Below are 115,343 nucleotides of genomic sequence, written 5' to 3'. Positions count from 1 at the left end.
CTCCCGAAGATGACGAAGTTTCGGGAAGGAGTGTACACTCTGATTCATACACTCGCGGCAGACTAAAAATGTAGACGGCAGCTATAGCTATTACCACAACCATTGTAATAATGATTGTTTTCCAACCGCGAATAATCAATTGCAGCACGTGGGCAAAGCGCACGGCTATAGAATCAGAGGACTGCGGTATGTTGTTTGTTTCCATATCAAATTAAATGTTCTTTAGTCAACACGTTATTTGTTCTCAACAGATAGTAAAAAACGCATTGTTGCAAAGTTAGTAAATAAATTCTAACGGGTCGTTTCGTTTGTAGGGAAATCCTAATTGGCGTTCCAAAAGAGCGATCAATGTTTTATACATTACGTTTCTTTAGAAGTATAACGACAAGTACATATACGGCCACATTAAGTAAGACGATAAGCGTTGTCGGAACCGATAAGTACTTAAACAGTACCAAATTCAATAAGTCGAATGCAAATTGCAGTGACAAAATGAAAGCCAATGCTTTGTGCATAGACATACCTGCGGCCATACAAAGATGATGGATATGCCGCTTGTCAGGTGTGAACATTCCCTTGCCAATCGACACGCGTTCTATTGCCACTCGAATTAAATCTAATACAGGAACCAGCACCAATGTATATGCTACCAATATAGGACATGACTGCACGGGAAAAACCTGCGGGTTGTACATACTGTACTTAATGGATAAATATGTTATTGAGTAACCCAATATCAAACTTCCAGTATCCCCCATGAAGGTTTTAGTAAACTTCTCAGCATTTCCAAAAAGGTTGAAGTACATAAATGCCATCATGGTTCCCAATAGTCCCATAGAGAAAACCGTAAAAACCACGCTACCAAGACTTGCAAACAAGTATGAATAAACGCCCAATGCAATGACGCCAAGCCCAGAGGCTAATCCATCTATACCGTCTATCAGATTAAACGCATTGATTATTAGTAATGAAAGCAATATCGTTAATGGATAGCCAACCCATGTTGATATCTCGTAAATGCCACAAAAACCGTACAGGTTATTTATGTACAAATGGCAAAATGGCATAAAGAATGATGCCACCAGCTGGGTGCCAAACTTTATTTTTGCATCGAGACCTAAAATATCATCTAATAAGCCAATGATATATATCAAGAACATACCAAAGAACAGGAATAATGCTGGCTCGGCCATAGATGGCAGCCAATTATCCTTCAGCGCCATCATTACAAGAATAGAAACACCTATGCCAATAACCGTTGCTGGTGCAAATAACACACCACCCAATCGCGGAATTTTGTTGTGATGAATCTTTCGTTCGTTGGGCATGTCAAACAATCCACGTTCTTGACAAAAACGCAAAAGTAGCGGCATGGATATTACCGTTACCAGTGCACTAACTAACATGGTTATAATAGGATAAAATAAAAGCATAATCGCAAGTTTCAAAAGAAGAAGTGTACATGTGCGGCACACCAACTAATCTATTATTGTATAAGTATATATTGTGTTCGTGCCTGTATTATAGTCTCATAAATTCGGTTCTGCATACTTATGTATTGTACTACAGAACCGAATTTATGATTATTGCATTTATCTCAAGTTGATGTTATTTCACGAGTGTCGCAATAACGGTTCCCAATGTAGCTGTCATTGATCCCAAAGATAATATCTCACCAAACGACAGGCGTTGCTTTTTACCCTTAGCCGGAACTACTATGGTGCAACCAGGCGTAATATCTTTTGCAGATTTAACTCGAGTAACCGTACCATTCATGTTTACAGCAAATACGCGATTCGTTTTAGCGCGTAATCCGTAGCCACCCGATTGATTGATGTAGTATGACAAGCTTGCACCTTCCTTATAAGCGACTGAATTAGGATACATTACTTGTCCATTGATTGTAATGGTGTTATTATATTGTGGAATAACTAATCGGTCGCCCTCGCGCAATACCAAATCCCATTGATCCGAACCAGGATTCTTCATTGCTTGGTCAAGGTTAATTCCGACCATTTGTGTATTACTCATCTCGATGCGTTTCATATCCAACGAGTCACTCACGGCCAGTTTTACCAATGATTGTTGTTTAATTCGTTCTGCCTGTGTCAAAGTGCGCTCAAGATGAGCGCCCTTGGCATAAGCCTCATTTGTCAAACCACCAGCCTCGCGCACTAAATCGCTCAAACGCATACCCTTATTACGAAGCGTGTATACACCCGCAAAAGTGATTTCACCTTCTATTGACACATGCTGTTGAGGCACATAACCTGGTGAACGACGCACATACACTTCGTCAAAAGGTTCAAGAATGAAGCCCGGCGTGCCATCTATTACGAATCCATCTTTAAGTGAAAAACTGAAAGTCTGCGCCACCTGTGTTCCTGAATGATCAGCCTCTTGGTTACGTAGGCGACGCGACACGTCCACCTTGATGAGCGATGCGGCATCTTTAAGTCCACCAGCTTGCAAAATAAAGGTTTCCAACGATGTATTCTCTGCGTAATTATACACGCCAGGGTAGTTAATCTCGCCGATAATCGATAACGTGCGTTCTTCCTGCATCAGTTTTGTTGAAGGAATAAAGAATACGTCCTCGTTCTTCAGCGTGATGTCTGCTACCGAATGATCCATTATACCCTTTACATCTACGTCAATAACCTCCAATGTACGGTCTTCCTTCATTCTGTGAATAAACGCACGGGTTGTGAAGGCATCTTCGCTCAAACCACCTGCAGCCTCTATCAATTGACGAATCGTTGTGATATTGCCGTCCATCTGATATTTACCAGGACGCATTACGGCACCTTTTATTTCTACCATATTGCGATAACGTTGCAGCGTACTGTCCACCGAGACAGAATCGCCGTCAGCCAAATGGAACGAATTGCGTTCGAACTCATCGATGGAGTAGACAGAAAGTTCGCCGCCAGCTTTGCGCATCAAATTTATATTGCCTTGATAGGCATCACCGGTAAATCCACCAGCATACTTGATGAGCGTACCCACACTTTCCTTCTCTTTCATTTCGTAGTACATGGGGCGCTTTACCTTACCTGTAATATTGACAAGACACTCATAGGCACCGACTACAATCACGTCACCCGAAGCCAAACGCACATTACCCTTCATGTTTCCATTCAAAATGTAATCATAGATGTCGCATGTTGAAATCAAACGCTTGTTTCGAAAGATCTTGATGTTACGTAGTGTACCAATGTCATTTGTACCACCTGCCATATATAAAGCATTAAACACGGTGGCAAAAGCCGAAAGTGTATAAGTGCCGGGCACTTGCACCTCGCCCATGACGTCTACTGTAATGGTCTTGGTTTGTCCCACGGTCAGACGAATATTAGACCCGCCATAGCGTTTACCAAGTGTTGCACGCAGCCTATGATTAGCTTGTGCCACTGTAAGCCCATCTACATCAACCGGCCCGTAATTTTCAATATTTATCGTTCCATCGGGCGAAACTGTACTTTCAAAACGTTGCTGTGAGGCACCCCATACATCAACATATACAGCATCACCTGGCCCCAAGCGATAATCTTGTGGCGTTGCAATATTCATATTGGGTTCAAAGCTCAACTTACGGTTGTTGAAGATGTTGCGCCCAAAGACCTCTATTTTTTTCTTTTTCTTTGTTTCGCGCAGTTCATCTTCTGGCAATTTCAAATTCTCAAGAGAATCTGGAAGCAAGTCTTCCATTTCGTCCAGATATTCGCTTTTCTGTTCACGTTTGTAGCGTTTCAACTGGACGGCAGACATACTACTTTCATCTACACGCACCGAAGCGCCTTCACGTTGCGACATGCCTTCAAGCTTCTCCTCTCGTTTATCACCATTATTTTTACGAGTGCGATCATTGCCGGTTGATTTACCACTTATGTCGCGTGCACCTACAACAGTGCCTTTTTTCTGCTTTTCGTAATTTGTGCGAATGCGCCTAATTTGGTCAATACTAACCCCTCGCTCGATCAGTTTGGTAACAATTTGATCTCGCGATGTGCCTCGCTCGTTTTCACGTATCATGAACTGCATAACTTGGCTGTCAGTCATGCCTGATTGCGCAATCATAGGAAGCGATACACTAATAGATAGCGCGAGGAATAATGCAAACTTCTTAAGTGTCATGTATTAATAGTTGTCTTTTTCGTTTTTTACTTTAATATCTATTTTTGCCAAACACGTCTAAACACCTCAACTGTCATCGCAGTGCTTGCAGCATAATTAAAACGTGTGTATCACAAAAATATTGCAAATATACAAAACTATTTCCAAGGATTAGAGTTGTTTAGGTCTAAATCAACGATCAGACCACACAAAAGCTCATAAAAGCAAACAAAGCACAAGTTTGATGGAGCCACGTGCATTAACTGGCACATGCTATTTTATGCTTTCCCCTGTCAAGATATATTTAATCATGTACAACGAGTGCCCTTTCACGTGCAAAAACATTGAAAAATCCACATAATCATATTAATGTAATACTTTATTACAAGTTATAAATGACGTTGTGTATCAGACAGGACAAAACAACATAAAGCAGCTTAGATGTTAAGTAGCATCGCTCTTTAACGTAAGTCTAAAACGGGAAAAATTACTTGAACTTCAATTAAAGATGTCGTTTCTTTCTTTCAAACACTTTGTTTATATAATCGCAAATGTTAACTTTGCAATCTGAACAATGTGTCATAATGACTTTGGCATGAAGTATGCATACGTCATACAAAACACATACAAACAACACAATAGCTAATAATTATGAGTTACGAAATACCTGCGGGTACAGCCCGTATCATCAATCAGAGCAAAAACATCGCCATTCAGTTTAATCTACTGCGTGTGAGTTCGCTCTGCCTTTTGCTAAGTGCAATAGAGAATGAACGAGTGCAGTTAATGCTCAAGAAAATGAATATTGACACCGAGAAACTTGAAAGCGAAATTAAAAAAGTATTGAGTAGCCACAAAGAATTGGTTGGTGAAGAAAACTCGGTACAACCGCAGACATATAACAGCGACGATATACCACTTGATGCCGATTGCACTCGCGTCATGAAGTTGGTCGTACTTGAAGACAAGTTAGCCAATGGAAAGAAAGAAAGTTCAGAGTTGGTGCTTCTTGCTCTGTTGCACGACAGACAAAATGAGGCGAAGAAATTACTCGCAGATTTTGGTGCCGATTATGCTAAATTGCAAGAAGAAAGTGCAGCCAACAAAGTGTCAGATGATTTTAGCTTTCCAAATGAGGACGATTCACCCTACCCTAACGACAATTCGAGTGAAGGTAGCAACATGAACAGCCAGGCAAAAGAGAATGTCAGAACAAAATCGAATAGCGACACCCCTGTTATTGATAATTTCGGCACAGATCTTACCGCCGTAGCAGCAAAGGGCGGCCTGGACCCAGTTGTTGGTCGTGAAAAGGAAATCCTGCGTGTTGTACAAATCCTTTGCCGACGCAAAAAGAACAATCCTATAATCATAGGCAAACCAGGCGTGGGCAAAAGTGCTATAGTTGAAGGCTTGGCCGATCAAATAGCCCATCATCGCGTCCCACATCTGTTGACCAACAAACGTATAGTGGCACTTAATATGGCTACAATCGTTGCTGGCACGCAGTATAGAGGCCAATTCGAAGAACGATTGCGACGACTCATCAAAGAACTTAAAGCACACCCCGAAATTGTTTTATTCATAGACGAGATACATACTATTATTGGCGCAGGATCTGCACCTGGTAGCCTTGACGCAGCAAATATACTGAAACCAGCGTTGGCTCGTGGCGAAGTACAATGTATTGGTGCCACAACGACCAATGAGTTCAAAAAGACAATCGAAAAAGATGGCGCGCTTGACAGGCGTTTCCAAAAAGTAATGCTTGAACCAACAACTCAAGAGGAGACGCTGACCATTTTGCATAACATCAAAGGCCGCTACGAGCAACATCACAATGTGTCGTATACCGATGATGCTCTGAAAGCTTGTGTAGACCTCACATCGCGTTATATTACAGACAGAGCTCTACCTGACAAAGCCATTGATGCAATGGACGAAGCTGGAGCACGTATGCATTTAGAAGGTGCAGGAACGCCAAAGTTTATTGAAGAAAAAGAGAAAGATATAGAATCGTTGCGCAGCCAAAAGCAACAAGCTGCTCAAGACCAAAACTATGAACTTGCCGCTAACTTGCGCGATCAAGTGCAAACGCTAACAATCGAACTTGAAAGAATGACACAAGAATGGCAGGCGCAGCAACAAGAGAATCCTGCCGAAGTGAACGAAAACGTAGTAGCAGAAGTTGTGTCTATGATGAGTGGCGTACCCGCTACCCGTGTTGCCGCTAACGAGACTGAAAGGCTCAAGGGTATGCGACAAACGTTAAACGCCCGCGTTATAGCACAGGACAAGGCGGTTGAACGCCTTACACGCGCTATAACACGTAGCAGAATTGGTCTTAAAGGCAATGATCGTCCCATTGGCACATTTCTGTTCGTAGGACCGACAGGTGTTGGTAAGACGCATTTGGTAAAATGTCTTGCAGAGCAGATGTTCGGCTCGAAAGATGCACTTATTCGAATAGACATGAGCGAATACGGTGAGAAATATAGCGTGAGCCGCTTGGTAGGCGCCCCTCCTGGATACGTTGGATATGAAGAGGGCGGACAACTTACTGAACGCGTACGTCGCCACCCCTACTCGGTTATCTTATTAGACGAAATAGAGAAAGCTCATAGTGACGTGTTCAACACGCTGCTTCAAGTAATGGACGAGGGACGCTTGACCGATGGTAACGGCACTACGGTTGATTTTCGCAACACTATCATTATTCTTACCTCGAATAGCGGTACACGCCAATTGCGTGAATTTGGTAATGGATTGGGATTTGAGCGTGTTGCTGGCGAAATTTCAGGTGAAGCGGCAGAAAGTATCGTACTTAAAGCCCTTCGTAAGCAATTTGCGCCAGAATTTCTGAACAGGTTGGACGACATTATCATGTTTAATCCCCTAAATAGTGATAGTGCACTTAAAATTGCAGACTTGGAATTGCAGGATCTGTCCAAACGATTGGGCCACAATGGATATACGCTTCATTTAGATAACGATGTGCGGGATTTCCTTGTAAAGAAAGGCTTTGACGCACAGTATGGAGCGCGCTCACTCAAACGATCTATACAGCATCATTTGGAAGACGCCTTATGCGACTACATGATGGAACACCCCGAACAAAAAGATTTTACAGCTAAAGTCAGTGACGATAAAATTGTGGTTGCCGGACTTACAAGTGCAATATAAAATATGAATTAACATCATCATGGAATATATCAAGACAAACATACCTGATGTGTGGATATTGGAGCCACGCGTCTTTGAGGACTCTCGCGGTTATTTTATGGAAACATGGCGCGAGGAGGATTTTAATAAACATATTGGCCATGACGTACACTTCGTACAAGATAACCAATCAATGTCGAGCCGCGGTGTATTACGTGGGCTGCATTTTCAGAAGGGCGAAGCTTCACAAGCCAAATTGGTAAGAGTTCTGCAAGGTACAGTTGTAGATGTGGCTGTAGATCTTCGCAAGAATTCGCCAACTTTTGGTAAATATGTCATGGTAGAATTGTCTGATGAGAACAAACGTCAGCTGTTCATACCCAGAGGATTTGCACACGGGTTCCAAGTACTGAGCGATACTGCTGTGTTCACATATAAGGTAGATAATCGCTATGCCCCCGAAACTGAATGCTCTATACACTATGCAGATCCTTCCATTGGCATAGATTGGCCTATAAAGGGAGCAGAAGTCGTGCTCAGCGACAAGGACTTGAAACATGCTGTCAGCTTTGACGAAGCAGATAAGTTTTGACAATGGTACAAATTACCATACAATCCCTTTTTCTCTACACAACAAACGAATTACAACAACTCATTCCTGAAAAGAAATGAAACACATACGCAACTTTTGCATTATTGCGCACATAGACCATGGCAAGAGCACTCTGGCCGACCGGCTGCTTGAGCACACTCAAACTGTAAAGGTGACTGAGGGGCAAATGCTTGATGATATGGATTTGGAACGCGAACGCGGTATCACTATCAAGAGCCATGCTATTCAGATGGAATACACATATAAGGATGAGACATTTCATCTAAACCTTATAGATACTCCGGGGCACGTGGACTTTGCCTACGAAGTGTCGCGAAGCATAGCTGCGTGTGAAGGTTGTTTGCTTTTGGTTGACTCTACACAAGGCGTACAGGCTCAAACTATCTCAAATCTGTATATGGCCATCGAGCACAATCTTGAAATAATTCCTGTGCTCAGTAAGTGCGATATGGTCAACTCTATGCCAGAGGAGGTTGAGGACGAAATTATAGATTTATTAGGTTGCAAGCGCGAAGAAATCATTCGTGCATCGGGTAAAACAGGTGAAGGTGTTGACGATATCCTCAACGCTGTAATTGAACGCATTCCCTCCCCCACCGGTGACGAAAAAGCCCCGTTACAAGCACTCATCTTCGACTCTGTATTCAACCCATTCCGCGGAATAATAGCTTATTTCAAGATAGTCAACGGCAGTATACACAAGGACGAAGATGTCATTTTTGTAAATACGCAAAAGAGCTACCATGCTGATGAAATTGGCGTCCTCAAAATGGATTTGTCGCCACGCAAGGAACTGCACTGCGGCGATGTTGGCTATATCGTAAGCGGTATAAAGACAGCTACCGAGGTTAAAGTGGGAGATACTATTACGTCAGTAGCTAATCCTTGCAAAAAGGCTATCGAAGGCTTTGAAGAGGTTAAACCTATGGTCTTTGCAGGCGTTTACCCAATTGAAACAGAGGATTTTGAACAACTTCGAGCCAGTTTGGAAAAACTGCAGCTTAATGATGCCTCACTCACATTCCAACCGGAGTCGTCTGTCGCACTTGGATTTGGTTTCAGATGTGGATTTTTAGGGCTTCTACACATGGAAATTGTGCAAGAACGCCTTGATCGCGAATTCAACATGAATGTTATCACAACCGTGCCTAATGTAAGTTACAACATTTACGACAAGCATGGCGAAATGAAGGAAGTTCATAATCCGGCAGGAATGCCAGATCAAACAGAAATTGACCACATAGAAGAACCATACATTCGTGCATCAATTATTACACGTACCGAATATATAGGAAACATCATGACATTGTGTCTTGGCAAGCGTGGAGAATTGGTTAAGCAAGAATATGTTTCGGGAGACCGTGTCGAATTATATTACGATATGCCTCTGGCCGAAATCGTGATAGACTTCTATGACAAACTGAAGAGCATCTCAAAGGGGTATGCTTCATTTGACTACCACCCCATCGGTTTCAGACCATCTAAACTCGTTAAACTTGACATTCTGCTTAATGGCGAACCCGTTGATGCCCTTTCGACATTGACACATGTTGACAATTCGGTATACTTCGGTCGTCGTATGTGCGAGAAACTGAAGGAATTATTGCCACGCCAGCAATTTGATATTGCCATTCAGGCCGCTATAGGTGCTAAAATCATTGCACGCGAAACCGTAAAGCAAGTGCGCAAGGACGTAACTGCAAAATGTTATGGCGGTGATATCAGCCGTAAACGTAAATTGCTCGAAAAACAAAAACGCGGCAAGAAGCGTATGAAAGAGATTGGTAACGTGCAGGTTCCCCAAAAGGCTTTCCTCGCAGTGTTGAAACTGGATTAAACAGGCTTTCGTAGTATCCCTTTGTAATATTATCAATTATGCTGATACAACTGCAAAATGTATCGTTACGACACGATGATCACCCCATACTCAATGGCGTAGATTTCTGTGTTGACGATAACGACTTTATTTATATTGTAGGCAAAGTCGGCAGCGGAAAAAGTTCGCTGCTAAAAGCCATATATGGCGAGTTGCCCATCACCGAAGGAAAGGCTCAAGTGCTAAATTACGACATGACCAAGCTCAAGCGTAAACACCTGCCCTTATTACGCCGTCAGTTGGGAATTGTTTTCCAAGATTTTCAGTTATTACACGAGTTAACAATCGGGCAAAACCTTGATTTCGTATTAAAAGCTACGGGCTGCAAAAAGAAGGAACGCCCTCAACGTATCAAAGAGGTTCTTGAGCGTGTGGAACTTTATGACAAATTGGACCGTTATCCGCATGAATTGTCTGGCGGCGAGCAACAACGTGTTTGTATTGCTCGAGCTTTGCTCAACAACCCCAAGATTGTGTTAGCAGACGAACCTATCGGCAACCTTGATCCCGAAACCAGTCGCCAAATAATGCGAATACTGCAGAGTGTACGCGAACAAGGTAGTGCTGTGGTTATGGTTACACACAACATGAACTTGCTGGAAGAATTCCCGGGTGTTGTATACCGCTGCAAAGATGGTAGCATTAGCGAAGAACAATAAGATAACTCTTACAAATTAAACAATAAACCTTTATAACCTCAATAAATACGCACACACAATGAAGATACTGAAATTTGGTGGCACATCAGTAGGAACGCCACAAAGAATGAAGGACGTTTGCCAGCTTATTACTGATGGAGAGCGCAAGATTGTAGTACTTTCTGCCATGTCGGGTACAACGAACTCGCTTGTTGAGATAGCCGACTACATCAAGAAGAAAAATCTTGAGGGCGCAGGCAGTGTTATCAATAAGCTGCGCACACTATACCGCACACATGTGTCAGAACTGTACAGCAAGCAGGAAAATGTTGAACATACAGACAACTTGCTCAACGACATTTTCATGCATTTGCACGACCTTACAACCAAACCTTATAGTACAGCTCTCGAAAAGGAGATTTTGGCACAAGGCGAATTGATGAGCACCAATATGGTGACTAACTATTTGAAAGAATGTGGCATTAAAGTAATGCTGATACCAGCGCTTGACTATATGCGCACTGACGCTAATAGCGAGCCGGATATGTCGTTTATAAGAGAAAACCTGAGCCACATACTTGAAAAGAATTCTGGCTACGACCTCTACATCACACAAGGATTTATCTGCCGCAATATCAATGGCGAAATAGACAACTTGCAACGTGGTGGTTCTGATTACACTGCATGCCTGATAGGTGCCGTACTTCATGCTGACGAAATACAAATTTGGACCGACATTGATGGTATGCACAATAACGACCCGCGCTTTGTTGAAGGTACAACACCTGTACGTCAACTTAATTTTGAAGAAGCCGCAGAATTAGCTTACTTCGGCGCTAAAATTCTGCACCCTACCTGCATTCAGCCAGCTCACTATGCAGGGGTGCCCGTGCGATTGCTTAACACAATGGACCCCTCTGCTCCTGGTACAATTATCAACGACCAGATGCAAAAAGGCACCATCAAAGCCGTCGCTGCTAAAGACAATATCACTGCCATCAAGATTGTCTCATCGCGTATGTTGCTTGCAACAGGTTTCTTGCACAAGCTTTTTGAAACATTTGAAGTAAACCATACTCCTGTTGATATGGTTACAACAAGCGAAGTCGGTGTAACCCTGACTATTGATAACAATGCACACTTGGCAAACATTGTTGAAGAACTGAAACAGTATGGCACAGTAAGCATTGACGAAAATATGTGCATCATCTGTGTGGTAGGTGATTTGCGTTGGGGTAATGTTGGATTTGAAACTTTAGTAACAGAAGCTTTAGCCAATATACCCGTGCGTATGATCTCATATGGCGGCAGCAATCACAACATTTCTTTCTTAATTCGTGAGCAAGATAAGAAAGCTGCATTGTGCGCTTTAAGCGAAAAACTCTTCAAAGACAAGAATACTGCTAAGAAATGACACACTTTCCTATACAAGACTTTTCTAAACTAAGCACCCCTTTTTATTACTACGATATTGATTGCCTGCTTAAGACCCTGCAAGTAATTGAGGACGAGACAAAAGGTAGACCCAATTTCCATGTCCACTACGCAGTCAAAGCAAATGCCAACCCGCGTATTCTGCAAATTATTGCACAACATGGTTTAGGTGCGGACTGCGTTTCAGGAGGCGAAATACTTGCTGCTTCTGAGGCTGGATTTGTTGGCAATAAAATCGTTTACGCCGGAGTTGGCAAAAGCGATTGGGAAATTCGTACGGCATTAGAGAAAGGCATACACAGTTTCAATGTAGAAAGTTTGCCCGAGCTTGATGTCATTAACCAAATAGCTGGCGAAATGGGCAAATGTGCACACGTTGCATTCAGAATTAACCCGAATGTTGATGCACACACTCATGCCAAAATAACCACCGGGCTTAATGAAAACAAATTTGGCATAGCCATGGAGGATATGGTTACAGCCATTCGACATGCGCAGGAGCTCGGAAACGTTAAGTATACAGGTCTGCATTTCCACATCGGAAGTCAAATATTGGATTTGTCAGTATATGTATCACTTTGCAACCGTATAAACGAATTGCAAAATATACTTGAGAGCGAAGGTATTGTAACTGATAATATCAACGTAGGTGGCGGACTTGGCATCGATTACGACAATCCAGACGGTAATCCTATTCCCGATTTCAAACAATACTTTGAATTATTCGAGAAGCATCTCCAGCTCCGTAATGGGCAACAATTACATTTTGAGTTGGGCCGTAGCGTCGTAGCGCAATGCGGTTCCCTTATAGCACGTACTTTATACGTAAAAGAGGGACACAGCAAGAAATTTGTGATTGTAGATGCAGGCTTTACCGAGCTGATACGTCCTGCAATGTACGGGTCACACCACTATACTGAAAACATTTCTGCCCAAGCAAGCAATTCCGAAAGTAAGACAGAAATCTATGACGTAGTTGGCCCTATATGCGAAAGTAGCGACGTGTTCAGTACAGGTGAGTCACTTTCCAAAACACACCGTGGTGATTTCATTGCATTTAGATCTGCCGGTGCTTATGGCGAAGTAATGGCTTCAACATACAACTGCAGGAAACTACCTGTAGCTGTGTATTCAGACAGCATCTAACAAACAAGAGTATCGTAATAATGTGCAAAAACAAGCATGTGCTCGATACGAGACGCTATTTTTTGATATAACAATCGTATAGTAGCTATTTAGCAGCAACCTTCACACTTAATAAAATTGCAGGCAAATCTACCTGCGAATTTATTATGTACGAAGGTTGCTGTTTCTTTTTTGTAAGGCCTCTCAGACGCATAAAAACAACAGGTGGTTTCATTATAAGTGCCTCCGAAACGCCCCCACCTCTTCACTCATAATATTTTTGCTAAAACTGTCTGCACTCTACACTTTTGCTTGTATCTTATTGATATTCAAGAGGTTAAGCAGTGCATACAACACCAGATTTTGTATGCACTACATCTGCACGCTTACCAACAAGCAGAAGATTTGTCTACACCATCTGTATAGCTTCATACGCATAAGTGCAGTACGTGCTGTGCCAATAAGGAATAACAGTTTAGGGAGAGCGTGAAAATAGTTGGAGCAACTGAAAATCTGTCCTCCCTATACTCGAGGGAAGCCTGCCCTATGCCGTAAGTACACACCATTATCTGCAACAGGTGTAGATAGTAGTGCATACTGATTTTCCATCCTTCTACACGCATTTATTCGTTGATTATCAGCGCATTAATATATATAAGTGTAGAGTGTAGACAGAAATAAGAAATGGCCTTTACGGACAGCAACGTATTTGTAACTACATCGCAAATTTTGAAATTTATCAGAACAAAATATGGCCGGCATTACGTTTGTAAAGTAAGAATAGCGCGGCATCATTTCATTGTTCCGTATGAGTTGCCGATTACAAAGTAACTGTATATACAGGATCCGAATAAGCTGGCCATGCTACCTGATAACATATTGATTTGATGACATGCCAACAACTTCGGCAAATACACAAAAGCATCGGCCGAGGCAAAAGAAAAGTAACAGAAACTTAACAAAACACTTTGTTCTTCGGCGATGATGTACTAATTTTGCAGCGTAACACATTATTTAGAACCCACGTATATGGATTTTTTCTATCTTGGAATTCTGATATTCCTGTTTGTACTGGCCACTTTCGACCTGTCTGTCGGTGTGGCAAATGATGCTGTCAATTTTTTAAGTCCGGCAGTAGGCGCTAAGGCAGCCAAGTTCCGCACCATTCTTATAGTAGCCGCAGTAGGCATATTTGTCGGTGCAAGCACCTCTAGCGGCATGATGGATATAGCCAGACATGGTGTGCTTAATCCCCACTACTACACGCTAAGTGATGTAATGTGCATATTCTTGGCAGTAGCTGCTACCGATGTTATTCTGCTCGACATATTCAATACGTTAGGCATGCCCACCTCAACCACGGTGTCTATGGTGTTTGGTTTGTTAGGCGGTAGCACAGCATTGGCTTTTTCAAAAATATTAGATGGAGGACACACTTACGCTGATCTCATCAACACGGATAAAGCACTAAGCGTGATTATAGGCATATTTCTGTCGGTTGCTATAGCCTTTGTCTTCGGTTTCATAGTGATGTGGATTACGCGTGTGCTGTTCACCTTTCAGTATAAAAAGCATTTGCGCTATAGCATAGCCCTGTTTGGTGGGGTAAGTGTTACGTCTATTTTCTATTTTTTGTTGGTGAGCGGGTTGCGCACAAGCCCTATTCTTGCAAACATTGGCTGGACTCCTGATTGGATAGACCAGAATAAATTTGAGATATTGTTGACATGCTTCTGTCTCTTCACAGCCCTGATGGAAGTTCTTTACCTATGCAAGGTAAACATATTTCGCATTGTAGTGTTGTTTGGAACATTTGCACTGGCAATGGCCTTTGCTGGCAACGACTTGGTAAACTTTATTGGTACGCCTTTAGCCGGTTTGGAGTCATTTATTGATTTTACGCAAAACGGTAGTGGTATCAATCCCGAAAACTATTCTGTGAGCGTGCTGGCCGGTGAAAGTCACCTGCCTTTTAAGCAGTTGTTCTTGATAGCTGCCGGGGTAGTCATGACCGTGGCAATCTGTACTTCAAAAAAAGCACACAAAGTAGTGGAGACAACCGTAAATCTGTCGCGACAGGACGAAGGTGAGGAAGTCTTTTCTTCATCACGATTGGCACGTCGCACGGTGCGTGGTGTACTCAATGCCACTAACACCATGTCTAAATATGTGCCCTCATGTGTGTCACGCTGGATTAACACCCGCTTTGACCAAGAGGACGCAGTGCTCGAAGATGGAGCAGCCTTTGACCAGGTGCGCGCTGCGGTTAATTTGGTATTAGCCGGTTTGCTGATTGTAGTGGGCACATCGCTGCAACTGCCGTTGTCAACCACCTACGTGGCATTTATGGTGGCCATGGGTTCATCATTGGCCGACAGAGCTTGGGGACGCGAAACTGCAGTATACCGCATTACCGGCGTAATTACCGTCATCGGTGGTTGGTTTATCACGGCTGGCGCGGCGCTTATCGTTAGTTTCCTGATTGCCACCATCAATCATTTAGGTGGTTTCTTTGCCATGATATTGGTAATGTGTGTAGTGGCACTCGTGGTCATCAACAACAATCGCAAATTCAAGCAAAAGCGAGAACAAGATAATGTGGACACACTCTTCCGTCAATTGGTACGCTGCCACGACAAGGCCGAAACGTGGCAACTGCTGTTACAGCATGTACGCCGCACACAAACTGACATATTAGAGTTTACGCGCAACACCTTCCGCAACATTACACAAGGACTGATGCACGAGAATATGAAATTTTTGCGCACAGCCTCGCATGACATTGAAAACGAGAAGGGCATTTGGAAACGTTACCGACGCAAGGAGATTCTCGGTATGCGCAAGATCGACTACCTTGTTGCGGTTGAAAAAAACACATGGTTCCACTTGGGTTGCAACAATGCCACCCAAATTATATATGGCCTGAAACGTATGTTGGAGCCATGTGTGGAACATGTTGACAACAACTTCAGCCCACTGCCACAAGATTATGTGGACGAGTTTATACCTGTATGCAATGACGTGGATCATTTTCTTGAGGTAGTACAACGCATGATTTCAACGGGCAACTTTGAAGGTGTGGACGAGCTGCTTGTAGAGGGTAATGCTATAAAGAGCCGTATATCACAAATACGACACGCACAGCAAGACCGCATACAGCGAGAGGATTCGAACATCAAAATTGCACTGCTATATCTTTCTACCTTGCAGGAGACGCAAGAACTTATGTCGGCCGCAAGGCATATTCTGCGTGCAAGCAAACGGTTCCAAACACAATAATATATTGAATTAGGAGTTAGGAAGTTAGGAGGTTAGAGGTTTAAGAAGTTTGTAGGCCTATAGGGTAAAGAGAAACCTTGGCTTATAGCACTCGCAAGAGTCACTTTTTAACCCGCTAACCTTCTAACTTCCTAATCATCTAACCTAATCGACCTTCAAATTACGCCAACCAAGCTTCACCCTAACTGTGCTTAATAATTATAAAAGACATATCCGTAACACGTCCATACTCATTCTGACTCTGTTGATGTGTGTGGGCTGCAGCTGCAAAAAGTTTTTGCAGCCAGGGCAACGTGTACTCAGCAACGTTAAGGTGACCAGTAGTAATAGCCGCTTTAAGGTGGACGCATATAAAAAATATGTGCATCAACATCCTAACACGCGGTGGTTCAACGTGTTCAAGGCACCATTAGGCCTATACTGTCTGTCGAAGGCAGACTCTGTGAAAGGGAATAAAGGCCTTTCAAAGTTCTTCAAGAAAATAGGTGAGCCCCCTGTTGTGTACGACAGCGAAGGCACACTCTATGGCATGCGCAACATCGAACAAGCCCTATACAGCGACGGCTATCTGCATGCACAAGTGGATACACTGGTACAGACGTCCAAGCACAAGGTTAAAGTGACGTACTGCATTACGCCCCGCGACCGCTATTATATAGACACTCTGCGATACGACTTTGACGATGACACAATATACAGCATTTACAAGGGCGACTCGGCCAATTCTTTGCTTCGTCGCGGTATGCCACTTAACTTGAATGTACTGTCAGAAGAACGCAGTCGCATGGTAAAGATGTTGCGTCAGAAGGGATATTACTTCGTAAATAACGACTTCATAACCTATGACATTGACACGCTAAGGGGAATAACTGCCACAAATGTGACACTGAGAATGCACCGTCCCGAAATGGCTGACAGTAGCCGTTCATACACAAGACAGAGATTTAGGCAGGTGTATATTACTCAGTTCCGTACCATTGGCGAGGATAGTGTGGCTGCATCAAATAGTGCGCTAACTAATTACCGGGGCATTATGTTTGACACACGTCAGCTGAAGGTGAATAAACGCGTACTGCTTTCGCACACAGCTATCAACAAGGGTGCAGTGTATGACGAAACTGACGTGCAAAACACGTACAACAATCTGAACTCATTGCCAGTAGTTAAATTTACCAATATGCAGGTAGTCCCTGTAACGGGCACGGACAGTTTGCTTGACTGCAACATATCGCTTAGATATAATAAAACCAACTCGATAGGTTTGGAGGTAGAGGGAACCAACACCTCAGGCGATTTGGGAGCAGCGGTGGCATTGTCGTATAACAACCGCAATGCTTTCAAAGGCTCTGAAATGCTGACTTTCAAGTTGCGCGGCGCCTACGAGGCTATCAGCGGATTGGAAGGGTATAATAATCAAAATTACTTTGAGCTGAGCGCTGAGGGTAACCTGCGCTTCCCCACCCTTCTATTACCTTTTTTGAGTATTGAAAAAAAGAAAGAGATGAAGGCGCTCTCGCAGGTAAGCTTGATGTATAACACACAAGACCGCCCCGAATTTCACCGGCGCGTACTGACTGCAGCTTGGACCTATACCTGGAACAGAACCAATACACCACGTTGGGTACACAATTTCGACCTACTTTCGGTTAACTATGTGTATATGCCTTGGATATCGGATACCTTCAAAAAGGATTATTTGGACGGAGAAGATGCCCGATACTCGGTACTGAGAAGCAGTTACGAGAATTTGTTTATCGTAAAAACAGCCTACTCACTTACCTACAACTCTCAACGCAACAATGCGAATGGAAGTAATTACTCGCAATCGCTCACACAAGGGGTACAGGTTAAAGCTGGGGTGGAACTTGCTGGCAATGTGCTATATGGCATATCGAACATGCTGCACCGTGGCAAAGGTGACAATGGTTGCTACAACTTGTTCGGCATATCATATTCACAATATGCCAAATTCGATTTTGACTTTGTAAGGAGCTTGCTGCTGAATGACCGAAATGCTGTGGCCATACATTTTGGCTTTGGTCTGGGCATTCCGTATGGAAACTCTACCATACTGCCATATGAGAAGCGCTACTTTGCAGGCGGAGCTAACAGCGTACGCGGTTGGAACGTCCGCGGTTTGGGCCCTGGCGGGTATAAAGGCAAGGACGGAAAGGTTGACTTTGTAACTCAGACGGGTAACCTTAAACTTGACTTTAATGTTGAGTGGCGCACTTTCTTGTTCTGGAAACTGCACGGAGCCCTGTTTATTGATGCAGGTAATATCTGGAACACACGCCACTATGCCGGTATTGACAATGCTGTGTTTAAGTTTGACTCATTCTACAAACAAATAGCGGTGTCGTATGGACTGGGTATAAGGTTCGACTTTAATTACTTCATACTACGCTTTGACGGTGGAATGAAAGCGATTGACCCATCGGTGAGCAAAGGCCGGCTACACTACCCTATCACAAAGCCAAACTTTGGGCGAGACTTTACACTGCATTTTGCCGTAGGACTCCCATTCTGATGTGATATACAGTAACACCAATATTACACAGATGGGGGATATAACGGGCTTGCACTGCCGCTAAAAATGGCAACATTTGTACGCGATGGACAAGTATGCCCAACGAACACATTACAACCCGCCAAACTTGGCAACTTGCTAAAATAATCAAGACACATTATGTCACAATTCATATCATTAAGTTCAGGCAGCAGCGGCAACTGCTACTACTTGCAGGTTGACGACTATGGTTTAATAATAGACCAAGGTCTGAGCGTGCGAAAATTCAAGCAAATATGCTCGAACTATGGCTTGAGCATAGCAAAGATAAAAGCCATATTGGTGACGCATGACCATACCGACCACGTAAAAGGCGTGGGAGCTCTGTCGCGTGACTTTAGGATACCCGTGTACACATCGCAAGCCGTACATGACTCGATTATGCGCAATCACTTTGTATCGAAGAAGGTACCACTGAATCTGCAACATACTATTGAACGCGGAATAGAATTTGAACTTGGTCCATTCAAAATCACGTCATTTGCTGTGCCACACGACAGTGCCGATAACAATGGCTATAAAATAAGATGGGACGATAAGTGCTTTGTGCTGCTTACTGATGTAGGACACTTCAGTGATGATATGCCAGACATTATACACCAAGCCACGCATTTGGTGATTGAATCGAACTACGATGAACATATGCTCGTGACAGGGCGCTACCCACTACGCTTGCAAAAACGTATTAGCGGTCCTAACGGACATATCAGTAATGCCGAAACGGCTGTGTTCCTGGCAAGCAACCTTAATAGAGACTTAATAAAGAAGGTGTGGCTTTGCCATTTGAGTGCCGAGAATAATGTGCCACGCATAGCTTACGAAACGTGCGCCGAAAAACTCGCCGAAGCTGGATATATACTGAATGGCGAAAATCGGAATGTAAGCCTTGAAGTCCTGGCACGACAAACGCCATCGCTATTGACAGATTTGTAACATAACAATCCAGCAAAGCGATGATGAGGTGACAAGATTGTTCAGAATGACGGAGGAAGAGCTACCTTCAGATTTCTATCAACAAATAACAGCTATACTGCTGCAGGGCACACATTTGTAGCGCTAAAAACAATGTGGTTCGCAAAAAATTACTACTTTTGCGGTCAAACAATAATAAGAAAGAAGCTATGCTTACTATCAAACAAATTACTGACGACAAGGAAGCCGTTATACGCGGCTTGGAAAAGAAACACTTTAAGGGTGCACGCGAAGCTATTGAGGGCGTGTTGGCCTTTGACAATAAACGCAAGTCTGCTCAAGCAGAACTTGATGCTCTGAATGCCAAAGTAAAGACACTTTCGAAGAGCATCGGCGCCCTGATGAAAGAGGGCAAAAAGGACGAGGCTGAAACCGCGAAGAAAGAGGTGGCTGACATCAAGATAAAGAGCAAGGAACTTGAGGAAGTAATGAAACAGGCCGAGGACGACAAACGCGCCTTGTTATATACCATTCCGAATGTGCCCTACGACATTGTGCCCGAAGGCGTTTCGGCCGATGACAACGTGGTGGTTAAGACTGGCGGACACGACACCGTACTGCCACAAAATGCCCTGCCTCATTGGGAGTTAGCAAAGAAGTACAACTTGATAGACTTTGACCTGGGCGTAAAGATTACAGGTGCAGGATTTCCCGTATACATAGGTCAAGGTGCACGATTGCAGCGTGCGTTGATAAACTTTTTCCTTGACGAAGCCCGCAAGGCTGGATATACCGAGATCATGCCACCAACAGTGGTTAACGCTGCATCAGGATATGGCACGGGACAGTTACCCGACAAGGAAGGCCAAATGTACCACTGCGAGGTAGATGATTTGTATCTTATACCGACAGCAGAGGTGCCTGTAACAAACATCTACCGCGATGTCATTCTGAATGAAGAACAACTTCCAATTAAGAATTGTGCCTATACAGAGTGCTTCCGCCGCGAAGCTGGTAGCTATGGCAAGGACGTGCGTGGCTTGAATCGCTTACACGAGTTCTCGAAAATCGAAATCGTACGCATTGACACGCCCGAACACTCAGAACAGTCGCATCAAGAGATGTTGGCTCATGTAGAGGGCCTGTTGCAGAAGTTGGAACTCCCCTACCGGATACTACGTCTTTGTGGCGGTGACATGAGCTTTACTTCATCTATATGCTATGACTTTGAAGTTTATAGCGAAGCTCAAAAACGTTGGTTGGAAGTTAGCTCAGTATCAAACTTTGATACATATCAAGCAAACCGTCTGCAGTGCCGCTATCGTGGAAGTGACAAGAAAACTCATCTTTGCCACACACTTAATGGTTCGGCATTGGCCTTGCCCCGTATTGTGGCTGCCTTGCTCGAGGACTTCCAAACACCCGATGGCATTCGCATACCTAAGGCTTTGCAACCCTATATGGGCTGTGACATGATTAAATGAATTATTAAAGCAAAATAATATACCCAAAAACCTGCATACAGAAAATTTGTATGCAGGCTTTTGAGGTGTTAAGGTTTATTTTTCAGCTGCCATCTACCAGACATGCGCATTTTATCAATAGACTACGGGAAGAAACGTACCGGGATAGCTGTGACTGACCCAGCGCAAATTATAGCGAATGGGCTCGTTACCGTTGATACACATGAGTTGCTGAGGTTCTTGAAAGAATACACGGCAAAAGAATCTGTGGAACGCTTTGTTATAGGATTACCAACACAACCAGACGGGACTCCCTCGGAAAATCAGAAACGCGTATTGGCCTTTACAGAGAAACTGAAAAAAATGCTGCCCGAAATACCTGTCGATTTCTATGACGAGCGCTTTACCTCAGTGTTGGCAAATCGAGCTATTTTAGAAAGCGGTATTGGCAAGAAAAGGCGACAGACAGACAAGGGCCTGGTAGATGAAATTAGTGCCTGCATCATTTTGCAGAATTATATGGAAAGTCGCAAACTACTTTCATAAGCCCATGTGTATCAGAACAGCTTCTGGCAATAAGTACACAGGGTTTGTCTCTTTCTATAACAGCGTGATTATCACTTCTGCAAATATTGAATTTGCCAATAGGCTAAAATGGAACAATTATGATTTTACCAATATATACTTACGGCATGCCCGTACTCCGGAAGGAGTCGACGGACATCACACCTGATTATCCAGACTTAAAGCAATTGATTGCTGATATGTTTGAAACCATGTATCATAGCGATGGCGTTGGACTTGCAGCACCACAAATTGGCAAGGCTATCCGTGTGGTTGTAATAACGCTTGATGCTCTTAAGGACGATTTTCCAGAATATGAGGGATTTAATAAGGCTTATATCAACCCACATATTCTTGAGTATGACGACACCAACACCGAACTGATGGACGAAGGCTGCCTAAGTTTACCTGGGATAAACGAACCTGTGCGCCGCCCCACCCGCATACATGTGAAGTATCTGGACGAGGATTTTAATGAACACGATGAATGGGTTGATGGTTTCCTGGCTCGTGTTATGCAACACGAGTTTGACCACCTTGATTCGCATCTGTTCATTGACAGAATATCTCCACTACGCAAACAAATGATTAGAGGCAAACTAACACAAATGCTTAAAGGTAAATTCCGCTGTGCTTACAAAGTAAAATGCCCCAAGAAATGATGTAGGCATTTGTCTGTGTTCAATGAATAAGCAGATGTTTGAATACAATATAAGATATCATGCTACGAATTGTTTGTATCGCATTAGCCATAATGCGAGCAAAAGGTTCGTAGCATTTTTTATGACCATTATGTCTGCTATCGTACCATGTATAGCACAAATTGACGCAGAGATGGTGACATACATGGGGCGTAACGCACTGAGCGTTGACGATTATTTGACGGCAATTCATTATTTCAATCAAGCTATAGAAAGCAAGCCTTTTTTAGCAGCGCCTTACTATTACAGAGCCTATGCAAAGTTCACCCTTGAGGACTATCGTGGGGCTGAAACTGATTGTGACAAGAGCATTAATCTCAATCCGTTTCAAATGGAGGTTTACCAACTAAGAGCTTTATGCCGCATACACAATAACGACTTTACTGGTGCCGTGGACGACTATACACGCGTGCTGAAAAACAAACCCAAGGATCAAAATTCGCGCTACAACCGGTCTCTTTGCTACCTACAACTGAAGGACTATAAACAGGCTAATAAAGATTTGGACTATATGATGCGTACATGGCCAAACTATTACCGGCCTTATATGGTACGTGCACAAAGTTTGCTCGAACAAAAAGATACTGTATCGGCACTGGTGTGGATTGACAAACTATTGGAAAAAAATCCCCGTGATGGTAATGCTTGGGGATTTAAGGGACAGTATGCTCTAAGCAAAAAGCATTATACCGAGGCTGATTCGTGTTTGACTCATGCTATTAGTTATACTCCCAATGATTATGAATTATACATATCACGAGCTCAAGCCCGCCACGCGTTAGGCAAATTCGGCCTTGCCATAGCAGATTATGATCAAACGATTGCACTACAACCTACGCATTTTGTAGCCCACTATAACCGTGGATTACTACGCACGTTTGTAGGTGATTTGAATAATGCGATTTTAGATTTTGATTATATCATACAGGTGGAACCCAGCAACACTCTGGCTATATATAATCGCGCAGAATTACGCACAAAAGTTGGTAACTATAAAGGTGCAATTGCGGATTATACAAAACTTATACGGTCATACCCCAACTTTTATTATGGCTACTTGATGCGTGCTCAACTCCGACGCAAAATTGGAGACGTTAAGGGAGCTCTTAACGATGAAACCGTTGTTGCCAGGCATAATCTGGACGTTACATTCGGGCACACGAACAAGGTTTCCCGAAAGAGTGTACGTCTACGATCAGACCATGAATTGGACAAATATCAACAATTGGTGCAGGAGGATCCTGACACAGCACGCAACGTGTTCGGTACCTTCTTTGGCAAGGTTCAGAATGAACAGGTATCCGACGACTTGGCGCCGATGTTTGCCCCCGCTTTTTGCCATACAAGTGAGCGTGGTTATCATTCAGTTGGATTTATGGCTGAGATGGTGCGCTATAAACATGCAGAAGTTCCCAACAGGAAATATAGACTGACGGCTGAACATGAAACGAATAGTGCAGCAAACGCTGAATACGACGAAAAACGGGTCGAACGTGTTTCGAATGCGTGTAGCTTGATTGAGCTACATTTGTACAGGTCCTCCATAGCCATAGCAAAATACAACTATACAACTGCATTGAGCGAAGCGAGCAAAGCGATCAGTTGCGATTCGAGTTCTGTGGTAGCTTTGCTGCAACGCGCTAACGTGCTATACCACATGACCAATTCGGACAATACCGATAAAGAAAGGAAAAAGGAACTGCTTAAATTGGCACTTACAGACCTAAAATCAGCGTCGACCATATTGCCCGATAATGCGTATGTTCAATATAACATAGGTTGTATGCTGGCCATGCGACAACGTTATGATGAAGCATTGGAGGCTTTCACCGCAGCCCTTAAACTTGACAACCATTTGACTGAAGCTTACTATAATCGTGCAATCCTATATAAAAGGAAGAACATGAAACAGCAAGCCATAGAGGATTTCAGCAAATCGGGACAATTAGGCTATTATAAGGCGTACGCCCAAATCAAGCAAATCAAATAAAATACACGAATAATTTAACAGAAATAGATATCACATGCAAAAACTTATATTATTAGGTATTGCAGCAGCTTGTATTACAACATCTGCCGCACAAAAGAGTACGCACGAGCCCTACTGGCTAAATCCATCTGTCAACAGAATTGGTACTGAAACACCGCGCGCTGATTTTTTTGCTTTCGAGTCAATCACTGGAGCACAGTCTGGCGACAAAAGCGAATCAAAACGTTATATGACACTTGAAGGTAAATGGAAATTCAAATTTTCGAAGAATCATAACGAAGCTCCAGCGAATTTTTACCTTGTGAACTTTGATGACTCAGAATGGGAAGAATTTCCTGTACCTGGCATTTTTGAATTGAACGGACATGGCGATGCTACCTATAAAAATATAGGGTATGCTTGGGCCACACAGTTCAAGTCTAATCCTCCATACGTGGAGGAGAAAAATAACTATACTGGTTGCTATCGAAAGGAAATAACTGTTCCTGACAACTGGAAAGGTGATAAAATATACTTGCACGTGGGTTCGGCCACCTCTAACCTCAGTATATGGGTCAACGGCAAATTTGTAGGATACAGCGAGGATTCAAAATCCGCTGCCGAATTTGACCTTACCCCCTACCTCACCCCTGGAAAGAAAAACCTTATTGCCATGCAAGTCATGCGATGGTGCGATGGCTCATATTTTGAAGACCAAGACTTTTGGCGTTTGACAGGACTCGCACGCGAAGTATACCTGTACGCTCGGCCACAAAGCCACATTTCTGACATTTTTGTAACACCGGATTTGTGCGACAATTATACCAATGGTGTGTTAAACATTGAATTAAAGGGTGCTAACTGTAAAAATAAAACTGTCACACTAACCTTATTCGATCAAAAAGGTGCCGTGGTGAAATCACAAGATGTGCCCTTGGGCAACACAGCTAAATTAGCATGGAGGGTTAATAACCCACTAAAATGGACAGCAGAAACGCCTAATCTTTATAAGTTACGCGTAGATTTGAAGGACGGCAAAAAACTGCTTGAATGCCTTGAGCAGAATGTTGGTTTCCGCAAGATAGAAATCAAGGACGCACAATTCCTTGTAAACGGTCAACCCGTACTCATTAAAGGCGTAAACCGACATGAGATCGACCCCGATGGTGGTTATGTTGTCAGTGTTGATCGTATGTTGCAAGACATCAGACTGATGAAAGAAAACAACATTAATGCTGTACGCACAAGCCACTATCCCAATGACCCGAGATGGTATGATCTTTGCGATAAATACGGTCTTTATGTTATAGCAGAAGCTAACATCGAAACTCATGGAATGGGCTTTGGCAGCAGTTCACTGGCCAATGTACCCAAGTATGAACAGACTCACCTTGAGCGAAACCGCAACAATACTCAAATATTGAAGAATCACCCGTGTATTGTGATTTGGAGCCTTGGCAACGAGGCTGGCTACGGCGTAAATTTTGAAAAGGCCTACGACATGGTCAAAAAATATGACTCGTCCCGTCCCGTGCTGTACGAACGTGCACTGCAAAACCGTGGAACGGATATTTATGCCGAAATGTATTTGCCATACGATTATTGCGAATCCTACGCAAAACGAACAGACATAACGAAACCGCTGATTATGTGTGAATACGCTCATGCTATGGGCAACTCCGAAGGCGGATTTGGCGAATACTGGGATTTAGTGCGTAAATACCCTAAGTTCCAAGGTGGATTTATCTGGGACTTTGTAGATCAAGGTCTGAGAGCGAAGAATAAAAATGGCAAAGATATTTATGCCTATGGTGGTGATTTTGGACGTTATCCCGCAAGCGATCATAACTTTAATTGCAATGGTCTGTTCAACCCTGACCGTATAGCACACCCGCATGTTGACGAAGTCAAATATTTTTACCAAAATATATGGACAACACTCAAGGACAGTGCTAATGCCACACTTGACATTTATAATGAGAATTTCTTCAAATCGCTGAATAATATCTCTCTGAATTGGACATTGCTTTGCAATGGAAAGCAATCAGCCGCTGGTACCATTGCAGACATAGACGTAGCTCCACAACAACACGCAAGTATCCAATTGGAAGGTTATAAGAGGCCCACGTCTGCAGGCGAATATGTGCTGCAAGTTGAATATAGAATAAAGAACGACGATCAGCTTCTTAAAGCGGGCCATATTGTTGCCAAACAAGAATTCGTTCTGAGTCCGTATATATATCCTTCTTTGGAACAAGTTAAGCTTGAAATGCCTATCAGACCATTGACGAACAGCAAGGTCAAACCAGCAGTTACAAAAGACGAGCAACTTGCCTGCATCATACTCAACAGTGCTACTACAACCGTAACAATCAACAAGAATACCGGATTTATAGACTATATCGATGTAAACGGCAAACCTATTTTAGAGGACGGCTATTCTCTCAAGCCCGATTTTTGGCGTGCCCCCACAGACAATGACTATGGTGCATCGTTACAAACAAAGCTTGGTGTATGGAAAAACCCCACATTCAATCTTAAAAGTCTAAAAAGCGAGAATGAGGGTATTTGTCAAAAGGTTGTTGCGCAATATGACATGCCCGAAGTTAAAGCCTCTCTCACTCTAACCTACACTCTTAATTCACGAGGCAAGATTGTAGTTGAGGAACAATTCATACCTAACGACAGTTTGGCAAAATATCCCATAATGCCACGTTTCGGTATGACCATGGTTCTGCCGAAGGACTTCAATTACATACATTATTATGGACGCGGACCGATTGAGAATTACTGGGACCGCCATACTTCAACATTCTTGGGCGAGTATACACAAAGCGTATCTGAACAATATTCAGCTTATATACGACCGCAAGAGTGTGGCAACAAAACGGACGTTCGCTGGTGGAGTCTCTACAATGACGAAACACAGGAAGGTATCACGATTACAGCACCCAACCCTATCGAAATGAGCGCCCTTAATTACGAAACAGAGGATTTAGACGGTGGACCCGTTAAGGAAGCACATCAAATGCATTCAGGTGACCTAACTCCCCGTCCCTTTACCGTCGTACATATTGCACAACGTCAAATGGGATTAGGGTGTATTGACTCTTGGGGAGCATGGCCCTTGCCTCAGTATCGCATAAAATATGGCAATCACAACTTCTCATTTATCATTACACCCAACGCCAAGTGATCAATCCTTTCCCTATACTATCAAGAGGGAGTAAACTGGTGCGCATTTATGAGCAGAAGTTTCGTCCCGTCAACAAAAAACGGCATGAAAACTTTGATGTATCAATAATAAATTACTATCTTTGCAGCCGCTATGCAAAGTGAAAATCTCCTACATATCAATTTGGCGCATGCTGACGAAGCAGCTAAACGCCTTGACATTGAGCTGACTGATCGCTTCTTCGCTGACCTGGAGCAAGAAGAAATAAGTGGCGGAGACGTTCACGCCCGCATTATTGTTAAAGCATCTGCTGGTAATATCTATAAGGTGAGCATCAGCGTTGAGGGACAAGTGATCGTCCCCTGTGACCGCTGTTTGGACCCACTTACCATCGACATTGAGGCTTCAGACACTGTCAATATTAAAGATGGTGACGAAGAAGATGGAGATGCAGCAGAAATGCTTTATACCATTAAGGGTACGTCCGACTTTGACCTGTCGTGGATTGTCTATGAAATCATTGAGACATCCCTACCCATACAAAGGGTACACCCCGATGGTGAATGCAATAGTGAAATGCTTAGTTATATAACGAAAGAAGAACCTGAGCAAGATTAAAGGTCCTCTGTATGCGTCATGTGTTCAGACACTTGACAATGCTAAAGGGCAAACAGTTCAGACAGAAGTTTAATCCCAATTAAAACCAATAGAATAAAATGGCACATCCTAAAAGAAGACAATCAAAAACAAGAACTCTTAAGCGTAGAACTCACGACAAGGCAGTAGCTCCTACTTTGGCAGTATGCCCTAACTGCGGTGGTTGGCACATCTATCACACTGTATGCCCCACTTGCGGCTATTATCGCGGCAAGCTTGCCATCGTAAAGGAAGTGGCAGAGTAAAGTTTTGAGTGTTTTCTCACCAAACTTGACATCCGGTAGTTTAAGAGTTGGACTGCTCCTTGATGGTGTATCCGCCTGTCTGTACAATAGCCAGCCGCTGATATAGCTCAAGCGAGGAAACGCGGCTCTTAAACTACTTTTTTTCAACAATATTGTTTGCAACCATTGATACAAGGCGCGTTTTGTGTCAGAACAATGATTGCACAACGTCAACAATAGTTCCTATCCCTATGGAAAAAATAAATGCTGTCATTACAGGTATAGGCGGGTACGTTCCTGAATACGTGCTGAACAATGATGAACTTTCGCGCATGGTAGACACCAACGACGAGTGGATCATGACACGCATTGGTATCAAGGAGCGCCGCATACTTAATGAAGAAGGCTTGGGTACAAGCTATATGGCACGCAAAGCCGTGAAGCAACTCCTTGAAAAAACTGGTACAGACCCACAAGAAATTGACTGCGTCATTGTTGCAACCACGACTCCCGACTATCACTTTCCATCAACATCAAGTATTGTGATTGGCCGTTTGGGCATGAAGAATGCTTTCGCCATTGACATGCAGGCCGCCTGTTGCGGATTTTTGTTTGCAATGGACGCTGCTGCAGGCATGATACAGAGTGGACGTTACAAGAAAATAGTAGTTTGTGGTGCGGATAAAATGTCATCCATCGTTGATTACACCGATCGCGCTACATGCCCTATCTTTGGCGATGGAGCAGCTGCTGCCTTAGTAGAACCTTCAATAGAAGAAGGCATAGGTTGGCAAGACAGCTACTTGCGTACAGATGGTAAGGGCCTGCCCTTCCTGTGTATGAAAGCTGGCGGCAGTGTATGCAGCCCGTCATACTTTACCATAGACCACCGCATGCACTATTTGCACCAAGAGGGTCGCACCGTATTCAAATTCGCTGTTACAAACATGAGTGACGCTTGTGCTAAAATAGCAGAGCGCAACAACCTCACCAAAGATAATATTGCGTGGGTTGTACCACACCAGGCAAATGTAAGAATCATCGAAGCTGTTGCCAATCGCTTGGAACTTCCTATGGATAAGGTAATGCTCAACATTCAGCGATATGGCAATACATCTGCTGGTACTTTGCCCTTAGCCTTATGGGACTACGAGAAGCAGCTTAAGAAGGGCGACAACATCATTCTCTGTGCCTTTGGTGCTGGATTTACATGGGGCGCAGCATATATGAAATGGGGTTACGACGCTAAATAATGCGCTTACGTTAAACTTTATCTCATAAAAAACAGTAGTGCGAATACACCGACTAAGCATATAAGTAATGGTGAAAGAATAAGTTGACCAATTTTGGTCTGTATTTTCGTTGGTTTTCGAATTTTGAAGAGGTAGCATAGCGGGCTATGTGACCGATGACAAATTTCAGAAACGACAAAAAGACAGGACAGAAGAAAAGACTCCTTACTCCACAAAATTGGTCAAGTTATTTTTTCACCATTACTAATTCCCCGTATGGCATGTGCAAAGGCGGTGTATCCGCATTATTACTTATTTTACAAGTAACACAGCAAGTGCTCAAATTTTGAACATCTCGCTTCCTTTACCATTTTCCTCACGACTTACCCCATGCACAAAGCAGGATTTGTTAATATTGTAGGCAACCCCAATGTAGGCAAATCAACACTGATGAACCTATTGATGGGCGAACGCATATCCATAGCCACATTCAAGGCACAAACTACGCGACACAGAATTATGGGCATCATCAACAGTGATGATGCGCAGATTGTCTTTTCAGACACACCGGGTGTACTGAAGCCTAATTACAAGTTGCAAGAAGAAATGTTGGCTTTTTCAGTGTCAGCACTGCAAGACGCCGACGTGCTGCTGTACGTGACCGATGTGGTAGAAAAACCGGACAAGAATAACGATTTCCTTGAAAAGGTGAAACACATGAATGTGCCGGTTTTATTGCTTATAAACAAAATAGATATTTCTGACCAAAAGAGTTTAGAGAATCTGGTGACAACATGGCATGAATGTCTGCCTAAAGCTGAAATATTCCCTATCTCGGCAAAAGTAAAATTCAATGTTGATAATGTGCTAAACCGTATTAAGGAGTTGCTACCCGAATCGCCCCCATACTTTGGCAAAGATCAATGGACTGACAAACCTGCACGCTTTTTCGTAACAGAAATCATTCGAGAAAAGATTTTACTCTATTACAACAAAGAAATACCTTATGCAGTCGAGGTGGTTGTCGAGCAATTCAAGGAAGATGACAAACACATACATATCAACGCTGTTATATACGTTGAACGCGACAGTCAAAAGGGCATTATCATTGGCCACAAAGGCGTGGCATTAAAAAAAGTCTCGTCAGAAGCGCGAAAGACACTTGAAAAGTTCTTTGGAAAAAGCATCTACTTGGAAATCTTTGTAAAGGTAGACAAAGACTGGCGGAGCAATACCAAACGCCTTGAAGCATACGGCTATAAGTTGGATTAACTCACAGGAGGTCACTTCTGTTGCATGAAACTGCACGCAACAAAGAATGCCACGACCACAAATGCCCTAAACAAATTATCATACCTTATTAAAACAAGAAATAACGTGTCAAAATTAGTAGCCATAGTAGGCCGACCTAATGTCGGCAAATCAACTCTGTTCAACCGCCTTACGGGAACACGCCAGGCCATTGTCAGCGATGAAGCCGGCACTACACGTGACCGTCAATATGGCAAATGCGAATGGGGCAAACAAGAATTCTCAATTGTCGACACCGGCGGTTGGGTTGTTAAATCTGACGATATATTCGAAGGCGAAATACGCAAACAGGTGACATTAGCCACAGAAGAAGCTGATGTCATCTTATTCGTTGTCGATGTAAAAAATGGCATAACCGACCTTGATGCAGAAGTTGCCACTATCTTGCGACGCACAAAAGTTCCCGTAATTCTTTGTGCCAACAAAACAGATAATAATGAAGAACGTTACGGATCTGCAGAATTCTACAAATTAGGACTTGGCGATCCTTTCTGCATTTCAGCAATCACAGGTAGTGGTACAGGCGATCTGCTTGACCTTATTATTGAGAAACTGGGCAAGGAAAAGGACGATGATGCCGCAGAGGATAATATACCTCGTTTCAGTGTCGTAGGCAGACCTAATGCAGGCAAAAGCAGCATCGTTAACGCATTCCTTGGCGAGGACCGTAATATTGTCACCAATATTGCAGGTACAACGCGCGACAGTATCCTCACGAGATACACAAAGTTCGGATTCGATTTTTACCTTGTTGACACCGCCGGCATACGACGCAAAAACAAGGTTACAGAAAATCTTGAATTTTATTCTGTCATGCGAGCTATTCGCTCGATTGAAAATTCTGATGTGTGCATTTTGATGATTGACGCCACTCGTGGCATTGAAAGTCAAGACTTGAATATCGTGCAAATCATTCAGAAAAATCAAAAGAGTTTGGTAGTAGTGGTAAACAAGTGGGATTTGGTTGAGGACAAATCGAACACGGCTATTAAGCACTTTGAAGATGCCATTCGCAACCGTATGGCTCCGTTTGTCGATTTCCCGATAATCTTTGCCTCGGCTGTTACTAAACAACGAATATTCAAGGTTCTTGAAATAGCAAAAGACGTTTACCTCGCCCGCAAGCGTCGTGTTTCAACATCAAAGCTCAACGAGGAAATGTTGCCACTGATTGAATCCTATCCCCCACCCTCAATCAAAGGCAAATACATTAAAATTAAATATTGCGCCCAAGTACCTAACACCCAGGTTCCTTCGTTTGTTTTCTATGCCAATCTGCCACAATACGTAAAGGAACCATACCGGCGTTTTCTCGAAAATAAAATAAGAGAAAGATGGAACTTTTCGGGCACGCCAATAAATATCTTTATACGCCAAAAGTGATGTCACGTTGTTATAGCTTGTGTGCTAACATGGCTGCTGCTTTGTTTATAGCCATTACCACAGCATGCAATTCCAAGTCATCAGCCAATACAGAAAAAGGGCTGTATACGGATAATTCTGATTCTATGGCCGTTGCATACTATACGATGCAGGCCAACGGGCAATATAACGAATATGTAGGAGCAATGCAGTCATGCGATGGCATGCCTTCTGACTACAAAAATAACATTGTTTCTATGTTACGTCATCACAATCAGGATATCAAAAACGAAAAACTTGGTGTCAAGCGAGTTGCAGTACTGCGCTCTGAAATGCACAACAGCGACCAACTGGCTAACGTTTTCTTGAATGTTACATATAATGATGGCAGTCAAGAAGAAGTGATGGTCACTTTAGTACATGATAATAATATATGGCGTATGCAATAAGCGCCTCTTTATATAGGGCTATTCAGGAAATACATCACTTAATGATTTTCTGAATAGCCCTAAATTATTCTTCAGCAAACATACAAGGATAGCAGCCCTTTTTCGTAAGCATCCCATGCAGGCCGTATTATATAAACAAATATGGCTTATTTCCTGACCTCGTCAATGTGTCACCCAATCAAATGACGCAACTCATCGTTTTTCAATATGCGCCGTTCAATGGCACAAAAAAGTGATGAAGTTGGGATATTGTGGTGTGTCATTGTTTGTGAGTTATGAGATTTACCGCTAACGCGGAAACAAAAGGACATAAGTACATAAGAACAAAAGAGTTTCAAGACATACGGGCATGGACTTGCGTCCATGTGCCCTCAAGAACATAAGAGCTACGCCGTTACGACATTGAGCGTCATAAACAAAGAAACTATAGCATTAAACGCTACGGCGTCAGCCCTTATGTTCTTAAGGGCACATGGACGCAAGTCCATGCCCGTATGTCTTGAAATACTTTTGTTCTTATGTCCTTATGTTCTTATGTCATCCGCGTTAGCGGCTGATAAATAACGCTACGGCGTAGCCCTTATGTCTCTTGAGGCCACCCGGACGATAGTCCGTGGCCGTCAGCCGCGCAGCGGCCTTGTGTGTTTATTATGATGTAAACTTATGTTGCTTATGTTTTCCGCGCTAAGCGGCTAACACAAACGTCATATCTTATGTTCTTATGCCCTTATGTTCTTATGTCTCCCGCGTTAGCGGCTACCAAGCCACCCCACGGCGTCAGCCCTTATGTCTCTTGAGGCCACCCGGACGTTAGTCCGTGGCCGTCAGCCGCGCAGCAGCCTTATGTGTTTCTTATGTAAACCTATGTGCTTATGTCCCCGCGGTAAGCGGCTAACACAAGTCTCCCGCATTAGCGGATAGCTACAAACTAAATTCACCATAGTCGTCACTGCAAACTAAGTCAATGCGTCACCCAATCAAATGACATATCTCATTGTTTTTCGACATGCGTCATTCACAATGGCACAAAAAGTGAGGAAGTCAGGAGCAAGAAAAAACGGAACGTACTACCAGGGAGTACTCCCCCACCCCAATATATTTCCGACCGGATTACACCGGTATTCATAAAATGCAAGAACGGAGTCCGGACACTATCCGAACCCCGTTCTACTCGTTTTAACACCTACTTATAACCCCAACTTCTGTTTTATTTGATTAAGAAGACGCTTATCAGCAATGGTCATGATGCAAGGAGTATCATCTGAGGCCTCGGATATATATTCACCAACAGCTCCTTCGCGAACCGCATAGTATTTATCGTTGGTGTCGCATAAGTACTTGCCGACAAGAGTGTCAGCAGTACCATGCAACCAATAATCAAGACGATATCGCACAAACTTGGTTGCTTCGATGGGTAAGCCAAACCAAACACATTGTTTGTTTGGATTGTTTTCATCGTACCCGACCGAAATATACACGCCAAAAGAAGCACCTGGGGTATAATCACGTTCTTCAGCATTCCGATAAATATCAGCAGCAATTTGTGTATTCCTAACATCTCCAGGAACACTAATTACATTACTCTTGCCAACATAGCCTTCCACGTCATTTGCCTGTCGTCGGGCATTGAAATCAGCAAACGCACCCTGTAGCTGAGTCTTGTCTTCAGAACTCATGAAGCCATTTCTACTCTTCGTAGCCAAAGGCTTACACTGTTCCAAATCATATATACGCTTAGCCTGTTCCGTAATACTGTTGCCAAAGGAATCCATCGAAGCCGCAATCACATCGAGCTGCGCTTTATCAGCAGCAGACATCAACCCGGCTTTTTCACTTGTTGCAGCATCATGCAAATCACTATACGAAGGTATAACACATTCTCGCGACACTATATATTTTGTAGCCGTACCTATAGACAACCCAGCACTGTCTTTATTAGGGGCATACACTTTTCCATCATTCAGACGGAACGCTACGTGAGTTCCATACGCGTAAAGCTGTGCCTCGGTTTGCCCTATAACTTGCTGACAATCATATCGCTCTATGTTGGTCGCACTTTTACGCAACCCGAACCATATCATATACTTCTTGCTGTCTACATCAGACTTTATGCCTTGCGTGCAAAATACTTCAAAAGGACTTCCTTTTGTGTATTCTGTTGGAGTAGAACTGTCGTATACAGTCTTATCAACAGCGCCACCTAATGTGCTGTTATTTGTATCGAAAATATTATTGGGGCCAAATAGTATTGTGCCTCCGGTGGCTTCGTACAAGTTTTTTGCAGCGCGGGCACCTTCGGCAGAAATATTACCTAAGCTATCTAATTTACTCTTGTCGGTAGCTGTCATCACACCTGCCTTGGCCGAAGTGGCTTGTGATATACTTAGCTCTCTCGTGCCGCCTGTGGTAAAAATCGGGGTTACAATCCTTACCTCTGTGGCCGTGGAATTTTGCTCGCGCAGTTCAAATGCGTCAAGGCGTGCGTATATGTCGCGACGCATTAGGCCATTACTTCCCGTCCATGCGTTTGGCAGCTGCACCTGGCTGTAATTCTCCTCTGCCTTGTCATTGTTCGCGCCCCAATGCTTGAATCGCAGAAACAGATTGAAATCGCTGTGCTTGTATATCCACATCTTGCTGCTCAACACCGTGCGAGTGTTATCGCTACCACCTTGCGAGTAAATGTATTTTTTCCCATCGCCTGCAGCACCACCTTGCAGCGTTGGCACCATTCTCTTAAACTGTTCATCAAGTGGGCAATACCATTTGCTTGCCTGCAACTTTTCAAAATAGCTTGGGTCGCTCTCACCTGCATTTGAAAAGAACTTAAAACCAAGGTTCTTGCGATAGAACTTGGGGTAATCGTATGTGTGCTTATGTTCACTCGTAATTAGTGAACCATCGTCCCCGAGCGTTATGTGCGTTAACAAGTTCAGCACAAGACAATGTTTCATGGTGTCACTATGCGTAAACAGCAAGCCCACACGATTGCCTTCATCGTCCACCACAACGTAAATGGGTTTAGCATTTTTGCACTTTACCATGTCTACTACAACACCGCCTTTGCCATCTTCTTTCATAAAATAGGTGTCAAGTTGCGAAACATTGATACTTGCCGATATGCTGTCGCCAATAGAAGCCCATGTACCCCATTTGCCCTCCTGATAATAGCGCACGAGGGTGGTGTAGTGCCCGGGGGCGTTGATGGTGGCAAGGGCCGTGGCTTCGGCTGTAGTGATGATGGAGCCGGTGATGGTCTGCATGAGCACCTTGTCGCCCACGTTGAGCACGGCCAGGGTGACGGCCAGGGGTATGCCCCAGCAGCTGAGGTGGTGTGTGCCCTGTGCGGTGTCGGGGCCCATAGCGTCGAGGGCGGTGTTAAGGGCCTTGAGAGTGGTGAGGTTGTCGGGGTCGGGGTGCAGGTGTTTGCCCAGGCCGCTGAGCAGTGTCTTGTCGGAGGCCGTCATCACACCTGCCTTGGCCGAAGTTGCTTTCGTGAGCGTAAGCACTTTGTTGCCACTATCGTCAAAACGTGTGTAGTTCACTTTGACTGCGTCCAACGTACTCTGTCCTTCTGCCAAAGTATGATTATTCAATCGTGCATACACGTAAGGGTTCATTAGTCCCCATTTATCATTCGATACACAACCCATTAGCATCACTTGGCAATAGTCCTGCTGGGCAGTGTCATTATTAGCTCCCCACTTCTTGAACCGCAAAAACAAATTACCATCTGTATGCGTGTAAGTCCACATCTTGCCGCTCAATACCGTGCGAGTTTCATCTGATGCCGATGAGTACACATAGTCCTCACTTGTGCCTTGAACGCCATTTTGGGCTGTGGAGCCACCAATTGCGACAAGTGTGCCATTACCCCAACGGTAGGTCTTATTCGTGCTCACGTCTATGAATACCTTGCCGCTGCGGGGCACACGGCCTTTCAGAGTGCCCTTGCCGTAAAGGTCACCGTCTATCCAGTTGTTGTAGTAGGTCACTTGCTTCACACCCCAGGCTGCATCGGTGGTCGTGGTGCAGGCTATCACAAAACATTCTGTGCTCTTGTTGTACACCACACTGCAGTCCTTGTCTGTCGAGGAGTTTTCGAGCGAATTTGATTGCACCGTAACACCACTTACCATGCCGCCAAATTCCAACACATCGTCCACATAGTCGGGTAGATACTGCGAAGGTACCTGGTTCTGTTCGTCCAAAGGTGCAAGCCCGTTGGGCTGTCCTTTAGTGTTCTTGAACGATGTGAGGTCTTTCTGCACACCGCTGATGCTGCCAGCAAGTTCGGTCTTGTTGTCGCTGACTGTCTTCTTCAGAGTGCTGATGTCGCTCTGGGCCGTACCCATTTGGGTGTTGAGTGTGTTGATACTGTTGCCTTGCGTGCCCTGAGTAGAGCCAAGACTGCGTATATCTTCCTTGTTCTTGCTTACATCAACTCTCAAGGCGTCAATATACTTCGTACTGTCAACTACCGGGTTACCCCCTCAGCAGCGGATTACCTTTGCTGTCAACCTGAGCCACCCACGCACCACCGTCAGCCACATAAAGCTGCCCAAGATGATCTGACGCCACACTGCCTTCTATGGTCACCAATGCCCACCACCCATCATGCGGATTGGGGTATGCCTCGCGTAGCTGTGCCGCCGTCTTGAACAGGCCTTTGTTCGGACCTTTTATGTTCTTGGCATCGAGCCAGCCCTCAACGGTCAGGTTGTGGCCAACCTTCAACGAGCCGCGCACAGTGGCATTGCCGCCTACATTAGCGTCCCTGCCGATGGCTACATCGCCGTCTATCTGTTTCGTCGGTATTGAACTCATTATTCAAAAATGCTTTTTGCCAAGGTGTTCATTGCAGCTGCCTGCTCGCTTGCACCATAGGCGGTTAATACTAATGCTGCGGTCATGTAGACCACGGCGGTATAACAACGCTCCGAGATGTCTATGCCATCGTATTCGTCTATCTCCGGATAAGGTATGTAAGAGGCGCGCTTGACATATGCGTCTTCGCTGTTGCACGAATAGAACTCCAACGCCTTGCCCTCTGCACGGTTCACTATGGCACATACAGGCTTCTGAACATTGCCGCGGATACCCTTGTATCTGGAAGATTGAAGATCATACAATGGGTCATCAGCAGATATAGCCATATAGCAGGTACGTTCCCAGTCGCTCATGCGAAAGGCTACAAGACGCATGAAATCATCGGGCAGCAGAGTCCAACCGCTGCCGTTACGCTCCCAGTAGATGGCATCGCCAAACACGTGACCCTCTTCCAAGTAGCGAACGGGAGCGGACGACTCTACACGCCTCACGGCTTCCACTATCTTTGAGCGAATGATGTCATTCAACGACAGGGTGTCTACGTCCTCATCGCTGATGAGCTGCTCGCCGGTCTTGTTCTCGTCAATGGCTATACGCACGTCTCGCTCCACAATTTCGATTTTGTACACCATGTCGTCTGCGTCGTTAGTCTTTCACAAAAGATATCTTCACGCCGTAGGTCTCACCCGCAGCAATAATCTCGGCTCGCGTCTTGAGCGCACCTTTCACGCCAAACGTGTTAGCAAGGTAGTCCTTGGCTTCTTGGTTCGTGCAAAACTCCACCTCGGTAGGGGTTGCAGCTCCTTCGGCTGCTTTGTCCTCAGCCTCTCCTGTGGCTTCTGTAGTTGCCTCTGTTGCATCGGGAGCTGTTCCTGTTACGGCCTCCATGCTTCCCGCCACATCTTCCACAACCGTATCTTCTTCCTTAGCAGGGGCTGCGCTGTCAGCGGCTTTCTCCACCTTTACAGCAGGACTGGCAGCAACCTTGGCTCGTGCCGTCTGTGCACTTGCTGTGTGGTTACGCTCAATGCGGACCTCCTCGTCAAGTTCTATGGCATTCACCACTCTGATGCGGCCGCGCTTGAAATCGCGGCTGTTCTCGATGGCGTGCTGCACAAGGAAGTCGCTGGTGGTGTAGTGTGCCGGGTTCTGGCCTAACGAGGTGATGGAACCGTCTGTGAACAAAACTTTGAGCGTGGCGCGTCCTATTTTGATGATGGATTGGTACTCCATCATGCCGAACACTCCGTAGGTTATTTTCTTCTTTTTCATTGACATTGAATGTTATAATAATAAAGGCGGACGGCATTGCTACCTATCCGCCTCTATTGATTGATGAATTGGTTGTTTGAATTTCGGGGTTACTCCGTGGACATTACGTCACCTGTATACTCTGCCCATGCGGTATTCTTATACTGCCACATCTGACCGCTGACGGCTTCTGCATTGATGCCGGGGCAGTCCTGCAACAGATAGTACACACCACCCTCAACTGGTGTGGCAGGGGCTTCTGCGCTGTCCCACAAGTGAATTTGTGTGGCTGTGGTGTTCTCGTTGTCGCCCTCACCGTTAATCCAGATGTGGCATGAGCCTTTGAGTGCGAGTGCGTCCCACACAAGAATTGACTCGCGTGTTGCCTCTTCGCCCTCCACACGGTCTTTCGACGAGTGTTCTGCAGAGTACTGGTAGTGCACCAGTCGGTCGGGGGCCACGATGAACGCGGAGTTGCTCCACTTCAAGCGGTCGAGGGTCGGGTCGTGCTTGAACTCGATGTCGCCGAACACAGTGTGGAAGTTGGTCACTACCCAGCCCACGGGATTGGTCTTGGTGGTAATCTGAATTTCGGGGTGCTTCGAGTAATCAATGCACTGGATATTCTCCAAGAAGTTCTTGCCTGAAAGGGCAATCACACTCTTGGGCACGTCCTCGCCCGTGAATGTCATCTTGGCCAAAGCGATGATTTCCTCCACTGTCCACTTGCCCATATGCTGGAGTTCTTTCTTCACTTGGTAGCGGACACCCTCCGTAAAGTAGATGACCTGCGCACCTACCTCGGGTGTCTGCACGGTCATCTTGCCCTTGCGTCCAGCATAGAGGGTTCGGTTGCCGCGCACCTTGAAGTTGGTGATGGCGGCTTCGGCGATGACGGCCTTGCCAAACGGAATTTTCTTCTTCTGCGCATCATAGTAGTCGGACACAATCTGGTTCATGCCACGCTTCTGCAGGTACACGGTGGTTCCCTGCGGAACAATGAGGTCGGGATCTACCTTCTTCTGCGTTTCGTAGAGGGCGTTCGAGAGTACGATGAGCGTGGAACCTGCAGGAATTTCGGGTGTGGTGCAGCTCTCGTCGGTAGTGTTGGCCTTCGGGCCGTTCACAGCTCTCACGATTGGGTTGCTTGTCGTAGGGTCTTGGCCTGTCACGAACAGCATGAGGTCTTTGCCGGGGGTCTTGGTCTTGCCGTCCTCGGCATAGCCGTCAACGCCCTTGACAAGCAACGTGCCGTAGGGACGAGGTATTTCTGCATCGCTTGCGGGAAGCGGAAGCACAAAATTTTTGCCTGCGCCTGCGGTTACCTTGGTAGTCGTGGTCACGCTGGAACGTGGCTCGTCAATCATGTAGTGCTCTACCTCGGGGGAACCCACCTTTACCTTTCGCGCTTTCAGCATGAGCTGCATAAGCGGGGTGTCGTCACTCTTGAACTTGTAGAGTTCTTGGTCGAGGTCTGTCTGCACGAGATTGCCCGGACCTACTCCGCCTGTCGCACCTGCCACACCGCTGACGGTAGTGGCAGCTCCCGGCACTTGGCTCTGCACGCCGGCTGTGCCTGGTGCAGGGGTGGTGGTTGTCGTACCACCTACTTGTACGGTTTCTCCGTCCATGTCTTGTAATTTTTAGTTTGTGAATAATGTTACTTGTTATCGGTCTGTACGAGTTTGCCGGGGGCTATACCGCCTGTCGCACTCGCGAGATTGCTTACTGTTGCCATGCCGCCCGGCACTTGGGTATATAGTCCTGCACTGCCTTTGAGGGGGGGGCGCCGCTTGCCATCGGCTGGAAACTTGACTACTTCTCCTTTCATGGGCTACATGGCTTCATTGGCGAGGTCAAAGATGCTCTGCGATTTCTGTCCGCTTCCAGCGTTTCCGTTCTTGCCGTTCAGTGGTGACGTACCGTCGCCCTTGTTCTGCTTGCGCAGCCCCTCCACAATCTTGGCGTTGCGTCCTGCCACACGACCCTCTTCGCTGGCATTGGCCACGTCGCTGTCGTGGTTGATGGCATTGACGAACATTTCCAAGGTCTCGCGCGAGAACTTGCCCATCACGCCGTCTTTCACCACGGTGAGCATGGCATCGGCCACGGCATCTATCTGTTCATCGCTCATGCCGCGCTCTTCTTGGAACTGACGAAGGGTTTCAAGACTTGCGTCCATGTTCTTCTCATATTCCTCGTCGAGCTGCTTCGATCTGGCCACACGCTCCACATATTCCCTGTTGGCTTCGGCTATCTTGTCCTGCATCTCGGGATTGTCGAGCACGTCCTTGATTTCGATGCCGAAGTTCTTCACAAGGCCGAGCACAGGGTCTTGCCCGTTGTGCATGTCGGCAAGGAACTGGGCGCTCCTCGGGTCGGCCGAAAACATGTCGCCCAAGGCTTTCTCACGGCCTCGGTAATCGTCCAAATCATGCTCGTATTGGTCGTAATCGTCGGAAATCTGACCGTAGATTTCCTCGTCGTCCTCGAATTTCTTGCCGGGGTATTTCTTCCTCAGCCGCTCCAGCTGCTGGTCGCGTCTGCTCTTAACTTGGTTATTTTCAGCCATTTTCTTCTTTTAATTTAGGATGTGCCATATTCAGTGCAAAAATAAACATAGAAGACGTGCTTCCACTTTTAACTATTGTGAGTTGGCTTCGCTAACTTTGTATAGGAAAAAACAACCCTTGGCGTAAATTCAAGTCAACCCGTTAACTTGTTTACTAATTACGCCAACACGTTACAGTGATACTATGAAGTATTTTGGCAGCATACTAGATTTTACGAGGGCGCGCAATACCGAACTCATGAGGGCTTATCGCGAAAAACTTGCCGAAGCAAGCATCATCGTCATGCCTGTCATCTTTGAGTTGGTGGCTGAGTCGCCTGCTTCTCGCTTCTGGGTGAGCGAGGAGAGGGCAGCCATTGTCATTTCCGCTATGGCGGCAGGAAAACCCATGCCGCGCATGAGGAGCAACAAGCGTGAGATGTTTGAGGAGATTTACCGCAGATATCTCCTCATGCGTGAGGATTATCCCGACAAGTCGGTCTATGAGTTGGTTACGAAGATTGTCAATCAACCTGCGCCCAAGTTCTACCTCACGCCTCGCACGGTCGGGGAGTTTATTTACCGCATAAAGAATGGATGGTATGACAACCAATACGATAGATACAGAGATTGCCGCACTGCTTGCGGAGAATGACAGGCGCAATGAAGTCATGTTCGCCAAGTTCGACCCTGTCACTGGAGAGGGGTCTATTGGTAAACGTGTCCGTGTCAGCATTGCCGACTTTGCTATTCCCGTTCAGTGGTTGCCTGTTGAGATGATGAATATTCCGCTTGTCAAGAAGTTGGTCAAGGCTGGCTCTATCGACAAGTTTCTCTCGTCCGTGATGCACGTTGAGCCGAATGACGACGACTTCATCAAGGTGTCGCGCACGTTCATACGCTTGCGCTACAAGCACGACTTTCCTTTTTGGACGGCTACGCTCGTCTATATCCACAACAAGGACGCAGGAAAGGACGTGCTTTTCCGTCTGTGGTATCCGCAGCGCATCCTCGTGTCGCGCTTTGAGGCGAAACGAAAGGCAGGATTACCTATCCGTCTTATTCTCTTGAAAGCGCGTCAGTGGGGCGGCTCCACGACTGTGCAACTCTACATGGCGTGGTTGCAGTTCTTCCACAAAAAAGGTCTCAACTCACTCATCATCGCACACCAAGGCACGGCATCTGACGAAATCAAGGATATGTTCGACCTCATGATAAAGAAACACCCGGTGGAGTTCCTGCACAAGTTGGGTGAGGTCTATTCGGAGAATGAGCCTAAACTTGTCGGTGTCGGCAAGTCGGGTTCTACGTACCGTGTGCCACAACGAGACTGCAAAATTAAGGTGGGTACAGCCGAGCGTCCTAACGGTTGCCGTGGCGGTGCCTACTCGTTGGTGCATCTTTCCGAGGTGGGTCTGTGGAAAAAGACGGAGGGTAAGTCGCCCGAAGATATTGTGCGTTCCGCTTGCTCTGGTATTCTCGCACGACCTTACACGATGATTGTTATGGAAAGTACTGCTGATGGTGTTGGCACTTACTTTGATGCGGAATATACGGCCGCTGCTGACCCTACTGTCAAGTCACAGTTTGAGGCACTTTTTATTTCTTGGTTTCAGATTGAGCATTACTCGCGTCCTTTCGACTCTGCCGAAGAACTACGCGCCTTTGCCAAATGGCTTTGGGAGAACCGCAACAATGCCTACACTCCGTCCAATCGTGAGGAGAGCGGACGCTATCTGTGGTCGTTGTGGGAAAAGGGGGCGACACTGGAGGCTATCCATTGGTATATATACGAGCGTGCTGGTAAGAATGACTTTGCGGTGATGGCTGCGGAGTTTCCGTCTGACGATGTGGAGGCGTTTGTTCATGCAGGTACAATGGTGTTCGACAAGTATCTTGTCAAGCAGTTTGAGCCATATTGCCGCAAGCCTAAGTTTGTTGGCGAGGTCTATGCCGATGCCGATGAGGGCGAGGAGGCTCTTTCTAATCTCCGTTTCCGTGAGGACAGGCAGGGCTTACTCTCCATTTGGGCTATGCCAGAGAAGTTTGACGATTACGAGGTTACCGACCGCTACCTTACCGTAGTCGATGTGGGCGGACGCTCCAACAAGGCTGACTGGTCTGTCATCGTGGTGTTCGACCGTCTGAGCATGATTGACGGTAGCGAGCCTCCGTCTGTGGTGGCGCAGTGGTATGGCCATTGCGACATCGACCGCCTCGCATGGCGTGCCGCACAGATTGCGGCTTTCTACAACGACTCGCTGTTGGTCATCGAGTCCAACACCTTGGAGACGCACGACAAGGAGCGACAGGTGGAGGGTGGCGACCAGTCGCAGTATATCCTCAATCAGATTTCAGACATCTATCCCAATCTCTACGCTCGCAAGCAGTCCGAGGACGAGATACGCGAGGGTGCGCCTCGCAAGTATGGTTTCCACACGAATGTGGCCACCAAGCCGATGATTATCTCTACCTTGGTCAAGGTCATTCGCGAGCGTCTGTATATCGAGCGCGATAAGCGGTGTCTTGACGAGTACGACACTTATGAGCGCAAGCCGAATGGCGCGTATGGTGCTATTGTCGGCAAGCATGACGACTTGCTTATGACGCGTGCCATCGGTCTGCACATCTGCTATCGCGAAATGGAGATGCCCGAATTTGTGCCTATCACAAACCGCACACTCCGAAAAGACAGAAGCCCCGTCTCCGAGGCTTCCATATAACAAGAAAAGCCCCACAAAGTCCCTTTGGCTTAGTCGGCCTAAGGAGGCTTAGTGAGGCTTTTTCTTTATTGTGGTTGCATCATCTGCTGCGCCTGGTTCACGGCTTGCATGTTCGCTCCCTGCTGAACCTGCTGTGCAAGTTCTGGCGACATTCCGTCCGGCACTTGCCCTTGCTCCAACTGCTCCCTCTGCGACTTGATGCTCTGCAGCAACTCGTCTGCAAATGGGAAATCTCCGTGTTCAAGCAACTGCTCCACACTGATTGCCTTGGCTTGCCACAACTGCATGAGCATGTCGTTGGTCAAGGCGCGGTAGGCTGGCGTGGCGGTGCTTTCCACAATGCTTAGGTCAAACTCCACATCGCGTATCTTCCGTGGATCGTACTCCACGATGGTGGAGTTCTTTCCTGCAATGTTGAATACGCGCGGTGTGTCGTAGAACTGCTGTATGTTCTTCACGTCCTTGTACGCTCCGTCTCTGATGAATGCCGAGAACGTGTCGAGCAGGTCAAGCAGCGAGGTGGTGGCGTTCTGCGCCTGTTGGTTATACAGACTGGCTGACATGCCCGAATAGCCGGGCTTGCCCTGCAACGCTCCGTTCACGCCCGATATGTCCTCGAAGAACTTCAGCTGCATGTTCAGCAACTCCGAGATGCCTATCTGCGTGCAGTTGTTGGCTATCTGCTGCGGCAGTGCCTGTCCTGCCTTGGGCTGCTTTATCATGATGATGCCGTTGAACCTTGCCCACTCGTCCGCAACATCTTCCATCGACATGCCCTTGGGCAGACATTCTTCCGGGAACAGCAGCACACCCTTGGCTGACGCTCGCATTATCCAGTCGTACATCGTTATCAAGCGGTTGGTGTACCGCTGCTGGTCTATCACGTTGCTCACAAACGAGTGTATCTCTCCGTCTATGAATGGGTATGCCTTGAACACGTAGGGGTGGCTCTTGTGCTCGTAGGGTGTCTCGCCCTCTTCAAGTATGTCTCCGAATGGGGTGAGCATGTAGTAGTACCAGTATGAGTCCATGAACCACTCATAGCGGATAAGCGGCACATCGTCCTCGCTCATGCCCAACTCTCGCGCCTGTTGCAGTCGCTTCTCATTCTCGTCAAGCACAAGTTCCTTGAAGTCCTCCATGTCCACCTTGAACACGTCTCCGTTGTTCACGTCATGGCAGCGCACTCTCTCCTTGCTTTCCTTGCGCCACACCTCAATTACCCTGCATCGGCTCTGGTCGTAGGGCACGAGGAAGTCGTAGTAGCCTTGCAGGGGATAGCCGAAGTTGTCATACATGGCACTGAGATACGATTTGTCCTTGGCATACTTGTATATCTCGGCCAGTCGGTCGTAGTCGGCCTTGCTGTGGGCAAAGCGTCCGCACAAGTCCTCAAACGAGATGTCGTGTATCTCGCCCAAGCAACTGCAATCCCAACCTCTAAAGTCCCTCATGTTGTTGTCGATGAAGAAATTGTTGGGTTGCACATAGTCCGTCCAACAGTCCAGCTTGTTTTCTCGCCAACCGTACCACTTCCTCTGTACCACAAATCCCGATATGAGGAACTCTTCCATGCACCTTGCGTTTATCTCGGTCATGCGGTTCAACTGCATGTTGCATTGCAGCACGGTACTCATGGTTTCGCCATACCGTTGCTCGTCTCTGTCTCTTGCCGTGCAGGTCGGCTCTTTGGCTTGGCTGCGGTACACGCCAAGCACGGCTTGCACCATGCGTCTAATGAGGTTGTTCTTCAGCGGCACGTTGCCTTGTTTCTTGATGAGTTCCTCTTCCTTCATCATCTTGCCGTTCACGCATACATAGTCATCCCACTGCCTACCGTAGGTGTAGTTCTTGTTTCTCTCACGGTCTCTGCGGAATGTCTCCATCGCAAGCCAATACTGCTGTGCTTGCCACAACACCTCAAAGGCACGGTTATTGCCCATCGTGCGCCTTGCATGGCTCACGCTGTCCAATTCCTTTTGCGGCATCACACGGCTCATTCTATGTAGTTTCTTTGTTGCCATATTCATTGTGTAATTTGGGACGATGCAAATTTATATTATTGCACCGTCCCTCATTGTTTAACTATTGTTGGTTCATTCTGCCGATGTCGTCAAGCAACTTGTCGCGTGTGGTGGTCATTACCCTCACAAGGCTGTCGCGCTCTTCTGCGTTCTTGCTGCGCAGATACTTCTCCGTGAGCTGTTTCATGTCGTGCTTGTACCGTTTCATGCGTCCGTGCTCTCGCATATTGTACTTCTGACGGAGTTGTTTCATGCCCTCGCGGTAGGCGGCTCTGTCGGTCTTTTTCAATTTCGACAACTCGGTCTGCAGCTTGCTAACCTCGTCATAGGTGGAGAGCAACTGCTTGGTGGCCTCGGTCTCCATTCGATTGCTCATCTTCTCCTTGGCTTTGGTCAGCACGCGGTTCTGCTGTGCGGTTTTCACACTGTCCCGTGCCTCCTCTGAATATGCCCAGCCTGTGAGCGGTGCGCCTCTGTGTATCTTGTACTCGGCATATCGCTCGGCTATCTCGGCTGGTGTCATATTGCTTGCCTCTGCTGCCGTTGCGCCCAACTCGTCAAAATAGATTTTGTCGGTTTGGCTCTGTGGGCAGTTGATGATGCGTGCAATGAGCAGCGCACATTCGCGTGAGGTCTCGGCATCGTCTCCGCAATAGTCCATGATGGCTACCACTGCATCGGTCAGCGATTGCGGATTGACTCCAACGCCCGACTGCACAAGCAGGTTCACCACATCGTTCATGGCGGCTACCTTGTCTTTCGGCATCTTCTGAAGTATGGCCGCAAGGTCGCTTGCCAACGGCATATCCTTTACGAGGTAACTCCAGTTGGCGGCTTCTCCGTTGAGTGCCATCTGTCCTGCCGAACTCATCACGTCTCCGCCTGTCAGTCCCTCAATGCTGCCGAACATGGTGTGGTTGATTACATCGTCCCACATCTTGCTCTTCTCATCCTTGTCGTCTCCTGCAATAAGGTATGGCAGGTATGCGCCAAAGTTCCATGCGAATTGCAGAATGTAGCCGAACACGCCTATTCTTGCGATGTCGCGCAACAGACTTCTGCGGTACTCGCTCTTGGCGTTGCTGTCTGCCTTGTCGGGGTCTATGCCGTCCCTGCGCATCTGTTTGGCCATGTACTCCTCACTCATGGATTGGTAGCCCGGCTCAAAGCGGTGCTTGATGTTGCGGATAGCATCATACAACTGCCTTGTATATGACATGGACGAGTTGCGGAAGATGGTGAACAGCACGCTCAGCCATGAACGGTCCACTTGCATGGTGGAGAGAAATGCGCTCTCGCTCGACTGCTGTGTCTGGTTGAACAGAATTGTCGCGTCTTGCTTGGCGCGTTTCTCTGCCACTTCCTCGTCATAGCCATAGCGAAGATATTTTTGTTTCTTCGTCTGGTACATGGCGTGTGAACCGATGGCCACGGTCAGCGCATCGACAAAGGCATTGGGCGACATACCGATGCGTGAGGCGATTTCCACCACATGGCTGCGCCACATCTTCCAGTCCATCTCGCTCTTCATCAGTCGTGGGTCTCCTGCCATGCGGCTCTTCCAACGCTTTTCAAAGATTGGCAGGTTCTCCATCGACCATTTCCATGCGCCTATCGGATTGGCGATGTTGGCGGCAAGATATACAGGGTTGCTGTCCGAAAGGTAGGCTGGCATGGAGAGGAACTGCTTCAGTGCGGTGAACACTCTGAAACTTACCTTTGCTGCCGTTATGCCCTTGGCGATGTTCACTGCGGCCTTGTCAAGCTGTGCAATCGGTGGGCGGTATGCTCCTGCGGCCATGCTGCACACGTTGCGGAAGTTGTTCCACAGGGTCTTGCCGCCTCCGTACACGCTCGACATGTTCATCACTTGGTTGCGGAAGTGCTTGTACGAGAGCAGGGTGTTCAAGTCTCTGTTGAACTCTGCAAACGCTGCCCAACGCTCCATCTGCTGAATGTGGTCAAGTATCACGCTGAATGCGTCCGCACCCATCACGTCAAGGGCGAGATTGTTGCGTCTGCGCTTGATGATGCTGCCTGTCGAGGTGGCTGGCAGGGCGGTGTCGGTGGTGTCGTCGGCTACGTCCACATCTTCTATTCTTGCATTGGCGAGTATCTTCAATGGGAAGTAGTTCTCTATCGCGGCCATTGACGCACCGAACATGCGCTTGTGTACATCATTGTACTCGTTGCGCTTTCCTACGAGGAACTCCTCCTGCATCCAGTCGGCAAGTTGCAGGAAACGTGGGTCAACGAAATCCTTGATGTTCTCGACATCTTCTTCGGTGATACCCATTCTGCGTAACTTCATGCGTCCGTCTGCCATCTTGTCAACCATATAGATGTAGAGCAGGTTGCCTTGGGTGAGTTCGTGGTCTTTCCGCTCGCCTCCGTCCCAGAATGTAATGGTTGCCTTGGGCATCTTGCGCTCCATGGCAAAGAGGTCGCCCCATTTCATGTTCTTGCCGAACACTTCGCTCACTTTCTCGTCAAGGGTTTTCAAGGCGTTCTGATAGCCTTTGTACTCTCTCTCGGTGGCATCAACCCAACCGCGCATATAGCGGTTCCAAAGGTAGCCCTCACCGTTCACGCTCTTCTTGCCGAACATTCGCAGCATCTGATCAAACGTGCCTAATGGTGCAAGCAGGAAACGTACTGCGCTGTTGTTGGCTATCTTCTGCACCTTGTCCTCCTTGTGGTGTTCGTCTGTCGGACGGCCTACCATGTCGGAGTTTGCATTGTGGTGGATTGCCTCCACACGCTGTTTCTCTGCCTCGCGCCATTGCTTGGCTCGCTCTACACTGCCGCCCAACACGCTGCCTACTTGCTCCACAATGGAACGGTAGGCTTCGGCTCGCTCTATCTTATTCTGACGAATGGCATCATTGGTCGCTGCCACATATTCGTTGTAGGCATCTTTCTCCATCATGCCAGCGTCCAAATCTTCCTTGGCTTGCTTGATGCTGTCGCGCAATGCCTTTTCTTCGGCTTTGCTGTCGGTGATGTCCTCGGCAAACTGGTGGGCAAGCAACAGACCGCTGTACTCCAAAGCAGCTTCATCGGCCACGGCTTGGTCATCGCTGCCCATGCGGTTCAATGCCTCGGCAATGCGCTCCTCGATGTCGGCCTTTGGCAGGGAAGTGGCTTTCCTTACCACCTGTGCAATGGTCTGTCCGTCTGGGTCAATCTGCCCTTGCACCTCGATGCCTCGTGCATCTACACGGCTACCACGGGTGGAGAGCAGTCTGCCGAGCATATTTGCACCCATGCGCAACTGGTTATCTACCATAATGTCCATAACCTTGGCCACTTGGTTGCTGGTGTCCTGCTTGCCGTGGGCGTTGTTCACTGCCGAGAGTATGCGCTTGGTCTCGTACTTGCTCAAATCATCGAGCAGTCCGTTGTCAAGCAGCACCTTGGCAAGGTCGGAGATGCTCTTCACGGTCGAAAGGTCATACTCTCTCTGACGTGCCATCGCCTGACGCAGTTTGTTCAAGTTGCCGCCAATGGCTTTCATCGCCTCTTGCTTGGCTTGCCAGTTGTCGGCATTGGCTTGGCTCGCTGCAATCTTCATCTGCGTAATGGTCTCGTCAAGTCCCATGTCGCCATCGCGGAACTTCATGCCCCCATCGGGGTCGGTCTCTGGACTATGGTTGTCCTTTGCAAGTCCTGTCTTGTCGTGATACTCGCCAGTATCAAGCAAATCAGAAATACTTTCTGCAATGGCACTCAATGTTCCCGCAGGTGCTTTGCGAATATCCTCTTTGAAGTAAACATACTCGTTTGCAAACTTCCCATCTTCTGCATGAAATCTGTTAGGACTTCGTTTAGTCTTGATAACAATGCTTTCGACAGGCTCATCACCGACATTTGCTGCGTTGATGTTATGGTTGCTCACTCTGATAGTAAACACCTTGCCATTGGGCGTTTCAAATGAGCCATACCCACTTCCAGTGCTGCCTCTTGTCAGACCAAGACTATTGCTTAAATCTGATATAAAGCCCTTGCTGTCAGTTGTATTCTTGTATGTTTTTGCAACATTTGCAAGTGCTTCTTTGGCTTTCTCACGTTTTTGCTGTACCTTTGCAGCGTGTTCAACATCAGTAGGCTCTAAGTGCTTAAGTGCTGCCTCATTGAGTTGGGCACTTTTTTTATGTCCATCACTGAACTTCGTCTCACCAAACCCTGTCTTTCTCCGCATTACCTCGGTATCGGCTGCGTCAAACACATCGGGCTTGCCTCCGTTCTTCTTGCGCTTGTATGCTTCGTGCAGGACAAACGCCCATTCCTTATCACCCCATTTCTTCTTGCCAGGGATTTTCAATCCGTCAAGCAACTTTTGAAGGGCTTTTTGGAGCATGGACTTCAACTTGCCCCAGAACGTAAGTTCCTCGGCACTCATCTTCTCAAAGCCTTTCTCACCGATGCGTCCTGCAAGGTCGGCTCCGTACTCCTCCGTGGCATCACGCTTGAACTGCTCGCGCTTCTTGCTTGCCTCGGCATGTGCCTCTGCCATGTCCGCATAGTAGGTGGCGTTGCTGTCCTCGCCCTTGGCCTCATGCTCCTTGCGTTTCTTCTCGCGGAGTCTGTCCACCTCGGCATCATACATCTTCTGCGCCATACGGTCAATGGTATTCCGTATCTCGTCTTTCGACACGTTGTAGAGTTCATCAAGAGCATTGTTCAGTTTCTCCTCTTCGGGGAACAGCACACGCAGTCCGTCATGCCCCACAACCTCATGGATAAACGTGTTCTCCACATCTGCCATGTTGGCATTGTTAGGCACAACGATGGTAACTTCACCAGTCAAAGGATTAAAGCTGCCTTTCATTCTGCGCTGGCGTGTACTCGGCAATGCGGCCACCTCCTCGTCCGTGCGGATAATGCGCACAGGTGTATGGAGCCGCTCTGCCAACTCGTTCACACGCTCGGCCATCGCATTGTTCATCGCCTCCTTGGGTTCGCCCACCCACTTGCCAGACATCTTGGCATTGATGCGTGCAATGTCCTCGTTGGTCATGAATGGTGCGTGTCCCTCGCGTCCGGGGATAACATCACGGTTCTCCATATTCTGCCTGTCAAGTGCAAGGCTTTCTTCGGGAGTGAGTTCTTTACCGTCCAACTCAAAGCGGTAGCCCATCTTCTCCAACTCTCTGCGCACCTGCGGCACAAAGCGGTTGTAGTCGCGGTGGCTCTTCAATGCCTCACGCTTGCCGGGGTGTTTCTTCCAATATTCGTCAATGAGTTTGGCTTCCTCCTCGCGCGTGAGCACCTTGTCTATCTTGCTCCAGCGTGAGAGGTAGAGTGTGCGGCCGTTGTTCCACTGATGCGCTCCAGTGGGCAGCAGGGCATAGTCGGCATGGAATGGCTCATCAATCTCCGATTTCGGAATGAGACTGCGCACCACTACAAGGTTCGGACGCTTGTACGCCTCGCCAAACTGGGTGTTCAGCGGTGTCTCGATGGCATGGTCGTATGGGTCGTATGCCGCCCACAAGCCTTTGTCCTCGGGGTTCTTCTTCAAGAAGTATTGCAGCTGTGCGTCCTTGGTCTTTGGCTTTACGAACTTCAATCCGTCATTTATCTGCAACTCCGTGGTTTTCTTGCCGTCCACCACGATGTAGCCGTTCTTGTTGAGTTCGTCCAACTGCCGCTGCTGCTCTGGTGTGAGTTCAATCTGCGGTGGGTTGGAATAGTTCCACTTCTGCCCCTGCAAGGTTCTGCGCTCGCCTGTCTCCGCATCGGTAAACGCCATAGGCGAACCGAGTGCATCGTCCTCAAAGGCTTGCACGTTGCGATATACTGGCACAAGCTCGCTGTCGGGCAACGACTCCAGCTCTATCGCCTTTGGGTCATCGTCCTCGAGCAAACGGAACTTGGTCTTGTCCTCGCTCGTCTCGTCCTCATCGTCTGCGACAACATCGGTAGCGGCCTCCACGCTTGCGTCCATCTCGGCATACTTCTTTTCCTTTTCTGCCATTTCCACTTTCATGGCCTCGGAGTATTCCTCAAACTGACGCTTGGCCTCTTCGAGTTCCTTGCCGAACTCAAACGGTTTGCTCTCACGCTGTTTCAGTTGCTCCAACTCTGACTTGCCGTGTTTCACCATGCGCGTGGCTATGTCGAACCGCTCCGCGAAGTCCTTGCCTGTAATGACGTTCTCGGTGATGTCCTCAACGGCATTGCGCAAGAGCGACTGCTTGACAGGTATGTCGGTCAGCCCGAGTTCGGGGCATGAGTAGGTCATTTTGCGGTGTATCTCTGCAAAGAGCGAACCGCCAATGTTCTGCGTCTCACGCGACATCTCGGTCTTTACAACGAAGTCATAGCCACCCAACGACAAGGTGAGGGTGTTGGTCTGTGCCGCATTGCCTGAGTGTTCTTTCATAGCCTTTACTGCATCGAGGATTTTCTTGTTGTGTTCCTTGATGAAGTCGGACATGGCATCAACAGAACCGAACTTCTGTTTGCCTACGGTTATCTCCGTAAACTTGCCATCGGGGAATGCCTTTTGCACGGCAAGCAGGTGGGCGTTGGCTTCCTCTGCTCGCAGCTCTGCGGCCTTTATTTGTCCCTCCAGCTTGGGCTTGGCATTGTGGATATAGGTTTGGTCGGCCTCCCACTGCTTTCTGCGGCTCTCGTACTTTCGCACATTCTTCTCCGCATTGTTTTTCAGCAGGGCATACTCGCTACCCGAAAGCTGCGCCACGGTATCACCGAACACATCTTCTTCCTCTTCAAGCACACGGTTGTTCATGCTGTCCTGCATCAGTCGGTCGCCCTCCATCACGCTGTCGGCAATCGCTCCCTTGGTTTTCAGTCGCTGATAGGCTGTTACATCAAGGCTGTCCTCCACACCGAAACGGAGCACACGTACTGGCTTGCCCCATTGCTTGTGCAGGTTGCCCTGTCGCAAGATACGGCCATTGCGCTGTGTGTAGTCCATCGGTCGGTTGGGCGCATCGAGGTGAATAAGGGTGTGCAGACGCTCCTGTATGTTCACGCCTGTACCAAGGGTGGCTGTACTGCCGAGTACCACACGCACCTCGCCACGGTTCACCTTGTCGAAGATGTCGAGTTTCTTCTTGATGGTCATGCCAGGCTTCATCACGACCACCTCGCTTTCGGGTACGCCTTGCGCTATGAGTTTCTGCTTGATGTCCTCATACAGGTTGAAACCGCTGCGCTTGTTTTGGTAGTGGTCGGCAAAGATGGCCACCGTTCCCTTGTAGTCGTCCGTCTCTTTCAACGAGCGCAGGGTTTGGCGCACGGCCTCGTTGGTCTTGCTCTTTGGATCATCCTCTGCGTCCATCTCAACAAGTCGGGCATCGACAGCGGCTCCCTGTGCTATGCCATACATGGTGAGCGGAATGCTGCTGTTCTCTTTCTTCTCCTTGCCGCTCATTTCGTCAAAGCGTTTGAGTTCATCACGCACATACTTCATCACGCTGCGCAGGGCGCGTGTCTGTGGTAGATAGATGTCCTGTGCCTTGCCGCCCTCCATTTCGGGTATTTTCTTCACCAGCTCGGTTTGGTCTTTGGTCAGCACGGTGTCGGCCACTCCCGACCAGATACGCACCAATTCGGGCAGGTTCACATATCCTGCAAAGCGGTTCACTTCCTTGAACTTGCCGCTTGTGCCAAATTCGGGCATCTGCTGTATGTTGCCGAAATTGCGCACGAAGTCGTCAAAGTAGTAGATGCCGTACTCCTTCATGGTGTCCTTTGGCATGAGGTAGCGCATGAAAGTCCATATCTCTGCGGCAGTGTTGCTGATAGGCGTACCAGTGGCAAAGATGACGTTACGTCCGTTGTTCTTCTCCAGCACGGCTTGTGTCTTTAGATACACGCCTTGCGACTTCTTGCTGTACGATGGGTCAACGCCTTTCACTCCGCGCTGCATGGCAGTGGCAAAGCCGAGGTGCTTGTATTCGTGCGCCTCGTCAATGAGCAGTGCGTCAATGCCCATATCGTCAAAGTTCTCCACATCATCCGTGCGACGGTCGAGCATTTCCTCAGCCTTGACAGCTGCGTTCTGCTTGGCAACGGCTTTCTTCTTTTCATCGTTGGCTGTGCGCTTCTTTGAAATACCTTCTGTCAATGCTGCCATTTCTGCTTGCAAGTCGGCAAGTTCCTTTTCTGCACGCCTTGTTATAGGATCTCTGCCGCTGGAGTCTGCCTCACGCATCTGTTCAAGCACAAGCATCTTCTCGTCTATCTTGTCCTGTTTGAACTGCATCTGACGCTCGTCGCTGTCAGGAATTTTGTCCAACGTGCTCTGAGGGATAATTACCATATCCCAATCATTATACTTGATTTTGGCATAGAAATTCTTTCGACCCTCTGCATCACGGTCGTTATCGTCCAGCACAAGCACCTTGGCATTCGGATAGAGTTCCTTGGCTGAGGCTGCAAATTGTCCTACTGTGGCATTCTGCACCACAATCATAGGCTTGCGTGCCGTGCCGAGTCTGCGCATCTCCATAGCAGTGGAGATAAGAGTGAATGTCTTCCCGGTGCCAACCTCATGGGCAAGCAGCAATGGCTGCATCGTACCTCGTACAATGGCTTTACCTTGGTGTGACCGCATCTTGAACTTGTGTGTCGCACCGCCGAAGTATTCAGGTACAAAGTCATTAGGTATGCTCATAGGAACATAGTTGTTGAAGCGGTCGTTATACGCTTGCTCCATGCGTGCTGACAAGTCCGCGTCACTCTGCATCTTTCCGCGCACCCAGTCCTTGAAGTCCTGACGTATCTCGTCTATCTTGGCTGCACATGCGGCCGTAGCCTCACGGTCTGTAACGGTTTCCGTTGTGCCGTCAAAATGCTTTTCAGTACGTGACACGACTATACTTTTATTCTGAATTGCAGCTGAAATGAGTTCGTGTCCCATAATGGTCTTTTTAAGCTTTTCGCTCACAATACCCATTGCACGGTTCTTCTCAACGTTTACACCATAAGTCGGGGCTTTCATGAACCATGTACCACCAGCAGCTGTGAAATGCACGTCTATGTCGGTACGCTCCTTAACATACGCGTCATAGAGTTTTGGGTCAAGCCATGACGAACCGAGTGTAAAATCTATCAAGTGTGCAGGAATATTCATAGGAACAACTTCCTGCAATGCCTTGATGTTCTTGCTGTACTCACCATTCTCATTGTTGGCCTCAGCTTGTTTCAGCTTCTCTCTCACGTTACCGCTCAAATACTGGTATGACACTTCCATCTGTCGTGTCGCAGGGTCTTCAAAGCCAAGTCCGCTGTCAATGATTTCACGTTTCACTTCTGCCTCACTCTTTCCAAGCTGGCTTGCAATGTAAGGAACATCTATGCGTCCGTTCTTGAACATGCTCACCACAACGCCATCATTGACATTTTCGGGGTGAGGTTCGCTTTCCTTCTCCACTACTCGGCCTTTCATCACATCGGCCTTATCGTAGGTCTTGACAACACCACCCTTGCCGTCTCCTTGCTCCTTATATGTCTCCAATGAGAACACATTAGGATAGTCCACGTCATTGCGCAACCATGCTAATTGGTTGTTCTTATTGAAATGACCGTAAGTACTGACAAAGGCATCGTAGGCCTTGTTGAGTTTGGCAATCAATGGCTTCAGTCCTTCATCACCCTCATTCTCTGTCTGGTACTGCATGACTTCGGCCAATGCGTCTTTGATGGCAGCATAAGCAGTGAAGCACTCCTGCTTGGTGTGTCCTTTTATCTTCTTGTCGTTCACTTCAAGCGGATAGTAACCGCCAAATCCTGCGGTGACGAGCTTACCGTCTTTCAAGTACATCTCGCCAAGCTTTTTGCCGTCAGCAGAGACATCGCTCACATAAGATGGCTTAGCATTCTCCATGGTTGCCACGCTGCTGCCTGTCTCCTCTGTGAACGATTTAACGAAATCAGCCAGCATCTTGCCTTGGTCTTTGCCGCTTACCGGGTAGAGTCCCTTGCTGGTAGGTCTGAATGTATCACCTGCCTCAAAGGCAAAGCGCATTTCACCGGCCATATGGTCGGGGTGCTCGATGAAATACTTGTTGTAGTCCATCGAGAGCTGTTTGGCCTTGCGTGCGCCTGGTTCTTCATATTCGGCTGTACGCTCACCACTGATGCTGCTCACGTCAATGGCTTGGGCAGACTTCTGACCATTCACCCGCTTGCGGATAACGATAATGTCAGACGTGACGGTTGTACCGCCAAAGGTCTTGTTATTCATGCGAAATGCTCCGATGAAGTCCGAACCTCCCTCGTTCACAACCCAGTCGCGCAAAGCCTTGCTGTTATCGAGTGTGCCGTTTGAAGAAATGAAGATACCCAAGCCGCCCTCACGCAGTTTGCGCACGTTCTTGGCTATGCAGAAGTCATGGATATTGTGGAACTTCTTAGAAAGGTCGCTGTCGCCAGTGGTGTCATTCACACGCAATCCAGTTACAAAAGGCACATTGGTAATGGCCAAATCCACGCTGCAATTAGGAATGCGTGTCTGCTCAAAACCTTGTATCTCCACCTTGGCATCGGGGTAGAGCAACGAGAGTATGCCGCCAGATGTGCCGTCTATCTCAATGGCGTGAATGTCACTGCGCCCGCTTACCATTGCAGGCATCTGTCCCAAGATATTGCCAATACCTGCGGAACCCTCCAAGATGTTGCCACCCTTGAAACCAAGCTGATTTGCAATGTCCCAAAGTGTGTCAACAACGTATGCAGGAGTGTAGTAGGCACTATTGGCACTCATAACGGCCTGCTCATAGGCTTCTTCTCCAAGCAACTCACGTATCTTCTTGTTGCGTTCACGCTGTTTCCAGTCGTAGCCTCCGTCACTGAAAGCGGCTCCAAGACCTCCCCAACCACTGAACTGTCTAAGCACACTCATCTGCTCGGGAGTGGCTGTCTCACCGCTCTCAAGTAATTCATGCGCCAACTCAATAGCCTTGATGTTGGCCTCTATCCTGCCATTCACCGAAGTAGGCGCATGGTCTGCGCCACGCTCTGAATGGTTGTTGCGTGTGTTCTTCGGCTCGGTCAGTCCATGAAGTCCAGCGGACACAGCCCTATCTTCGCCAGTGCTTTGTCCTCCTCGTCCTCCGTCAGGTCTTCCACCTTCTTGTGCAACTGTTTTGCGAGAGTTTCCTTGGCATCCTCGTAATCCTTGCCGTTGTCCACTATGGTCGGCTGGCACTGCTTCGGTGCGTATCGAAGCATCATTTCCTTGTAATCCATTGTTTGATGGTTTATCGAACAGCCCGGCAAACAAATCGCCTACCTGCTGCTCTGGTTTAACTTTCTTGGTTGTCTTTTCCTTTTGGTCCTCTTGCTTATTTTGAGAATTTCCTATACCTTTGCCATGTGAATTGTCAGTGGTCCGTGCAGCTTGACCTTGATTGTTTGGAGCTATAGCACTTACGTCTCCATCAGCTGACAATTCATCATAAGCCGTCAGAATCCAATTCTTGTCGGCTATTTTTTTGCCCTTATCTCTGACATTCTTGCGTATAGTTACAAGTTTGCTTCCTTTCTTGAATACAATCTTGTCACCATTCTCAAAATCCTTATCACCAGTTTTGATGATGCTGTCTATGACCTTTGCAGCCTCATCAACAGAAAGAAAACTTTTTCCTTCTCCAACATGTTTGTCTATAATGTGGCATAAACCACCGCCTTTATCACCCCAGACTACATCAATGTTACCTACACCATCTCTGCGGAAAACTCCAAGTACATCGCCACTTCTTTTTTCTTTAAGGAAAGCAAAAGCCTCTTGCGCATTTCCTTGAAACTGATTATATACGTCACCAAATGCACCCTTACCAATTGGCTTAAGCTTTTCAACATTGCTCTTGGCTCGTTTATCACGACTCTCACTTGCAATGCGCTCCGCTTTCTGGAAGATGTCCTCGTCTTTGCGCGCTTCTGCCTTATGGCGCAACTGGTCCGAATGAGCATTAACCCACATGGCAGGAGCAAGACCAGTATCAATACGGAAGCCTCCCTCATCATTAGGCTGCGCCACAACAGCATCATGCCATGTTCTGCCGCCATCGGGACTGTACTCCACCTTGTCACCCGAATAGTACTCGCCCTCCTTGGCTTCTGCCTTGCCGGGCAGATACTTATAGGCTTCACGCTGCACCTGCTTCAAAAGGTCAGAATACGTAACTTTGCTGTCAACGAAGACATTCCTACCGTAGCGGTCATTGCCAGTGCCTTCAGAATGGTCAACACGGAACATGATGTGAGTAACTTCAAGGTCGCTGCCTCCAAAGCCATCTACACCCTTGGCTGCTCTTGGCTCAACGCCTATTGTCAGATACAGCTCGCGTCCTTCTTCTAATGGCAGGTGTATAGACACATCACCTCCAACAGGCGATATGTTGGAAACTGCAAGTGGCTTAGTCTTACGGTTGCCATTCTTGTCTACCTTGTCCGTATGAGTAGCCTCGAAGCGGTCAAGTCCAAGGTCGTTAATCAACTGGCTTGCAAGGTTGGCCGCGTCCTTCACGGATTTCTTCTCAGCATTACGCATATAGCCGTATGCTTCGTTGTAGTCCTTCTCCACCTCCTCAGCCTCATAGTACCCAAGCAGGGCAAGCTGCTCATTTACCTTGTCGAGAGTTCCATCTACTTGCTCTGCTGCTCCTGCGAGGGCTTGCTCGTCGCTCGAAGTTTTTGCGAGAGCTTCTGCTTTGCTTGCAATAGTCTCTGCTTCTGCTGCAACAGCATCTGTATTTGCTGCTGTCTGCTTTTCAATTTCTTTTCGTTGCTCATTTCTTGTTGTCTTTAGTTCGTTGTTTGCTTTGTCTGCGGCCACTTGTGCCTTATTCTCCTCTACTATCATGTTGGCTTGTGCCAACACGTCCTTGTTAGGCTTGTCGAAGTTCTCCACGTCAAAGCCATCAACCTCCTCTGTTGGAGTAAACATCGCTTGGTCATAACCAGGAATTCGTTTTACACCCTCATAAAAAGATTTCAGCCACGGCTTGATTTTATAGCCGAGACGGCCGACCATTGCCTTTGCAAATTCGGGGAATGCCACAAAGCCTTGGTCAATATACCCCAATGAGTAGTTCACACCTGCATTGTACACAAAACGTCTCTGTTGAGAGGTCATCGCATCGGGGTCACGAAACTTTATGCCTCCGTCCAACTCTTCATCGCCAATACCAAGCAATTCACGAAGAATGTCCTCATCATGCTTCATTTCATCAGTAATGACAAGTTTCTTCTCACCGTCCTGCTTTGGTTGCTCAGCTTTAGTCGGCTCTGATGGCTTCTGCTCTACCACATCTGCAACCTCTACACGGTTTGCAGGCTTCTTGGCAGCGGTCTTCTTGCGTGCCGTTGGCTTCTTCGGCTCCACTGCATCACGAAGCTCCTGCGCTGTCATTGGCTGGTTATCTGCCACGGCCTCCTCATTACCAACCATTTCAGCGGCCTTGCGTGCGTCCTCCTCATTGCGGAATATCCAGCCGCCGCTCTCACGGTCTTTCCAACCGCGTGCAGGGGCAAAGCGTCCCTCACCTGTCCGTTCTTTGGCAAACTCCTTGACGGCACGTTCTTGGTCGGCTGTCAAATCATGGTCAAAGGTAAGGAGAGAAACATTGCTCGTCTTGCCCTTCTTGTTGGTGTAGGTTGAAGGAGTGATGGAATAGCCGGCTTTCGGTGCATTGATTTCAACAGCGTCCTTCTTCACCGACGAGTACTCACCAAACGGCTTAATCTTACGCTTGCTCGATGCTATCCACTTTTCAAAGTCTTCGAGGTTCACAGCAGTCACGTCAATCCTGCGTCCATCTTCCCAACCTTTCTCATAGTTGGCAAGATAGTCGCTCTTCGCTTCGTCAGCATCGTTGAAGCCAAGCATCACCTTGTGTTCGTCAAACGTGCCATCAGGGTTGTACTGGTCAACGACAAACACCTTGTGTCCGTTCCAACCGTCAATGTCATTGGAGAGGAACACGTCTATGTGGTCGCCGTCAACACCCACTGCACCACGAATGTAGCCATAGGTGTTGTGCATCTTGCTTTCCCATTGCTTGCCGTCAGCATCAGTGCCCTTACGCACGCTGCCCTGCGGCTGCTCAATGGTGATGTCAAACGTGCCAACTTGCACATGTCCCTTCTTATAATTGCCGACTTCCTTCTGTGCTTCGGTGGGGGCGGTGTTCACTTCGGCTGAGGCGGTGGCAATCTGTTCAGAAAGTGACGTTTCTCCCTCTCCACCAACACTTTTCTCCGCATTTCCTTGCAAAGTCGATTGATTATTTATAACTTTGCTTACAGAAGAAACGGTTGACTCACCGTTGGGTTCTGATGGCATAATGCCATTATGCTTGCCATCAGAAAGCGAAGAGTCACTTGAAATGGCATTATTCGGTTGCTGAGGTTCGGTCTTGGCAACCGTATCTTCTCCCAATGCGGGTACGGAATGGACTTCATTTTTGGACGGAACTCCGTTAGAGGAAGAGCTGTTTTCGGTGATAGGCTCAGACTGCAAACCGTCACTGACAACCACCGAGTTGTCATTCTGCACTTCGGAAGCAGACCATATATTATTTGACATACTGGTTTGAGGCACATCCGTGCCCTCGGTAGCGAGGTCAGACACATTCCCTTGCGACGAGTATAAGCCTTGTGCCACGTCTGAGGCATCAGAAACATCATCGGCGTGTTTCCAAACCAACTTATCTTTCCCCTGCGTAATATTCGGGGAAGTTGTCACAGAAACACCAGCAGGGTGGTGTTCGGTCTGTGCGCCACCGTCAAATCGGTATAGCAACTTCCCTTTTTTCAACGCCTCTTTCACACGTTTGGCTCGGTCATAATGACTGCTAACGCTGACTTCCAATCCGTCTTTCTTTACCGTTACCGACTTGAAGTAATACACTTTTTTGCCGTTTGTTCCATTGAAAGTTTTTATGAACAGTAACGAACTTGCACGTTCCGTATTGCCATCACTGGCTTCTGATGGAACTTCAACAATAACGTGTGGATGCTCAAGTGTAGGCTTTATCATGCCAAACTGCTCGCTACGCCCTTTCTCAAACAACTTGGCAATTTGGTTTTCACCCATCTTTACTTTACCCAATGGGGTTGACACCATACCATTTTCACCAAACTGCTCAATCCAATTAGTCGGATTGAGTTCTATTTGTGGAATTTCTGACGTGTTGTCTTCCATGCGAGACAAAAGTTCATTTGCCTCGTCATCATTCAAACCTACATGTGCTTCTGAAACTCCGCCATTACTTTCTCCTTGTATGTCGGTTGGCTCTTCTCCATCGCGTCCAAAGCCATCTGCATTTTGCACAACTGCTTCTGCTCTCTGCTTTCGTTCTGCGACTGAGGCATCAACGATTGCTTGTTGTTCTTTTGGTGTTGCATTTCTAAAATGTTCATTTAATCGGTTCAACAATTCTTCCTTTGAAGTCACCCCACCGCTAAACATGTCCAACTGACCGCTTGCAGGTGAAGCAGCTTCATTATTATATATTGAAAGGAACTTGCGCAAGTCGCTCGGCTTACCGCTGTTCAATATGTCAGCAAGTATAAGCGTAACGCCATCAGTTACACGGCTATCTCCGTGTTCATCGTCAAACAAACCTTGCTGTCTGCCGTAAGAAGATACAGGCATACCTTCTTTGTAAAATTCGGGCGACTCCGCCTTGGCACGGCTCACAAGGTCAACAGCAGCACCAAGTTCTTGACTCAAATCATAGCCACTCTTAGCAAGAGTACGGTTGTTGGCAATCTCATTCAAGCCCATAACCACAGATTGGCGAAGCGTAGGTGTGCTGATAATTTGACGCACGGCATCGGGCGAAGCCTGGAAGACCTTGCCTATAAGTGTGTTCTCGATAAGTTCCTTACCTGCTGCCGACAAAGCATTGCCAGTGCGAAGTTCCGGCAACTGCATCTCGTTAATAACACCAGCCTCCAATAACTGACCAATGGCAGAAGATACTGCATTTCCATCAGCATAGTAGTCCGACATGCGGTCAAAGCGACTAATATCACCGACAATGCTTGCAAATACATTATCAGGAACAATCTTGCCAAGCTTCACGGCATGCTCAGGTTTGCTCTGCTTCTTCTGCTGTTCAGCATTGAAGCGTGCAAACGTATTAGCATCGTATGGCAATTCCTCATCAGGAACGAAGACAACGCGCGGGTGCTGCATGCCCTCTATCTGCTCGGGAGTAAAACCGAACATGGCTCCAAACTCGCGCAAGTGGTCCACATACGCCTTGTCTGTACCGTTCTTTGCTGCAATCTCGCCCGACATAGTGCGGTTATTACCGCTCAGCACAACGCCGTCCTTGCTGACGATGACGGGACTTTGCAGGGCACGGCTGTCGTAATTGTCGGCAATGTCCTGCACAATGCGCTGCGCGTCTCTGTCACGCTTGTAGTCACGGTCATTCACGCTCTCACCATTCTCGTCAACAGGGAAACCTTCAGCAGGCTCGTAGGCGTTGTTCACGTCATGGCTGGCGGTGGCCGCTCCGGCCTCTGTCAGCACATAGTGGCCGCGCAGGGTCGAACCGTCAGCAAGGGTGATAGCGTTAGAATTGCCCTCAACCTTGGTGGCTCCGTCCCACTTTGCCTTTATCTTCGGGTTCACGGCATGGGTGCCGACCTCGGCTTGCTCGGCTGCTTTCTCAGCGGCCATGCGCTTCTGCTCCTCCAACTGTGCCACAGCTTCATCGTGCAATTTGGCATCACGTTCCCTCTGTGCTGCTTCCTGCTGCTCACGCACCGAACGCTTGCGGTCATTCATGAGGGTGTAGATGCGCGTCCAGGCATTCACGTTCTCCTCGGCTGCACCCACTTGGGCATTATACTGCTCCATGGCGGTGTTGTAGGCAGCATCTGCCTCCTGCTGTGCCTTGGCCATCTGCATGGGCGAACCTTTCAGCGCGGGGGCTTTCTTGGTCGGTGCCTTCTTCCTCAATGCGTCAAGTGCTTTGTTGGCCTGGTCCAACTGCGCATTGACAATGGAGGTGGTGTTTTCCTCATTGCCTCCTGTCACCTCGTTGAGTGCGTCGAGGGCGGTTTCACGGTCGGCACGCTCAAACATGGGTTCGCCAGTCTGCCCGTCAACAGGAATGCGCGAAAGGGCAGATGGCTGGCGGTTGGCTTCCTCAGCCTTGCGCTGCTGCTCCTGCTCCAGCATCTGCCGGTTGTACTGCTGCATTCCCTGCACCTGCTCTTCTGGCAGGGTGATGCCGCCGTTACCATGTGTGGCTGCATCGAAAACACCTTGCCCATACTGTTGCACCTGCTCCTCAGTCATCTGTGGCTGGTCTGCGGTGGCAGCATCTGCTTCGGCGGCAGGTACGGCTTCTGCATTACTCGGAGTTTCCTCCTCATTGGCTGTACCGCCCAGCACGGCTTCATGCTCAGCTTGTATATTGGCGTATGCCTCTTCGAGTTCCGTCTGTGGGTCAATGGCTTCACCCACGTTGAAAATTTGGTCTGGACTGGCAAACATGTATTCACCTGTTTCGGCATCGCATATCACAATGCTTTGGTCTGACTTGGCAGCGTCTATGCCCGAACCGTCGGGGTACACCGCCACTTTGCCCTTGACAACATACACAGGCTTGTCGTCCACCTTCATGGTAGCTGGCAGCACCATGCCGCTGTCCTTGTGAGTGTGACGCTTCACATTGGCGGCCACCTCCTTGCGCTTGTTGTCCATGGCATCGTTCGATGCGTCCTGCACACCGTCCATTGCAGCCTTGGCATTGATGTAGTAGAGCACTGCGTCTTGCTGGTCTTCCGTTAACTCAGAATTTTTCACCATCGCCCACGGGTCCTCCTTCATCTCTGCCATGCGCCACTCGGCATCAGTTCCGAAAGCGTCCTCACAGAGCTCGTAGGCCTCCTGCATACGCATAACAATGGCGTCCACATCGGCTTTAGCTTCGGCATCGCCTTGCTCCACCTTGTCCCAAAGCAAGCGCGACTGGTCGTAAATGGCGGACGCTCCTGCCTCTTCTTCCAACATGGGCCGTTCTGCTACTGCCTCAGGACCTTTCTCTACCGGATAAAGTCGCCTGATGTAGTCCTCCACGGCAGCTTGCTCCTGCTCGTTGCGCTTGCCCGGACCTTTCTTGATGGCATCGTCCACGTCCACGCCTGTCTCTTCCTTGATGGCAGCACGAATGGCTTCGGGGCGTTCAGCGTCTGCCATTGTCTTGTTGGCCTCAATGGCTTTGTCAATATCCCTTACCATTCCGCCATAGTTGCGCACAGCATCGGCATCACCTTCTTTCACAGCCTTGTAGTTGCGCATCACGGTCCCGAAGTCGGCACCGGGTGCCACCTGCTCCACTGCAGCCTGCACCACCTTAATGTTGGCCGCAGTCTCCTTGTATCGCTCGCCAACGTCCACAGAGTTCAGTTCTGCCTGTCGCAAAATATTGTTTTCTTCCTGCTTGGCTGACGATTCGTCGGCAAAACGTTTGTTTGTCACCACCTCACCATTGGCAGTCACTGCCTTTACGTAAATGTTGCCGTGCTCGTCTTTATCCGTCGTATACCCGGTAACGGTTCCCATAGGCAACTGTCGCCCGGTGAGGATATAGTAAGCCTTGGCTCTCGTGCTCTGGCTCACGGTAGGGTCTTGCATGAGGGCCTCCATTGCCGAATATCCGTCAAACTCCGGATTGGTCACGCGCTCGGCATTGGCTTCCTCCACGCCATTGCGCTTCACAATGTCAAACGTCATGGTCTTGCCGTCCGTCATCTTCGGCTTAGCCTCGCTTTGTGGTTTGGCAGGTTTCTGCTTGGGCGTGTACCTGAACAAGTCGGCAAGCTCCCCATAGCCCTGCTTGCGCAGTTCCTCACGCTCTTCTTGTGTCAAGTCAAGGTCGCGCGGACTGGAATCCAGCTGTTTGCGCAACCTTTCCATGAAGCTCATGCGGTTGTGGTTGCGCTCCTCCATGGTCTTAGGCTCAGCAACAGGGCGCATTCCGGCAATAACCCGCGGTGCACTCTTTATGCCATGGCTTGCCTTGAAACCCAGCATCATGGCCAAGTTGTCCGTCCAAATGTCCATGGCACTGCGCTTGTTGGGGTTATTATCTGCCAACTGTGCGTTCTCCACCCATTCTGGCGCAGCAAAGATGGTACCCTCAGCAATGGTAGAAGTGGCAAGCTCTCCTGCACGAATGCCAACCTTGCCGGCAGTGTTCGATGTGGCCTTCACCCACTTGTCAGCCACATTGCCAATGACAGGGGACAATGCACCTGTTGCAGCACCAAGCACAACTCCAAGCAGAGTTGATTTCAGCACCTCAGAACCACTAAACTCTCGTTCACCGGTTTCCGGGTCAAGTGCGCCACCAAGCCGCATTTGCTGTTCGATGTTCGTCAAAGTGTTATAGGTGGCAAAATTGCCGACACCACCAGCAGCACCGCCAAGCAATCGTCCAGCAATGGTTCTTCCTGCATATCGCCCGGCAACTTCCTTGCCCGCACCTTTAAGCATGGCCTTGCCGGTGTACTGCATGGTTTTCTTCGCTGCTGCACCACCTACACCACCAGAAATATAGGTAACAGGGTCAAAAGCCATATTAGCCACAGTGCCAACAATGTCGAGCGTACGGTGCTCTTGTCCATACCGTCCCATGGCATCTGCCTCGGCCTGGCTCATGCCATACGAGCCAGTGAGGGCTGAAGCTGCCATGTCGGTTGCCATTGACTGCGACAGAAATGGCTGGTCGGCTATCTTGCGCATCAAGAACTCTGTCTTGCTCTTCGGCATGTGCGCTTGCACGGCTCTGTCGTAGGTGGCACGGTACACCTCTCCCTGCAAGGCTTCCTTGGCGGCTTGCGCCACGCTCCTGCCTTTCAACTCTTCCGGGTGCTTGCGGAAATAGTCGGAGTAGTGCAATATCTGACTGTCACGGTACGACTGCGGCATTTTCTGATATACCGCCTGCGCCAATTTCTCAAGGTTGAAAGTCTGCTTCCTTTGCATGGCCCGTCCGAGGTCACGCTGATAGTCTGCCGAACTCTGCATGGGCAGTCCATTAGGGTCTGTTGGCGTAAGCAGCGCATCTTTCAGTCTGTCAAAGAAACCGCCATGCTTGGCTCTCTCATAATCCTTTCTGTACTGCTCATCGGCAGCTCTGTCCTCAGCCTCGGCACGCTGCCATTCTGCCTCCAATGCCTTGCGCAGAGGTGCTTCATAGTCAAGCTGCGCTTGTCTCTGCACATCTTCCGGCTTGTTAGGGTCAAGACCATTCACCTTCATGCGGTCTTGAAATTGGTGGGCAAGACGCGTCTTTCTTGCCGCATATTCAGCATGATTGGCCTCTGTGAGTGATGTGGTGAGCGTGCCGTCAGGAAGCAGCCACTGCGTCTTGGGCTTCCCATTCTCGTACACCACACCGTATGGCAGTGGTGATTGCTCGCTCTCCACAGGCTTCTGACCCTGCTGCTGGCCACCGCCCTTACCTTGCGACGGCTGCTGCGGAGGCGCAAAACCAACAACCCTCGTCGGAGTTCCTGCCAACTGGGCTGCAAACCTGCCCGCGCTGAGTTTCTTGCGCCCCTCCTTGGTTACAGGCATCATCATGCGGCCAATCTTTGCGTTGGTATTAGCTATGCCTTGCTGCACCTGCTGCCTCATCTGACCAACCTGCAAGCTCATCTGTATTTTCTGCTGCTCCGTGGGCTGCCAGCCTTTCTTTTGCGGGGCTGGTGCTGCTGTTGCCGCAGGCTTCTGCTGAGCAGGTGCTGCCGATGTCGTTACTTGTGGCTTCGCATGCGGTGCAGCAGGGCGTTGCGCCTGTGCCTGTGGCTTGGGTGCCTGCATCTTCTGCATGAACTCCTCATACGAGGAACCAATCTGAGCACCGTTAGCCGAAAGCAGGTCATAAACTTGCTTTCGGTTTGCATAATGGTCGTTGCCAGTGAAGCCCTTGACAAAGGTATCGTAGTCTTGCTCATACCCACCCTTCTGCAAGGTGGCGTACAATTGCTTCAATTTGCTGTTATCTATTGGCATATCTGTAAGTTGTTACGTAAATTTTAGCCCGGAAGCCCATTTCCCGCCTTGCTTGCCGCCACTCGGCTTTGCGGCAGGTTTAGCCTGTGGCTTTGCGGCAGGTTTCTTCCTAATTCCGGGATAGTCAATTTTCTTATTGTAGGTAGTAGTGGACTTGCCGTTGATATCGCTGTTAGTCGTGCTTGTAGAGGTAACAGTCACACGGTCAAGTGTTCCATGCTGGCGAGCCTTGGTAATGGCTTCGTCTTGAGTCTTAGCATAATGCATGTTCCCGTTCTCGTCCCACCACTGGAAACGTCCCCTGGCATTGGCGTTGTGCTCATTTGCCGAAGCATACGAATTGGTTGCTGATGCTCTGCTTGCACTTGCTGATGCTCTTGCAGCCTCGCCGCGCGCCTTCTCTGTGTCCACCTTAGCCTTGTATAACTCAGGTGCATTCTTGGCTTCCTCGGTGGCGGTAATGCCCTCCTGCTCGGCCTTGGTGGCTTTACCAGCCTGTTCTCGCACCTTGTCGGGCTGCAGGGCTGCAAGCCATCCGTGCGCCTCCTGTTCACGCTGCGCTTTCTCCCTTGCCAATCTCATGCGCTCCTGCTGCTCCTCCAACTCACGCAAAGTCTTCGCACGGTCATTCTGCAAGTCACCAACCTTGAGCGAATACTGAAGGTATTTATCTGCGTTGGCTTGTCGTTCGGCTTTCAACTTTTCCAGTTTCTCCTGTAATGGCGTGAGCTGGCTCGCCTCCTGGTGGTCATACATGTTAGGAGCACCACGAGTCGTGAAAAAAAGGTTGCTCAACGCCTGCAGACCATCACTCACAGCTGCCACAATCCTCTTCGACCTCTCACTGCGTTCTCTCTTCTTGCGTTCCTCCTCAGTTTCCGGCTTCAACCTGCTGGCGGCTTCGTTCAAGGCTGCAATCTGCCGGTCGTAGCCCATCACGTCATTGGCATTGTTTCCGCTGGCGGCCGTTTCATTGTGTGCCGGTACCCCTGTCTGGTCATCAGTTTCCTGTGCAGTACCGGTGGCAGGGGCAGGCTTGCCCTCCCCGTTCCCGGCATTCTGCTCCGTCCACTCCTGCGTTCCCTTGGCAGGGGCAGGTTGTGGCGGTGTCTGCTCGGCCCATTCCAACGTCCCTTTGGGCACTGGCTCGGGTTGTGCAGGTTGCCCGGCCCAGCCAAGCGAACCTTTAGGTGGTGTATATCCACCATCATTGCCCTGCCCGTATTGTTCCTGCTGTTCTTCTGTCCAATTACTCATGTTGACTGTTTTTAGAAGGCTCCAGCAATCCCTGCACCTGCTTTGGCAACACCCTGCACGGCCTGACTGATGGCTTGTGCCTTGTTAATTTCCATATTGTTCAGCGCACCGTTAATCTGCGAGTCGCGCTGCTGATAGGTCTGTTCTATCTGGTCCTTGCGGTTATCCGCACCAGCTACTATCTGCGACGTTGCATCGGCCAATGCTTGTGCGTTCGCGGCCTTGGCTGCTGCGGTGCTCTCGTCAGTACCGCCCATCACGGCTTGTACACCTGCCGCCTGTCGGTTGCGGTTCTTTATGCTCTCCTCGGTCTGGGCGAGTATGCGCTGAGCGTCCGCCCGCTGCGTCGCGTCCTCGTTATAACGACGGTCATACCAGTTCTGGTTAGCCTCCTTCTGCGCTTGCAGCTGCTCCTTCACACGTCTCATCGCCTTGCTTGCGCTGATGCCGCCAAATATGCTTGCAGCTGCTCCGAGCGCACCTCCTGCTATGCTACCAAATAATCCCATATTATTTCACGTTTTATTGTTCTGTAATTCAACACTTATAAATCGTGCGCTAAGTTAATGCGCTATCTTTGCCCCACACTTTTAACTATTGTATCACACCACTATATAATAAGGAGAATAACACATGAAAGGAATGAAAACAGGAGGGCGAAAGAAAGGCACACCCAACAAGGAAAACCCTCTCAAGGGCTTCATCAAATCACATTCCTTGGCATACTTCGAACCCAAGGAAGTAAAGTGTGACGACGGCAAAAAACGTACACTCTCACATTTCGACCTTGACATTCAGGCTCTCGCGCCAGACGACCGCGTGAACGCCGAGCTGCGCCTACTGGAGTTCCACACACCAAAGATGAAAGCCATCGACATGGACGTAAATGCCAACGTCAACGTCCTCACCATCGAGGACAAACTTCGCGCCCTTTGCGGCAAAGACGAAGAAAATGACAACGACGACGACGAATAACCCCCGTCTCTACTTCATCTACTTTTAGACCGACTCATTTTGTTTACTCATAGTTTTTTAGGCTCGACCTGTCCGCGAGGATAGGTCGTTTTTTTCCCCCATACTTCAATTTTCAAAAGGCAAACAAAAGGCTACCTTTTATGTATTCATAACCCAAACAAAAGGCAAACGAAAGGGTACCCTTTTCAAAAACAAAAGGGTAGCGTTATAAAAAACAGCATAAAAAGTAACCCTAATTGGTAATGAAAATCATCGCCATTTTTAGAAAACTCATTGAAGACTATGTGTTTTAGCTTGCATAAAAGCATTGACAAACATAAGAAATGCGCATTTTCAATACTCGTTGAAATATAAGCAGTTACAACGAATAAAAAAGGCTACCCTTTCTATTTTCAAAAGGGTACCCTTTCCAAAATTATAGAAAACTCAAAAGGCTACCGTTCGTCTCTCACGCGCGCGCGTAGATATAAACGATAGTTTATATAAGAATAGGAATAAGGAATATATATATTATACTCCTTACGTCGTATAATATAGGCGACGACAACGACAAAAACACTTCGGATTTCGATTTTCTTTTTTTGTTTGAAGAAAAGTAGAGAAGAAAAGTTGGGGCGAAAAGAAAGCCCGACCTTACGGAGTTGCAAAGCCGGGCGTGTCGCAAAAGATAAAGGGTAGTTGAAGTTCTTGTTTGAGACCTTTGCCGTGAATTCAAAAACGCATCATGATGAAAACAAATTACGAAAACATTGCCATGCTTTTGCAGAATGGCACGTCTGTGAAGATTTATGCGGACAATTTCTCCGTTTCAAACATTAGACTGCTGGCACAAACTGCTGTCAAGCATGGAGCAGTATTGCATCTTGTTGTCAATCCCGACAACATTCTTGCAGACAACCTCAAGCTCATTTCGCAGGATGGACGCAAAAACATCTTTGTTGAGTTTGTCTAAAACCCTTTGCCTTTAGTCCTCTCGTACACCGCCTCTCTGTCGGTGTCCACGTTCTTGATGCGGAACTGCACGGCACACCTGTCCGGGATAGTGTCGGGCAGTTTCGCTGCAAGCCGGGCTATAACCTCGTCAATGTTGCTGAAACCAATGTCGCTTACTTCGGCCAGTACCTCGCCACGGTAGTACGCCCTTGCATAAATCATGTACTTTGGCGCAATGCGGAACATCGTGTCCTTGCGTTCTTCCACATCGTGCGCCAAGCCCTGCTTGCTCTTTGCCGTGCTGAAGAAGATGAAGTCAATCACTTTTGCGTTCAGTTCCCATGCAGGGGAGAAGTCCAGCTTGATGTAGCCGCGCGTGATGGTGCGTCCGTGCGAGTGGTTCATGGCAAAAGCCACCTCGTCAATGGTCGCTCCGCAGTCGTTCTGCGCCACCGTTCCCCAAGTGTGGCGGAATGTGTACGCCCTGTATTGTTTTTCCTTGGGGATGCCCAGACTCCTGCAAATCTGCTTGATGCCGTTGTTCACACCTGCACAGAAAGAGTCGCTGTCGCAAAACCGCTTGTGGAAACGGAACAGGTAAGGGTCGTTAGGCTCTGCCAAGTATTTCTCCATCAACGGCTGTATCACCGGCTCAACCTTCATTTCGATGTACGCATCATCGGTGCGCGTCTTTTTCGTCTTGGCTCTGTTGTAGCACAAGCAGCCGTTTCGGTAGTTCTCTTTCTTCATCTCAAAGAGGTCAACCGTGTTGATACCTGCAAGGCAAAGTATCATCTTCGACACGTCACGCCCAATCTCGGGCAATGGATCAATCATTTTCGTCTCGGGCAATGGGGCAGCGAAGAACACGCGGCACTCCTCCGGGCTGATGGCAATCTTTGCCGTGCGGTCAGCCTGTGGTATCTTCACCTTGCCCCAAGGGTTCGTCTTGATGCGGATAACTCCGTTGTCGTAGTCGTTGTATTCCGCCACGGCAGCACGGAACACCTGCCTCATGCATACCGGGTACATCTCCTTTGCCCTGTGCGTCTGTTCCAACGACTGCACCCACAGGTTCACGAAAGTGGAAGTGAGTTGCCCGAACATCACCCTCGTTGTCCCTGCAAACCGCTCCATGTGCTGGAGTGCCAGCTTGTAGTTCTTCGCATTCCTCAACTGTCCGTTGTCAATCATGCGGTTTATGTGCAGGTGCGCATAGTCCGAAAAGCACAAGTCCTCGTCCTCCTTGGTTACATACTCGATAATCTGCTTCACGTTCCACTTTGCGTAGTCCACGCGGTTAAGCAGTTCGGTAAACCGCAAAATGCGCCTTGCGCAATACTCGTTCACGAAAGGGTCTGTTATGTTACCGTCCTTGTCAACGTGCTTTTTGGTTACAACCTTGTCCGTCTTGATGTATCCGGGCTTGCGGTTCTGCATAACCCGAATGTAAACTTGGTAGAAGCCGTCCTTCCGTGGCGTTCTTACCGTTGCCTTGAATAGAGCCATAATTTCAATTCTATTTTGTTGTTTATCAAAATTCGTTTGTAAGCACTTGTAAGCACGACCACCAAATTTTGTGTAAGTTTTTGTAAGCAACCCATACACATTCTGCATGATTATCGTGCAGAATGTGCAGACCGCTTAAAAACAATTTAGGCGGCAAGCCTCTTTATTATCAGAGACTTACCGCCTAACTCGTTAGTTACGAGGGCTTATCTTATTATTCTTCTACAGCAGCCTGCGCCGCAGCCAAGCGAGCTATAGGTACTCGGAACGGTGAACAACTAACATAGTTCAAACCTACCTTGTGACAGAACTTAACCGAAGAAGGCTCACCGCCATGCTCGCCACAGATACCGCACTTAAGATCCGGACGTACCATGCGACCCTTATCGACTGCCATTTCGACAAGTTGTCCTACACCATTTTGATCGAGGACCTGGAACGGGTCAACCTTCAGTATTTTCTTGTCTAAATATACAGGCAAGAAACTGGCAATGTCATCGCGTGAATAGCCAAACGTCATCTGAGTCAAGTCGTTCGTACCGAAACTGAAGTACTCTGCACGTGAAGCTATTTTGTCAGCAGTAAGAGCAGCACGCGGAATTTCAATCATTGTGCCAACCTTAAACGGAATTTCCATACCCTCCTCCTTGAACAGAGCGGCGGCTTCATCGCGAATAACCTTCTCTTGCGCCTCGAACTCATACAATATACCAGTCAAGGGTACCATGATTTCGGGGTGAGGATCCAAGCCTTCACGTTTCAGATCAATAGCAGCAGAAAGGATAGCTCTAGTCTGCATCTGAGTGATTTCGGGATAGGTATTACCAAGTCGGCAACCACGATGTCCCAACATGGGATTATGCTCACACAGGCTGTCAACACGCTGTCGGATATACTCTACTGTCACGCCCATAGCCTTAGCCATTTCTTCCTGTCCCTTGGTATCATGCGGCACAAATTCGTGAAGAGGTGGGTCAAGAAGGCGTACATTTACAGGATATCCGTCCATTGCCCGGAATATGCCCTTAAAATCTTCCTTCTGATATGGCAGAAGTTTGGCAAGCGCCTTTTTACGACCTTCAACATCTTCAGCCAAAATCATTTCACGCATAGCAACGATTTTCTCGTTGTCGAAGAACATGTGTTCTGTACGACAAAGACCAATACCTACAGCACCAAATTTGCGCGCCACCTCCGCATCGTGCGGCGTATCAGCATTGGTACGAACCTGCAATCGAGTATATTTAGCACACAGATCCATCAACGCTGCAAAATCACCTGAAAGTTCGGCAGCTTGTGTTTTAATCTCTCCTTGATACACACGTCCATTTGTACCATTTAACGAGATATAATCACCTTCGTGGAGCACAACGCCATCTATTTCGACAGTACGAGCCTTGTAGTCAACATTGATGGCACCCGCACCACTCACACAGCATTTGCCCATGCCACGTGCCACAACTGCCGCATGAGATGTCATACCACCACGAGCCGTAAGGATACCCTCTGCCACAGCCATACCTGCGAGGTCCTCTGGCGATGTTTCAATACGAACCATTACCACTTTATGGCCATCTTCGTGCCATTTGGCTGCATCATCAGCGAAGAAAACAATCTGCCCGCACGCAGCACCAGGGCTTGCAGGCAAACCACGAGTCAGTTCCTTAGCCTTAGCAAGTGCCTCCTTTGAGAATACTGGGTGTAAAAGTTCGTCCAACTTCTGCGGTTCGCAACGTTCTATGGCTGTTTTTTCGTCAATCATACCCTGACGCAACAAGTCCATGGCGATTTTAACCATTGCAGCGCCCGTACGCTTTCCGTTACGTGTTTGGAGGAACCAGAGTTTACCTTCCTGTACAGTAAACTCCATGTCCTGCATGTCGTGATAATGCTCTTCAAGCTTTGTTTGAATAGCATCAAGTTGGTGATATATTTCAGGCATGGCCTCCTCCATCGAAGGATATTCGGCCTTGCGTTTTTCTTCGCTTATGCCCTGCAGTTCTGCCCAACGGCGTGATCCTTCGAGCGTAATTTGTTGTGGTGTACGTATACCGGCTACAACATCTTCGCCTTGTGCATTAACCAACCATTCCCCATTAAAGAGGTCCTCGCCAGTTGCAGCATCACGACTGAAGCAAACGCCTGTGGCCGATGTATTGCCCATGTTGCCAAACACCATAGCCATTACTGTTACTGCTGTACCCCATTCTGCAGGTATACCCTCCATTTTGCGATACAAAATAGCGCGTTCGTTCATCCACGAATCAAACACAGCACAGATTGCGCCCCACAGTTGCTCCATAGGGTCTGTTGGGAATTCCTTGCCAGTCTGCTCAACGATGGCGACCTTGAAACGCTTTACAAGTTCCTTCAGGTCATCTACCTCAAGTTCATTGTCAAGCTGAACGCCCTTGGCCTTCTTTACATCGTCAATAATAGCTTCAAACGGATCCACGTCATCTTTATTTACTGGCTTCATACCCAGTACTACGTCGCCATACATTTGTACAAAACGACGATATGCATCATAAGCAAAACGGGGATTGCCAGTCTTTTTTGACAGACCTTCAACAACCTCGTCATTCAAACCCAAGTTCAAGATAGTGTCCATCATGCCGGGCATCGAGGCTCGTGCCCCTGAGCGCACTGAGAGCAACAAGGGATTTGCCACATCACCGAACTTGCTATTCATGAGTTGTTCCGTTTGGTGCAAGCTCTTTTCAACATCTTCCTTCAACAATGCTACAACCTGGTCCTTACCTATTTTGTAGTATTCGTTGCAAACGTCTGTAGTAATTGTAAACCCTGGAGGCACTGGCACACCTATCAAGTTCATTTCGGCAAGGTTTGCACCCTTACCTCCCAATTCATTACGCATGTCAGCGCGGCCCTCGGCCTTGCCATTACCAAAAGTGTAGACTCTTTTAATGTTATTCATGGTGTTTTACAATTGATTATCCATTTGTAAATTGTATGTTGTTTAATGGTACATCGCATTCCATGCAACGTCGCCATAACTGACGCAAATATAATAGTATGTTTTTACACAGACAAGTATTACACGATATTTTTGCAACTTGACATTGAAAAATGAGGACATTAGTGTTAATTTACTCAACACTCATAGGACTTTTTAGCAATGCAATATACTTTTAAGCATATATAATAATGTATCACGTAAAGTACATAATGAAGCAACTATTCACACTATGCCTTGAGCCATCATGGCGTATGCCACCTTCATAAAGCCAGCAATGTTGGCCCCTTTCACATAATTAGTGTGTCCATCTGGTTCCTTGCCATACTTTATACACTGTTGGTGTATCGCATGCATGATGTGTTGCAACCGTGTGTCAACCTCATCAGCCGACCATGACAGATGCATGGCATTTTGAGTCATTTCGAGTCCAGAAGTTGCTACGCCCCCAGCATTTACAGCCTTGCCTGGCGCAAAAGGCATTCCGTGGGCCGTAAAATAATCAACAGCCTGACTTGTACAACCCATATTGCTCACCTCGGCCACCATTTTTGCACCGTTAAGGCAAATCATTTCAGCATCGCGTTCGTTTAATTCATTCTGTGTGGCACATGTCATCACGATGTCAACCTCTTGTTCCCAGGGTTTGCGTCCCTCGTAAAAGGTTGCCTCGGGATATTTTTCGGCATAGGGTGCAATTATATCATTGCCCGACGAACGTAGTTCCAGCATGTAGGCGATTTTATCACCCACCACACCTTGTGGATCATACACATACCCGTCCGGACCACTAAGTGTTACTACACTCGCACCCATCTCCGCTGCCTTCTTTGCCACCCCCCAAGCTACATTACCAAAGCCCGATATGGCAATTCTTTTACCAGCAATATTTTCTCCCAAATCCGCCAACATTTGACGCACAAAGTACATTGCTCCATAGCCAGTTGCTTCGGGACGTAACAAAGAGCCACCAAATTCTATTCCCTTTCCGGTAAATGCACCGGTATGCTGAAGGCATAACCTTTTATACATACCATACATGTAGCCCACCTCACGAGCGCCAACGCCTATATCACCCGCAGGCACATCTTGTTCTGCCCCTATATTGTGCCAAAGCCCCAACATATAAGCCTGGCAAAATCGCATAATTTCGGCATCACTCATACCACGGGGTGAGAAGTCTGCCCCACCCTTGGCTCCGCCCATTGGCAGTGTGGTAAGTGCATTTTTGAAGGTCTGTTCAAAACCAAGAAATTTCAGAATACTCAGATTTACCGAGGGGTGAAACCGAATGCCCCCCTTATATGGGCCTATTGCATTATTAAATTGCACACGATGCCCAATATTCACATGTACTTCGCCCTCATCGTCAACCCAAGGAACTCTAAAAGTTATTATTCTATCGGGTTCTACCAGGCGTTCTATCAGTTTGACACGCTCAAATTCTGGGTGCTGATTATACACATGCTCGATTGAGCGCAAAACTTCTTGCACTGCTTGCAAATACTCTAATTGGTCTGGATATTTCTTCGTGAGCAATTGCATTACGCTTTCTGTTTTCATGACTTTATGTTTTAAGGATTAAGATTTGTGGGCTATACACGGCCCTTGTTTTTACAAATGTACAGATAAAATACGATGACAACCGCAACAAAGGCATAGAAAAGCCTCGCTTTATGTTATATAACACCTAATTCATGACAAAATGTCATCAGCAAACAATACAGCACACACTTCATTTTCAAGAAAACGACTATTAGATGTCATACTCAGACGAATAGGTGTGACCGCACTTGCCCGACACACGCAACGTCTGGCCAACCAAGTGACAGGCTTGCAATATAGAGATGCAACGCTATCTTGCACTAATTTTAATGCCACACACGTAAAAGTCCCTTTGAAGCATGGTAATACTATTTTTTAGTTTTGTCTACACTCTGCACTTTTGCTTTGTAATAAATTGATAATCAACGAATAAAAGTATGTAGATACATCTGAAATTAGTATACACTGTCATCTGCACTTTCTGTGTGCCGCGAGGTGCTCTAACGGCATAAGAAGAGGGCCTGTCGAGCATAGGGAGAGCGGATTTTCAATTACTCCTACAGTTTTTACGCTCCCCCTATGCAGTCATTACTAACTGGCACGACAAGTGCAACACTTATATATGCAAGTAAGGCAATGCAGGCAATGTGCACATGAAGTGTAGATAAAAATCAGACGTGTATGCACTACATATTTACCTGATTATCAACGCAGTTTGTCTAAAAAGTGCAGAGTGCAGACAAAATCCCGGAAGTGTTTACACGCTTAAAACACGCCAATTCATTTGGCATCCAATTACAAACGACGCCCATACCCCGTCACGAAAGGCATATAGCGATAAATCAAATATACCAACATGGTAGTTAGCAAATAAACGCACAGATAAGCAAGTACCACATAAAAGTAATTTCCATCATAAGTTAGATGCAGGAACGAGAATGCAGCGCCTACAAACATTGGCACGCCACCACACAGAAAATAATAAACGATTGAATGACGGCCAGTCCACTCCAAGAACCGACAAGGTGGTAATAGTCTGAACAAATTGAACAAAGCGAACCCACCTACAATCACGTTTATAAGGAACACCGCATAATTGCTTATACCAATAGGCCAAATTGTCATGAACAAGTCCTGTTTATAGACATAGCATTTCAAGAAAATGAGCATCAGGCCAGCTATCACTGTAGGCAAAACACCAACCATTAGTTTGTGCTCATACCGATGGTAGACATATCCCAAGAACAAGAATAGCATGGCTTGCAACGCATTGCCGAACTGCCAAAAAGTCACAAGGTTCCCATTCAAGGCAAGCAATGCAGAGCAACAGAATGAAAGCACACATACCGAACCAAGAGCAAACAAACTACCACGGCACAAACGCAATGTGATAACGAACAAAATCTCTGCAACGATTAAAGCTGCAATGAACCATGAAGCTTGCCCTGTCACAACGTTTTGCACTAACGCCCAGACATTGTCAACCCGTTCGCCATGAGCTAAAGCCTTAGGAACGGCCATGACAGAAGTGAAGATAAAATAGGGCCACAGCAAGTTACTTAAGACTGACTTCAACTTGTACTTTATGTCAATCATGCCAGCATTCTTGTAAAGAAGATAACCTGACAACATAAAAAACAGATACAAAGCATCGGAGACATAAAGATTGTAGCCTATTATACTTGTACCTGTATAGTATATTTCGGTGTGGAAAAGGAGGATTGCCATCATGCAAAATCCCCGCAAACAATCAATCCATCGTTTTCTTTGATCTGAGAGCATTCTATATTGCATAGGTAGGTGTTCAAAATTATTTCATACAATCAGCAAGTGTCATTTTCTCATTGAAGATTCGCTACTGGGCGCTTCTGCCCTCCCTCGGCCGCAGTCATATCGCACGATTTTGAGCACCTACTTACAAGTTGAAGTTATATTAGCAGGACGAAGATAACATTTAAGTTTCACATAGCTAATATGAGCCTTACTCTTTCTTTCATGTACCTACGCATGCCCCACCTCCATAAAGAATCAACGCCCTTGCAACAGATGCTTATTAAGATACGTCTGAACTTGCTCCTTATAGCTATCCGAAATAGGTATGTATTTGCCATTGACCACGACTTGTCCTTTTTCAAATACCCTCACCTTCTGCATGTTCACTATATATGAGCGGTGTATTCTATAAAAAGTATCGCTTGGCAAGGCATTCTCAAAGCTGCGCATAGAACTCAGGCACAATATAGGTTTGGGCTCGGAACTAATGTATATTTTTACATAGTCTTTCAAACCCTCTATATACAAGATGTCCGAGAAATCTATACGCACCAGTTTGTAGTCGCTCTTGACAAAGAGGTAATCACTGTCCACGTCCTTCAACACGACTTGTTCTGTTGAACCATTGTGTTCATACTTTGTTGCCTCATTGTGCTTGGCCACCATCATATCGTACCATTTTTGCGCACGGTTTACTGATGCAACGAAATCGACATAGCTTATCGGTTTTAACAGATAGTCAAGTGCATTGACCTTATACCCCTCCAAAGCGTATTGGCTGAATGCGGTTGTAAAAATAATACGTGTGCGAGCTGTGTCTATTGTTTTAGAAAAGTCTAATCCATTCAAATCAGGCATCTGAATGTCGAGGAAAATGATGTCGACTGGATTACTTTGCAATCCACCCATGGCCTCAACGGCACTGGCATATTTGCCACACAACTCCAACATGGGGGTTTTGGCTACATAACTCTCGAGCAGTCCAAGAGCCAATGGTTCATCGTCAATAATTGCGCACTTCATTTTTCTGAGTTTTGGTTTAATTCTTTTCTATTGGTGTATCAAAGATTTCTATGACAGAACTGTATGTTTTGCCACCATCAATGGCCCCATATTTCCATTTGTAACGTCCGAGATAAGCAAACTGCAAACGACTTGCCACTTGCTTCAGACCGATGCCCCCCGGAGCCTTATCTGACTCGTTTTTGGGCGTATTGCTATTTTCGCACTTAAACACCAAATGGTGAGCATTTGCCTTCAGACTTATATGAATAAAACTATTGCCTGTAGAACATACCCCATGCTTAAAAGCATTCTCAACTAACGAGATGAATATCAGCGGTGCTACAGGTACGTTTTGACTCTCTGGGTAATCGAACTCAGCCTTTACCTCGACATCATTATACAGGCGCAGCCTCATCAGAGCGATGTAGGATTTTAAGAACTCTACTTCTTTGTCTAAACTGACTCTGTCAGATTGATTCTCGTATAACATGTAGCGAAGCAAACGACTCAACTCCTGAATAGCTTGCTGAGCCTTTACCTGGTCGAAAGCTGTCAAGGCATATATATTATTGAGCGTATTAAGCAGGAAGTGAGGATTTATTTGATTTTTCAGATTTTTCAATTCGGCCTGCGAACGCCCGAGTTCCGCCTCAGCTCTTGCTTGCTCACTCTGTCGCCAACGCAAACTAAGCTTCAAAGCGACTGAGGCACCTACTGAGAATATGTAAAATAGCAGTCCACGTATCACAAAGTAGCTTTTGGGCGGCAACATTGGACGTCCTAACATTCGCTTATGCATTGGTGGATGTGATGGGAACCAAAGACTTTGATATTCCACGCCTATTTGATACAATGCAAAGATAATAAAGTTGACAATAAAGAACCACTTTAGCTTCCCCTTTGTTAGAAGAAAACGTGGTATGAGCACAAAATAATTAAGATAAAAGGCAACGCATATAGTTAATGGCAGGATACTGCCATGCAAATAATGGTCCCAATTAATAGATTCACCGCTATGCTTAAATATCAGGGGCGATAAAAATATATAACACCACGTCAGTACATGTACTACAACCTCTATGAAACATTCTAAACGTGGTTTACGCTGTTGGTTACTCATACTCTAATAGTTTATTAACAGATGGCACTGTGCAAAAGCGCAGTGTAACACCTTCAATGAACACACTTACAAGGATTGACCATGTGCCACCTAATTATTGAATGGTGCAAACATACAAAAAAACTGCATATCCAACAACACATGACTTCATCACCTTTCTGCGCCATCACATAGTGCATATTGAAAATCAAAGAATTACGTAACTCAACTTTCAGCCTACACAGCATGCAGTACGAATAACGGCAGCGACCGTCCGTTGTCAAACGAAACGATGATGCACGTGTGGGGGGTGACGAGAGCACAGAACCAAGTCTAAGTTATGTCACATCGGTCGTAGTAAGCATTTACTTCGAACGTAGTAAGCATTTACTTCGAACGTGGTAAGCATTTACTTCGAACGTAGTAAGCATGTTGAACGTCCGTAGTAAGACAACCCAAGTTTCGGATTTAACTCAAACGGGGCCCAATGATTTCCATCTGCAAACTTAGTGCTTGGTGCTTTTGGTCTTTCAAGCCGTTCCCTTCTAAATCCGAAACTTGAGTCAACTAATACTAAACATCTACTTATTATAATATGCTTTTACTCGTAACGTATAGCTTCTATGGGGTCGAGGCTCGCTGCCTTTTTAGCCGGATACCAGCCAAAGAATATGCCTGTAGCTGAACATACGGCAAAACTCAGCAACACGCTCCAGGGCTGGATTTGTATGGGCCAGTGTGCGAACACATTGATACCAACTGCTGCACCGATTCCCACTATTACGCCAATCAAGCCACCTGTCACGCTAAGCAAGACTGATTCTATCAAAAATTGGTTTAGTATATCTATACCACGTGCTCCAACAGACATACGCAAACCAATCTCCTTGGTACGTTCTGTCACGCTTACATACATGATATTCATAATACCTATACCGCCTACGACGAGCGAAATACATGCTACAACCAACAACAGGACAGTCATAGTGTCGGACGTTGAGTTCATCATTTCGGCCATTTCCTGTTGGCTCCTGATTGTGAAGTTATCTTCATCTGAAGCTTTCAACTTGTGATTCTCGCGTAAAATGCTGGTTATATCCTCTATGGCTAAATCGGTCATATCCTCTGTCACCGCCGAGGCATTGATGCCCTGCAAGTAAGTGACTGATAATATACGCTTCATAACCGTTGTGTAAGGAGCCAGTACGACATCGTCCTGATCCATTCCAAACGAATTGTAACCTTTCGATTCCAAGACGCCAACCACACGGAATGGTATTTTGTTGAAACGTATGACCTTGCCTACAGGATCTTCGCCATTAGTAAAAAGATTGTCGGCCACCGTTTTACCTATCACGCAGACCTTTGCACTGCTGCGCACCTCCTCGTCGGTAAACATCTCACCGTCCTTGACCTTTTGCTGTCGGATTTGCATATAATCTGGTGATATGCCATAAATGGTCGACGGGGTGTTATTATTGCCATTGATAAACTGACCAGAAGAATTTACGCTCGGAGATATGGCTGACAAGTATTTTGCCTGCTCCTTTAATGCCTCATAGTCTTTCAATTTCAGGGTCTGCATATCAGATGCGTCCTGCTGGGCACCACCAGGCCCTTTGTCCTGACCGGGACGAATCATGATCATATTCGAGCCCATCTCGGAAATATTGGCCTGTATACTCTTTTTCGAACCCTGTCCGATGGCCATCATAGCTATAACCGAAGCCACACCTATGATAATGCCAAGCATAGTAAGGAAGGAGCGCAACTTGTTTGCCGCAATGGCACGCATCGCTATTTTGAACAGATTGCTATAATTCATAACAAGTTTATATTATTATCGTTATTTACGACTCTTCATTCGGTGGCAATTCTGCTAATGCCTTTGATGCAGAGTGTATGTTGTGATTAACAACATCCTCACGTATCAATCCATCACGCAAGAATATGTTACGGCTGGAATATAAAGCAATTTCGGGATTATGTGTTACGAATATAATCGTTCGCCCCGCCTTAAACAGCTTTTGAAAAAGGACTAATATCTCAAACGAAGTGCGCGTATCCAAGTTACCCGTAGCCTCATCTGCCAATATTACCGCCGGATCGTTGACCAACGCACGTGCTATTGCCACACGTTGCATTTGACCACCAGACATTTGGTTCGATTTGTGATAAAGCCTCTCGCCAAGTCCTACCATTTTTAACGCCTCGATGCTACGCTTCCGACGTTCTGAGGCCGACACTGACGAATTATACATCAACGGCAGCTCTACATTTTCAACGGCTGTTGTCTTAGGCAACAAATTATAGTTCTGGAACACAAAGCCTATTTTGCGGTTGCGCAATACTGCACGCTCGCTACGCTTCATAGTGCGCACGCTTACGCCATCAAGGTAATACTCCCCACTTGATGGTGTATCAAGACACCCTAACTGATTGAGGAGTGTTGACTTGCCCGAACCCGAAGTACCCATGATTGTCACAAATTCACCTTCGTAGATTTTGAAAGATACGCCCTTCAAAGCGTGAACCGTTTCATCACCTACCACGAAATTACGACGCACATTATCCAGTTCAATCACAACTTTTTTGTCTGAGCGATCCTCAGGTTGTGGGAAGATCTCTTCTTTATCTATATCTATCATCTTGGTTGCTTTTGGTTGGATTTTCACGTTTTAGGGTGGTTCTAATAATTCTGGAATAGGGATTTGTGCGCTATCGGAAGTGTCTTTTTGAAAGTTTGTGAGAGAACATAGCAGGTAACTAACTTTCAAAAAGGCACTTCTGAGAGCATGCAAATCACATTTCAGAATAGCAGAACTCTAAAAACAGATTTTTTAGAACAACCCTTTAGCGTTTACTTTTTCTTTTTGCTTGGCGGACCGGGTGAGAATGGACTTTTCTCTTCACCTGTGCTTGTTTCGTCCTTACCTTCCTCAGTTGTTGAAGCATCTTTCATATCAACAACTACTACTGTGCCCTCCTTTATACCACTAAGTATTTGCGTGCGTGTGCCATTAGTTATACCAGTTTGCACACTGTACGCTTTGAATGTACGTCCCTCGCGCACCCACAATTTGTGGGAACCATTGCAATCAACAATTTTGTCCTTTGCCCCAACCATCTCTTTTGTGGGCATGAAACGCAAAGCCTTCGTAGGAACACTTACAATATTATTTTGCTCAAGCGTATAAATTGTCACGTTAGCCGTTAAACCCGGCTTTAGTTTCAAATTTGGGTTAGGGGCAGAGATCACTACCTCATAGGTAACTACATTATTCTCGGTTGTTGCCTCATTTCGAACCTGTGTTACCGTACCCTCAAATGTTTCGTCAGGATAGGCGTCAACCGAATAGGTTACACGCTGACCAACTTTGACTTCACCTATATCAGCTTCGTCCACACTTGCTACTACACGCATGTCAGTCATATCCTTTACAATTGTGAACAACGTCGGTGTATTGAAGCTCGATGCCACGGTCTGACCTTCCTCAACGGATTTGCTCAAAACGACACCATCAATAGGCGAAGTAATCGTAGCGTAGCTTAGGTTTGTTTTTGCTTTTGTCACGGCCTCTTGACGTTGATTCACAACGCTCTCTGCCTGCTGCAATGACAAGCGTGCAGTTTCATAATCATTAGCACTGATGAGTCCCTTGCCATACAATGTCTTCATGCGTGCAAAATTTGAGCGTTGATAATTCAAATCGCTTTTTGCACCTTCAAGTTGACTCGTTGCACTACGCAATTCGCTCAGCAGATTGGTTTTATCCAGTTCTGCTATAACCTGGCCTTTCTTAACAGGAGAATTGTAGTCTACGTAAATTTTGTCTATGATACCCGACACCTGTGTACCCACTTCGACAGAGGTCACAGCCTCTACCGTTCCTGTAGCCGTCACACTGTTGCCAATCGTGGCCTTTTCAACCTTTGCTGTTTCATAACTAACCTCGAAGGGAGCTTCTTGTTTGTGTAAAAAGTACCATATTCCACCACCAATAGCGAGTAATACTACTATGGCTACAGACCATTTCTTTATATTGACTTTCATATAGATATTTATTGTTGTTTATATTACAATTCGTTGCCCGCATAAAAGTTGAGCAGGTTGCGGTTAAGCAAAGCTGTATATTTGTCTTGCAGCATTGTCTGTTGCGCATCGAGCAAATTTGCACGACTATTCAAAAGTTCGGCTATATTTTTCAAACCGAGATTAAATTGTTCCGTCATTAGCTCATAGCTGGTAGCCATGCTCTCGACACTTGATTTCGCTGCCACGTACTTGGCTTGACTGTTAGTTGCATTTAGCCAATACGTTTCAATGGTTTGGTAGAGCTGTTTTTGAGTATCTTGCAAATCAAGCTGAGCTGTAGTTTCTGCAACCTTTGCACGCTCCACCGCACTCTTATTCTTTCGATTATCAAATATTGGTATGCTCACCGTTACGCCCAAACTACCATTAAAGTTGTTCTTCATTTGCTTAGCCCAATTAGTTTGACTACCAGTCACATGGCTATCTCCTATACTTCCCGTCAGGCTAATTGTTGGCAGATAACCACTCTTGGCAATTTTTGTACTGAGATGGCTTTGCTCGATAGCCAACTGCGAACGCTTAATTTCAGGACGACTATCTAATGCTGATGAATAAATAGCGTCTTTGCTCGGAATACTATTCAACACTTGTACATCAGTAACATCAACTGGCTGCACATCAAATGCTTCATCTGCAGGTAGTTCCATCAACTGCCTTAATTGCATTTTGGCATTGTCAATTTGTGTTCGAACATTCACGACATTATACCGTCCTTGACTAACCTGAGATTGCAGCTGCGCCAAATCCGCCTTGGACATAGAACCTACATTTACCATCTGCTGCCCGCGTTCGCAAATGATTGAGTCTTGCGACAAAAGTGTACGATTTACTTTTTCAGCCTCAGTCATATAGAGTATTTGCACATATAGTTGCGCTATCTGTTCTTTGACCTCGTTAACTTGCGTCTGCGTATCATAGGCAGCCAACTGCTGATTATATTGCGCATTAGTTATACTCATTCGGTTCTTTCCGCCATTCCAAACAACCCATTGCGCATTAATGCCATAGCTACCATTTTGCGTAACCTTGTCTGCTGCTGAAGTGGCTATACCGCCATTTACAAAGCTACCGCCACTCTCTTGAAACGGACGATAACTCACCCCCTGTGTCAAGTCACCACTCAGGCTCGGCAATAGACCCGCCTTGGCCTCGGCCACATCGACGCTGGCACTTTGTTCTGCGGCTGCACTTTTCAATAGCTGCACATTGTGGGCTACCGCATAATCTATGCAGTTTTGGAGAGTCCAAACGCCATTCGTTTGTGCCATACCCACCCAAGGAAGCAATGCTAAAGAAGCCGCTAAACATTTCTTTCGTATTTTATGCATAAGTCTCCGTTTTTATTGTATTTACGAATGCAAAGGTATATGTACCAACATCGGAAAAGAAGCAATAAATACTTATTGACACCATAAAATAGACGAATTGCATAATTTTATCGATGAATAATTGAGCTATATGAAAATGTGAACCCACTCTCCGTCATATTATGCTTATCACGCATTGATACATACTTGCACAAAAATCAATATTTTGTTTGACATTTAAGCCTGATAAAGTAACTTTGCAAGCAATATGACTTACAAGCAAGAAGAAATAAGGCCCTACAACGACACTGAGTCAAAAGGCGCACAAGTTGAAAGAATGTTTGATGGTATCGCACATTCTTACGACCTGCTAAATCATACGCTTTCACTTGGCATTGATAAACAATGGCGCAAAGCCGCCATTGACTCATTACGTCCCTACCACCCCCAAAATATATTAGATGTGGCAACCGGCACAGGAGATTTTGCCATTTTGGCAGCAAAAGAACTGTGTCCCAAGGAATTGCTTGGCGTTGACTTGTCTGAAGGGATGATGAATGTGGCGCGGACTAAAGTGAAAGCCGCACAATTAGACCATATAATACATTTTCAGAAGGAAGACTGCTTGAACCTTTCGTTACCAGACGACACTTTTGACGCAGTAATGGTAGCATACGGCATACGAAACTTTGAGAATTTAGACAAGGGGCTACGCGAAATGTGCCGCGTAATGCGCAAAGGCGGCAGACTTGTTATTATTGAATTAACATCGCCCGTACAATTCCCAATGAAGCAACTTTTCTGGTTATATTCGCATGTACTAATGCCTGTTTTGGGTAAAATCATATCGCGTGACAGCAAGGCTTACACCTACCTGCCCGCTACTATGGAAGCATTTCCACAAGGCGAAGTTATGCAAGGAATACTTCAACAAGCTGGCTTTTCTGACGTTAAATTCAAACGTTTCACGTTTGGACTTAGTACTATGTATTGTGCAACAAAATAAAAACAAGACTCATTCTTTATCATGAACAAGGAAGATTTACGAATAGTATACATGGGAACACCAGACTTTGCGGTGGAACCTTTGCAAAAATTGGTGGAAGGCGGATATAATATAGTTGGTGTCATTACCATGCCAGATAAACCAATCGGCCGCCATCAGACAGATTTATCTGCGTCCCCTGTTAAAAAATACGCAATGGAGAAGGGCCTCAAAGTGCTACAACCTGCAAAACTCAAGGATCCCAATTTCATAGAGGAATTACGTTCTCTACGTGCAGATTTACAAATAGTTGTGGCATTTCGCATGCTGCCAGAAATAGTTTGGTCCATGCCAAAATATGGAACATTCAATCTACACGCAGCGCTACTGCCGCAATATCGAGGTGCGGCCCCTATCAATTGGGCTATCATAAATGGAGATACCGAAACAGGTATTACCACTTTTTTCCTTGACCATGACATTGATACAGGCAGCGTAATTCAACGTGTACCCGTGCCTATTCTTGACACTGACAATGTTGAAGATGTACACGACAAACTCATGCATTTGGGAGGAGACCTCGTGCTCGAGACTGTCGACAACATCTTAAATAACAACGTGCACCCCATTCCACAATCAGAATTACAAACCGAAGAGCCACTTCGACCTGCACCCAAAATTTTCAAAGATACCTGTCGCATTGACTGGAACATGGGCGTAAAACGTACATACGACTTCATCAGAGGACTTTCTCCCTACCCTGCATCGTGGACAGAGCTTATTTACAATGGCAAATCCTCAATTCTTAAGATATACGCATCAAACAAGGAATTCTGCCATGTAGATGTTCCCGTTGGAAGCATACAAACAGACGGAAAAACATATTTTAAGGTGGCACAATCAGATGGGTATCAGCATCTGCAAACAATACAATTAGCGGGCAAGAAGAGAATGCAAATTGCCGATTTTCTACGCGGATTTCATGCCGAAGGCAACATATCTGTTAAGTAACGGATTAGCCATAACGCCAAATCCTAAAACGGACAAACAGGCAAATAACAGCGTTTTTTCATTTAGAAATTCATAGCTGCTTACACACTCCAAATGCGTTGGACAAAAAAAAGAAGCATATAAGAAAGCATCTCTCATTTATGTGGCATAAATCTTATAAGATTGCACAATAAACCCATAAGGGAGTTTGGGGTACGAGTTTCTCGCAGCCCAAATAAGCACTTTGACCAAACGAAAATGCTTTAACTTTTTGCATTTTAGCGAAAGAAGGTGTAACTTTGCGGCTATAAAGCCATCATACAAGAAATAAGTATTCTACTAAATACCAAAACTCAAAACATGGAATATTCACACGAAGTACAGAACATGTGTTGCGTAGCCAAAGGCCCCAACCATGGTCCCGCCCCTATCCCCGAAGAAGGCAAGTGGGTACAAGCAAAGGAAATCAAGGACATCTCTGGTCTTACTCATGGTGTGGGTTGGTGCGCACCCCAACAAGGTGCCTGCAAACTGACTCTGAACGTGAAAGAAGGCGTAATTGAGGAATGCTTGGTTGAAACCATCGGCTGCTCAGGTATGACTCACTCTGCAGCTATGGCCAGCGAAATCCTGCCGGGCAAGACTATCCTTGAAGCCCTCAACACTGACCTCGTTTGCGATGCAATCAACACTGCAATGCGCGAGCTCTTCCTTCAGATCGTATACGGACGTACTCAGAGTGCTTTCTCTGAAGGTGGTCTTGTAGTAGGCGCCGGCCTTGAAGATCTTGGCAAGGGACTTATCAGCCAAATGGGTACGCTCTATGGCACAAAACTCAAAGGTACTCGTTACCTCCAGCTCACTGAAGGCTACATCACAAAGATGTACCTTGACAAGGACGACCAGGTTATCGGCTACGAATTTGTTCACATGGGCAAGTTCATGGACGCTATCAAGAAGGGCGTTGATGCCAATGAGGCTCTCAAGAGTGTAACAGGTCACTACGGCCGCACTACTGCCGAGCAGGGCGCAGTTAAATCTATTGACCCACGTAAAGATTAAGGAGGAACACACAAATGATTAGAGAAGTTAAGTTTGAAAGCCAAGACCGTCGCATGAAGCAGATTCTTGCTGCACTCAACAAGCACGGTATCAAAGACATTGAAGAGGCTAACCAAATTTGCGAGTCTTACGGCATTGATCCTTACATGGAGTGCGAAAGCACACAGATGATCTGCTTTGAGAACGCTAAGTGGGCTTATGTAGTAGGTACTGCTATTGCCCTGAAGGAAAAAGCTAAAGATGCAGTTGAAGCTGCCGAATACATCGGCGAAGGTCTTCAGGCATTCTGCATTCCCGGCTCTGTAGCCGATGATCGTAAGGTTGGTATCGGCCATGGCCGTCTCGCAGCCCGTCTCCTTTCTCCTGAAACAAAATGCTTCGCATTCCTCGCAGGTCACGAGAGCTTTGCTGCTGCCGAAGGTGCTATTAAGATTGCACAGATGGCTAACCAAAGCCGTCCCTCAGACAAACCTCTGCGTTGTATCCTCAATGGTCTCGGCAAGGACGCTGCTATGATTATCAGCCGTATCAATGGTTTCACATACGTACAAACTAAGTTTGACTACTACACAGGCGAACTTAAGGTTGTAAAAGAAACTGCTTACAGTGACGGCCCCCGCGCCAAGGTAAATTGCTATGGTGCAGACGATGTACGTGAAGGCGTTGCCATCATGTGGAAGGAAGATGTTGATGTGTCTATCACAGGTAACTCAACCAACCCTACTCGTTTCCAACACCCTGTTGCTGGTACTTACAAGAAGGAGCGCGTACTTGCAGGCAAGCCCTACTTTAGCGTAGCTTCTGGTGGTGGTACGGGTCGTACACTCCACCCCGATAACATGGCTGCAGGTCCTGCCTCTTATGGTATGACTGACACTATGGGCCGTATGCACTCAGACGCTCAGTTTGCTGGTTCTTCATCAGTTCCTGCACACGTTGAGATGATGGGCTTCCTCGGTATTGGTAACAACCCCATGGTAGGTTGCTCAGTAGCTTGCGCAGTTAAGGCAGACCTCGCTCTCAACAAGAAGTAATAATCTGTTCTTCAGATATTTACGTAAAATAATCCTCCATAATCCTTATAGCGATTATGGAGGATCTTTTGTTTTAGTATACCTGTTGAAATTTGGTTACTTAATAACTTCATCAGCAAGGTCTCTGTATACTTCTCTTTACACTTGACATGTGTTCGGCTATCTCTGCAACTTCTCTAACTGTGGTTGAGTCTATAAAAAATGCGTTACATCAGAATTAATAATATCCAAAGTAACGCATTTAAAATTGTAGATTAAAGGACAATGCATCGATTAATCTTCACGTAAGTACCTATGACTATGGTCAAGACGATGACTATTACGATAGCTTTAATCATAGCACATATTGTTTGAGAAGTTGAACGTTAGCTTATTTCTGCTCCTCTCTCAACCCCTCATGTTCCTTCTCAAACTTTTGTAGAGATTGTAAAAGTACCTATTCAAAGAAATATCTCTTACAAAAGTCGTTGTAATATTTGCTAGGTTTTATTTCGCCTAATATGTCGTTGTAATGAAGTGTTTCAAACTGCATGTTGCTCCAACCCACCTTGTTAATGAGTGCGTTGAACATTTCATGGCATCTGTTGGTTTCTTCTTTGAGCGTATTGACTCTTTCATTCATTTCATCACGCTCAGATGAAGAAAGCAGATTCATAAAACGCTCTGTCATTTTCCACATCACGCTTTGAAAAACGACAGGCTCTCCTTGATATGTAGAGTTTTTGTAGCCGTGGGTATATCTGTACAACGCAAGCAGGTGGCGGCATAGTTGTGTCACATCAAGGTATTTAAACTCTTTTGACTGTTCAAACAATTGATGCCAATCATCGCTAAAGGCTTCAACTTCGATAGGATATCTATCTTTGTCAAGGTAAGCATCATTGATGTCTTTATTGGCACTGTAGTATGGCTCAAGAAATTTGCTTTCAACAAAGTACAAAGTTCCGTTCCTTTTATAGAAGACATCAAGGTTTGCATTCTTGCTGCTTCTTTTCAAAGGAATAGCAGGTTTGTATTCGAAAACGAGCTCGCAAATTTCGCCCAACTCCTCTAAAAGTTTATAGTAATTAACGGCAAGTCCAGTAGAGGAGTTGATCTGTTTGTACTGATTTGGCTTTTGACCGTCTCCTTTACTCAAGATGTCTTTTTGTGCATCTGAGAGTTCGACAAGGGGAGATACATAAGCTGCAGACTCGTTTTGGTCAGTAATTTTGATACCTTGACGATTATATTCATCAAGTATCAGTTTAGTGAATTTATGCATGGTTATGATAATTTGGTGTTTGTTCTTTATTTTGAACGTTTGTTCTCCTATAATATATAATACGAATGAAAATCGCGCTACATAGCATTTTTGAACCATTTTCTGCAAAAACTCAGCAGACAAGTGGCGTTTTTTAGCTTTTCATAAGGTACCTATTCATTGCATCCTTAATTTCAGACATAATTTTTTCGCGATATTCAAGTGGCTCTAATACTTCAACGTGAGAGCCTAAAGCCAATAGTTTTGATTTTAAATCGAGTGTTAGACATACACGATACATAAACTCGGCGTATTCGCCGTATTTTGATTTAACTTCATATTGCGATTTATGTAGAGGCAACATTCGCAAATATTCCACTTCTACACCGTATACTCTGATTTTTAATTTTTCAAGGGGCAATTGGTCATTCACATAAATTCCCACAACATTATCGTAGTACTTTCGGGGTATGAAGTCTTTCGGAAAATCAAACTGAATGTTTGTAGCATGAAAGTCAATAAATCGTTCTAATGCCAAATGCCTAATGGCCTCTTTTTCTTTTATGTAACCAAGCACATACCATCTCCTGTTGTATACTTTCAGCGCATAAGGTTGTAACGTTAGCGTTTCAAGTTGCCCTTCATAACGTTGATAGTCAATTACAACTTCAGTATTGTTTCGCATGGCTTCAATGATGGCATCGAAGTAGGCCGTTCCGTGTGGTATTTCCTCTAATATAATACGGTCGCGCATCATGCTAAAAGTTGAGAAATCTTGTGGAACGCTATACTTACGCAATAGCATTTGTGCGTAAGTATTCTTTTTGAGCACTTCGGGATTTTTGATATAGTATGTGAACAATGAAGATTTGTCGCATGCGATGTCAATGTCAAACATCTCTTTGATGCCCTTGCGATGCTCGTGAAAGGTGCGGATGGATAGACCGCCCATATAAGCATAAGGAGATGCTTGCCATAGCTTAACGATATGTTCAAAATCGAGAGGTATTCTTGACTTGTCAATTGTATCGATGAGCCAAATATACCTAAGATAGGTTTTACTAATCATTTCCTTGCAAATATAAATTAATAAATCAAAAAATCAACAAAATCGGTCTAATAATAATAAAGTCTGCGGACTTTTTGCAGACAAACTGCCCAAAACAACGATATGCGGAATCTTTAATCGTATAAAGATATATACACATATATATAATTTATTTCAAATATGATGCACATTATTATTGCAGGTAGCCGTAATTTTAACGACTACTCAGTTGTTGAAAAAGAAATGATGAACTATATCGGCAAGTTTATCGGCAAGTTAGAAATTGAAATTATTTCGGGTGGTGCAACGGGGGTGGACGCTCTCGGCGAACGATTTGCGCACGAACACAATCTGCCTTTGCGTATTGTTCCTGCCGACTGGAAAACGTATGGGCGATCGGCTGGTCCGCGGCGAAATGAGCAAATGGCTCGTATGGCTGGCACTTTGGTTGCCTTTTGGGACGGTAAGTCGCGTGGCACAAAAAACATGATTAAAATGGCTTGGAAACATGGCTTGATTGTAAAGGTTGTAAACGTATAGCATACAGTAGCTGGACAGGGGTAAAGGTTAGAAAATAAACCTTTGCCCCTTTCGTTTTTGCAACAAAAAACGGCTTGCATTTGATGAGCGGTACCTATACTGTTAATGACATGATAGAAGAGCTAAGAGGGGAACAATGATCTGCCAACTATTGTAATAAATGGGCGCACCCGACAAACCCTGTGGAGGGCTGTGCAGATGCTAACCCAAAAACTGAGTTGCCAAACGATACATGATTGCCCAAAAGTAGTACCTTTGCACTATGAATCAGAATGGCAATAAAAATATGTATGAGGGCCTCGCCTCATATTTCCTCCCCGAAGGAGTTCTTAAATATTTCGAGGTGACAGACTTTGCAACACAGCGTACTCTGGACAAGGATGTTCTTTACACAACAGAGCTTCACATCTATCTGGATGAGCGCGACAATCGCACACCAGACATGAAGGATTCCGTGAGCAATGGTTTTGGGGAAGAATCATGTTTACTTGACTATCCAGCCCGAGACAAGAAGGCGGTACTTCACATACGAAGAAGGCGTTGGACAATGCCGGATGGCACAACAAGAAGTGTTGACCTTGACAAGGAGTTTGAACTGAAGCATAAGGGCACTCGATACGCGAAGGACTTCGCGCTTTTTTTAAAGAGGGCGAATGGACTCTGAGACGATAACCGCTCGTCAGATTGGTTATACGTACATGATTAACAGCTCCACGTTTGCCAAAAGATACAAGGACGCCCTGAGTAACTTCGAGACGTGGGAGCAGAAGGATCACGCATCCAAGTGGATTCTTATTCCGCAAAACGTAGGTAAGGAGCAAGGCATAGACGAGACCTCCCTCCAGGGCGAACTGTACACTATCGTTCACAACAAGGATGCCCATGGTCGCAAGGGTGCAATCATAGCAGTAGTCAAGGGAACGAATCCTGCTGACGTACTGAAGGTTCTCATGCAACTACCTGCAGATAAGCGTGAAATGGTTGAGAATATCACGATGGATCTCTCAGATTGCATGCGTGTCATAGCCCGAGAGGCATTCCCTAAAGCCACAGTCATACGTGACTGCTTCCATGTCGTAAAACGCGGTGGAGAGGGCTGCGAAGAGATACGCCTGCGCCTGAAACGAAAAGCCGTAAAGGAGGCGAACAGACAGAAGGCAGAGTTTCGCAAATACCTCGAAAATCTGGCAGCGCAGAGAAAGGCTTACCGCGAGCGAATGAGGAAAAGGCATGGGAAGAACTGGAAGAAGAGCAAGCGCGGAAGAAAGCCTATGAGGCTGAACACTCGCTTTGAACCCAAAAGGCTTGAAAATGGCGAGACTCTTGTAGAGGCACAGACACGATGTCGCAAGCAATTGTCCATGAGCCGAGAGAAGTGGAGCGCAACGCAGAAAAAGCGTGCGAAGATACTTTTCGCACTCTACCCAAAACTTGAAGAAGCATACAATCTGATCAACTCCCTTAGAGCCATATTCAGAAACAAGAAACTCACAAAGGAGACTGCCAAACAGAATTTCAAGGGGTGGTATGAGAAAGTGGCTTCCTGCACTCTGCGTGAAATCAAGTCCGTACGCGATACCATCAGATTCTATGAGGATGAAATCCTGAACTACTTTGACGGACGTAAGACTAACGCTTCAGCTGAATCGTTGAACTCAAAGATCAAATGCTTTCGTGCACAAGTAAAAGGAGTCATAGACATACCATTCTTCATGTATCGTTTAGCAACAGTTTTGGGTTAGCATCTGCACGGCCTACTCCACAGGGTTTGTCGGGTGCGCCNNNNTGGCGCACCCGACAAACCCTGTGGAGGGCTGTGCAGATGCTAACCCAAAAACTGAGTTGCCAAACGATACATGATTGCCCAAAAGTAGTACCTTTGCACTATGAATCAGAATGGCAATAAAAATATGTATGAGGGCCTCGCCTCATATTTCCTCCCCGAAGGAGTTCTTAAATATTTCGAGGTGACAGACTTTGCAACACAGCGTACTCTGGACAAGGATGTTCTTTACACAACAGAGCTTCACATCTATCTGGATGAGCGCGACAATCGCACACCAGACATGAAGGATTCCGTGAGCAATGGTTTTGGGGAAGAATCATGTTTACTTGACTATCCAGCCCGAGACAAGAAGGCGGTACTTCACATACGAAGAAGGCGTTGGACAATGCCGGATGGCACAACAAGAAGTGTTGACCTTGACAAGGAGTTTGAACTGAAGCATAAGGGCACTCGATACGCGAAGGACTTCGCGCTTTTTTTAAAGAGGGCGAATGGACTCTGAGACGATAACCGCTCGTCAGATTGGTTATACGTACATGATTAACAGCTCCACGTTTGCCAAAAGATACAAGGACGCCCTGAGTAACTTCGAGACGTGGGAGCAGAAGGATCACGCATCCAAGTGGATTCTTATTCCGCAAAACGTAGGTAAGGAGCAAGGCATAGACGAGACCTCCCTCCAGGGCGAACTGTACACTATCGTTCACAACAAGGATGCCCATGGTCGCAAGGGTGCAATCATAGCAGTAGTCAAGGGAACGAATCCTGCTGACGTACTGAAGGTTCTCATGCAACTACCTGCAGATAAGCGTGAAATGGTTGAGAATATCACGATGGATCTCTCAGATTGCATGCGTGTCATAGCCCGAGAGGCATTCCCTAAAGCCACAGTCATACGTGACTGCTTCCATGTCGTAAAACGCGGTGGAGAGGGCTGCGAAGAGATACGCCTGCGCCTGAAACGAAAAGCCGTAAAGGAGGCGAACAGACAGAAGGCAGAGTTTCGCAAATACCTCGAAAATCTGGCAGCGCAGAGAAAGGCTTACCGCGAGCGAATGAGGAAAAGGCATGGGAAGAACTGGAAGAAGAGCAAGCGCGGAAGAAAGCCTATGAGGCTGAACACTCGCTTTGAACCCAAAAGGCTTGAAAATGGCGAGACTCTTGTAGAGGCACAGACACGATGTCGCAAGCAATTGTCCATGAGCCGAGAGAAGTGGAGCGCAACGCAGAAAAAGCGTGCGAAGATACTTTTCGCACTCTACCCAAAACTTGAAGAAGCATACAATCTGATCAACTCCCTTAGAGCCATATTCAGAAACAAGAAACTCACAAAGGAGACTGCCAAACAGAATTTCAAGGGGTGGTATGAGAAAGTGGCTTCCTGCACTCTGCGTGAAATCAAGTCCGTACGCGATACCATCAGATTCTATGAGGATGAAATCCTGAACTACTTTGACGGACGTAAGACTAACGCTTCAGCTGAATCGTTGAACTCAAAGATCAAATGCTTTCGTGCACAAGTAAAAGGAGTCATAGACATACCATTCTTCATGTATCGTTTAGCAACAGTTTTGGGTTAGCATCTGCACGGCCTACTCCACAGGGTTTGTCGGGTGCGCCAATAAATGCATCAGTTCACGAATGAGAATAAATAGTCTCCATAGTCGTTATCGATTATGGAGGCTTTTGCATTTTAACAGCATTCAATTCCTAACGATATTGATATCCTTTATTCATAAAAGTCATATTACATACGTAATAAGAGCCATATTTCTGACAAGAATAGAGTGATATTGCCTTCTTGATTAAGAGCAGCACTTCTTATTACTTCAAACACACAGACTTTGTTTATACAAATCGATTTGTACAGAAGAATTGAAAGTTTAGCATGCAAATCATCTATTTTACAATGATTTTATGTACTTTTGTAGGCAAGCATAAAGAGGAATGGGCTCATCAAACCCATTGTCATTAATAGCACATTAAAATATATGTACACTCTTCTATACGGATTTATATGGTCACTCTCCAAGTTACCTCTGAAAGTGCTCTATGCATTATCAGATATAATATTTGTGCTTGTTTACTACATCGTTCGCTACAGGCGTCGTGTTGTGTCCGAAAATCTTCATAGCTCCTTCCCTGAAAAGAATGCAACGGAACTCAAGCATATAGAAAAGGAATTCTACCAGTTCTTTTCTGACTACATTGTTGAGACCATCAAATTGTGCAGTATTTCTGAGAAAGAGCTTACCAAACGTATGGAGTTTTGCGGAGTAGAGCAGATGATCAACAAACTAAGGACAAGCGGCAAGGACTTTGCATTTATATATCTTGCTCACTACGGAAATTGGGAATGGATTTCATCATTAGCAATGCACATACACAACCTCGCGCCCGAAATGTCGGCAGGGCAAATATATCATCCACTACGTAACAAGAATTTCAACAAATTATTCTTGCAAATCCGTGGCCGTTTTGGTGGAGATAATGTGGGCATGAAAGAGACTTTGCGTTATGTAATAAACAAGCGGAAAGCTCAAATACCCACTATTGTCGGCTTTATTGCTGACCAAGGGCCAAAATGGAACAGCATTCATCATTGGACCGAATTTCTGAACCACAAAACGCCTGTTTTTACTGGTACAGAACAGATAGGCAAAAAAGTTGATGCGCTCATCTTCTACGGACACGTCGAAAGGCCTAAAAGAGGCACTTATCGGTGTACTATAAAATTGATGGAAGACAATATACAAAACAAGCCAGACTTCCAGATTACAGACAAGTATTTTGACTTGCTCGAAGGAACCATCAAGCAACACCCCGCCCTGTGGCTTTGGACGCATAAAAGATGGAAACGTAATTACGAAGAATACATCAGAAGACAAAAATCTCAATCTTAAAATGGAAATTTGCATCATAGGTTCTGGTAATGTGGCAACACACGTGTCGCAGGCTTTAGTTTCTGCTGGACACACTATAAGCGCTATATTCAGTCATCATATTGACCATGCCAAACTTTTAGCTGAAAAATTTGGTGTTTCCTTATATACCGACAACATACAAGAGCTACCAAAATCAGATGCTTATTTCTTCATGATTAAGGACAGCGCTCTGCCTGAAGCCGTAGCACAATTAAAGAAAAATGCACTTGCGCACGATGCTTTATGGATACACACGTCGGGGTGCATGCCATTAAGCACATTTTGCAATGTAACAAACGCTGCTGTCATGTATCCACTGCAGACCATAAGCAAAGGGCACGCCATTAACTTCAGAAACGTACCTCTGTTTATAGAGGGGAATAACGATTTTGCCATCATGCTAATTAAGCAGTTAAGCAATCAACTTTCCGAGTCTGTTACACCTCTAAACTCTGAACAAAGAAAAATTGTACATCTTGCCGCTGTTTTTGCCAATAACTTTACAAACCATTGTTGCACCTTGGCCTATAAATTGCTTGAAGAGAACGGAATTAATCCTAAGTTACTCGTTCCCATTATAGCTGAAACATTTAGGAAAATCGATGAAATTGGCCCTGTCAAAGCCCAAACGGGCCCTGCCGTAAGATGGGACACAAATGTATTACATGCACACACTGATTTGCTCAGGCCAAATCCGGCAATGCAACAAATTTACAAACTTATGAGTGACAGCATACACCATTATCATAGTGAGAACGATTGACAACAACTAACTACACGAAAAGATCAGACAAATGATAGATTATGACTTAAGCAAAATAAAAGCCTTCGCTTTCGACGTTGATGGAGTGCTAAGCTGTAACAATGTCATGTTGTTTGAAGGAGCGCAACCATGTCGCACTGCAAACATCAAGGATGGTTATGCCATGCAGTTAGCTATAAAACAAGGCTATGATATTGCAATCATTACGGGAGGCCGGAGCCAAGCCGTACGTATACGCTACGAAGGACTTGGCATTAAAGACATATTTTTAGGGGCTGGTGTCAAGATCAAGGTATTCAACACGTGGATACACGAAAAAGGCCTGCAAAGTGATGAGGTTATCTACATGGGAGATGACATACCCGACTTCGAAGTCATGCAGCAATGCGGTTGCCCGTGTTGTCCCAATGATGCGGCATACGAAATCAAACAAATAGCACGATATATCAGTCCTGTCAATGGAGGAAATGGTTGTGCACGTGACATTATCGAGCAAGTTATGCGCGCTCAAGGCAAGTGGATGACTGGCACCGAAGCGTTTGGTTGGTAACATACCCCATATTACTGCTATTTATAAACTAATATCTCAAAACATACATATACTATGCTTGAAAATCTAAACAAATACGAAATTGTATTGGCAAGTAATTCGCCAAGACGCAAGGAACTACTTCAACGCATGGGCGTCAACTTCAAGGTGCGTACACTCTTTGGTATAGACGAAAGCTACCCCGACTCACTCAGAGGCGAGGACATTGTATGCTATATTTCGCGCAACAAAGCCAAAGCGTACCAATCATCAATGGCTCCGAATGAGCTACTTATTACGGCCGACACCATTGTGTATGTTGATGGAGAAGTTATGGGTAAGCCTAAAAATGCCGAACAAGCAAAAGAAATGCTTCACAAATTATCTGGCAAGACCCATCAAGTTATTACTGGCGTGACAATTGTCACGGCCAAACGTACAGAGAATTTTGGAGTAACAAGCCAGGTAAAATTTACGAATATCACCGACGAAGAAATAAACTTCTATGTTGACAACTATCTGCCCTTTGACAAAGCGGGTGCCTATGGCATACAAGAATGGATAGGCATTGTAGCTGTTGAAGAAATTAAAGGCAGCTATTTCAACGTCGTCGGACTACCCGTGCAACGTCTTTATCAAAAATTAAAGACATTCTAAACAAATATTGTCTATATGCTCAAACTCTATCCCAAAAACAATCCTCCTCAACGTATTAAGGAGGTGGTTGACATTCTTAATGATGGAGGCGTTATCATATACCCGACAGGCACAACCTACGCATTTGGTTGTCATGCACTAAAAGAGCGCGCCGTAGAACGTATTTGCAAAATACGTCAAATTGACCCCGCTACACACCCACTCTCCGTGATATGTTATGACATGAGTTCTATCAGCGAATATGCGCAAATATCCAATGCTGCATACAAGGTCATGAAACGCAATCTACCTGGTAAATTTACATTCATTATCCCAGGAAAGAGAGTACTTCCTAAAATATTCAGAAGCCGCAAGACTGGAGAGATTGGCATACGCATGCCTGAATCCGACATTGTGCGCGACATACTTCAAGCACTCGATGCACCACTTATGACTGTGTCATTGCCTGCTGACAGTTATGATGACATCGCGTATATAACAGACCCGGGGCTAATCGAAGAAACCTTTGGTTCACAAGTTGATTTGGTTATTGATGGTGGAATTGGCTGCTTAGGCGAAACAACTATTGTAGACTGTCATGACGATGAGTTCAATATCATAAGGCAAGGTGAAGGAATCCTGCAATAGCAAGCCTTCTCTCCGATAAAGAACAAGCGGCCAAACTTACCGATTTAATGTACACATATTAATCCTTTGACACAACATTCCTATTAGTATAATATAAATTATGACACACGCTTATAAGCTATTATTATTAGGATTAGCACTCCTTGCAACCACTGTCGCTGGTTGTACAGAAGATCCTGCCAACGAAAAATACCGCTCCGAACCGCCGACACTGAATGGCATTACTGCAAAATCTCTCTCAAACAACACAGAGACAATTCATGTAGGCGAAAAGATAGTTCTAACAGCCCAGCAGAAGAGCACTGGACGTCTGCTTGGTTTAGCAAAATATAGCTGGACTCTTGATGGCACACCCATTGGCAGCAAGCGGCAAGTGTATTATGACGAAGATAGCAGCAATCCAAGCGATACCGTCACCATTAATACTGCTGGAGAATACAAATTGACTTTCTCAGGCACATATAATGCTAAGGGTAATGTACAGGCATGGAGTGCGAAACATGGCTCGTCTATCACATATAGTTTTGAAGGCGACGTAAATAGCCGTGTGGTATGTAGCGTTCATGCAGGATATACGCCAGGTTTTGACATCACCGCTTCAACAAAAATAAAAGTATTACCATGAAACGCTGATTAAGCACATTGGTATCTAACAAGATCTTTATTCCGCCCGGAGTCTCTCGAATGTGAGACTCCGGGCTTTCTTTACAAGCAAACGAGCTACAAAAACAGAATTCCCAACTCCGTCAATGCGTCACCCAAATCAATTATAGTGGGCTGATAGAGAATATATCTTATCCGACATATGGAATAATAAACCTTGTTCTGTGCATTAAGGGCTGTTCGCTCTTGTGCCGCTTACCGCGAAGACATAAGAACATAAGCAACATAAGGGCTGACACCTGATGAAGAGAACTCTTTAATTGTGTTCCATTATGGTGGTGTGAGAGGTCGGAAAACGAAAGTAGGAAGAAAACTGCTTCGTTTTCCTCCTACTCGATTGGACTATGACTTAGTCTATAATTATTAATCTATTCTATTTCAGTTTCTTATAACCGTAAGCAGCGTTCTTTCCCAACTGCTCCTCAATACGGATAAGCTGGTTGTACTTTGCCATACGGTCGGTACGGCTCATCGAACCTGTTTTGATCTGACCAGAGTTGGTTGCCACAGCGATATCGGCGATTGTCGTATCCTCTGTTTCACCTGAACGGTGTGACGTGACAGTGGTGTAGCCATGACGATGAGCCATCTCTATAGCATCCAAGGTCTCTGTAAGCGAGCCAATCTGGTTCACCTTGATAAGGATAGAGTTAGCAGCGCCCATCTTGATGCCCTTCTCCAAGAACTTCACGTTCGTAACAAAGAGGTCGTCACCAACCAACTGGCAACGGTCACCGATGGCAGCCGTAAGCTTCACCCAGTTGTCCCAATCGTTCTCGTCAAGACCGTCCTCGATGGAATCGATAGGATATTTGGTAATCAGTTCTTCCAAGAACTTGATTTGCTCAGCAGCTGTGAGTTTCTTGCCGTTAGGATCCTTCTTCTTGCCGTCCTTCAGCTGGCGGTAATCGTAATACCACTCACCATTCTCCTGAACAGCAAACTCGCTGGCAGCGCAGTCCATGGCAATCGTCACATCCTTTCCTGGCTCATAACCGGCATCCTTGATTGCCTGGCAGATGCTCTCAAGGGCGTCCTCAATGCCATTGAGTGCAGGAGCGAAACCGCCCTCGTCGCCGACAGCAGTGGAAAGGCCGCGATTCTTCAGGAGCTTTGCCAAGGCATGGAACACCTCCGCACCCATACGGATTGCCTCCTTCTCATTAGGAGCACCCACAGGACGGATCATAAACTCCTGGAAAGCGATTGGAGCATCAGAGTGAGCACCACCGTTGATGATGTTCATCATAGGAACCGGAAGGATGTAAGTATTGCAACCGCCGATGTAGCGATACAGCGGGATATGGAGATACTCGGCAGCAGCATGAGCCACAGCAAGCGATACGCCAAGAATGGCATTGGCACCTAAGTTTGACTTGGTCTTAGTACCATCCAGCTCCAACATCTTATAGTCGATAGCACGCTGCTCCAAGGCAGAGAATCCGACCAAAGCCGGAGCAATCACGTTATTGACATTCTCTACAGCCTTTAATACTCCCTTGCCACAATAACGGCTCTTGTCGCCATCACGAAGCTCCAGTGCCTCATTCTCACCAGTTGAAGCACCTGACGGAACTGATGCACGGCCAACCACGCCAGACTTTAATAATACCTCAACCTCTACTGTAGGATTGCCACGAGAATCCAAGATTTCTCTTGCATGAACATTTTCGATAATCATAATACAATAATATCTTTAACTTTATATACCTATATATAAACCGCATAAACACAACATTGGTTGCACAAATACGATTCTTATTACGAATGCAAAAATAGTAATTATAAGAAAAACCGCCGAATTCAGAGCATACTCAAAAATAGGTATTCCGCTGAAAATACCTACTTGTAGGTATAACGAATTTAAGTTTAGCAAGTTTCCAACTTGCTAAACAGCTGACAAGTTGACAAGAAACGAGTAGACAACCCGATTGGTTTTCTATTGATATTGGACCGCACGTTTGACAGGATTGGTTTCAATCGTATTGACGATGAAGTGTTCCGCAAGCTTGTGAAAGCCCGTTTGGCATATCCAACTAACAAGGCTGCTACGGTGGAATATCTGAAAAACCACTTTGACGAAGATGTGAATCTCTCAAAAATCTATCGCTATCTTGACAAGCTTAGCGACCATCAGCACGACATCGTACAGGACATAAGCGTGCGCCATACGGCGAAACTGTTCGGTGGAAATATCGGTGTGCAGTTCTATAATGTCACCACACTTTACTTTGAAGCGGATTATGAGGATGAATTACGTAAGACTGGTTTCTCGAAAGAAGGACGTCACAGCAATCCTCAGATCATACTCGGTTTGCTTGTAAGTTTGGGTGGTATCCGCTTGCCTATTGTATCCATTGGCTAAGACTATCACAACCATACAAATTAAGCTGTCTCTGAACAAGGAGGTTTACACCCAAACAATGCTGATGGCAAGACATCAGAAAATAGTTAAACTCTTTGACGAAGAATTTTGGGTGAAGCAATGACGAAGTCAGGAAATTACATTAGAGCCAACGACACAGCGTCAACCCTTATGTATCTTATAAGCAAGGCGGCCAGCCCTGCCTCAACTTATGTGAAAAGACACGGCATCAGCCTTATGTTACTTATGTAGCTTATGTTCTTATATAGCTTATGTCCTTATGTATCCCGCGGTAAGTGGCGCAAGGGGGAACAGCCCTTAAAAGAGCAAAACAAGACTTGCTTTTTTGCTTGCGCCACCATGCAGCGCAACCAGCGCCCGAACACCATGCGCCACAGTGCGTCAGTGCTCACGGGCACAAGCCCTTTGTCCACCAGGTCGCGCAGTTGCACTTCGGGTGTGCGGTCAAGCATATTAAAGCGAATGTCGTACAGTTCGTCCGTAAGGGTGATGGCTTGTTCAGTCAAACCGCAGTTCGTAGTATTGCCAGTTGTTTGCGGTGCGCAGTCGGTGTCGTTGCCCATGCGTTTTTGCTGCTGGGGTGTTTCAGTGTTTTTAGTTTGTGGTTCCGGACTATGTCCGATAGCGTCTATCAGTTTGTCAACGCCACGTTTCACAATGGCATCGGCATAGCGCAGCATTCTGTTAAGCATTCGTTTCATGGTGGTCAATACAATTTGGTTTTGTACAAAAGTGAAGTGCTGCAAAGATAACACCAAGACATTGTACCCAACAAAAAAAGTGTACAATTTGTACACAAATATTTGTTCTCTACCCGTCAGCCAACATGTAAAAGAGTGCGTGTGTTTTTACTGCCATCTTACACTTTTTGTGCGTAACAAGTTGATATACAAAGATTTCAAGAGTGTAAGATGATTTCGAAGTATCTTACACTCCCCTGCATACATCTTACACGCCCCACCCCGCTGCCTCGCAGTCGGTTTGGACGTATGCGGTGGGTTTTACGCCATAGGGACGTAGAATAGTCTGTCGGAGCAACAGACTTTTCTGCTCCCCTATGCCGTGATATCGCCCTCCCGTGCTTGTGCCGTGTGGCAGCATGTGGGGTGTGTAGGTTGTATGCAAGTGAAATTTGTAATATCTTACACTGAGTAAAGTATTGACAATCAATGAGTTGCAATGTGTTAGTGTAAGATGCAAGATACTCAGCGAGTAAGTTACTTGTAGTATGGTAAAAGCCCCAAGTGCATCACAATCTGCCACCCGGCATAGTCCGTCGCAGCAGCAGCTGCCTCCGCACCATTCGCACTCATCATGCGGTCCTGGGCATCAGCACACATGTCCGCCACATCATCGTCCGACATGCCAATGCCCTTCCACACCACATCTGCCATGCGCTGGCCGGCCAAGTCAAGCTCACCTTGCACCTCCACGCCACGCGCATCAACCTTCTTGCCACGCATAGCAAGCAACTTGTCAAACGCCTTCGACACATTACGTAGCCGGTTGTCAGCCATCATGTTAACAAACTTCTGCACATAAGGTCTTATTTCACCCTTGTCATGCACATTATTCACCACCTCTACTTCACCCTCCACGTGCATCTGACGGGCAAGACCATTGGCAGCTTGATGCATGGCCTTTTCTGGGACAGAAAGTTGCAAGGTTTCAAAATCTTTTACTACATTTGCTGCAGCATGAAGATAACTTCTACATAGACTTTCGCACCGGATTGGGCGAGGGCATCTACCCGAAGGCCGACTGGACCTTCGAGAGTGCTCTCGAGGGCCAAGCAAACATAGACAAAGAATAACAAAAAAAGCCCTCGACATCACGGTTAAGTCATATGAACATGAAAGTATATATTCTCGAAAGGGTTGATGATTATAAAATAGATGGCGTATTCGCCTCTAAAGAGGCAGCGTTCAACGCCATATTAGCCGACAGCATTTTACAAGATGGCGTTACCCCAACTGCCGAAACGGTGATACTCGGGTGCGACATCTACGCACATTACAACGAGTCTTTGACCAAACTCTTCGGCCTCACAACCCCAGCTGAGGATCGCGTGTATCTAATTAACGATTATGATGTAAAATAAAAAAACACCTTCACGGGGTGGGGCTTACCACGAGTTTAGAACTCGACTTTTAATCTACAATAGTAGAAATTATGCTCATTAGAGCGTTTCAATCCACGACCCTGTTAGGGTTGACGGTGCAATAGACAACCAGTACTGCACCTCCTGGTGTCCCACTGGTGCTTTGAGGGTATAAATGTTTCAAGGGAATTGACCGCAGTCAATTCCGAACACGGCAAAACTTAAAGACATGGCAGACAACAAGCTGAATAAAATAATAAAAGTGCTGCTCATCATCATATTGGCAATGATAGCACTTTATCCAATAGCAATAATAGTATTAGGTATGATATTATACCTTAATTCTTAGAACCACCAAACAAAGAGTGTCGAAAACTTTTAAGATATTCACCAATAATGTAAACAAAATGACATCAATGATAGGAACAGCAATAATAATGGCTGTAATTTTAATATACATCGCAAAAATAGCCATCAAGATATACAAAAAGTTATAAAACATGACAAACAACACCTGGGGCGGCAGACGTCCCAATTCAGGGCGCAAAAAAGTAGGCGATGCAGTCCTATACTGTCGAATGCCGCAAAAGGCCGTAAACGAAATAAAGACCGCAGCCAAAGAACAAAACCTCGCTGTTGGCGATTACCTAATCAAACAACTCGGATTATAACAGAAAAAGCGTGACAGTGTGTCTGCCACGCTTTTTCTTTCTATCACTACCAATTAGAGGTATTAGTTGACAAGTTGAGGAGTTGGAGTCTCAAGTTGAAAAGTTGATAAGTTGAAAAGCTTATGAAGTTACCTCTGCGAGTTCACCCTCTAAAACATTCCTCTTAACTCCTCAACTTTTCAACTCTTCAACTTAAAACTCCCCCCCTCTTCACTCCATCTCCCTCACCTGCTTCAGCATCTTGTCACGAGCATCAAGCATCTTACCAAACAACGCCCTGCGCTCTGCCGGGTCACTCGTCCGGAGCAACTTCTTCGTCAGCTTGTTAACCTCACTCTTGTACAGCCCGACACGCCTGTACCTCCTAAACTCACCCGAGCGCGCCAAGGCCGGCATCTGCTGCATGAAAGCCTTCGGGTCAGTATCAGCCAAAGCACGAGTCTCCGTCACCTTCTTCTTCGTCGCCTCATACTCATCAAGATACCTTTGAGCCTCCTCAGTCATCAATCGGCCGTCCAGCTGCTCCTTCGCCTCCGTCAGCACCTTCTCGCGAGGCTTCTTTTCAGCAGCCTTCAAGGCATCACTGTTCAACGCACGCAACGGAGCACTCCGCAAAGCCTTATACCTCGCATAGCGTTCAGCAATCTCCTCCACACTCATCGCCTTCGCCTCCTCGCCAGTAGCATCAATCTCATCAAAGTAGATATTATCCATCTGGCTCTGCGGGCAGTTCATCACACGCATCACAAGCAGCGCACACTCCTTCGTCGTCTCAACATCAGAGCCACAATAGTCATATATCGCCACCGCAGCATCTGTCAGCGTCTGAGGGTTCACGCCAAAACCAGCCTGCACAAGCAAGTTCAGCACATCATTCACCGCACCATAATTGTCACTGCCAACCTTCTTCACCACATTAAGCAAGTCACTCGTCAATGGCATATCCTTATTCACGCTGTTAGCATTAAAGTCCTCACCATTCACATAATGGTTCCACAGCGACTGCAAGCCCGCGCTCCACACATCACCACCAGTCAAGCCCTCCACCGAGCCAAATGCAGTGTGCGTCCATATATCATGCCACATCTCCTTGCCCTTCTTCTCATCATCGCCAAACAACATATATAGCGCATACGGACCACAATTCCAAGCCAGCTGCAACACATAGCCAAACACACCAGCACGCACAAAGTCATTTATCCAGCTCTTGCGATACTCCGCCTTAGCATTCTTCGAAGCCTTCTCCGGGTCTATGCCGTCGCGTTCCATCTGCTTAGCCATAAACGCCTCGCTAATGCCCTTAAACTTCGCACCACCCGCTATCCTGCGGCCAGTGTTGCGCAATGCAGCATACAACTGACGCGTATACGACATCGAAGAGTTCCTGAACACCGTAAACAACACCGAATACCACGACCTGTCTACCTGCAAGGCCGACAAAAAAGCACCCTCGCTCGACTGCTGAGTCTGGTTATACAATATCGAAGCATCTTGTTTCGCACGTCGCTCAGCCTCCTCCAGGCCATAACCATAACGAATATACTTCCTGCGCCTCGTCTCATACATCGCCCTCGCACCTATGCACACCGTCAACGCATCAACAAAACCATTCGGAGTCATACCCCACTTCGCAGCCATCTGCACCACATTGTCACGCCACAAGCCCCAGTCCATCTCATTCTTCAGCAACCTCGGGTCACCAGCCATGCGGCTCTTCCAGCGTTTCTCAAACAGGGGCAAATTTTCCATGCACCATTTCCACGAACCATACGGGGTAGCCACACCCTTCAGCAGATACACCGGATTACTGTCCGACAAGTACGCCGGGAACGATGTAAACTGCTTGAGCGCAGTAAACACATGCAAGCTAATCTTCGCAGCAGTAACACCCTTCGCTATATTTACAGCCAGCTTGTCAGCAAAAGCCTTGGGCGGAGTATAAGTGCCGGCAGCAATACGCGCCACCTTGTCAAAAGCCTCCCACAGCCGCTCACCGCTACCGTATGCACTACGCATATTCTTCACCTGGTTACGGAAGTGCTTGTACGACAACAGCGTGTTCAAGTCCCTGTTCCACTCCGCAAAGGCACTCCAATGCTCCATCTGCTGCAAGTAGTCAAGCACCACCGAAAAGGCATCAGAGTTCAGCAAGTCAAGTGCCAGCGCATTACGCGTACGCTTCACAACACTGCCCGTAATCGTAGATGCCATCTCCGACTCACGCTTCTCCGGCGCACCCGACAAACCCTGTGGAGGGCTGTGCAGATGCTAACCCAAAAACTGAGTTGCCAAACGATACATGATTGCCCAAAAGTAGTACCTTTGCACTATGAATCAGAATGGCAATAAAAATATGTATGAGGGCCTCGCCTCATATTTCCTCCCCGAAGGAGTTCTTAAATATTTCGAGGTGACAGACTTTGCAACACAGCGTACTCTGGACAAGGATGTTCTTTACACAACAGAGCTTCACATCTATCTGGATGAGCGCGACAATCGCACACCAGACATGAAGGATTCCGTGAGCAATGGTTTTGGGGAAGAATCATGTTTACTTGACTATCCAGCCCGAGACAAGAAGGCGGTACTTCACATACGAAGAAGGCGTTGGACAATGCCGGATGGCACAACAAGAAGTGTTGACCTTGACAAGGAGTTTGAACTGAAGCATAAGGGCACTCGATACGCGAAGGACTTCGCGCTTTTTTTAAAGAGGGCGAATGGACTCTGAGACGATAACCGCTCGTCAGATTGGTTATACGTACATGATTAACAGCTCCACGTTTGCCAAAAGATACAAGGACGCCCTGAGTAACTTCGAGACGTGGGAGCAGAAGGATCACGCATCCAAGTGGATTCTTATTCCGCAAAACGTAGGTAAGGAGCAAGGCATAGACGAGACCTCCCTCCAGGGCGAACTGTACACTATCGTTCACAACAAGGATGCCCATGGTCGCAAGGGTGCAATCATAGCAGTAGTCAAGGGAACGAATCCTGCTGACGTACTGAAGGTTCTCATGCAACTACCTGCAGATAAGCGTGAAATGGTTGAGAATATCACGATGGATCTCTCAGATTGCATGCGTGTCATAGCCCGAGAGGCATTCCCTAAAGCCACAGTCATACGTGACTGCTTCCATGTCGTAAAACGCGGTGGAGAGGGCTGCGAAGAGATACGCCTGCGCCTGAAACGAAAAGCCGTAAAGGAGGCGAACAGACAGAAGGCAGAGTTTCGCAAATACCTCGAAAATCTGGCAGCGCAGAGAAAGGCTTACCGCGAGCGAATGAGGAAAAGGCATGGGAAGAACTGGAAGAAGAGCAAGCGCGGAAGAAAGCCTATGAGGCTGAACACTCGCTTTGAACCCAAAAGGCTTGAAAATGGCGAGACTCTTGTAGAGGCACAGACACGATGTCGCAAGCAATTGTCCATGAGCCGAGAGAAGTGGAGCGCAACGCAGAAAAAGCGTGCGAAGATACTTTTCGCACTCTACCCAAAACTTGAAGAAGCATACAATCTGATCAACTCCCTTAGAGCCATATTCAGAAACAAGAAACTCACAAAGGAGACTGCCAAACAGAATTTCAAGGGGTGGTATGAGAAAGTGGCTTCCTGCACTCTGCGTGAAATCAAGTCCGTACGCGATACCATCAGATTCTATGAGGATGAAATCCTGAACTACTTTGACGGACGTAAGACTAACGCTTCAGCTGAATCGTTGAACTCAAAGATCAAATGCTTTCGTGCACAAGTAAAAGGAGTCATAGACATACCATTCTTCATGTATCGTTTAGCAACAGTTTTGGGTTAGCATCTGCACGGCCTACTCCACAGGGTTTGTCGGGTGCGCCNNNCCGGCGCACCCGACAAACCCTGTGGAGGGCTGTGCAGATGCTAACCCAAAAACTGAGTTGCCAAACGATACATGATTGCCCAAAAGTAGTACCTTTGCACTATGAATCAGAATGGCAATAAAAATATGTATGAGGGCCTCGCCTCATATTTCCTCCCCGAAGGAGTTCTTAAATATTTCGAGGTGACAGACTTTGCAACACAGCGTACTCTGGACAAGGATGTTCTTTACACAACAGAGCTTCACATCTATCTGGATGAGCGCGACAATCGCACACCAGACATGAAGGATTCCGTGAGCAATGGTTTTGGGGAAGAATCATGTTTACTTGACTATCCAGCCCGAGACAAGAAGGCGGTACTTCACATACGAAGAAGGCGTTGGACAATGCCGGATGGCACAACAAGAAGTGTTGACCTTGACAAGGAGTTTGAACTGAAGCATAAGGGCACTCGATACGCGAAGGACTTCGCGCTTTTTTTAAAGAGGGCGAATGGACTCTGAGACGATAACCGCTCGTCAGATTGGTTATACGTACATGATTAACAGCTCCACGTTTGCCAAAAGATACAAGGACGCCCTGAGTAACTTCGAGACGTGGGAGCAGAAGGATCACGCATCCAAGTGGATTCTTATTCCGCAAAACGTAGGTAAGGAGCAAGGCATAGACGAGACCTCCCTCCAGGGCGAACTGTACACTATCGTTCACAACAAGGATGCCCATGGTCGCAAGGGTGCAATCATAGCAGTAGTCAAGGGAACGAATCCTGCTGACGTACTGAAGGTTCTCATGCAACTACCTGCAGATAAGCGTGAAATGGTTGAGAATATCACGATGGATCTCTCAGATTGCATGCGTGTCATAGCCCGAGAGGCATTCCCTAAAGCCACAGTCATACGTGACTGCTTCCATGTCGTAAAACGCGGTGGAGAGGGCTGCGAAGAGATACGCCTGCGCCTGAAACGAAAAGCCGTAAAGGAGGCGAACAGACAGAAGGCAGAGTTTCGCAAATACCTCGAAAATCTGGCAGCGCAGAGAAAGGCTTACCGCGAGCGAATGAGGAAAAGGCATGGGAAGAACTGGAAGAAGAGCAAGCGCGGAAGAAAGCCTATGAGGCTGAACACTCGCTTTGAACCCAAAAGGCTTGAAAATGGCGAGACTCTTGTAGAGGCACAGACACGATGTCGCAAGCAATTGTCCATGAGCCGAGAGAAGTGGAGCGCAACGCAGAAAAAGCGTGCGAAGATACTTTTCGCACTCTACCCAAAACTTGAAGAAGCATACAATCTGATCAACTCCCTTAGAGCCATATTCAGAAACAAGAAACTCACAAAGGAGACTGCCAAACAGAATTTCAAGGGGTGGTATGAGAAAGTGGCTTCCTGCACTCTGCGTGAAATCAAGTCCGTACGCGATACCATCAGATTCTATGAGGATGAAATCCTGAACTACTTTGACGGACGTAAGACTAACGCTTCAGCTGAATCGTTGAACTCAAAGATCAAATGCTTTCGTGCACAAGTAAAAGGAGTCATAGACATACCATTCTTCATGTATCGTTTAGCAACAGTTTTGGGTTAGCATCTGCACGGCCTACTCCACAGGGTTTGTCGGGTGCGCCGCTTCTCCACACCAACGTCCACATTCTCAGCACGTGCGTCCTTCAATATCTTCAGCGGGAAGTAATTGTCTATCGAAGCCATCGCAGCACCAAACATACGCTCATGCACCTCATTATACTTGCCTCGCTTCTCCACAAGATACACCTCCTGCAGCCAGTCACCAATCTCCTTCAGCCGCGGGTCCAGAAAATTCTCAATCGCAGCCACATCATCTTCCGTCACACCCATCTTGCGCAACTTCATGCGGCCGTCAGCCATCTTGTCCACCATGTAGATGTAAAGCAAGTTACCCTGAGGCAATTCAAGTTCCCTCATCTCGCCATTGTCCCACACACGCACCGTCGCCTTCGGCAACTTACGTTCAAGCGCAAACAAGTCTGCCCAAGTCTTGCCCTTGCCAAGCACCTCAGCAGCCTTCGCGTCAAGCTCGGCAGTAGCATCGCGATAACCCGTATACTCATTCTCTGTCGCAGTCAGCCAACCACGCATGTACCGGTTCCACAAGTAACCCTCGCCCTTCACATTCTTGCTGTCAAACATACGCAACATCTGGTCAAACGTACCAAGCGGAGCAAACAACAACTGCACTGGCGAGCTGTTCAACACCTTGTCCACAGCAGTGTCCTTTCTGTATGAGCGCGCCGGGCGGCCCTCCATGTCCGAGTTGGCATTATGCTGTATCTCCAGCACACGCGCCTTCTCAGCAGCCTTAAAGTCAGCCGCACGCTTAATGCTCTCCCCATAAGCACCACCAAGCTGCTCATACAAGTCTTCATAAGCCTCAGCACGCTCAATCCGGTTCTCGCGTATCGCGTCATTCGTGCTCTCCCTGAACTCCATGTAAGCCTCACGCGTCATACGCCCGGCATCATAATCCTCCTTCGCACGCTTCAAGTCCTCGCGCAACCGCACCTCCTCACTCTTGCTGTCACGTATCGTCTCATTGTAACGCATCACAATCTGCCACCCGGCATAGTCCGTCGCAGCAGCAGCAGCCTCCGCACCATTCGCACTCATCATGCGGTCCTGGGCATCAGCACACATGTCCGCCACATCATCGTCCGACATGCCAATGCCCTTCCACACCACATCTGCCATGCGCTGGCCGGCCAAGTCAAGCTCACCTTGCACCTCCACGCCACGCGCATCAACCTTCTTCCCACGCATGGCAAGCAACTTGTCAAACGCCTTCGACACATTACGCAGCCGGTTGCCAACCATCATGTCCACAACCTTCTGCACATAAGGCCTGATGTCACCCTTGCCATGCACATTATTCACCACCGACAGCAAACGGCGCACATCATAGTCACTCATCTCACTCAGCAAGCCATTCTTGAGCATCGTCTTCGCCAGCTCCGTCACACTCGCCACAGTGCTCATGTCATAAGCACGCTGCAGGCGCATCGCCTTGTTCAGCTCACTCAGCCGCCCGCCAATAGCCCGCGCACCCGAGCGCAAATCATCAAGCTCACCCTCATGCAACCGCTCAACGTCAGCCTTCATCTTCTCCACAACGTCCTTCAGCTCATCACTCCCCTCACGGAACATGATACCATTCTCACCACTCGCCGAGCGAGCCTCGTCAGTCTGACCAAGCTCATGCTGCATCTTCACATCTTCAGCCTTCTCAAACACCGAACCGCCATCACGCTCAGCAAGCCCCTTCCAGCTACGCCACAATATGTAGCGCAAATCATTGTCCGTCAACTTGAAACCAAGCTTTATGCCAACCTTCCTCAGCAAGTCCGTCAAGAAATCCCTCACCTTCGCAAAGAAGCTCTGGTTCTCCGGCTTCACATACTCACCGTCCTCGGCCAAGTGCGCCATATACTCCTCAGTAGCCTTGCGCTTGTCACCATTATACTTCTTCTCAGACATCTCGTCAATGGTCTGCTTGATGCCCTCCTCAGCATTGTTGTACACGTTATCAAGGAAGGTGTTAAAGTTTTCTTCACCCACAAGGTTACGTAGCCCCTTGTGCGCCACCACCTCGTGGAACACCGTCTCACGCACATCAGCCGCATTCTTGTTGTTAGGCAGCACAATCGTCACCTTTCCGGTCCTCACATCATACCAGCCCTTAGCCTTCGCCTGTCTGCCGGTCAAGCCCTCAGTGCTTGTCACCACCTCTACTTCACCCTCCACGTGCATCTGCCGCGCAAGGTCATTGGCAGCCTGGTGCTTGGCTTTTTCTGAGGCAGGAAGTTGCAAGGTTTCAAAATTATTCCCTACCTTTGCAGCAGACAAAACGTCCGAAAGGATTGCTTTGTAGAGGGCAATACCTCCGTGAGGCTGAGACGCTGCGGTTTGAAGGGTATTGCCCTCATTTTGTATACTGTCCGCAACAAAGACCTCGTGCACGTACAATCTATTCTTGTTATTGTCCTGCATAGCTCTGCAAAACACATAATTTCGTTTTCCATTATACATGATAGGGTAAGCAAAATAATGATTTTGCACACCTTCTTGTCGCACAAAGTCAGGCATCGTTCCAAGATAAACCGCATTCTTAAAACCATCTTTCAGCGGCGCACCCGACAAACCCTGTGGAGTAGGCCGTGCAGATGCTAACCCAAAACTGTTGCTAAACGATACATGAAGAATGGTATGTCTATGACTCCTTTTACTTGTGCACGAAAGCATTTGATCTTTGAGTTCAACGATTCAGCTGAAGCGTTAGTCTTACGTCCGTCAAAGTAGTTCAGGATTTCATCCTCATAGAATCTGATGGTATCGCGTACGGACTTGATTTCACGCAGAGTGCAGGAAGCCACTTTCTCATACCACCCCTTGAAATTCTGTTTGGCAGTCTCCTTTGTGAGTTTCTTGTTTCTGAATATGGCTCTAAGGGAGTTGATCAGATTGTATGCTTCTTCAAGTTTTGGGTAGAGTGCGAAAAGTATCTTCGCACGCTTTTTCTGCGTTGCGCTCCACTTCTCTCGGCTCATGGACAATTGCTTGCGACATCGTGTCTGTGCCTCTACAAGAGTCTCGCCATTTTCAAGCCTTTTGGGTTCAAAGCGAGTGTTCAGCCTCATAGGCTTTCTTCCGCGCTTGCTCTTCTTCCAGTTCTTCCCATGCCTTTTCCTCATTCGCTCGCGGTAAGCCTTTCTCTGCGCTGCCAGATTTTCGAGGTATTTGCGAAACTCTGCCTTCTGTCTGTTCGCCTCCTTTACGGCTTTTCGTTTCAGGCGCAGGCGTATCTCTTCGCAGCCCTCTCCACCGCGTTTTACGACATGGAAGCAGTCACGTATGACTGTGGCTTTAGGGAATGCCTCTCGGGCTATGACACGCATGCAATCTGAGAGATCCATCGTGATATTCTCAACCATTTCACGCTTATCTGCAGGTAGTTGCATGAGAACCTTCAGTACGTCAGCAGGATTCGTTCCCTTGACTACTGCTATGATTGCACCCTTGCGACCATGGGCATCCTTGTTGTGAACGATAGTGTACAGTTCGCCCTGGAGGGAGGTCTCGTCTATGCCTTGCTCCTTACCTACGTTTTGCGGAATAAGAATCCACTTGGATGCGTGATCCTTCTGCTCCCACGTCTCGAAGTTACTCAGGGCGTCCTTGTATCTTTTGGCAAACGTGGAGCTGTTAATCATGTACGTATAACCAATCTGACGAGCGGTTATCGTCTCAGAGTCCATTCGCCCTCTTTAAAAAAAGCGCGAAGTCCTTCGCGTATCGAGTGCCCTTATGCTTCAGTTCAAACTCCTTGTCAAGGTCAACACTTCTTGTTGTGCCATCCGGCATTGTCCAACGCCTTCTTCGTATGTGAAGTACCGCCTTCTTGTCTCGGGCTGGATAGTCAAGTAAACATGATTCTTCCCCAAAACCATTGCTCACGGAATCCTTCATGTCTGGTGTGCGATTGTCGCGCTCATCCAGATAGATGTGAAGCTCTGTTGTGTAAAGAACATCCTTGTCCAGAGTACGCTGTGTTGCAAAGTCTGTCACCTCGAAATATTTAAGAACTCCTTCGGGGAGGAAATATGAGGCGAGGCCCTCATACATATTTTTATTGCCATTCTGATTCATAGTGCAAAGGTACTACTTTTGGGCAATCATGTATCGTTTGGCAACTCAGTTTTTGGGTTAGCATCTGCACAGCCCTCCACAGGGTTTGTCGGGTGCGCC

At 46.6% G+C, this 115,343-nt stretch carries 80 protein-coding genes and 1 pseudogene (1 of these 81 running past the window's edge); 47 read left to right on the top strand and 34 right to left on the bottom strand.

The window, feature by feature from the left end; translation table 11 throughout:
* The 3 genes from BQ5453_RS11565 to BQ5453_RS11555 all read right to left on the bottom strand — a co-directional run.
* Positions 1–205, bottom strand: partial view of a Wzz/FepE/Etk N-terminal domain-containing protein gene (locus tag BQ5453_RS11565; protein ID WP_071123316.1) — the start only. 863 nt of this gene lie to the left of the window's left edge; 205 of the gene's 1,068 nt are visible here — the first part of the coding sequence; its start codon is at positions 203–205; its stop codon lies off the left edge, out of view.
* Positions 206–353: 148 nt separating this feature from the next.
* Positions 354–1,448: an MraY family glycosyltransferase gene (locus tag BQ5453_RS11560; protein WP_143033397.1), complete on the bottom strand. Its 1,095-nt coding sequence runs from the start codon at positions 1,446–1,448 to the stop codon at positions 354–356.
* A gap of 160 nt (positions 1,449–1,608) precedes the next feature.
* Positions 1,609–4,137: an SLBB domain-containing protein gene (locus BQ5453_RS11555; RefSeq protein WP_022102467.1), complete on the bottom strand. Its 2,529-nt coding sequence runs from the start codon at positions 4,135–4,137 to the stop codon at positions 1,609–1,611.
* A gap of 630 nt (positions 4,138–4,767) precedes the next feature.
* Here BQ5453_RS11555 and BQ5453_RS11550 point away from each other — a divergent pair.
* From BQ5453_RS11550 to BQ5453_RS11460, 20 genes are all read left to right on the top strand, one after another.
* Positions 4,768–7,299: an ATP-dependent Clp protease ATP-binding subunit gene (locus BQ5453_RS11550; protein WP_071123314.1), complete on the top strand. Its 2,532-nt coding sequence runs from the start codon at positions 4,768–4,770 to the stop codon at positions 7,297–7,299.
* Between the two features lie 19 nt (positions 7,300–7,318).
* A complete protein-coding gene (gene rfbC, locus BQ5453_RS11545) occupies positions 7,319–7,870 on the top strand; it encodes a dTDP-4-dehydrorhamnose 3,5-epimerase (RefSeq protein WP_022102465.1) in 552 nt (183 codons plus the stop codon).
* A 76-nt stretch (positions 7,871–7,946) separates the two neighbouring features.
* Positions 7,947–9,728, top strand: coding sequence for a translation elongation factor 4 (gene lepA, locus BQ5453_RS11540; RefSeq protein ID WP_022102464.1), 1,782 nt, complete (start codon positions 7,947–7,949; stop codon positions 9,726–9,728).
* Between the two features lie 38 nt (positions 9,729–9,766).
* A complete protein-coding gene (locus BQ5453_RS11535) occupies positions 9,767–10,426 on the top strand; it encodes a cell division ATP-binding protein FtsE (RefSeq protein ID WP_022102463.1) in 660 nt (219 codons plus the stop codon).
* 58 nt (positions 10,427–10,484) lie between these two features.
* On the top strand, positions 10,485–11,819 hold the full coding sequence (locus BQ5453_RS11530) for an aspartate kinase (protein ID WP_071123313.1): 1,335 nt from the start codon (positions 10,485–10,487) through the stop codon (positions 11,817–11,819).
* Positions 11,816–12,985 carry a diaminopimelate decarboxylase gene (gene lysA, locus BQ5453_RS11525; protein ID WP_071123312.1) on the top strand — a complete coding sequence of 390 codons (1,170 nt, stop codon included), beginning with the start codon at positions 11,816–11,818 and terminating at the stop codon, positions 12,983–12,985. The genes BQ5453_RS11530 and lysA overlap by 4 nt, the downstream gene beginning before the upstream one ends.
* Before the next feature lie 1,008 nt (positions 12,986–13,993).
* Positions 13,994–16,243, top strand: coding sequence for an inorganic phosphate transporter (locus tag BQ5453_RS11520; RefSeq protein WP_071123311.1), 2,250 nt, complete (start codon positions 13,994–13,996; stop codon positions 16,241–16,243).
* A 187-nt stretch (positions 16,244–16,430) separates the two neighbouring features.
* Positions 16,431–18,773: a translocation and assembly module lipoprotein TamL gene (gene tamL, locus BQ5453_RS11515; protein WP_458692639.1), complete on the top strand. Its 2,343-nt coding sequence runs from the start codon at positions 16,431–16,433 to the stop codon at positions 18,771–18,773.
* A gap of 159 nt (positions 18,774–18,932) precedes the next feature.
* Positions 18,933–19,745 (top strand): MBL fold metallo-hydrolase, encoded by an 813-nt coding sequence (locus BQ5453_RS11510; RefSeq protein ID WP_071123309.1) that lies wholly within the window; start codon positions 18,933–18,935, stop codon positions 19,743–19,745.
* Between the two features lie 188 nt (positions 19,746–19,933).
* Positions 19,934–21,208, top strand: a complete 1,275-nt coding sequence (serS, locus tag BQ5453_RS11505) for a serine--tRNA ligase (protein WP_022102456.1) — start codon at positions 19,934–19,936, stop codon at positions 21,206–21,208.
* A 102-nt stretch (positions 21,209–21,310) separates the two neighbouring features.
* Positions 21,311–21,733, top strand: coding sequence for a Holliday junction resolvase RuvX (gene ruvX / locus BQ5453_RS11500; protein ID WP_022102455.1), 423 nt, complete (start codon positions 21,311–21,313; stop codon positions 21,731–21,733).
* A gap of 119 nt (positions 21,734–21,852) precedes the next feature.
* On the top strand, positions 21,853–22,413 hold the full coding sequence (gene def, locus BQ5453_RS11495; RefSeq protein WP_071123308.1) for a peptide deformylase: 561 nt from the start codon (positions 21,853–21,855) through the stop codon (positions 22,411–22,413).
* 22 nt (positions 22,414–22,435) lie between these two features.
* Positions 22,436–24,442: a tetratricopeptide repeat protein gene (locus BQ5453_RS11490; RefSeq protein ID WP_071123307.1), complete on the top strand. Its 2,007-nt coding sequence runs from the start codon at positions 22,436–22,438 to the stop codon at positions 24,440–24,442.
* Positions 24,443–24,476: 34 nt separating this feature from the next.
* The gene (gene lacZ / locus BQ5453_RS11485; protein WP_071123306.1) at positions 24,477–27,617 is read left to right on the top strand and encodes a beta-galactosidase, LacZ type; all 3,141 of its coding nucleotides are present in this window, start codon (positions 24,477–24,479) and stop codon (positions 27,615–27,617) included.
* 132 nt (positions 27,618–27,749) lie between these two features.
* Positions 27,750–28,214, top strand: a complete 465-nt coding sequence (locus BQ5453_RS11480; protein ID WP_022102451.1) for a YceD family protein — start codon at positions 27,750–27,752, stop codon at positions 28,212–28,214.
* Positions 28,215–28,312: 98 nt separating this feature from the next.
* On the top strand, positions 28,313–28,498 hold the full coding sequence (rpmF, locus tag BQ5453_RS13860) for a 50S ribosomal protein L32 (RefSeq protein WP_022102450.1): 186 nt from the start codon (positions 28,313–28,315) through the stop codon (positions 28,496–28,498).
* A gap of 230 nt (positions 28,499–28,728) precedes the next feature.
* Positions 28,729–29,730 carry a beta-ketoacyl-ACP synthase III gene (locus tag BQ5453_RS11475; RefSeq protein WP_022102449.1) on the top strand — a complete coding sequence of 334 codons (1,002 nt, stop codon included), beginning with the start codon at positions 28,729–28,731 and terminating at the stop codon, positions 29,728–29,730.
* 369 nt (positions 29,731–30,099) lie between these two features.
* Positions 30,100–30,981, top strand: coding sequence for a GTPase Era (gene era, locus BQ5453_RS11470; RefSeq protein WP_071123305.1), 882 nt, complete (start codon positions 30,100–30,102; stop codon positions 30,979–30,981).
* Between the two features lie 105 nt (positions 30,982–31,086).
* A complete protein-coding gene (gene der / locus BQ5453_RS11465; RefSeq protein WP_071123641.1) occupies positions 31,087–32,403 on the top strand; it encodes a ribosome biogenesis GTPase Der in 1,317 nt (438 codons plus the stop codon).
* Positions 32,355–32,831 carry a hypothetical protein gene (locus BQ5453_RS11460; protein ID WP_143033396.1) on the top strand — a complete coding sequence of 159 codons (477 nt, stop codon included), beginning with the start codon at positions 32,355–32,357 and terminating at the stop codon, positions 32,829–32,831. Before der ends, BQ5453_RS11460 begins: the two co-directional genes overlap by 49 nt.
* 1,187 nt (positions 32,832–34,018) lie before the next feature.
* On the opposite strand, the gene BQ5453_RS11455 is transcribed toward BQ5453_RS11460, so the two are convergent.
* The 7 genes from BQ5453_RS11455 to BQ5453_RS11430 all read right to left on the bottom strand — a co-directional run bounded on the left by BQ5453_RS11455 (position 34,019) and on the right by BQ5453_RS11430 (position 41,484).
* The gene (locus BQ5453_RS11455) at positions 34,019–37,282 is read right to left on the bottom strand and encodes a hypothetical protein (protein WP_071123303.1); all 3,264 of its coding nucleotides are present in this window, start codon (positions 37,280–37,282) and stop codon (positions 34,019–34,021) included.
* A 34-nt stretch (positions 37,283–37,316) separates the two neighbouring features.
* On the bottom strand, positions 37,317–37,658 hold the full coding sequence (locus BQ5453_RS11450; protein WP_071123302.1) for a hypothetical protein: 342 nt from the start codon (positions 37,656–37,658) through the stop codon (positions 37,317–37,319).
* On the bottom strand, positions 37,658–38,293 hold the full coding sequence (locus tag BQ5453_RS11445) for a hypothetical protein (RefSeq protein ID WP_071123301.1): 636 nt from the start codon (positions 38,291–38,293) through the stop codon (positions 37,658–37,660). The genes BQ5453_RS11450 and BQ5453_RS11445 overlap by 1 nt, the downstream gene beginning before the upstream one ends.
* 13 nt (positions 38,294–38,306) lie before the next feature.
* On the bottom strand, positions 38,307–38,933 hold the full coding sequence (locus BQ5453_RS11440) for a hypothetical protein (protein ID WP_071123300.1): 627 nt from the start codon (positions 38,931–38,933) through the stop codon (positions 38,307–38,309).
* An 89-nt stretch (positions 38,934–39,022) separates the two neighbouring features.
* Positions 39,023–40,543 (bottom strand): SU10 major capsid protein, encoded by a 1,521-nt coding sequence (locus BQ5453_RS11435; protein ID WP_071123299.1) that lies wholly within the window; start codon positions 40,541–40,543, stop codon positions 39,023–39,025.
* A gap of 29 nt (positions 40,544–40,572) precedes the next feature.
* Complete coding sequence (locus BQ5453_RS14355; protein WP_022102410.1) at positions 40,573–40,743, bottom strand: hypothetical protein; 171 nt, start codon at positions 40,741–40,743, stop codon at positions 40,573–40,575.
* Positions 40,744–40,746: 3 nt separating this feature from the next.
* The gene (locus BQ5453_RS11430) at positions 40,747–41,484 is read right to left on the bottom strand and encodes a hypothetical protein (RefSeq protein ID WP_071123298.1); all 738 of its coding nucleotides are present in this window, start codon (positions 41,482–41,484) and stop codon (positions 40,747–40,749) included.
* Positions 41,485–41,668: 184 nt separating this feature from the next.
* Between BQ5453_RS11430 and BQ5453_RS11425 the strand changes: the two genes are divergently transcribed.
* On the top strand, positions 41,669–42,118 hold the full coding sequence (locus tag BQ5453_RS11425) for a hypothetical protein (RefSeq protein ID WP_071123297.1): 450 nt from the start codon (positions 41,669–41,671) through the stop codon (positions 42,116–42,118).
* Positions 42,066–44,186: a terminase large subunit gene (locus BQ5453_RS11420; protein ID WP_071123296.1), complete on the top strand. Its 2,121-nt coding sequence runs from the start codon at positions 42,066–42,068 to the stop codon at positions 44,184–44,186. Before BQ5453_RS11425 ends, BQ5453_RS11420 begins: the two co-directional genes overlap by 53 nt.
* A gap of 65 nt (positions 44,187–44,251) precedes the next feature.
* Here BQ5453_RS11420 and BQ5453_RS11415 read toward each other — a convergent pair whose 3' ends face one another.
* From BQ5453_RS11415 to BQ5453_RS11400, 4 genes are all read right to left on the bottom strand, one after another.
* The gene (locus BQ5453_RS11415) at positions 44,252–46,210 is read right to left on the bottom strand and encodes a portal protein (protein WP_235860081.1); all 1,959 of its coding nucleotides are present in this window, start codon (positions 46,208–46,210) and stop codon (positions 44,252–44,254) included.
* Between the two features lie 61 nt (positions 46,211–46,271).
* Positions 46,272–67,235, bottom strand: a complete 20,964-nt coding sequence (locus tag BQ5453_RS11410; RefSeq protein WP_071123294.1) for a putative barnase/colicin E5 family endoribonuclease — start codon at positions 67,233–67,235, stop codon at positions 46,272–46,274.
* Between the two features lie 12 nt (positions 67,236–67,247).
* Positions 67,248–68,492, bottom strand: coding sequence for a hypothetical protein (locus BQ5453_RS11405; RefSeq protein ID WP_071123293.1), 1,245 nt, complete (start codon positions 68,490–68,492; stop codon positions 67,248–67,250).
* 11 nt (positions 68,493–68,503) lie between these two features.
* Positions 68,504–69,001 carry a hypothetical protein gene (locus tag BQ5453_RS11400; RefSeq protein ID WP_071123292.1) on the bottom strand — a complete coding sequence of 166 codons (498 nt, stop codon included), beginning with the start codon at positions 68,999–69,001 and terminating at the stop codon, positions 68,504–68,506.
* Positions 69,002–69,125: 124 nt separating this feature from the next.
* Here BQ5453_RS11400 and BQ5453_RS11395 point away from each other — a divergent pair, with 124 nt between their 5' ends.
* Together BQ5453_RS11395 and BQ5453_RS11390 are read left to right on the top strand one after the other, a co-directional pair.
* A complete protein-coding gene (locus tag BQ5453_RS11395; protein ID WP_022102418.1) occupies positions 69,126–69,467 on the top strand; it encodes a hypothetical protein in 342 nt (113 codons plus the stop codon).
* Positions 69,468–70,191: 724 nt separating this feature from the next.
* Positions 70,192–70,419 (top strand): hypothetical protein, encoded by a 228-nt coding sequence (locus BQ5453_RS11390; protein ID WP_022102419.1) that lies wholly within the window; start codon positions 70,192–70,194, stop codon positions 70,417–70,419.
* On the opposite strand, the gene BQ5453_RS11385 is transcribed toward BQ5453_RS11390, so the two are convergent.
* The 10 genes from BQ5453_RS11385 to BQ5453_RS11340 all read right to left on the bottom strand — a co-directional run bounded on the left by BQ5453_RS11385 (position 70,416) and on the right by BQ5453_RS11340 (position 85,732).
* The gene (locus tag BQ5453_RS11385) at positions 70,416–71,909 is read right to left on the bottom strand and encodes a tyrosine-type recombinase/integrase (RefSeq protein ID WP_071123640.1); all 1,494 of its coding nucleotides are present in this window, start codon (positions 71,907–71,909) and stop codon (positions 70,416–70,418) included. The two genes, BQ5453_RS11390 and BQ5453_RS11385, sit on opposite strands and share 4 nt — an antisense overlap.
* Before the next feature lie 214 nt (positions 71,910–72,123).
* Complete coding sequence (ppdK, locus tag BQ5453_RS11380) at positions 72,124–74,847, bottom strand: pyruvate, phosphate dikinase (RefSeq protein WP_071123291.1); 2,724 nt, start codon at positions 74,845–74,847, stop codon at positions 72,124–72,126.
* A gap of 264 nt (positions 74,848–75,111) precedes the next feature.
* A complete protein-coding gene (gdhA, locus tag BQ5453_RS11375) occupies positions 75,112–76,449 on the bottom strand; it encodes an NADP-specific glutamate dehydrogenase (protein ID WP_071123290.1) in 1,338 nt (445 codons plus the stop codon).
* A gap of 777 nt (positions 76,450–77,226) precedes the next feature.
* Complete coding sequence (locus tag BQ5453_RS11370; RefSeq protein ID WP_262503145.1) at positions 77,227–78,213, bottom strand: acyltransferase; 987 nt, start codon at positions 78,211–78,213, stop codon at positions 77,227–77,229.
* A 246-nt stretch (positions 78,214–78,459) separates the two neighbouring features.
* Positions 78,460–79,227 carry a LytR/AlgR family response regulator transcription factor gene (locus tag BQ5453_RS11365; protein WP_071123288.1) on the bottom strand — a complete coding sequence of 256 codons (768 nt, stop codon included), beginning with the start codon at positions 79,225–79,227 and terminating at the stop codon, positions 78,460–78,462.
* A 16-nt stretch (positions 79,228–79,243) separates the two neighbouring features.
* Positions 79,244–79,996, bottom strand: coding sequence for a sensor histidine kinase (locus BQ5453_RS11360; RefSeq protein ID WP_161942422.1), 753 nt, complete (start codon positions 79,994–79,996; stop codon positions 79,244–79,246).
* A 913-nt stretch (positions 79,997–80,909) separates the two neighbouring features.
* On the bottom strand, positions 80,910–82,133 hold the full coding sequence (locus BQ5453_RS11355; RefSeq protein WP_071123286.1) for an ABC transporter permease: 1,224 nt from the start codon (positions 82,131–82,133) through the stop codon (positions 80,910–80,912).
* Between the two features lie 25 nt (positions 82,134–82,158).
* Complete coding sequence (locus BQ5453_RS11350; protein ID WP_071123285.1) at positions 82,159–82,956, bottom strand: ABC transporter ATP-binding protein; 798 nt, start codon at positions 82,954–82,956, stop codon at positions 82,159–82,161.
* Between the two features lie 212 nt (positions 82,957–83,168).
* Complete coding sequence (locus tag BQ5453_RS11345) at positions 83,169–84,362, bottom strand: efflux RND transporter periplasmic adaptor subunit (RefSeq protein ID WP_071123284.1); 1,194 nt, start codon at positions 84,360–84,362, stop codon at positions 83,169–83,171.
* 23 nt (positions 84,363–84,385) lie between these two features.
* Positions 84,386–85,732 carry a TolC family protein gene (locus BQ5453_RS11340; RefSeq protein WP_071123283.1) on the bottom strand — a complete coding sequence of 449 codons (1,347 nt, stop codon included), beginning with the start codon at positions 85,730–85,732 and terminating at the stop codon, positions 84,386–84,388.
* 247 nt (positions 85,733–85,979) lie between these two features.
* On the opposite strand from BQ5453_RS11340, the gene ubiE reads away from it, so the two are divergent.
* The 4 genes from ubiE (at position 85,980) to BQ5453_RS11320 (ending at position 89,782) form a co-directional block, all read left to right on the top strand.
* On the top strand, positions 85,980–86,717 hold the full coding sequence (ubiE, locus tag BQ5453_RS11335; RefSeq protein ID WP_071123282.1) for a bifunctional demethylmenaquinone methyltransferase/2-methoxy-6-polyprenyl-1,4-benzoquinol methylase UbiE: 738 nt from the start codon (positions 85,980–85,982) through the stop codon (positions 86,715–86,717).
* 21 nt (positions 86,718–86,738) lie between these two features.
* Positions 86,739–87,707: a methionyl-tRNA formyltransferase gene (gene fmt, locus BQ5453_RS11330; protein WP_071123281.1), complete on the top strand. Its 969-nt coding sequence runs from the start codon at positions 86,739–86,741 to the stop codon at positions 87,705–87,707.
* A gap of 339 nt (positions 87,708–88,046) precedes the next feature.
* Positions 88,047–88,748 carry an iron-sulfur cluster assembly scaffold protein gene (locus tag BQ5453_RS11325; protein WP_022102434.1) on the top strand — a complete coding sequence of 234 codons (702 nt, stop codon included), beginning with the start codon at positions 88,047–88,049 and terminating at the stop codon, positions 88,746–88,748.
* 14 nt (positions 88,749–88,762) lie between these two features.
* Positions 88,763–89,782 (top strand): GGGtGRT protein, encoded by a 1,020-nt coding sequence (locus tag BQ5453_RS11320; protein ID WP_022102435.1) that lies wholly within the window; start codon positions 88,763–88,765, stop codon positions 89,780–89,782.
* Between the two features lie 436 nt (positions 89,783–90,218).
* On the opposite strand, the gene BQ5453_RS11315 is transcribed toward BQ5453_RS11320, so the two are convergent.
* Positions 90,219–91,046 carry a PGN_0703 family putative restriction endonuclease gene (locus tag BQ5453_RS11315; RefSeq protein ID WP_143033395.1) on the bottom strand — a complete coding sequence of 276 codons (828 nt, stop codon included), beginning with the start codon at positions 91,044–91,046 and terminating at the stop codon, positions 90,219–90,221.
* A 133-nt stretch (positions 91,047–91,179) separates the two neighbouring features.
* Positions 91,180–92,094 carry a helix-turn-helix transcriptional regulator gene (locus BQ5453_RS11310; protein ID WP_071123279.1) on the bottom strand — a complete coding sequence of 305 codons (915 nt, stop codon included), beginning with the start codon at positions 92,092–92,094 and terminating at the stop codon, positions 91,180–91,182.
* Between the two features lie 159 nt (positions 92,095–92,253).
* On the opposite strand from BQ5453_RS11310, the gene BQ5453_RS11305 reads away from it, so the two are divergent.
* The 11 genes from BQ5453_RS11305 (at position 92,254) to BQ5453_RS11255 (ending at position 100,524) form a co-directional block, all read left to right on the top strand.
* A complete protein-coding gene (locus tag BQ5453_RS11305; protein WP_071123278.1) occupies positions 92,254–92,613 on the top strand; it encodes a DUF2493 domain-containing protein in 360 nt (119 codons plus the stop codon).
* 286 nt (positions 92,614–92,899) lie between these two features.
* Positions 92,900–93,277: an ISAon1 family transposase N-terminal region protein gene (locus BQ5453_RS11300; RefSeq protein WP_143033257.1), complete on the top strand. Its 378-nt coding sequence runs from the start codon at positions 92,900–92,902 to the stop codon at positions 93,275–93,277.
* A 34-nt stretch (positions 93,278–93,311) separates the two neighbouring features.
* Positions 93,312–94,355 (top strand): transposase, encoded by a 1,044-nt coding sequence (locus tag BQ5453_RS11295; RefSeq protein ID WP_074027632.1) that lies wholly within the window; start codon positions 93,312–93,314, stop codon positions 94,353–94,355.
* A 168-nt stretch (positions 94,356–94,523) separates the two neighbouring features.
* Positions 94,524–94,901 carry an ISAon1 family transposase N-terminal region protein gene (locus BQ5453_RS11290; RefSeq protein ID WP_143033257.1) on the top strand — a complete coding sequence of 126 codons (378 nt, stop codon included), beginning with the start codon at positions 94,524–94,526 and terminating at the stop codon, positions 94,899–94,901.
* A 34-nt stretch (positions 94,902–94,935) separates the two neighbouring features.
* The gene (locus BQ5453_RS11285; RefSeq protein WP_074027632.1) at positions 94,936–95,979 is read left to right on the top strand and encodes a transposase; all 1,044 of its coding nucleotides are present in this window, start codon (positions 94,936–94,938) and stop codon (positions 95,977–95,979) included.
* A 411-nt stretch (positions 95,980–96,390) separates the two neighbouring features.
* A complete protein-coding gene (locus tag BQ5453_RS11280; RefSeq protein ID WP_071123277.1) occupies positions 96,391–97,302 on the top strand; it encodes a lysophospholipid acyltransferase family protein in 912 nt (303 codons plus the stop codon).
* Between the two features lies 1 nt (position 97,303).
* Entirely contained in the window at positions 97,304–98,086 is a 783-nt protein-coding gene (locus tag BQ5453_RS11275) for a Rossmann-like and DUF2520 domain-containing protein (RefSeq protein WP_071123276.1), read from the top strand.
* A 31-nt stretch (positions 98,087–98,117) separates the two neighbouring features.
* Positions 98,118–98,636 carry a KdsC family phosphatase gene (locus tag BQ5453_RS11270; protein ID WP_071123275.1) on the top strand — a complete coding sequence of 173 codons (519 nt, stop codon included), beginning with the start codon at positions 98,118–98,120 and terminating at the stop codon, positions 98,634–98,636.
* Between the two features lie 54 nt (positions 98,637–98,690).
* Positions 98,691–99,272: a Maf-like protein gene (locus tag BQ5453_RS11265; RefSeq protein ID WP_071123274.1), complete on the top strand. Its 582-nt coding sequence runs from the start codon at positions 98,691–98,693 to the stop codon at positions 99,270–99,272.
* A 15-nt stretch (positions 99,273–99,287) separates the two neighbouring features.
* Entirely contained in the window at positions 99,288–99,899 is a 612-nt protein-coding gene (locus BQ5453_RS11260; RefSeq protein ID WP_022102443.1) for an L-threonylcarbamoyladenylate synthase, read from the top strand.
* A 100-nt stretch (positions 99,900–99,999) separates the two neighbouring features.
* A complete protein-coding gene (locus BQ5453_RS11255) occupies positions 100,000–100,524 on the top strand; it encodes a hypothetical protein (RefSeq protein WP_071123273.1) in 525 nt (174 codons plus the stop codon).
* Positions 100,525–100,935: 411 nt separating this feature from the next.
* On the opposite strand, the gene eno is transcribed toward BQ5453_RS11255, so the two are convergent.
* Positions 100,936–102,243 (bottom strand): phosphopyruvate hydratase, encoded by a 1,308-nt coding sequence (gene eno / locus BQ5453_RS11250; protein WP_071123272.1) that lies wholly within the window; start codon positions 102,241–102,243, stop codon positions 100,936–100,938.
* Positions 102,244–102,504: 261 nt separating this feature from the next.
* Here eno and BQ5453_RS11245 point away from each other — a divergent pair.
* Positions 102,505–102,920, top strand: a pseudogene (locus BQ5453_RS11245) (IS1634 family transposase); the annotation flags it as partial.
* 285 nt (positions 102,921–103,205) lie between these two features.
* On the opposite strand, the gene BQ5453_RS11240 reads toward BQ5453_RS11245, so the two are convergent.
* From BQ5453_RS11240 to BQ5453_RS11235, 3 genes are all read right to left on the bottom strand, one after another.
* Positions 103,206–103,649, bottom strand: a complete 444-nt coding sequence (locus BQ5453_RS11240) for a hypothetical protein (protein ID WP_143033394.1) — start codon at positions 103,647–103,649, stop codon at positions 103,206–103,208.
* A 247-nt stretch (positions 103,650–103,896) separates the two neighbouring features.
* On the bottom strand, positions 103,897–104,118 hold the full coding sequence (locus BQ5453_RS14195; protein WP_143033393.1) for a hypothetical protein: 222 nt from the start codon (positions 104,116–104,118) through the stop codon (positions 103,897–103,899).
* A 47-nt stretch (positions 104,119–104,165) separates the two neighbouring features.
* Complete coding sequence (locus BQ5453_RS11235; protein ID WP_143033392.1) at positions 104,166–104,612, bottom strand: hypothetical protein; 447 nt, start codon at positions 104,610–104,612, stop codon at positions 104,166–104,168.
* 23 nt (positions 104,613–104,635) lie between these two features.
* Here BQ5453_RS11235 and BQ5453_RS14685 point away from each other — a divergent pair, with 23 nt between their 5' ends.
* From BQ5453_RS14685 to BQ5453_RS14350, 3 genes are all read left to right on the top strand, one after another.
* On the top strand, positions 104,636–104,761 hold the full coding sequence (locus tag BQ5453_RS14685; RefSeq protein ID WP_262503135.1) for a hypothetical protein: 126 nt from the start codon (positions 104,636–104,638) through the stop codon (positions 104,759–104,761).
* A gap of 33 nt (positions 104,762–104,794) precedes the next feature.
* Positions 104,795–105,049: a hypothetical protein gene (locus BQ5453_RS11230; RefSeq protein WP_071123268.1), complete on the top strand. Its 255-nt coding sequence runs from the start codon at positions 104,795–104,797 to the stop codon at positions 105,047–105,049.
* Positions 105,050–105,549: 500 nt separating this feature from the next.
* The gene (locus BQ5453_RS14350; RefSeq protein WP_154668740.1) at positions 105,550–105,720 is read left to right on the top strand and encodes a hypothetical protein; all 171 of its coding nucleotides are present in this window, start codon (positions 105,550–105,552) and stop codon (positions 105,718–105,720) included.
* 210 nt (positions 105,721–105,930) lie between these two features.
* Here BQ5453_RS14350 and BQ5453_RS11225 read toward each other — a convergent pair whose 3' ends face one another.
* Positions 105,931–107,931, bottom strand: a complete 2,001-nt coding sequence (locus tag BQ5453_RS11225; RefSeq protein ID WP_071123267.1) for a hypothetical protein — start codon at positions 107,929–107,931, stop codon at positions 105,931–105,933.
* A 142-nt stretch (positions 107,932–108,073) separates the two neighbouring features.
* Between BQ5453_RS11225 and BQ5453_RS11220 the strand changes: the two genes are divergently transcribed.
* From BQ5453_RS11220 to BQ5453_RS11205, 4 genes are all read left to right on the top strand, one after another.
* Positions 108,074–108,451, top strand: a complete 378-nt coding sequence (locus BQ5453_RS11220; RefSeq protein WP_143033257.1) for an ISAon1 family transposase N-terminal region protein — start codon at positions 108,074–108,076, stop codon at positions 108,449–108,451.
* A 34-nt stretch (positions 108,452–108,485) separates the two neighbouring features.
* A complete protein-coding gene (locus tag BQ5453_RS11215; RefSeq protein ID WP_074027632.1) occupies positions 108,486–109,529 on the top strand; it encodes a transposase in 1,044 nt (347 codons plus the stop codon).
* Between the two features lie 168 nt (positions 109,530–109,697).
* Positions 109,698–110,075 (top strand): ISAon1 family transposase N-terminal region protein, encoded by a 378-nt coding sequence (locus BQ5453_RS11210; RefSeq protein WP_143033257.1) that lies wholly within the window; start codon positions 109,698–109,700, stop codon positions 110,073–110,075.
* Between the two features lie 34 nt (positions 110,076–110,109).
* The gene (locus BQ5453_RS11205; protein ID WP_074027632.1) at positions 110,110–111,153 is read left to right on the top strand and encodes a transposase; all 1,044 of its coding nucleotides are present in this window, start codon (positions 110,110–110,112) and stop codon (positions 111,151–111,153) included.
* Here BQ5453_RS11205 and BQ5453_RS11200 read toward each other — a convergent pair.
* The 3 genes from BQ5453_RS11200 to BQ5453_RS11190 form a co-directional block, all read right to left on the bottom strand.
* Positions 111,150–113,408, bottom strand: coding sequence for a hypothetical protein (locus tag BQ5453_RS11200; RefSeq protein ID WP_143033390.1), 2,259 nt, complete (start codon positions 113,406–113,408; stop codon positions 111,150–111,152). The two genes, BQ5453_RS11205 and BQ5453_RS11200, sit on opposite strands and share 4 nt — an antisense overlap.
* A 356-nt stretch (positions 113,409–113,764) precedes the next feature.
* Positions 113,765–114,808, bottom strand: a complete 1,044-nt coding sequence (locus BQ5453_RS11195) for a transposase (RefSeq protein WP_074027632.1) — start codon at positions 114,806–114,808, stop codon at positions 113,765–113,767.
* A gap of 34 nt (positions 114,809–114,842) precedes the next feature.
* Entirely contained in the window at positions 114,843–115,220 is a 378-nt protein-coding gene (locus BQ5453_RS11190) for an ISAon1 family transposase N-terminal region protein (protein ID WP_143033257.1), read from the bottom strand.
* Positions 115,221–115,343 lie beyond the last annotated feature (123 nt).

Source organism: Prevotellamassilia timonensis (assembly GCF_900106785.1).
In the GTDB taxonomy this organism is placed as follows: domain Bacteria; phylum Bacteroidota; class Bacteroidia; order Bacteroidales; family Bacteroidaceae; genus Alloprevotella; species Alloprevotella timonensis.
Note: the sequence above shows the minus strand (reverse complement) of the source record. Positions and strands in the feature narration are given on the sequence as shown.

Excerpts from the sequence above, each read along its gene's own strand:
- BQ5453_RS11385 (WP_071123640.1), bottom strand. The coding sequence starts at position 71,909 with ATGGCTCTATTCAAGGCAACGGTAAGAACGCCACGGAAGGACGGCTTC.
- ubiE (WP_071123282.1), top strand. The coding sequence starts at position 85,980 with ATGACTTACAAGCAAGAAGAAATAAGGCCCTACAACGACACTGAGTCA.
- BQ5453_RS11190 (WP_143033257.1), bottom strand. The coding sequence starts at position 115,220 with ATGTATGAGGGCCTCGCCTCATATTTCCTCCCCGAAGGAGTTCTTAAA.
- ppdK (WP_071123291.1), bottom strand. The coding sequence starts at position 74,847 with ATGAATAACATTAAAAGAGTCTACACTTTTGGTAATGGCAAGGCCGAG.
- BQ5453_RS11255 (WP_071123273.1), top strand. The coding sequence starts at position 100,000 with ATGACACACGCTTATAAGCTATTATTATTAGGATTAGCACTCCTTGCA.
- BQ5453_RS11440 (WP_071123300.1), bottom strand. The coding sequence starts at position 38,933 with ATGAAAAAGAAGAAAATAACCTACGGAGTGTTCGGCATGATGGAGTAC.
- BQ5453_RS11260 (WP_022102443.1), top strand. The coding sequence starts at position 99,288 with ATGCTCAAACTCTATCCCAAAAACAATCCTCCTCAACGTATTAAGGAG.
- ruvX (WP_022102455.1), top strand. The coding sequence starts at position 21,311 with ATGCGCATTTTATCAATAGACTACGGGAAGAAACGTACCGGGATAGCT.
- BQ5453_RS11280 (WP_071123277.1), top strand. The coding sequence starts at position 96,391 with ATGTACACTCTTCTATACGGATTTATATGGTCACTCTCCAAGTTACCT.
- BQ5453_RS11340 (WP_071123283.1), bottom strand. The coding sequence starts at position 85,732 with ATGCATAAAATACGAAAGAAATGTTTAGCGGCTTCTTTAGCATTGCTT.
- BQ5453_RS11530 (WP_071123313.1), top strand. The coding sequence starts at position 10,485 with ATGAAGATACTGAAATTTGGTGGCACATCAGTAGGAACGCCACAAAGA.
- BQ5453_RS11240 (WP_143033394.1), bottom strand. The coding sequence starts at position 103,649 with ATGAAACGAATGCTTAACAGAATGCTGCGCTATGCCGATGCCATTGTG.
- BQ5453_RS14350 (WP_154668740.1), top strand. The coding sequence starts at position 105,550 with ATGACAAACAACACCTGGGGCGGCAGACGTCCCAATTCAGGGCGCAAA.
- BQ5453_RS11510 (WP_071123309.1), top strand. The coding sequence starts at position 18,933 with ATGTCACAATTCATATCATTAAGTTCAGGCAGCAGCGGCAACTGCTAC.
- BQ5453_RS11210 (WP_143033257.1), top strand. The coding sequence starts at position 109,698 with ATGTATGAGGGCCTCGCCTCATATTTCCTCCCCGAAGGAGTTCTTAAA.
- BQ5453_RS14355 (WP_022102410.1), bottom strand. The coding sequence starts at position 40,743 with ATGAAAGGAGAAGTAGTCAAGTTTCCAGCCGATGGCAAGCGGCGCCCC.
- BQ5453_RS11265 (WP_071123274.1), top strand. The coding sequence starts at position 98,691 with ATGCTTGAAAATCTAAACAAATACGAAATTGTATTGGCAAGTAATTCG.
- BQ5453_RS11425 (WP_071123297.1), top strand. The coding sequence starts at position 41,669 with ATGAAGTATTTTGGCAGCATACTAGATTTTACGAGGGCGCGCAATACC.
- BQ5453_RS11460 (WP_143033396.1), top strand. The coding sequence starts at position 32,355 with ATGGAACTTTTCGGGCACGCCAATAAATATCTTTATACGCCAAAAGTG.
- BQ5453_RS11230 (WP_071123268.1), top strand. The coding sequence starts at position 104,795 with ATGAACATGAAAGTATATATTCTCGAAAGGGTTGATGATTATAAAATA.
- BQ5453_RS11480 (WP_022102451.1), top strand. The coding sequence starts at position 27,750 with ATGCAAAGTGAAAATCTCCTACATATCAATTTGGCGCATGCTGACGAA.
- BQ5453_RS11430 (WP_071123298.1), bottom strand. The coding sequence starts at position 41,484 with ATGGCTGAAAATAACCAAGTTAAGAGCAGACGCGACCAGCAGCTGGAG.
- BQ5453_RS11360 (WP_161942422.1), bottom strand. The coding sequence starts at position 79,996 with ATGTTAGGACGTCCAATGTTGCCGCCCAAAAGCTACTTTGTGATACGT.
- BQ5453_RS11475 (WP_022102449.1), top strand. The coding sequence starts at position 28,729 with ATGGAAAAAATAAATGCTGTCATTACAGGTATAGGCGGGTACGTTCCT.
- BQ5453_RS11205 (WP_074027632.1), top strand. The coding sequence starts at position 110,110 with ATGATTAACAGCTCCACGTTTGCCAAAAGATACAAGGACGCCCTGAGT.
- BQ5453_RS11215 (WP_074027632.1), top strand. The coding sequence starts at position 108,486 with ATGATTAACAGCTCCACGTTTGCCAAAAGATACAAGGACGCCCTGAGT.
- BQ5453_RS11370 (WP_262503145.1), bottom strand. The coding sequence starts at position 78,213 with ATGCTCTCAGATCAAAGAAAACGATGGATTGATTGTTTGCGGGGATTT.
- BQ5453_RS11275 (WP_071123276.1), top strand. The coding sequence starts at position 97,304 with ATGGAAATTTGCATCATAGGTTCTGGTAATGTGGCAACACACGTGTCG.
- eno (WP_071123272.1), bottom strand. The coding sequence starts at position 102,243 with ATGATTATCGAAAATGTTCATGCAAGAGAAATCTTGGATTCTCGTGGC.
- BQ5453_RS11490 (WP_071123307.1), top strand. The coding sequence starts at position 22,436 with ATGAATAAGCAGATGTTTGAATACAATATAAGATATCATGCTACGAAT.
- gdhA (WP_071123290.1), bottom strand. The coding sequence starts at position 76,449 with ATGAAAACAGAAAGCGTAATGCAATTGCTCACGAAGAAATATCCAGAC.
- BQ5453_RS11435 (WP_071123299.1), bottom strand. The coding sequence starts at position 40,543 with ATGGACGGAGAAACCGTACAAGTAGGTGGTACGACAACCACCACCCCT.
- BQ5453_RS11320 (WP_022102435.1), top strand. The coding sequence starts at position 88,763 with ATGATTAGAGAAGTTAAGTTTGAAAGCCAAGACCGTCGCATGAAGCAG.
- BQ5453_RS11415 (WP_235860081.1), bottom strand. The coding sequence starts at position 46,210 with ATGGCAACAAAGAAACTACATAGAATGAGCCGTGTGATGCCGCAAAAG.
- BQ5453_RS11410 (WP_071123294.1), bottom strand. The coding sequence starts at position 67,235 with ATGCCAATAGATAACAGCAAATTGAAGCAATTGTACGCCACCTTGCAG.
- BQ5453_RS11290 (WP_143033257.1), top strand. The coding sequence starts at position 94,524 with ATGTATGAGGGCCTCGCCTCATATTTCCTCCCCGAAGGAGTTCTTAAA.
- BQ5453_RS11355 (WP_071123286.1), bottom strand. The coding sequence starts at position 82,133 with ATGAATTATAGCAATCTGTTCAAAATAGCGATGCGTGCCATTGCGGCA.
- BQ5453_RS11300 (WP_143033257.1), top strand. The coding sequence starts at position 92,900 with ATGTATGAGGGCCTCGCCTCATATTTCCTCCCCGAAGGAGTTCTTAAA.
- BQ5453_RS11315 (WP_143033395.1), bottom strand. The coding sequence starts at position 91,046 with ATGCATAAATTCACTAAACTGATACTTGATGAATATAATCGTCAAGGT.
- BQ5453_RS11400 (WP_071123292.1), bottom strand. The coding sequence starts at position 69,001 with ATGGGATTATTTGGTAGCATAGCAGGAGGTGCGCTCGGAGCAGCTGCA.
- BQ5453_RS11395 (WP_022102418.1), top strand. The coding sequence starts at position 69,126 with ATGAAAGGAATGAAAACAGGAGGGCGAAAGAAAGGCACACCCAACAAG.
- BQ5453_RS11405 (WP_071123293.1), bottom strand. The coding sequence starts at position 68,492 with ATGAGTAATTGGACAGAAGAACAGCAGGAACAATACGGGCAGGGCAAT.
- BQ5453_RS11345 (WP_071123284.1), bottom strand. The coding sequence starts at position 84,362 with ATGAAAGTCAATATAAAGAAATGGTCTGTAGCCATAGTAGTATTACTC.
- BQ5453_RS11220 (WP_143033257.1), top strand. The coding sequence starts at position 108,074 with ATGTATGAGGGCCTCGCCTCATATTTCCTCCCCGAAGGAGTTCTTAAA.
- BQ5453_RS11535 (WP_022102463.1), top strand. The coding sequence starts at position 9,767 with ATGCTGATACAACTGCAAAATGTATCGTTACGACACGATGATCACCCC.
- BQ5453_RS11225 (WP_071123267.1), bottom strand. The coding sequence starts at position 107,931 with ATGGCATCTACGATTACGGGCAGTGTTGTGAAGCGTACGCGTAATGCG.
- BQ5453_RS11325 (WP_022102434.1), top strand. The coding sequence starts at position 88,047 with ATGGAATATTCACACGAAGTACAGAACATGTGTTGCGTAGCCAAAGGC.
- BQ5453_RS11450 (WP_071123302.1), bottom strand. The coding sequence starts at position 37,658 with ATGAGTTCAATACCGACGAAACAGATAGACGGCGATGTAGCCATCGGC.
- lacZ (WP_071123306.1), top strand. The coding sequence starts at position 24,477 with ATGCAAAAACTTATATTATTAGGTATTGCAGCAGCTTGTATTACAACA.
- BQ5453_RS11555 (WP_022102467.1), bottom strand. The coding sequence starts at position 4,137 with ATGACACTTAAGAAGTTTGCATTATTCCTCGCGCTATCTATTAGTGTA.
- fmt (WP_071123281.1), top strand. The coding sequence starts at position 86,739 with ATGAACAAGGAAGATTTACGAATAGTATACATGGGAACACCAGACTTT.
- era (WP_071123305.1), top strand. The coding sequence starts at position 30,100 with ATGCACAAAGCAGGATTTGTTAATATTGTAGGCAACCCCAATGTAGGC.
- BQ5453_RS11305 (WP_071123278.1), top strand. The coding sequence starts at position 92,254 with ATGATGCACATTATTATTGCAGGTAGCCGTAATTTTAACGACTACTCA.
- serS (WP_022102456.1), top strand. The coding sequence starts at position 19,934 with ATGCTTACTATCAAACAAATTACTGACGACAAGGAAGCCGTTATACGC.
- BQ5453_RS11420 (WP_071123296.1), top strand. The coding sequence starts at position 42,066 with ATGACAACCAATACGATAGATACAGAGATTGCCGCACTGCTTGCGGAG.
- rpmF (WP_022102450.1), top strand. The coding sequence starts at position 28,313 with ATGGCACATCCTAAAAGAAGACAATCAAAAACAAGAACTCTTAAGCGT.
- BQ5453_RS11270 (WP_071123275.1), top strand. The coding sequence starts at position 98,118 with ATGATAGATTATGACTTAAGCAAAATAAAAGCCTTCGCTTTCGACGTT.
- BQ5453_RS11520 (WP_071123311.1), top strand. The coding sequence starts at position 13,994 with ATGGATTTTTTCTATCTTGGAATTCTGATATTCCTGTTTGTACTGGCC.
- rfbC (WP_022102465.1), top strand. The coding sequence starts at position 7,319 with ATGGAATATATCAAGACAAACATACCTGATGTGTGGATATTGGAGCCA.
- BQ5453_RS11195 (WP_074027632.1), bottom strand. The coding sequence starts at position 114,808 with ATGATTAACAGCTCCACGTTTGCCAAAAGATACAAGGACGCCCTGAGT.
- BQ5453_RS11365 (WP_071123288.1), bottom strand. The coding sequence starts at position 79,227 with ATGAAGTGCGCAATTATTGACGATGAACCATTGGCTCTTGGACTGCTC.
- BQ5453_RS11310 (WP_071123279.1), bottom strand. The coding sequence starts at position 92,094 with ATGATTAGTAAAACCTATCTTAGGTATATTTGGCTCATCGATACAATT.
- BQ5453_RS11285 (WP_074027632.1), top strand. The coding sequence starts at position 94,936 with ATGATTAACAGCTCCACGTTTGCCAAAAGATACAAGGACGCCCTGAGT.
- BQ5453_RS11445 (WP_071123301.1), bottom strand. The coding sequence starts at position 38,293 with ATGGTGTACAAAATCGAAATTGTGGAGCGAGACGTGCGTATAGCCATT.
- BQ5453_RS11390 (WP_022102419.1), top strand. The coding sequence starts at position 70,192 with ATGATGAAAACAAATTACGAAAACATTGCCATGCTTTTGCAGAATGGC.
- BQ5453_RS11295 (WP_074027632.1), top strand. The coding sequence starts at position 93,312 with ATGATTAACAGCTCCACGTTTGCCAAAAGATACAAGGACGCCCTGAGT.
- def (WP_071123308.1), top strand. The coding sequence starts at position 21,853 with ATGATTTTACCAATATATACTTACGGCATGCCCGTACTCCGGAAGGAG.
- BQ5453_RS11550 (WP_071123314.1), top strand. The coding sequence starts at position 4,768 with ATGAGTTACGAAATACCTGCGGGTACAGCCCGTATCATCAATCAGAGC.
- BQ5453_RS11350 (WP_071123285.1), bottom strand. The coding sequence starts at position 82,956 with ATGATAGATATAGATAAAGAAGAGATCTTCCCACAACCTGAGGATCGC.
- lepA (WP_022102464.1), top strand. The coding sequence starts at position 7,947 with ATGAAACACATACGCAACTTTTGCATTATTGCGCACATAGACCATGGC.
- lysA (WP_071123312.1), top strand. The coding sequence starts at position 11,816 with ATGACACACTTTCCTATACAAGACTTTTCTAAACTAAGCACCCCTTTT.